The following is a 115,343-nucleotide window of genomic DNA, read 5'->3' as shown; positions in this document are numbered from 1 at the left end:
GCTGCTGTGGCAATGGCGATTGACTGAGGGGAGATCAGCTTTGCCATCACGCCTCCAGCCGTATTGGCAGAAAGCAATAAGGAGGAGTTGGTTCCGATCACATGACCAGCTGTCGCCTGGATAGGAGCAAATAGCGTGTTGTTGTTCACGACAGATCCTGTCATGAACACCCCAATCCAGCCTAAGAGCGGTGACAGCAGCGGAAATATTTTTCCGGTTGTCGCAACGGCTTCCCCTAGAGTGACGGTCATTCCACCGTAAGTCATGAGCTTTGAAATTCCGATAATGGCGCAAATCATGATAATCGGAATCCAGAACTCAGAAACAGTCTTTTTGAGGAGGCTGAAGCCTTTACCCATACTGATGCCTTTTGTCGTTGCTATTGTCGTTAGGCCGGCCAGTAAGATCGCTGTTCCTGTAGCACCGATTAAACTGATGCTGACACTAAGAGAAGATCCGGGTATACCGAAATTGATGACTGTGAATTCAAGCAAGCCCCCTTCAGCAAACAGCCCTTTAAATGCCGGGAAGCTCCATATTAAAATAAATAGGGTCAATAGATAAAAAGGTGACCATGCTTTAACTATTTCACCTAATGAATGCTGTTCAAATTGGCACTCTTTCCCATTGAGCAAAAAGATGTTCTTTGGTTTCCACTTTTTCAGGAATAAAGCTAATACACCCATCGCTAATAAGGAAGGAATAATATCAGCAAGTTCCGGGCCTATAAATATCGTAATGATTGCTTGTGTAACGGTATAAACCCCAGCAGTGATCAGGATAGCCGGGAATATTTCCTTAATTCCTTTAAACCCGTCAATGAGCCATATTAATAAAAAGGGAATGGTAAAGTTAATAATCGGCAGTGTCAGAGCTGTCATGATCGATACATCCATGGAAGTAACCCCTGGAATTCCAAACGTATCGACAATGCCGACCGGTATTCCGATCGCACCAAAGGCGCCTGAAGCACCGTTTGCGATGAGACAGAGCATGGCTGCCTGTAAGGGCTTGAAGCCCAGCGACACTAACAGTACGGCACAAATAGCAATCGGTACGCCAAACCCGGCTGCCCCTTCGAGAAAGGCATTAAAACAAAATCCGATCAGCAGAAATTGAATGCGCTGGTCCTGGGAAATCCCGGCGATGCTTCCGCGCAAAATATCAAACTTGCCTGATGCCACCGAAATTTTATATAGCCATACAGCCATGACAATGATCCACCCAATCGGCCAAATCCCTGCCGCAGCACCTTGAATAACACTTCCCGCAGCTTCTCCGAAGGGCAATTTAAAAATAATAAGTGCGATAAAAAAAGTGACAGCTAAGTTTACTAGCGCTGCATGAATGCCCTTCATTTTTAATACCGTCAGGCAAAGCAGAAATAAAAGGATCGGGATGGCTGCCACCAGGGATGAAACAGCAAGGTTATGAAAAGGATTGAACGTTTCCACTAACATATGATCTGCCCCTTTGGTTCTAAGATGTCAACTCGTTATAATAATGAATTTTGGATATCTTTTAAGGTTTGAACAGATTTGGCAAGCTTCCTTTTTTCATCTTCGGTCAGTGACAGCTCCACAATATTCTTCACACCGTTTCTGGTAATCACAGATGGAATCCCGACAAAGACATCACGATGGCCATATTCTCCTTCTAACAGTGCGCCAACCGGCAATACCACATTTTCATTTCGTAAAATAGCTTTTGTTATTCTGACCAGCCCCATCGCAATTCCATAGTAGGTTGCACCTTTTGCATTTATAATTTCATATGCAGCATCCCGGACGCGGACAGCGATTTCTTCTTTTCTTTCCTCTGTTAACCTCTCAGCTACAGGGGTTCCGGCAATATTAGCGAAGCTCCATACCGGGAATTGGGAGTCGCCATGTTCACCGATAATATACCCATGTACACTTACGGCTGCTGTATCAAATTCTTTCCCTAATAAATATCGGAATCTGGCAGAATCCAGGATGGTTCCAGACCCAATAACTCTTTCTTTAGGCAGGCCGGAGAATTTCCAGGTTGCATACGATAAAATATCGACTGGATTGGTTGCCACTAAGAAAATGCCATTAAATCCAGAGTCCATAATGCCCTCTACAATGGATTTGAAAATTTTAACGTTTTTATTCACGAGATCCAGGCGGGTTTCCCCAGGTTTTTGTGCTGCCCCTGCACAGATCACTACGAGAGCGGCATCCTTACAATCCTCATAAGAACCAAATCTAATCGTCATAGCTGATGGAGCATAGGCAATGCCGTGGTTTAAATCCATGACATCTCCTTTTGCTTTCTCTTCATTTAAATCGACAATGATTAACTCATCACATAAGCCCTGATTTAATAAGGCATAAGCATAACTTGATCCAACGGCTCCATTTCCTACTAGTACTATTTTGTTCCCTAATGTTAAATTCATTATGGTTTCCCCCAATATCTATTTGTGAAATCATTCACATGTTATTGTAAAAAAATTTGCATTCAATTTAATTCAGGTGATTGTTAATTATGTGATATTTTTCACATATAACTTTAAAAAAAATATTAATATAATTACTTGTGAAGTATTTCACAATAAAAATATATCAAGATTTTTGATTTTACGCAAGTTTTTTCTTAAACTTTTAATAATATAGAGAAGCGCCAGCCCCTGGTAAGCTGCCGTATAGCTGGGAGCTGGCACTGATCATTATTTCACTAATACTTTCTTACGGACTTCATCCTCAATTGGATTTGTACCATTCTCCACACCCAGCTCATTCAACCATTTGCGATAGGCGATGGTAAGAGCGTCTGACTTCAGGTGCAGCTCTGCCTGTAAGTCCAGTGGAAGAAGTTCCGGCTTTTGGCTCTGGACGATATCTAAGTCCTGATAAAAGATCGTATCCTGGAATTCAATAAAAGGCTCATCCGGCATGCCCAGATCATAGTTTCTGGTCAACAGCATAAATGCCTTGGCCTGCTCGTGATCCTCTTGATTGACAGCAAGCAGAATCGTCAGCTCATCATCTGATCCTTCCGTTGTTTTTGTAAAACGGGCGGTAGTTGGATTGAGGATTTCATATACATAGTTAGCATATCCGCCTTTGGAGCGCCCGTCAGGGTTCGGCTGAAAGACCGGGATTTTACTGGTAATTAAGCGATTATCAACAAATTCAACTTTATAGTCGACAACCTCCGCATGATCCTCATCTCCAAGCAGGCCTTCATGCACAAACATAAGGTGCGAAACATCCAGGAAATTTTCAATAATTCTTGGGGCATTTGCTTTTACCTCATACGGGCCGCAAATCGCAGTCCGGTACCCCTCCATGCTATATTCAGGAAATGAAACAAGCGGAGCAGGATCTTCCCCTAAGTTAACCCAGATCAGCCCCAAATACTCCTCACAATGGTAAACGGTTGCCCTTGCTTTACTTGGGATGGCTCTGCCGCTCGGCAGGGCAGGAATCTTCTCACAGGCACCTGTACAATCGTATTCCCAGGCATGATAAGCGCAGACCAGATTTCCGTTCTTCACCTTTCCAAGGGAAAGGGCGGCCCCGCGGTGGATACAAAGATCCTTAAATGCGTGAACCCCTTTCTCATTGCGGAAAATGACGACACGCTCCCCAAGGACAAATACCTGTTTGGGATCCTCCAATAATTCCTCTGCTTTGCATACTGGATGCCATTCATTCCATAATCGATCTTGCTGCATAGTAGACACTCACCTTCGCGATTTTAATTGGCATGTACTGTTACTTCATTTGTTTTTACACTATCTTCAAGCTTTTGCGGCAGAACCAGATTTAGAACCAGGGCTGTAATCGCTCCAATTGCTGTACCTGATGAGACAAAATAGGTCGCAATATCCGGCAGTCCTTTTAACACATCAGCAGGCATTAGCACGGCAAACAGGGCAAGCATAATCGGCACACCGATCACAAGCATATTCCGTTCTGTAAAAGCCACTTCCTTAATCACTTTGAATCCATTCATCATGATGACTACGCATAAAATGGCAAACACACTGTTAATGACAACCCCAGGAATGCATGCAATCAAGTTCATCAGCTTCGGCATCATGCCCAGGATTATCATGATCACACCGCCTGCGATAATCGGCCTGCGGCTTTTCACTCCTGTGATGGCAATAATGCCAGCATTGGAAGAGTATCCTGTTACCGGGGTTCCCCCAAAGAAGGAACCGATGAAACAGCCCAATCCTTCTCCAAATGCCCCTCCATTTAAGCGTTTATCATCCAGATTTTCGCCTGTCACCTTACCAACCGTAAACCACGTGCCAGTTGTTTCAATTGTGACAATAAAATAGATGGCTGCCATAATCAGAATCGCATGCAGATCAAATTCAGGAGCTCCAAAGGCAAACAGGCTTGGCATCTCGAACCACGCCGACTGCCCCAGCGATGAGAAGTCAACTAAGCCAAAGAATGAAGCAACAATTGATCCAATACCCAGTGATAAAATAACCGATACGATTTTAATGTATTTCAATTTTGATTGGGATTTCTCGCCAATATACATGCAGAAAATCAGCACAGCCGCTGTCACAGCCGCAACGAATATATTTTCTCCAAAGTTCCCTGGTGCCGAGTAGATGGAATTGATCGCACTCGGCATTAATGAAAGCCCAACAACGACAATGACCGTCCCCGCTACAATCGGAGGGATGAATTTTCTGACGACTTTGCTGAAGACTTTCATCGGGTAGCCCAATAAGGCAACAAGCAAAGCTCCGGGGATCAAACTGCCAATCATCGCACCGATGCCAGATGTTGTTCCGATGGCTGCCAGTGCACTAAGCGGCACAAAGGATGGCCCCTGCATGACTGGAAGCTTCATGGCAAATCCAGCTTGAATGATTGTGGCAATTCCGCAGGCAATAAAAGTCATTTGTATTAACAGGGCACTATCCGGAACAGAAAAAGACAGTAATCCTGCTAAAATCATCGGCGGAATAAACAAATCCATCGCCAATACTTGCTGCAATCCCAGAAAAATGGATTGTCCAACTGAAACCTCTTTTCCCGCTTTACTGCTGTTTGTTTCTCGTTTTTCAGCCCTTGCATCCATCATAAGAACCCCCTGTTGGTGTTATGATATCCATATAATTTCTGTTTCTATTAAACAGACCAATAGAAAAAAGCCCAAAGTATATGCTCTACCCCAAACGTAAAAAAGCATATACTTCGAGCTTAAAAAATCGAAGTACGAAAAGAACAGACGAATCCCAAGTGAGTCTGCGTCAAATCCTGTTCCTGCTTTTCATAGTCGGTTTATTTACGGTAAACGGGTAGAAACTTGTAGGCCATATCCCTACGATTATATGAAAAACACTATTAAATTTTTTAATTGAAATTATCTTACAATAATTTTTCTATAAATGACAACAAGATTTTTTACAATACTTTTCTGCTAGACTGAGTTTACTCTTTCCATTACAATGACTATAGTAGCACAAAACACGAACGTTAGGAAGGTGTTTATGAGTAAATATACGTATATTTTTTATGGGACCGCTTTTTCCAGTCATTCTCCTAAGAAAATAAATATTTTAAAAGATTACTTATTTTTCGTGAATATAAATGGGATGATTGAAAAAATGGCGGGTCCTGAGCATGAGGACTACCAATCCCTGCTGGCTGCCTATGAGGGACAGGAGAACTTTCACCGCTTAGCAGACGGGCAATATTTCCTGCCTGGTTTTGTGGACTTGCATGTCCATGCTCCGCAATGGGCCCAATCAGGGACAGCTTTGGATATTCCCCTCTATGACTGGCTCCACACATACACATTTCCATTAGAGGCCAAATATGCAGATTTGGCTTTTGCCAAGAAGGTTTATGAAGATCTCGTGAATACACTGCTCGCAAATGGAACCACGACGGTCCTCTACTTTGCAACCGTCCATAAAGAGGCCAGTTTATTATTAGCGGAAATATGTGCGGAAAAAGGGCAGAGGGGCTTAGTGGGTAAAGTCGTCATGGATGATCCTGAACAAAATCCAGACTACTATCGGGATGCAGATGTGAAAACAGCATTAGCCGATACGGAGGAGTTCATTTTAGCCGTGAAGGAGCTGGCCAAAACGGTTAAACAAGGCGTGTATCCTGTTGTTACACCGCGCTTCATACCAAGCTGTTCCGATGAAGCATTAAAAGGCCTGGGCGAACTGGCTGCCAAGTATGATACACATATACAATCCCACTGCAGCGAAAGTGACTGGGCCCACAGCTATGTACAGGAACGTTTCAGCAAGCATGATGCGGCTGCCCTGCATGATTTTGGATTATTAGGGGATAAATCGGTGATGGCTCATTGCAATTTCCTGGATGACCATGATGCAGAGCTGTTTGCCAGTACAGGTACAGCAATCAGCCATTGTCCATTATCCAATGCCTACTTCGCCAATAGCGTGATTCCAATCAAGCGCTTTATGGCTAAGGGAATTGATATTGGATTAGGGACGGATATTTCAGCTGGCGCGACTCCAAGTCTTTATGATAATGCCAAACAGGCTGTTGTCTCCTCCAGAATGCTCGAGGACGGAGTAAATCCTGCTCTTTCTGCAGAGGAACGGGGTGTGCCGGACTCCCGGATTTCCATCCATGAAGCCTTTTATCTGGCTACAGCCGGCGGCGGAGAAAGCTTGAGTCTGCCTATTGGGCGAATTCAGGAGAACTATGCATGGGACGTTCAAATCGTCGATACAAAAGTACCGGGAACAAGCCTGCCCATCTTTGCCGAAAATGAATCGTTAGATGATATTTTTCAGAAAATCATGTATCTTGTCCGTCCGGAGCATATTCGGGAAGTCTGGGTTCAAGGGGAAAAGGTTCACTCGCGTTCTTAACTGCATGCGTAAATGCCACATGGCTTCTCCATGTGGCATTGATTTATATGTCTGCCAATCTTTTTCGGACACTTACTCATTCTTCAGCACATCAGCAAGCCTGTGCAGTTCATCCGTCTGCCTAATACGGTATTGGCGTCCTTCCTTCTGCAGGTATCCTTTATCACAAAACTGTACAAAAACATGCAATAAGTGGCGATAAGATACCCCTAAAAAATCACAGACGGCCACATGTTTTTCCTTATAGACCTCCCCATCAGCGGTTTGCAGGATAAAGTCCGCCAGCCGGTTTTCAAGCGGAAAGGAAAGGCTCTGTGAATACTTTTCAGCCATTTTCGTTGCTTTCACACTTAAAAACTTGGTGAGCTCACGTAGAAAGGTCGTATCTTCAAGGAGCCTTGTGCGATAGTGATGCAAAGGAATCGCAAAACAAATCGTCTTAGTGGAGGCTTGAATACCCTTTGTATAGTACACTTCATGTAATAGCTCCATTTCCCCGATATAATCATGGGCATTGATGAAATTGATCAAGGAAACCTTCCCATTTTGATATGTAACGTAAATTTTGGCTTTTCCCTCAATGACATAATACAAATAATCCGGCCTCATACCTTCGCGGATAATCCATTCATCCCGCTTATATTCGCGTACTTCCATAAACTCCTCAACCGGAAAAGAAAATAAATGCGAAATAGAGTGCTGCTCCAGGTAATGCTGCCTTTTTTCCTGTTTATAAATTTCCATTCTCCACCCCAAAATATGAGATATCTCATATTATTGTACGAATCTTCCTGATATCATGCAAATATCGGAGGGATACTTAATGAATACACAGAGCTGGATGGGCAGACAGTTTTTCAGTTTCTTTATGACATGGGGCGTTTTTCTGCCCTATTGGACAGGGTGGCTGATCCATATAAAAGGAATGACCGTTTCTCAGGCGAGTTTGATCATGAGTCTAGGTTTGGCTATACGGGGGCTTTCTACACTCTTTGCCTTTCCCAATTTATCAGGAAAATTCAGCAGTAAAACCCTGCTTAACGGGATGGGAATCGGCACACTGATCGCCATTCTCTGCTATATCCCGGCCAATTCTTTTACAAGCCTGCTGGTGGTAACGCTGTTTTTACATTTCTTTTACCCTGCTTTGATGCCTGCATTGGATAGTGCTGCGGGCATTCTCGTACAGAGTAAGCAATTAAGAGATTACGGAAAGAGCCGTTCCTGGGGGTCGATCGGATTCGTGGTATCCGGCATGATTCTGACCTTCTTCACAGGGGCACTTGGGGACGAAGCCATATTCTGGGCACTGCTGCTCGGCGTTCTGGCATTTTTGAGTCTCGGTTTCATGAATACGCCTGCAGTTTTATCTGAAAAGCCAAAAGCCGGCCAGACAAAAGGGGCTATAATGAAATTATTCAGCATCAAGCACTTCGGCCTGGTGCTCGTCATAGTCATTTTACTGCAGGCAGCACATGCTTCTTATTACAGCTATGGCTATATTTATTTGCAGGAAATTCAGGCTCCCAAATATTTAATCGGCCTGATCATTAACATTGCCGTGATTGCAGAAATTCTATTCTTCTTCATTGCCGACCGGACTTTCCGCAAATTTTCAATCGGCTCATTACTGGCATTGGCAGCACTGGGCTCAACCGTACGCTGGATACTCGTATTTGCCTTTCCGCATGTGATTATGTTTACGGCTGCCCAAACATTGCATGCCTTTTCATTTGCGATGGCACACTACGCCTTTATGAAATACTTAATCAAATATGTTCCGCATGAACAGGTGCCGATCACACAAGGGGTATACTCAGCACTCGCCCTTAGCTGGAGCACAGCCCTCTTCACCATTTTTGGCGGGTATTTATATGAAATGGAACCAAGATACGCGTTTATCGGGATGGTGGTTTGCACGATACCAGCGGCGCTGCTTGCGTTTGTTTACCGGAGATTGGAAGGGAAGAATAAAGGGGCGGAAACCAGACAGCTTGTGATCTAACTTTACAAGAAGGCTTAAAAAGGTGATACATGTGTAGCACCTTTTTTATGCTGGCATTAAGGAGGTTTTAAATTGAAAATAAATAAAGGGGTTTTATATATACTTTTAGGTGCATCATTTTTCGGATTTACACCGATTTTTGCTAAGTTGGGGTTTAGCTACGGCTACTCTCTGGGACAAATTAATATCGTCCAGATGGTTATATCCTTCATTTTGCTATGGTCTTTTACGTTTATTAAAAGGTCCAGTTTCAAAGGGCTTAATTCGAAAAATGTGCTGCAAATCATGATGACCGGCTGTTTTGTCGGTTTAACCAGTATTTTTTATTATGGTTCAATGCAGTATCTTCCTGCATCCCTGGCCATCATTTTAATGTTCCAGTTCGTGTGGATCGGGATTATTTTAGAATGGATTTCCAGCAAAATAAAACCCTCGCCTGTTACTGTACTATCCATCATTTTAATACTAATCGGGGTCTTTTTTGCTTCGAATATCATAAATGGCGACATTCAGGGCTTTCCATTGAAAGGTTTCATATTTGGGATTCTCTCCGCGTTCACTTATGCAGGATTTATCTTCTTCAGCGGAAAGGTCGCTGTTCATGTGGATCCCTGGACACGGAGTTCTTTAATGGTAACCGGATCAACCATCCTGGTGCTTATCCTATTTATGGGTGATATCCCGTCTGTGCTGCCTTTGGAGGAAAATCTGCTGACAATTACAGTCGGTGTTTCATTATTTGGGGCAGTCCTTCCTCCGCTGTTTTTCGCAGCTGGCGCGCCTTTAGTTTCAGGAGGAATCGCCAATATCTTAACCTCCATTGAATTGCCGATCGCCATTTTATCAGCCAGCATTATTTTGTCAGAAACCGTAACACCGCTTCAGTGGGCAGGGACAGCGATTATTCTGGCTGCTATTGCTTTTAATGAATTGGGGACAGGCTTTTTCCGAAGCAGAAAGGAAAGTGCCTGACCCGGCACATTTAAAGGATCAGGCACCTGTAATTTTTGACTGAACGGATTCCGGCAGCAGCTGAAAGAACAGCCCTTGATACTTGAGGTCAAGCACTCCTGCAATCAAGAGAATAATGATTATGAAAAGTACAAGCCATGTTCTATTCTTTTTAAGCAATTGGTCCACCTCCATGAATAAGAGCTCCCACAGCAGGAGCTCTTTTGATTAATACGCTAGTTTATAGACGATTTCCCCATCAATTACCCGGCCATCTGCTTCAAAGCCCAGTTTTTCATACAACCCCTTCGCCAGATTGTTTTCAGGCTCAAAGCTTAAATATATCACCTTATGCTCCTGATCCTGCTTAATCCGCTCAATCAGCTTCTCCATAGCCGCTTTCCCGTAGCCTTTTGACTGATGCTTTGCATCAATCATCAGACGGTAAATCCAATATTCCTTATCGTCGAAGTCCATGCAGTACATCGTAAAGCCCTGCTAACATTGGGGTCAGTTCTGTTATCTCCGATAAGGAAGAGCCTCGTCAGTTTTGAAATTGATTCAATACAGCAAAGAAATCGCGAATGAAGTGGTAAAAAAGTTTCTCTGTCGGCAGCAGCTGGCGTTCGCTGGGAATAATGATGCCTACTGTACGGGTGACCTGGGGATTAATAACAGGCAGCATTGCTGTTGAACGCGGCAGGCTGTCAGCCAATGTAGATTCTGGAATAAGCGTCAAACCCAAGCCTGCTGAGACTAATCCTTTAATCGTATCAATATCATCGCCTTCAAATGACACTTTAGTGTGAAAGCCAAGCTGACTGCAGGCAATATCGAATATTTCCCGCAAAACATATCCCTTAGGGAACAAGATAAATGATTCATCTTTTAAGTGGTCCAGCTTCAGTAAAGGTTTATCTGCAAGAGGATGGGCAGATGGAAGCAAGGCAACCATATTCTCTGTAAATAATATATCACCCTTAACCTTTCTTTCCTGCTTTGGCAACGGACCAATCAAAGCCATATCGATTTCCCCTTCCGCCACTCCGCTAATCAAATCACGATAGGAGCTCTGTTTCAGTTCAAATTTCACATGAGGATAGCGCTCACGGAAGGAAGAAATGATGGAAGGCAGCGTGTAAAGTGCCAGACTGCTTGGAAAACCAAAACGTATTCTGCCTTGCTCCGGATCCAGATACTCTCTGACCTGGCGCTTCGCATTATCGATTACTTTTATGGCTTCTTCCATCTGTTCTAAAAATATCTTGCCGATTGGCGTTAATTTTACATTTCTCCCTTCCCGAATAAACAGATTCACACCCAGCTCAGACTCCAAATTAAAAATCTGCCTGCTCACAGCGGATTGGGCAACATGTAAAGCCATCGCCGCATCAGTTACATGCTCTCTTTTCGCAACTTCAATAAAATATTTTATTTGCCTTAACTCCAAATGAGCTCTTCCTTTCAGTAATCATCTATTTTCGGCATCATTCTTATCTAATTTTCATATTGTTTAGATTGATTTTCAACTATAAAATGAGAGAATCATACAATTTTTCAAATCATTCTGATCCAGAAAGCATTTATAGAATTCAGTATTAACCACAAAGGAGGGCTGCAGCAGCATGACTGTCTTAACAGAGCTTAAAGACACGGAAACAATAAAGGCAAAAGGTTATGTTCATGAAGTATTTGAAAAGGTCAAACAGCGAAATCCTAATGAAAGTGAATTTTATCAGGTTGTGAAAGAAATGTTTGATTCACTCGTGCCTGTATTTGCAAAACATCCCGAATACATGGAACAAAATATACTTGAAAGAATTGTGGAACCTGAAAGAGTGATTTCCTTCAGAGTCCCTTGGGTGGATGACAGAGGAAAAGTACAGGTAAACCGCGGGTTCCGTGTACAATTTAATAGTGCAATCGGTCCCTATAAAGGCGGTTTGCGATTCCATCCTTCTGTAAATGCCAGCATCATCAAATTTCTGGGCTTTGAACAAATTTTCAAAAACGCCCTTACAGGTCAGCCAATCGGAGGAGGAAAAGGCGGATCAGATTTTGATCCCAAGGGGAAATCTGATAGGGAAATCATGAGATTCACTCAAAGCTTCATGCTGGAACTATGCAGGCATATCGGACCGGATATCGATGTTCCAGCTGGAGATATTGGGGTTGGCCCCAGGGAAATAGGATATCTATTTGGACAGTATAAAAGAATCCGTGGAGGATATGAAGCCGGAATCCTGACAGGGAAGGGGATTGGTTATGGCGGCAGCTTAACCCGCACTGAAGCTACAGGTTACGGTACTGTTTATTTTGTACAAGAAATGCTGAAAGCAAGTGGCCTTGCCTTTACAGGAAGCACAGTCGTTGTCTCCGGATCAGGCAATGTCTCCACCTATGCGATTGAAAAAGCGGCACAGCTGGGCGCCAAGGTTGTGGCATGCAGCGATTCTGACGGGTATATTTATGACCCGAACGGCATCAGCCTTGATACAGTAAAAAGACTTAAAGAAGTCGAAAGAAAAAGAATTCGGGAATACGTGAAAGATCACTCTCATGCACAATACTTTGAAGGCTGTTCTGGCATCTGGTCCATCCCTTGTGACATCGCTCTGCCATGTGCAACGCAAAATGAAATTGATGAAACAGCAGCGGAAATCTTGGTAGCCAATGGAGTAAAAGCCATTGGTGAAGGAGCAAATATGCCATCCACGTCAGAGGCAATTGATGTGTTTCTGAGAAACAAGGTTCTCTTTGGCCCGGCAAAAGCGGTCAACGCAGGCGGCGTCGCAGTTTCTGCACTGGAAATGGCTCAAAACAGCTCAAGATTATCCTGGACATTCGAAGAAGTGGATGCTAAACTTCAGCACATAATGATTAATCGAGTAGGAGGGGGTGACTAACCCCCGACCTCTCACACCACCGTACGTACCGTTCGGTATACGGCGGTTCAATTAAGTTTGACGTAGAAATTCATATCTTTGATATAGACTTTTAAGCCCTCGATTACTCCAATAGGAGTTATCGAGGGTTTTGTGTAGAATTGGACTAGAGGCTATTCTCCAATATTTCTTTCTGGAGTTTCCCCATTCGTATGCCTTTTGGTCAGTGACACCTAGACCTTTGAGTTTTCTTACTCTTGTCCTCGGTTTCTTCCATTGTTTCCATTCAATCATACGAAGTCTTCTTCTAATCCACTCATCGAATTCTTTAAATTTACTTGGTGTATCAGCCAATGCAAAATATCCACACCATCCCGTTAGATATTGATTTAGTTTCTCGATTCTAACTTCCATAGGAATTGGTTTAGAACGGGAGGTTAACCCCCTTATTTTAGTTTTAAGCTTTTTGATACTTTCATTTGCTATTCGAACCTTCGGTATCTTATTAAACGTAAAGCTAAAGCCAAGGAACTTTCGTTTCCACGGGCGATCAACCGCTGATTTTTCTCTATTTACTTTAAGCTTTAATTTCTGCTCAATGAAGCATGTAATCGAGTTCATCACTCGTTCTCCAGCTTTCTTCGATTTCATGTAAATATTACAATCATCGGCGTAGCGGACAAACTTGTGACCTCTCTTTTCTAGCTCTTTATCGAGCTTATCCAGAAGGATATTCGAAAGAAGAGGGCTCAGAGGACCTCCTTGTGGTGTCCCTTCTTCTGCATCATGGACTACACCATTTATCATGATTCCTGCTTGGAGATATTTCCGTATCAATTTCAAGACCAATCGGTCTTGGATTTTACTTGCCATTATCCCCATCAATTTATCATGATTCACTTTGTCAAAGAATTTCTCCAAGTCCATGTCAATCACCCATCTATAACCTTCACTAATAAATTCCCTTGCTTTACGAACAGCGTCGTGAGCTCTTCTTTTTGGTCTAAATCCATAACTATGTTCTGAGAAGGTTGGGTCAAAAAGCGGGGTTAGAACTTGGGCGATGGCCTGTTGGATGAACCGGTCTGTCACGGTAGGTATTCCTAGTAACCTTACTCCACCGTTCGATTTCGGGATTTCGACTCGACGGACTGGGTTAGGTTGATAGGTACCTTTCCTTAAAGAGTCACAAAGGGTGTCCCAGTTCTCATAAAGATGTCTTCGTAGGGATTTTACGGACATTCCATCTATGCCGTGACTCCCTTTGTTCTTCTCCACACGTTTAAGTGCTTCTATTAAGTTTTCCCGTGACAGAATCAGATCCATTAACATGTGATATTTCCTTTCGACGTGAACGTAGAAATCTAATTATGTTATTCCTGCTCCACCCTCATGAAGTCCCCTGTGGATTCACCACTTCCTCCTTCAAGTAAGTCCTTTCGGATTGTCTGCTTCTACACAGGAATTGTATGCCTAGTTTCTCGTTCTTCCTAATTGTTCAGTCCTTCCCTTACCGTCTCGAGTTGGTAAGGTACTATGACCTCTGCTGACTTCTAATTGTTCAGCTATCTATCATTAGATAGGTTACCAAGTGTACTTGGCGTTTCAATCAGACCTCCCCGGGTAAGAGTACAGTCTTTCCCTCCATCTATCTGCTCCATTTACTCTGTACCACCTTCGGCAGTAAGGATTTCGTTTTGATGTGCAAACTCATCCAATGGTACCTAGCCTTATATGAAGTTCGTGTTCCTCAGACCGGAGGTTTGCCGCTCGCTTCCTTCAGATTCCGCGTCACCGCGGACACCCTTGCGTTAAGCTAACCACTACTACTGCCTTCATGGCTCGGGACTTGCACCCTATAGACTGCACCCATGCCGGGCGCACACATATACCGAAACAGCGTCAAAGCTGCCGCGGAATATGGCTATCCAGGCAATCTGGTTGCTGGTGCTAATATCGCAGGATTTAAAAAAGTAGCCGATGCCATGATCGCCCAAGGTGTTATTTAAATCATTTACCGCAAAAAGGGTAATGCTAAATTCCAGCATCACCCTTTTCTTTTTATACTCTTATTTAATACGTTAGCTTACAAACGCAGAATTGCACGTATTGAATCATCTTTGGTTTAATGTTCTTTCAATGAGCATGTCAGCTCACCATGCTGAAGGAACTCTTCTCTTTTAAGCTACTTCCTGATCTTCTCCAGAATCTTGTGGTACACGCTTTCCTATTCCAAAAGCGAAATAACTTATCGTTACAATCCCCAGGAAAACAATACCTGCGATCAGCGAGATCCGGGTATCATCATTCAGCCACATTCCCACTAATACCATTAATAAGAATGCGATGGTTAAATAATTGGTCACAGGAGCAAAAGGCATTTTGAATGGATGCTTGTCCATTTCAGCTCCTTTTGCTTTTCTAAACTTAATTTGACTGATTAAGATGACAAACCATGGAACCATACCTGGAAGAACACTTGCACTGTATACATAGACGAATAAATTTTCTGGTGCAATATAGCTTAAAACAACACCAACAGCTAAACCAATCAGTACACCCATAGTACCGACAACCGGTACACCTTGAGAAGATATTTTCGTAAAGAATTTAGGCGCCTGCCCATTTACTCCTAACGTATAAAGCATACGACCTGCACTATAAATACCGCTGTTGCAGCCGGACATTGCCGCTGTAATAACAACAAAGTTAATAATTCCTGCTGCAGCAGTGATTCCTACTTTTGCAAAAGTAGCCACAAATGGGCTTCCGACTGATTGAAGCTGATCCCAAGGATATACAGTTACAATCACCAAAATAGCTCCAATATAGAAAATCAAAATCCGCCAAATGATACTTTGAATTGCACTTGTAAGCGTTTTCTTCGGGTCTTTTGCTTCCCCTGCTGTAATTCCAATTAGTTCAACGCCTTGATACGCTCCAATAACAAGGGATAAGGCAAAGAAGAAGCCTGTCCATCCGCCTGTAAAGAATCCGCCTTGTTCCCAAAGATTAGAAAATCCTATTGCCTCTCCTCCATTGCCAATTCCGAAGAAAATAAGTCCAAAACCAGCAATGATCATTAAGATGATCGTTACAACTTTAATCAAGGAAAACCAAAATTCAAATTCACCAAATGATTTTACTGAAATTAAATTCGCCGCTCCCAGAATCAACATAGCAATGAAACCCGGAATCCACGCAGGCAAGTCTGGAAACCAGTATTGCATGTAGGCACCTACGGCAATAATTTCAGCCATCCCGACTATAACCCATTGAAACCAGTTGCTCCAGGCAGTCAAATACCCGGCCAATGGATGAATATACTTATAGCCAAATGTTGCAAAGGAACCCGTATTAGGCTCTAGATACAACATTTCCCCCATGGCACGCATAATGAAATAGATAAATATCCCTGCTGTGATATAAGCAAGCAGCACAGACGGTCCTGTCCACTGAATGGTGCTTGCTGAGCCCATAAATAAGCCAACACCAATCGTGCCACCCAGCGCAATCATCTGAATTTGACGCGACTCCAAGCCTCTATTCAATCCTTTGTTTGCCACTCCGTTTCCTCCTAAGTTGTGATTTCAATAAATAGTGGTCAAAAAGATTCTTAATCTTGTATTCAAATACTCATTTATAATAATAAATACCGCTAATAATTACAATGGAATATTTTTATAAAAGGCTATATATCAATATTAACATTAGGAAAGAGCTACAAATAATTATTATAGTAAAATACAAAAAGAATTCTGACCTAATCAAAAGAGAGGAGTAACTATCACTCCTCTCTATCTATCCAAGTTGCTTAATAACTCTGCATTTAGTTAAATAGGTGTTTTAGCATGAAATAATTAAAGTAGCACCTAAACTTCTCAAAGACTATTTAACAATTAAATCAGGAGAATCTCTCACCGTCAGAAGGATAATGATAAACGATTAGCAAATTAATAATATGGTGGCTGAACAGCTGATGAGCAAGAGGGATTAGTGATATGGGTTTTAATCAAATTTAACTTGGAGGGATCGACATGAACCAAAACAACTCAACAAACAAAATGACAACACAAATAGGGGAACGTGAAATTACAGTCACACGCGTATTTGATGCTCCAGCTGATCTTGTGTTTAACTCTTGGACGAAAGAGGAGTACCTGTCAAAGTGGTGGGGACCACAAGGTTTTACGTTGACTTTTCAGAAATTCGATATGAAACCGGGCGGTACATGGCAATTTATCATGCACAGTCCTGATGGCGTTGATTATCCCAATACCAACGTCTTTATAGAGGTCGTTAACCCCGAGCGAATCGTCTTCAAACATGATGTGTTTCCCCATTTTATCGCCACAGCAACCTTTGAGAATCTGGATGGCAAGACTAAACTCACTTATACAACAGTTTTTGAAGAAACTGCCTCTGTATTTGAAAAGGTGAAAATATATGCCGTCCCAGGTGCCGAACAGACTATGGAGCGCTTAGAGGAGCATCTGGGTGGTATGTCTTAAAGGCATTCTCGTAATGATGCCCTTGTTCCTGGAAAACGCCAAGTTTTATCTTGCTCTTCTTATGGACATAATAAGCGTAATCTCTCTTGTAAACCTTCTAAGATTTCTTCCGGCATTTCCCTGACCTTGATATCCCCACCCAGGAAAAGCATCCAATTGGTTATTTCGGCCAGTTCTTCTGAATTATGAATATTGATAAAAGTCTTCAGAACAGCTGTCGTTTGGTAAGGATTCGTATAGGAAATTGAGACTTTTAAAGGATGGTATTTTTTGAACTGGGCAATTGCCTGCGGACCAAGTTCAAGAACAAGGTTGATTACTTCCTCCTGCTTGCTTATTTTTTCTAAAATGTTTTTTCTGCTTACTCTTTTTTTCACAGGATATGGTTCAACATTGGTGAGATTGTCCACGGGGAAAATTTGTTTCTTTTCTTCCTTTAAGTCAAAGCCTTCAATGAGCCAAATGCTTTTTTCACGATAAAGCTGCAAGAGATAAATGGGATATGACCTAATTCCATTTTCTTCGTTGATGGTAATCAATAAATAGCTATCCAAAAGAAGGGTTTGAATGAGTTTTTCCAGCATCGGATGAGGGAGGTCCGACAGTTCAAGCAAGTCGGGATTATTGGGGTTGGTCCCTTCAAACAGCAAGATTTGATTTAAGAGTACAAGGTCTTCCTGCTGGTTTTCTGAGATGTGGCCAAGTAATTTTTCAGCTAAAGACTGACGGCTCTTTAGATAGGGGAGCTGCTGATTTCTTGTAGCCATAAAGGCAAGGAACAGAGCTTTGATCTCATTATCGGTAAAGCGAACAGCGGGCAGGACAGAGTTGTTCATGACAAAATAACCCCCATCTCTTCCAACTTCAGCGACAAGCGGCATCCCCATGGCTTCAATTTCTCGAATATCTCTAATAGCTGTTGAACGGGATATGTTAAATTCCCGCATGATTTCAGAAATAGTAAAGTGGGCGCGGTTATTGATATACCGCATCATCACATTAATCCGTTCAACTTTTTTCATGGTGCCTCCTAAACAGTATCATTTTTTGACATGATTTAAGGCTATTATAAACTCATCAAGTGAAAAGATAAATCATTTGAAATTTTTAAAAAAGGACGGTTTTAATTATGGCAGATTATACTCTGGAAGAAAAAGAAAGCTTTACGGTATTAGGCATTGGAACTGAACTGAAGAGCGATTATACGGATTATGCCGGCATCAATAAGGAAAAGGCAGACTTTTGGCAGGCAGTCAAACAGGATGGAAGGCTAGGCGCTTTAAAGGCCATTGCCACAAATGATTACATTTTTACCGTGAACGAAGCGGTGAATAACAAGATGATGCATTATGCCGGCGTCATGACAGAGGAGTCGCTGCCAGAAGCATCAAGATTGATCCAATTCCCTAAAGGGGAATACCTCGTTGTTAAAGGGGAAGCCGAGACAGCTGAAGAGTTAAGCAATATGCTTACTGGCATTGCCTTTGGTCAAGTCTTGCCAGAAGCAACGAATGTTGCCTATGTTGGCGGGCCCAATGCAGCGGTTGAGATGGGGCAGCGAAACGGCTTGGTTTTTGGTGAAATGTGGATTCCTGTTGTTAGGAAATAGGAAATAAAGGCGGGATGGAAATGTCCTATATTGTTGATTTTAAACATGTGTCTGCGGCTGGTTTAGAGTCTTCACCAGCAGCGGATGCCCTTGCTGGTTTACGAGCGAATGAAGCCCGTTATTTCATGACTAAATATAAGCATGAATTTACGGTTGTACCAGGCAGCGAAAGCCAGGAGACCCTTGCTTATGTAAACCATATCTTGAAAAAAGAACGTGATATAGAGTTTGCAGCCAAACCTTTAGAAACGTCACAATTTCAAGTCGAAAATATCAAATGGACCTACGTTTTTTATGAGGATGGCCTTAGTGTCAATGTCATGTATACAGTAGATGATCCTAAGAAACGTGCCGTGGGTTTTAAGCTTTCTGAGGGAATGGAAGTACCAAAGGAGTTAGAAGGGAAGTTTAAGTTTGCCAGGCGGAAGTCTAAACTGGCGGGGATTATTCGGGGGTCGTTTTTTGTTATTAAAGGGGAGTATTAAGGTTAGAAATTAAGTTCACCGGGAAGAGCAAAAACAGCCAATGATCCAAACAAATACATGTAGGCATTCACAATAACAGCACCTCTCCATCATATTAGAGGGTGCTGTTATTTTTTTCACATAAACATCTTTTATTTATGATACGGTTCACCAAAACTAATTAACAAAATCTATAAATAAAGGAAACTTATATTAATTTCTTCTCTCTAATTCCTTCCCCACTCCAATTTTAATTGTCTCACAATGATATTTAGCACTTTAATAAACTCATTATCACTTTTAGATTGATGCCGTGCCAAAATTCCAAGTAATTCGTAGAATAATACAAATTAATGCTTGTGATTGGAGTGAATCACCATGAGGATTCTGTTCCTTGAGAGTCATCCGATTTGGATATTTGGATTGCCAAACGGTTTTATAGATGCAGGTCATAATGTCATGATCTCGGGATCACTAACTAAGGGAAATATTCTCGAAATGATAGAGAAATTCAAACCAGATCTTATTATGTCTATGGGATGGACAGAAGAACATTCAAAAGATAAGCAAAAATGGATTCATGATGTTGTAAAACAGAAAAAAATACCTCTTGTTTATTGGGCAACGGAAGATCCGCTGCACACAAAGAAATTTTCTATTCCATTAATAAAAAGAATGAAACCAGACTTTGTATTCACGGTTACTCCATCAGTTTGCAAGTTATATAATAAACAAGGTTTCAAATCAGCTCATTTAGATTTTGCCTATCACAAAAGTGTTCATCATCGTGTAAAGCCCTTTAAAAAATACCGTTGTGATATAGCTGTTGTAGCTAATGCGTATCCCCACTTTCTTTTAAAGCATTCCGACTCCTTTCGTCTTTCTTCTATACAAACGCTAATCTCTCCTCTTCTTGAAAGTAATATCCGTGTAGACTTTTGGGGCAATGATTGGGATTCTATGGGGGATCTATTAGGGAAAAACATTCCTAATGATTGGATACACGGATATTTGGATTATAGAAAAGCCCACAAGGTTTATAGTTCAGCAAAAATCGTACTCGGTCTCCAAAACTGTATAGATCAATTAACACAACGAACTTATGAAATTCTTGGTTCAGAAGGTTTTTTGATTACCTCAGATACTCCTGCAGTTAGAAGTAAATTTAAACATAAGCATGATTTAGTTCTTTCGTCATCTCCTAGGGAAACCGTAAAACTAATTAAATACTATTTAAAAAATAATAAAAATAGAGAACAAATCAGAACCCAGGCAAAACAATCACTGATAAATGACACTTATCGGCACCGAGCTGAAAAAATAATAGAAGTATTGATTGAACACGGAATTTTAAGCAATAACATTAAATCTAATGAAGGCGGAAAGTTAGTCCATTATCCAGAACTGCTCAAACAAAAATACGAATTATACGTTGTAAAAAAAGGGGATACACTATTTCAAATCTCTCAAAAATACGGTGTTACTTTGGAACATATTATGGAACTTAACCATCTGGAATCACACATTATTGATGTTGGGCTTATGTTAAAAATAAAAGCAAAGTAACTTGAAGAAATGGGAATTACCGGCTTTATCAAGATGATTAGGGTGAATGGAGGTATTATTAGTGGTAAGAGGATCATCAGATCCCTTTTCTATCCCTTTCCAATCTTTAGAACATATGGAAGAGAAAAATTACGATGTTTTGGTTGTAGGTACAGGAGCTGGAGGAGGAGCTGTTCTCTGGAGATTATGTGAAAAGTGGCGAAAAAATCGGAAGAGTATTGGTGTCATTGAATCCGGTGATCTATTATTGCCAACGCATATCCACAACATCCCTAGATTAAGGAAAAAATGGAAAAAATACTATAATGAAGTTTCCAATCCTATCGGACAGCGCCTTCCTCAGTTTTTGGGGGCGGAGCAGGTTTTCGCTGTGGGTGGAAGAACGTTATTTTGGGGAGCAGTTACTCCCAGAATGCACGCATCCGAATTCATAAATTGGCCAATATCCGAACAAGAAATAGACACCTATTACCAGATTGCCGAAGATATCATGCAGATTCGTCAGGCATCTTCAATAAATTCATTACACTTACAATCCATACTTCAACACCTTCATTCAAAAGGGTTTCATGAAGCAAGGCCGATTCCTAGTGCGACTTCACATGGGAAAACCTTTAGTTCATTATGCTTCTTAAAAAATGCTTGGGAACAACACCCCTTTGATTTCGCGGTAAAGGCTCGAGCGTTACAGTTGCTTATGGAAAATGGAAAACCAGCAGGTCTGAAAGTAGGAGATCACAACAAAAAAATACATGTACTAAGAGCAAAAACGATCGTATTGGCCGCTGGTTCTCTGGAAACCCCACGCCTCTTGCTTCATTCAAAAATCCCAGGAAATACAATTGGGCACTTTTTAACAAATCATTCTTTTATTAAGGCAAAAGGAGAATTTATTAACAAAAAGTTTGGGAACATTTCAGAGAATATTCGTATTTTAATACCGCAGACAGACGAAACCCCTTACCAATTTCAAATATATATAAATAAACGATTGATAAATGCAGTGGGTTTCGGGAAAGTTGAATCCCTCTTTGATAATAATCTGACATTAGACCCGCTAAGTGTAGATGAATACGGTATGCCGAAAATAAAGATTAATTTTTCCTATTCAGTCAAGGACATGGAGATTATTCGCCAAATGAATGAGGAGTTACATCAGGTTTTCAATGTTCTGGGAGCAAGAGTAGACCACGAGAAAGGAAAAGCTCAGATACATGTTATGGAGCCTGGAGAGGATTACCACGAATCAGGATCATGTCGTATAGGGAATGATCCCTCACAATCTGCAACGAACCGCTATGGTCAAATTCATGGTATTACCGGCCTTTACGTAGCCGATAATAGCATACTCTCCTCGATTGGTGCTTCAAATCCTACTCTTACCACAGTTGCATTAGCCATCCGAATAGCGGATCATATCTCGAATTCCTACTCAAAAGAAAGGACAAAATGAAATGCAAAGTTCCCTATTTACCAATACGGCCAAAAAGGCAAAAGGGGTATCGATTATCACTTGTACTAATAAGCCAATTTATATGAATAATATATTTGAAAACTACTGGAATCAAACTTGGTCTGAAAAAGAGCTGATCATTATTTTAAACAGGGATGACATGGATTTGGCCCAATGGAGAAGAAAAGCAAATGGTGATCCAAATATATTTATTTATCAACTTCCAAAGAATTTATCCTTAGGCCAATGCCTGAATTTTGCAATTGATCAAACGCAATGTGACTTTATTGCTATCTTTGACGACGACGATTATTATGCTCCTCTTTATTTAAACAATATGATGCTGGCATTTGACTATACCGATGCTGATATTATTGGAAAAAAAACACATTATGTCTATTTCGAAAGCTGCAAAGCCCTTTACCTCAGAAATCTAAATCAAGAAAACCAGTTTGTAAATTGGGTATGCGGCGGGAAAAAAATTGTAAAAAGAAATGTTTTCGATAAGGTCAGGTTTCGGAACATCTCAAATAATGAGGACGTAAAGTTTTGCAAGGATTGCGTGAAACATGGATTTAAAATATATTCGACTGACCGATATCACCTAGTGTACGTAAGAAGAGCAAATCCGGAATATCATACATGGAAAATAAACGACAAAAAACTCATTAAAAGTTGTAAATTTATTACCTATACAGATGATTATAAGGACTTTTGTATGCCTCGCATTAATAAAAAAGAATAAGAGCATAGTGTTTTACAACTACCAATTTTAGCGCTGATCTATTAGTTAAATAATAGGTCAGCGTTTAAATTTTACGTTTGAAAAAACTTTTTGCAACTTTTCTTAAAATAGGTTCTCCATAAGGCAATATATTTTTTACTGACATGGTTATGCCCTCGCTTTAAATGGTGTACGTACCCATAGATGATTTGGGAAACATTCCAAAGCTATGCAATGCATCAAGTGTATCAGCCTTCATTTGTTTGGGTTGACTCAATAATGACTTATATTCCGCTTTACTATCACTTATGATACGGTTCATTCCTCATAATCCTAAAACTCCGATAAACCTGCTCCAGCAACACCAGCTTCATTAAACTGATGAGGAAACGTCATCTTAGAAAAAGACAATGCATAGTTACTCCACTGCTTCACTTCTTCACTCAGACCAAGTGAGTCTCCGATGATGAAGGCTATTTTGCTTTTGCCGTAGGTGGCGAGCTGGTCTAGTTCTTTGGTGAGCTGTTTACCGTCGATTTCAAAGGTGATGACGTGGGTGTCGGGTGCTATTTAGCGAGGATGCGTTCGCCTTCTTTTTGTTTGACGATGGTCATGTCGGCTTCGCTCAGGCGTTTCGTGTATTCGGCAATGCCCTGCTTCAGGTATTTTTCCTTCAGCTTGCCGACTGTGATGATGCTGATTTTCATGGTGATCCCTCCGGCGTAATAAGTGGTTTAAGTGTATTATTTATTGGTGGGCTTTCGGGAATATGGAAAAAGCTCATCGCTTATTTGCGTGAGCTTTTTGTGCTTGAGAATGGGATTGAATGTACCCGCTTGTTTCAGATGATGGATCTTCATGTAACGAGACTGGCATCCGCTCCGAAGTGCTTTGGATAAGCTTAGTATTGTTGGATAGTTATATTAATGAGACTCTTTTTTTATCTGGACACCATTTTGCGTCTCGAATAATTCACCATATACGTCCCCATGATTAGGGCCTTATTATATAGAGCTATCGGAAAGGAACAGTTGATGAGTTATACTAAAAATCGGAAATATATAACAGAAAATAAATTTCATATAGAGGTGGAATTATGCCTAAAATTGACAATATGTTAGCAATTCTATGGATGCTTCGTTCAGGTGAAAAAATTACTGCAAAACAAATTTCAGAAAAGTTAGAGATGAATATAAGGACTGTGTATCGTTATATTGATACAATTTCAACAAGTGGCGTACCTATAATTTCAGAACCAGGACATAACGGTGGATACACTTTATTGAACAATTTTATTGAGGCTCCTCTTTTTTTTGATTTTGAGGAGCAAACTTCGCTATTTCACGCTGCTGTTTTTGCAGAAGAAGCCGGATATTATGGTGGTGAGGCACTAAATAGGGCCATTTCAAAACTAAGTAAATACTCAAATCAAGAGCAGGAAACAAAGATAAACCAACATTTAACTAGTCTTGAAGTAATAAGTCGATTAAGTTCACTCTCTATGGAACCTTTTTTGAAGGAGCTGGAGCAGGCCGTAGCTGACGGTTACTCAGTAAAAATTCTTTACCATAAAAGTGGCGAAAAGCAATTAAATTATAGATTGGTCGATCCGTACAGAATTATCTATTGGAATAATAAGTGGTATGTGATTGGATTTTGTCATCTTAGAAATGATATCCGTAGTTTTAGAGTTGATAGAATTGAAAGTCTAATGCTAACCGAAAATAAGTTTAACCGGCCAGAAAATTTTTCAGCACGTGACTTTTTTATAAAAAGCCTTCTTCCAACTATAGAAGATAAGGAAGGGATTATTTCTTTAGTTATTAATGGGGATAAAAGTGTATTGGCTGATATTTGCCAACATTGGTTTTTAGGACATTATTTACAAGAACGGACTTCAACTCAAGCAGTTTTTCTTCTTGAAAAAGATATAATACATACATATGTACCTTATTTACTTTTACCGTACAATAAATCTATTAAAATTATTGAGCCAATAAGTCTTAAGAAAAGACTTATTGAAGTTCTGTCGGAATTAATAAAATTCCATCAAGTATGATAACTTCCCTGACGTTAACTGTCAGGGAAGTTATCATATAATAGCTATATCAATTGTGATTGGAGTGTTATTGGATGCAAACAAAAAAAGCTTTTCTATATGTATTTAATACAATGTCGGACTGGGAATATGGATATTTAATTGCTGAACTAAACTCAGGAAGATATTTCAAAAAAGATTTAGCACCTTTAAAAGTAATTACAGTAGGAGCTAATAAAGAAATGATTACTACTATGGGAGGACTGAGCATAAAACCAGATATTTCCCTTGATGAATGTACTCTTGAGAGTAAAGATCTTTTAATCTTACCAGGAGGAACTACTTGGAGTGAAGAAATTCATCAACCTATATTGGAAAGAATTGGCCAAGCTTTAAAGCTTGGCACTATTGTTGCTGCAATTTGTGGTGCAACTGAGGGCCTCGCGAATATGGGATACTTAGATACTAGAAAGCATACAAGTAATAGCTTAGAATATACCAAAATGGTATGTCCTAACTATAAAGGAGAAAAGTTTTATGAGTTAGGATCTGCGGTATCTGATGCGAACTTAGTTACTGCATCAGGAATAGCTCCTCTGGAATTTGCAATGGAGGTACTGAAAAAAATAGATGTATTTACTCCAGATGCATTACATTCATGGTATAACCTAAATAAGACTCATAAACCTGAATACTTCTTCCAGTTAATGAATTCAATAAATAAATGAAGTAACTGAAAAGCTCAATTTCTCTATTTAGATTTGTAAAGAAGGTGGGCTTTTTAATTTGGAGTTTCCTTATCGTTGTAAATCCGCATTTTCCTGACGTTACCCCATGTGAAAATTCGTTGTAAGAGGAAAAGTTCTCTTACAACGAATTTGATTTATCATTTATTTATTTATTCCTAATTTCAATTAGCTTTTTAAGCTTAGTTATCTCTATATTCATCTCAATATTTCTATTTACCATCACTTGTGATACGGTTCTCCCCGATTAATCCGAAACGCCCGATATACTTGCTCCAGCAAGATCAGCTTCATCAACTGATGCGGAAACGTCATCTTCGAAAAGGACAGCTTCTCATCCGCCCGCTGCAAAACCTCCTGGCTCAACCCAAGAGACCCGCCTATTACAAACGCAATTTTACTTTTCCCGTATGTAGCTAGCTTATCAAGACTATCCGCAAGCTCTTCCGATGATTTCATTTTCCCTTCAATAGCCAAGGCAATGACATGGGCATCCGGATGGATCTTCGCCAGGATCCGCTCACCTTCTTTTTGCTTCACCTGAATCATTTCCGTTTCGCTTAGTTCTTCAGGGGCTTTTTCATCTGGAACCTCGATGATGTCCATTTTGGCGTAGGCCGACAGTCTTTTCAGGTATTCGTCAATTCCTTGCTTCAGGTATTTTTCCTTTAGCTTTCCGACCGTAATAATAGAGATATTCACAGTATGTCCTCACTTTACAAACAAGTTATCCACAGAACTTATCCACATGTCCACATTTTTCATCCACATCTTGTATGAGATCATTCGTTCGCTACAACATATATTGCGTTATTTTGACAATATTCACAGGTTGTTGATAACTTTTTGTCCTCTTCAAGTTTTGTTAATTGCGGGAATGTTTCGTACTCATCAACCACTATATCTATTGCCAGATCAACGTGTTCGTCACAGCAGTAAATCATTTTCAGCATGCTCCTTTTTAGGCTGGCAGCCTGTTTTTTTATCCGATCTGTGGATAATTTTTATTTTCGCGTATGTATATAAGTTATCCACATCTCATATTAACAAAACAATAAAAAACAGGAAAGCGATTACCGCTTTCCCATTTAGTCTTCCCATTATTCTTTAAAATGTCTCGCCGCTCAGCTTCATGGTTACTTCCTGGGTTTTGCCGTCACGGTAAAATTTAATTTTCATCTGGTCGCCCACCGATTTTTTCGTATAAAGATGCTGGCGCAATTCGATGATGTCTTTGATCTCTTGTCCATCCATCTCGACGATAACGTCCATTTCCTTCAGTCCTGCCTGTGAAGCTGGAGAGTTAGGTTCAACTGAAGTGATGGCCACACCTGATTTAACATCCTTAGGCAGTTTCAGCGCTTCCTGCTGATAGTAACCTGGAATCTCATTGACTGATGCCAATTGTACACCCATATACGGACGTTTTACCTCTCCGAACTTCTCGAGGTCCTCAATGACTGGCCTTGCGTAGTTAATCGGAATCGCCAATCCGATTCCCTCTACTGCGCTCTCAGCGATTTTCATGGAGTTGATGCCGATTAGCTGGCCGCTGATATTGACTAAAGCTCCGCCGCTGTTACCCGGGTTGATGGCGGCATCTGTCTGAAGTACCTCAGCCTGCCAGTCAACTGTTCCATTCTGGTCGATATCCACGGGTATGGCACGCTCTAAGCCAGAAATAATTCCCTGTGTGACAGAGCCGGAGAACTGTCCGAGAGGATTTCCGATGGCAATGACAGGCTCACCTGGCTTCAGTTTGTCTGAATCGCCGAATTCGGCAACCGTCTTAATTTCCTTAGCTTCTACCTCAAGTACAGCAAGATCTGTCCAAATATCGCTGCCAACCAGTCTGGCCGGCAGCTTGGTGCCATCCTGCAGGCTTACCTCCAGCTCCTGAGCGCCTTCTACCACATGGTGGTTCGTAACAATGAAGGCTGTATTTCCTTCCTTCTTATAAATAACGCCTGAACCTGTTCCGGCTGGCTGGCCGACACTGCCATTCCCTTCATTCGACCAAAAACCGGCTGTCTGGATGTTCGTAATGCTTACGACCGCATCCCCAGCTTTGTCGACCGCCTTGGTTACATCTGTTGTCACATCAAGTGAGACATTCTGAACATTGGCGTTATTGTTATCCCCGGCTGCTTCATCCTGCAGTTTATCATCCGGTTCAACCGTATAAGGGAGCACGTTGTAGTCAGATAGCTTTGGCACCGCAACCACGACCAGGATGGCCCCTAAGATGACGCCAACAAGGCTGGCCAGAAAATATCCGCCCTTGTTGCCTTTTTGCCCTTTATAACGGTTCTGATGATCTTGATCATAATAGCCCAAACTGCACCCATCCTTTCTTTCATTTGCAAAAAACCGCTGTTAAAAAATCTCCTTTTAAAATATAAATGCTAAAATTTAGTCTTCCTTTATACCCAATATTATACTCTCCTGTTTTTAAAAATCTAACAAAAACGCACCTGCTGCAGCAATCTTACGACTTTGTTCATACTTTTTTTATATTTTTTTAAGAAAAGCGGAAGCGCCTTCGGAACAAGTAAAAACCACTTGTTCCTGCGAGGTTTATCCAAGGAAGCATTCCCTGGTGCTCACCCCCGACACCTCGAGGGGGTAGGCGCTGGAGCTAGACATAAAAAAAGAGGAACACACGGAAACTGCTGCTTTTCTGTGTATTCCTCTTCTGGTTTATATTTAAACGGCTGTTAAAATCGTTGGGACCTTCGGATCGGTATCAAAAAGGTCGAATTGTTCGCCGACAATGATCCCGCGGCTTTCAAGTGTCTGTGATACGGACATTCTCGCCAGATCCTTAATATTGTTATCCTGGCTTAAATGGGCGAGATAAAAGCTCTTCGTCCGATCGCCGGCCACTTCACTCATCGCAAGGGCTGCATCCTCATTGGATACATGGCCGACATCGCTTAAGATCCTTCTTTTTATATTCCACGGGTAACGGCCCATACGAAGCATCTGGACATCATGATTGCTTTCAAATACATATGCCTCCGCATTCGAAATCAGGCCTTTCATGCGGTCGCTGACATATCCTGTATCGGTAATCAGCACAAGCTTTTTCCCATTATGATGAAATACATAAAACATGGGATCGGCTGCATCATGGGAAACCCCGAAGGATTCAATATCAAGGGCTCCGAATGTTTTCACCGTTTCCATATCAAAATGAAACTTCTGGCCAATCGGGACTTGTCCAATCAGTCCGTCCATGGCCAGCCATGTTTTTTCATTGGCATAGATCGGCAGGTTATACTTACGGGCAAGAATTCCGACACCCTTAATATGGTCACTATGCTCATGGGTCACCAGTATGCCTGAAAGCTTGCCGATATCCCGGCCAATATGCTGAAATAAACCTTCCATTTGCTTCCCGCTTAATCCGGCATCAACCAGAAAGGAATAATCCTCCGTCTCGACAAAGATTGCATTCCCAGTACTGCCGCTCGCGAGAACGCTGAATTGTAAAGACATGTTCTCCTCACTCCACTATTTTTTTCTCTTCGTTGTTCAGCTTAATAATACTGCCCTGAAAGGCATCAACAAATAAATTCTCCTCGCCATTAATGACAAATCGCCAGGCAGGCGTCAATAATTGAGAAGAGCTCAGATGCACAAAGGTAAAATAGCCAAGCTCTACATTTGTAATTTTTGACTTAGCCTCCAGTGATCCATTCTTGTAAAGTGTTTCAACGGCCTTTATCGGCTGAATGACTTTTTCACTTTCTTCCTTCGACTCAATCTTTTGCAGGAGTGTCTGCTTATAAGAGACAATTTCATTATCATCATTCAAATAAAAGGTGAGCTCGCCATTTAAATTCATATAAAGCATCTTGCCTTCAAATTCCTGATAATACGTGATTCTATTACTGTTTTCAGGTTTTTCCCAGAAGCGGTATTGTTCACCGGATAACACCCTGTTTTTGATAAAAGCAGATAATTCTGAAGGACTGAATTTATCACTGATCTTTATCGACTCGTCCAGGACAGCATTCAGAGTAGTCACTTCTGTAATCGTAATTTCCTGGCCCTCCAGCCTTGTATCTCCCTCAAGTTCTTCAATATCAAATTCCACCGGCTTCGCCCTCAAATACCGGTCTTTCGGATTGCTTTTCGGCAGGGGCTCCTCAAATGTGATATCAGCATCCTTAAGCTGTTTTTCCAGGGATGCCTGTGCTATCGGTTCAAATTCACTGGCTTCCTTCAATTTGAAAAACTCGTACATCAAATAAATGTCCAGCACCAGGAAGGTTAAAATAAAGATTGTTTTGATCCTACTCCAATCCATTATTCATTCCCCCTGTCTCATCAAGCGAAATGCTTTTCCAAGTCCCTTCATACCGGTAAAACCAGGAAGGCTCCAGACGGATGAAGGTTGTTTGAGCTTCCTTGACCAGCATCATCTTATATCCCAGTGTTACATTCTCCAGTAATTCCGGATCAAACCCTTCCAGACCTAACAAGTATTCCATTACGCGTGTCCCCGAACTTAGAGATACTTCTGATGGGGATTCAGCACTCAGACCAAGCTGGAAATTGCTCCGAAAATATTCGTAAATTTCATTTTGCCCCCAAATCTGGCGGATTTCAGATATTTTCGGATCATCGCTGAAAATAGGGTAGCCTGAAGAATCATACATCCTGAATACAACTCTATGATTCAGCTCATCAATTTCGGCAAATTGGTAATTGTCTGTCCATCCCGAATGTCCGTTAATGTAATCAATGCTTCTTTTCAGCAGGTCGCCTGACGGAAAAGTCGGGTTATCCCCGGCAGCCGGTTTTACATAACGAAGGGTATTTTTATCGGAATTCACTCTCAATAAACTTAAGGTATCATTATACTCTTCCTCTGATTGCTGAAAGCTTTTCTGCACGACACTTGGGTCACTGAATAACGCATTTTTATATTGTTCAGAGTCCAATTTTTTCTCCAAATACTGATATCTCATCATTTTTGTATCCTGTGAAGGCAGGTAGATGGTTCGTTCATCAGATGGCTTAGAAGCAAAATAGGCTTTATATTCAGGGTTATACTCCGATAAGTTGAAGAATTGGCTTTTGAAATTCTGAATAAAGGAAACAGGTACACGGCTCCTAAAAACCTGCCGGTTATCCATTGAGACAAAATCGACAATTCCATCCTTTTTCTCCACTTGCCTAGTATCAATGACAATATGGTCAAACTGAAAATTAGTCAGATTCTTATCACCAACTGTGATTACTGATTTGTATAATTCAATCGGAACAGAATCCGGAAATACAAGAACAGCTTTTCCTTCATCATGAACAAACGAAGGAAGAATGCCCGCTTCTTCTGTGATATTTTCAAAGTCAGCAAAATTCCAATCGCTGATTTCTTTAATTATATTATCGATTTCACCGGGGCTGACTGTTCCAAAGGTCTTTTTTTCCCCGAGATGGAATAAGAGGGTGTCCGGTCTTACAATCTGATTCACTTCTTTTTTTTCCGCTATTGTTACTTCCTGAACGGTATTTGCTTTTTCAATCGGTTCAAAGTTCGGCTGGTAGGTCCAAAGATTCCAGGTCAGAAGGGCACTTGTCGCTACTAGAATGGTCAGTATGATGGTTTTTATATGTTCATAACTCATTCCCAATCATCCTCTTCCGAGCGAACATATGGAAGGCTAAATGAAATCGTTGTCCCTTTCCCTTCTGTACTCGCTGCCCAAATTTTCCCGCCATGCGCTTCAACCATTTCTTTCGCAATGGCCAATCCAAGGCCTGTTCCGCCAAGCTTTCTTGTTCTGGCTTTATCCACCCGGTAAAAACGCTCAAAAATCTGATCAATATTTTCTTTCGGTATCCCTACACCCTGGTCTGAAACGCTGACAATAATAAATTCATCCTTTTCCTCAATGCTGAACGTAACTTTTCCGCCTTCTGGAGAGTATTTAAGTGCATTTGAGATGATATTGTCCAGTACCTGGGTGAGCTTGTCTTCATCTATTTCAACAAAAGCCGAATGGTCCGGAAGCTTTCTTTCAAACGTAACATTCTGCTGCTTCGTCATTTCAAAACGGTCTATAATTCTATTATAGAAGATAATGAAATCAGTCCAATCCTTGGTCAAGCGGTAATCCTTGCTGTCCATTTTAGACAGCTGCAGCAGATCATTGACCAGGCGGATCATACGCTCTGTTTCATTTTGGGTGACATCCAGGAAGTTTGGGGCAATCTCCTCATCTCTCCAGGCCCCTTCCGCAAGAGCCTCCAGATAGCTTCTCATCGTTGTCAGCGGCGTCCTGAGTTCATGAGATACATTAGCCACAAATTCGCGGCGTTCCATATCAATTTTCTCCTGCTCCGTGATATCATGCAAGACAGTAATTAAGCCGTTGACAAAGCCGGTTTCTTTTTGGATAACCGAGAAATTAGCGCGAAGGATCAGCGTTTTCGACTTGCTGCTGTAATCCAGGATGACCGAATCGCGCTCATTTAATAGCTCTTCAAAGTTATAATCCTCTTCAAGGCCAAGCAGGGAAACAATCGGAGAAGACAGGACCGTTTCACGTGAAACATTCAGCATTTTTGCTGCAGGCTCGTTAATTAAAATTACACGTCCTTTGCGGTCGGTTGCAATGACTCCATCTGTCATATAGGAAAGAACGGAGGACAATTTTCGCCGTTCGCCTTCCGTTGTGGCATGAGCTTCCTGAAGTTTCTTTGTTAAACTGTTAAAGGTAATCGCCAGCTGGCCAATTTCGTCATACCCATAAACCTTAACCTTGCGGGAGAAGTTCCCTTTTGCCATAGCAAGCGCCTGTTTCCGCATATCTGAAATCGGGCGTGTCACCGTCTGGGCAAGTAGTATGCCCAGGATGGCTGTGATTGCTAACGCAATGGCTATACCGGTGGTAAAAATATTATTAATCTGCCTCATCTGCTCATAGATGTTTTCAATTTTAGCAACCAGATAGATGGCTCCATTTACTTCTCCGTTATTTTTAATAGGCGTGACGAGAACCCATATCCGCTGTCCCTGGGGGTCAACCAGATCCTCCGTTACCTGCTGCCTAGTGGCTATGGCCATCTTGATTAAATTATCAGTAGACCTTCCCCCGACAACCCCCTGATTATCGGGATCGGAGGTGCCAAGTATCCTCAGTGACTCTCCCTCAATCACACGGACTTCGGATATATCCGCCGAGTTGTAATCACTTAATAGTCTTCTGATATCTTCCTCCAGTGACGGAGCTTCCTCATCAGGAGGCCTTACCTTGGTCATTTGTTCCTCCACATAATAGGTGAGGAGATTAACCCTCTCCTGAATGGCATCCTTGAAATTGTCCTTTAAGGTCGATTCCAGCTGCCTGACAAAATACACCCCGATAATCTGCATGGCTACCAGGATGAGAAGAACATATATGATCACAAACTTCAAATGAATGGACCGAAAAAAACCCACCTTTTCCATGTACCTTATTACTCCTGTTCAGGATTCCGCAAGTAATAACCGACTCCTCTTCTTGTCACGATCCATGTCGGGTGGCTTGGATTATCCTCAATTTTCTCCCGCAGTCTCCTTACGGTTACGTCAACTGTGCGGACATCTCCATAATAATCGTAGCCCCATACGGTCTGAAGCAGATGCTCCCTCGTCATGACTTGTCCAATATGTTTGGCCAAATAGTGAAGAAGCTCAAATTCACGGTGTGTTAATTCAATCGTCTCACCGCGCTTGGAAACCACGTAGGCATCCGGGTGAATAATCAGGGAACCAACTTCAATTTCGTTTGATTCTTCCTCTTCTTCCGTCTTGGAAGCAATTTGCTGATGGCGCCTCATGTTCGCCTTCACACGCGCAATCAACTCCCTCGTGCTGAACGGCTTTGTAACGTAGTCATCTGCACCGAGCTCAAGGCCTAAAACTTTATCAATTTCAGAATCCTTTGCTGTCAGCATAATGATTGGCATATCGTATTTCTTGCGCACTTCGCGGCAAACCTCAATGCCGTCCCTCTGCGGAAGCATAATATCAAGCAGAATCAGATCCGGCTTGATTTCTTCTACTTTATCGAGTGCGTCATTGCCGTCATAGGCACACACCACTTCATAGCCTTCTTTTTTCAAATTGAACTGCAGTATATCTGCAATTGGTTTCTCATCGTCTACAACCAGAATTTTTTTATCCATACCTATCTCCTTTTTCTTGCTCATTTATTTATATTTGGAGCAGTAGAAGTCAGTTTCATACATATGTTATCTACTTTACTTTACCATTTTAACAGTGGGAATTCACCTATTAGCAAATACCTGTAAAACTTTGGTGATGTATTTAATCTTATTCTTAACTACAAAAGCCTCTAGCATGAAAGCTAGAGACTTTTTAGCATACATTATTTATTTATATATTTAAGCGGATCTTGCATTTTTCCGTTTTTATATACTTCAAAATGCAGGTGGACACCGGTTGAATCTCCAGTTGATCCCATAACACCGATTTTTGATCCTTTTGAGACGGTTTGGCCAACGCTGACACTGATGGAGTCGAGATGGGCATAAACCGTGCGGAAGCCATTATTATGGTCGATGACGATTTTGTTGCCATAGCCGCCATCTCTGCCTGCAGATACAACAGTACCATTATCAGCTGCTTTGATTGTACGGTCGCTAGGCCTTGCAATGTCAATTCCCTTATGCATTTTCCCCCATCGGTAGCCCATTTTGCTGGAGATATAGCCGCCGACTGCAGGATAGGCAAAGCTGCCTTCACCTCGGGATGGAATGACCTTTGTTCCCTTGATGACAATTTGTTTCACAGGCTCCTCAAGAACCTTTTCTTCTTTAACTTCTTCTTTGACCGGTTGGCCGTTTTCTTCAGAGATCAGATAGGTTGCAGCGCGAACGCCTTCCTTACCTTCTTGCTTTACTTTCGTTTCGCCTTTAGGCATGCTGCTGTCTTCGATGACTTCTTTTTCATAATCAATTTTTTCTTTCTTGAAAACTTCCTTATCTGCTATCACTTTTACATACGGTTTGTAGACAGTCACATTTAATTCCTGTCCAGCTTTGATAAGAGAATCTTCCTTGAGTCCGCTGTTCAGCTCGATCAGCTGGTTCATATCGAGGTTATGGGCACTGGCGATATTGCTTAGTGCGTCACCTTCTTTAACCTCATATTTCTTTTCCTCAAGGGTGCCCTTTTGAAAAAGCTTCACAGCCTTATCTGCACTGATGATCTGATCCGGTTTCACGGTTGTTTCAGAAATGGATACATCTTCAGTAAAACGGACATCTAAAAGACGTGTTTCATTTTCCTTCAGCTGAGGTAAAGGAATATTAGGAGATTCCTTTCTTTCCTCGAGAGCCTTTAAATCTTTCTCTGATACATAGGAAGTCTTGATTTTCTGAAGGGCCTCTTTGGCCTGCTCGTCATTTTCAACGTAAGCCACTTCCTTGCCGCCAATCACTAAAGCGGCCGCTGCGGCATGAACTTCCATCTTATCTTTTAAGCCATTGACAACTTCTGTTTCATTCACTTCTGAACTGGACTCAAAAACCTGTTCAGGAATAAAAGATAATTCAGTTGCCAGCGCCAGCTTTAATCCCTTGTAGGAACCTTCTGCCTCACTAATCTTTTTATCGGCCATATCCTCGATGACTTTCTTATCCGACACCGTTCCGATATATTCGTCACCCATATAGACATAGTAAACCGTCACAAGCTTATCATCATTGGCAGAAGCGGAAACGCCGCCTGCAAATGTTAAAGCCGCCGCTGCAAAACCAGCCGCGATCGTTTTATTTATTGTTTTATTAAAGCTCTTCGCTGTAGATTCTGATGCTGAGGTTACTTTTTTCACCCATTTGAACATGGTTATATCCCCCTAGACTACGGTAACAAAAAACACTTTCATTTAGTGCTATGTAACTACGAATTTGTCAACCTATTATTTTCACAATATTTACTTTACCATACAGCAAAGGAAATAGATTACTAGACTCGGGAATGTAATAAAAATGTATAATAGCTGACATTTTATGACTATTATCAGCAAAACTTAGAGAGGTTTTTGTCGAAAAGAAGATAGGAAATAATCCCTATTTATAGGGGTTTATTAGAGGTGCGAAAGAAGATGAGTCAGGGGAGTGCTAAATTACACCGGGCATGCAGCCGGAACCTGCTTGTATTACATGAATGTAACAAAAAGGAGCATGCTTGGTTACATACTCCTTTTTGGGATGGCTCAGGACGGAATCGAACCGCCGACACAAGGATTTTCAGTCCTTTGCTCTACCGACTGAGCTACTGAGCCTTATTAAGTTATTTTTCCTAAATCATGTTTTGCTTCGTCCTTTGTCCCGATTTTACAATCGATTTTAGATGAAGCAAATTTATGTAAATGGCGGTCCGGACGGGACTCGAACCCGCGACCTCCTGCGTGACAGGCAGGCATTCTAACCAACTGAACTACCGGACCAAATAATAACCGCCAGCAAGTGAGCTGGACTTGCCAGCCGTTTGCTGACGGTTATTCGCCATGACCCCTACGGGATTCGAACCCGTGTTACCGCCGTGAAAGGGCGGTGTCTTAACCGCTTGACCAAGGGGCCAAATAAAATATAAATGGTGAGCCATGAAGGACTCGAACCTTCGACCCTCTGATTAAAAGTCAGATGCTCTACCGACTGAGCTAATGGCTCGTATTATAATTGTTGCCTAAAGCCTGATACTGCTAAGTCAGATGTTCCAAAGCCCTGCGTGCTTTGTCACAGATTGCTATTCGGGTGAAGAAATTCACTGATGCTGCAATCTGCTCTACCGACTGAGCTAATGGCTCATGCAGTGTTTCCAAGGTTGTCACCTTGGCGACGCTTTTTATAATATCATAGAGTTTTATAAAAGCGCAATAACTTTTTTATAAAACTTTCTTTTTAGCAGAAGACTGAGGCAGGATAGGTTAAACCCAGGCTGCATCCATACGTTGGATAGGTCCTTTCCCTAAATTAAGAGTTCTTTTCCCTGATTTATGGATTCTTTTCCCCATTTTTTATCATTTACTCCTCAAATTTTCAATTCTTTCCCCAATTTAAGCCAACTATGCGGGTTCGGACTCGCCAGCTCGGATTTCCCCTTCTCCTGTCCGAATGAGTGCTAACTTCGGTTAAACCCATATAATTGTGTAAAAAGAAAAGAGTCAAATTAATTCCTTTGTCCAGCAATGTTATCTGCGACGAAAACAATGTGGAGGAATTAATTATGACTCAATTACAGTTTAACTAAATCTTGACGTTTTAAAATAATCCGCCATGGGTTCAAACATCGATTCTGTGATCAAGGCATCAATTGTCCTGATGATGTCCCTTTCTCTTAAATACCGAAAATGGTCATCATTAACCATGATGAGGCATAGAAAACCATAAACTGGACACCTGCTCCCATACCCAAAATTCGATTTAACAACCCCCCAACAGCAGCCACTGTAAACGTCAGAACAATACCTACAAGTTGTGCCTCATGAAATGCAAGAAGACAAGCTAACCCGATGAACATTGCCACAATTGCTTCCTGGCTAACTAATCTCATTACAATAACTGAAGCTTTTCTTGCATAGTTCATTGAGAAAGGATAAGCAATAAGTGTTGCTACTATTAGTCCAATTGCACCGTAAAGGAAGAATTCCCATGATGTCAAATATGTGTGCAGATTATTGATAGGATCTACAGAGTAAACGGGAGGTGCGTTAAACAATGGTGAAGCTGGACCTAATGCAACGGGACTTAATGGAATTCCAAAAGCAATTAAGGGAATGAGTGCTTCAGCAATATAGGTTGACTCAGTAACACCGTTCATTACCGTTAAACTTGTTGTTGATTTTTTATAACTTCCTTTCGTTCTGGAACCTACAATTTCACCCATAAGGGATGTCATACCAACAGGACTAAAAACAAAAGTCAGTGAAGAAATAAAGGTAGTAATAGAAGTAAAAAATTTCTGTCTGCCTGTTAGTATTTTTAATGGATTAGGGAAGTAGCCCTTCCATGATTTTGTTTCAGGAGCCAAATGATACTCTTTTGCCTTATCCCTTTCGATCGAACGTCTGGCACTTGAAGAGGTTGCAATTAAAATATCAGAAAACATGGGGCCAATTGCGATCCCTAAGAAGAAGCTGATTGCTAAATTTTTATCTAATATACTGAAGCTAATCAAGTTTAAGCTTTTAATAAAGAATGCAAAAGGGAGAATCATCAAAATACTTACCCATTTGCCTTTAGAGAAAAAGGCAATCAAAATAGCGGCAAGCGTGAAAATAATTCCTGCAGATGCTTTAAAGAAATCAGCAAATTGCCCTAAAAATTCTCCTAACAGCACTGCTGTAGGCAACGCAATAAATGCTCCAATAACTCCTCCGGATATCATCTTTCTCAAAGCAATATGGGGCATCCCCATTCTTCTTAATGTTGTCGCATGATCTATTAATGGAACTGCAGTTGTATCACCTGGGATACCCATTAATGCAGTCGGAACAGCATGCGTAAGGTGTTTTGCGAGAACAGCAGCCATGAAAAATGCAAAGACGGCAGCTGGAGGAGCGCCTAATAGAATGACCAATAAAGTAAGTGGAACCATAATCGCTGTTTCATCTGTCCCAGAAATTAATCCTATTAACGAAAAGACGACTGCACCAAGTAATGCAAATAAAATTACCGTTAATAATAAACTCATTTCTTGCGCTCACCTCCAATTGCCCTAAAATGATTTAATACCCCTAACTCTTCTAATTCCTTTTTTGTAATTGGATCATTTTCAATTAATTCTAATTCTTCATGAGGATCCAATTGTAAATCCTTAAATACTTCAATCATACTTTCAGCTGAAGTTTCTTCTTCAATCAGTATTCTCTTAGGTTTAAAAACCAAAGAACAAAGAACAAGCGATAATACACTTCCAGAAATACCAAGGAGTAATGAATAAGACGGTACCATCTGGGCGCTGGCGATAGAAGGGAATAGCCATAGGCCTATGTTATATCCTCCTAAGCTGATTCCAACACTTATGATAATGGCTAAGAGCAAGTGATTGGGAAGAATAGTGTCACCCAATATCTCTAGATACATTTTTTCCCCATTGTTTTGCGTCAAATTGCTAGTTTCCGAATCTTTTACATCGGCAGGCTTGGGAAGCATATTATTCACCTCTTTGAATGGCTTTAGTTATCTCCAAAATTCGATCATATCTAAGGTCTTTTTCTTCTATTGCTTGTGCAACAATTCTATCTATCTCGGATCTTTTTGCACCTACCATTACAGCTAAGTTTCTGGCATGCAAAGACATGTGTCCTCTTTGAACACCTTCTGAAGACAATGCACGCAGGGCAGCAGCATTTTGAGCAAGACCTGCTGCAGCAATGCAGCCGGCTAATTCTTCAGCAGAATTGATTTCCATTATTTTCAGAGACGCTTTTGCAACTGGATGAGTTTTCGTTGCACCACCTACAATTCCAACGGCCATTGGAAGTTCAATCGAACCTGATAAATTACCATCTTTATTGATTTCCCACTTAGTTAAAGATCGGTAACGACCGGAAATCGATGCATAGGCGTGTGCACCCGCTTCTACCGCTCTTGTATCATTTCCAGTTGCTAAAACAACTGCTGTTATTCCATTCATGATCCCTTTATTATGTGTGGCGGCACGATATGGATCAAAATCCGCAAATTCGAAAGCGTTTACAATATTTTCGACAATTTCTTTGCCTCCAAGTGCTTCCGCTGAAAATACTGCCCTTGCACGAACTAATCTGCGATCGGCTAAATTAGAAATGATTCTTAGAACGACTCGGCCATTGGTAATTGTTTCGATGAAAGGTGCAACAGATTCAGCCATTGTGTTAACAGCATTTGCACCCATTGCATCCTTCGTATCAACGATTAAATGGATGACAAGCATTAGGTTATTTGTTGTTTGAATAATATTTACTTCTAAATCAATCGCTCCACCGCCTAAAGAGACTAATGTGGGGTCTTTTTCATTACAGCGCTGTAAAATTTCGGCTTTATGTTCAAAAATCTTTGCTCTTGCTGCAAATGGGTCTGCCACATTAAGAACCTGAATTTGTCCGCGCATAATCGTTCCGCTCATCGAAGTATAAAAACCTCCAAGATCATACGCCGCTTTGGCCGCGTTGCTTGCTGCTGCAACAACAGAAGGTTCTTCCGTGGCCATCGGAATAAATGTGTCTTTTCCATTAATCTTGAAATTAGCCGCAACTCCAATTGGAATTCCAATCTGACCAATAACGTTTTCAATCATAGAATCGGCTAAATCCATTGAAAGTGCATGTTCTCCGGATAAATATTTTGTTTCATCTTCAGTCAATTTGCAGTTTTTCGTTACAATGTCCAATCTCTCATCAGGTGTTAAACGATAGAAACCTGGAACTCTGGTAGTAGTTGTTGTAGCAGGCATTATATACACTCCTTATGTTTAGTTTAATGGAATTCAACTTTGTTGAATTCCATTACACAAAGAGTACATGATTATTAAAAAGTTGTAAATACTTAATATATACTTAATTCTAAATTAAAAAATATTTCAGATAATTATTCAGAAGGAATTAACTTGTATAAACATTGCTAAGACTTTCGCTTCCTTACTTTCTGTTGGCAGGAAAATATGAGGCACGTCCCCCTCAAAATAAGCGCTATCACCTTGTTTTAAATAGTGCAATTCTCCATCATAAAAAAGATTAATAGACCCTGAAAGCACATAAATAAATTCATCCTCAGAATGGGTAAAGGGTTCTACCAATTCAGCTTCTGGCAAAACCGTTATAATCACAGGTTCCACTTTGCTAAACTGAGCACGCTTTGCCATTGTTTCGTATGTATATCCTATCTCACTACTTCCGACTTTTACTTTCCTTTCTTTCTCTTTGACAATCGATAATTTATTTTGAATATTTGTTTCAAGAAACCATGATAAGGGCGCACCTAGTTCTTGGGCAATTTTGGATAATGTCGCTACTGCAGGAGCAGCTTGGCCATTTTCTATTTTGGAAATATGACTTTTAGTTAACTGGCATTTATCTGCCAATTCTTGTTGAGTTAATGCCTTATTTAATCTAGCTTCTTTAACTTTTTTACCGATTTCTTGAAGATAAATGTTAATCCCCTCCTGTTAAATTGTTCATCTAAGAGTAAATTATAACTGAATATTCTTTGATGAAAATAGCTAATGCAATATTTATGGAATTCTCTATTGATCTTTAAAGCATCCGTGTTTTGCATGGAGATAATCAACTGTCAGATAAATTTACACTTAATAGTGTGCTTAACTTCAGCTTCGGACTCAAACTCTCTGATTTCCTCTTTTCCTGCCCAAATGTGCACCGGCTTCGGACTCTCTCCCTCTGATTTCTTCTTCTCCTGTCCGAATGTGCGCCAACTTCGGACTCTCTCCCTCTGATTTCCCCTTCTCCTGTCCGAATGTGCGCCAGCTTCGGACTCTTCCTCCCGATTTTCTCCTTCTCTTGTCCGAGTGTGCACCAACTTCGGACTCTCTCCCTCTGATTTCCTCTTCTCCTGTCCGAACCAGCACCAACTTCGGACTCTTCCCCTCTGATTTCCTCTTCTCCTGTCCGAATCAGCACCAACTTCGGACTCTTCCCCTCTGATTTCCTCTTCTCCTGTCCGAATCAGCACCAGCTTCGGACTCTCCCCCTCGGATTTTCTCTTCTCCTGTCCGAATCAGCACCAGATTCGGACTCTCTCCCACTGATTTCCCCTTCTCCTGTCCGAATCAGCACCAGCTTCGGACTCTTCCCCTCGGATTTTCTCTTCTCCTGTCCGAATGAACCCAAAGTAAAAGCAGCTTTAAAAAATCGAGTAGGAGGGGGTGACTAACCCCCGACCTCTCACACCACCGTACGTACCGTTCGGTATACGGCGGTTCAATTAAGTTTGACGTAGAAATTCATATCTTTGATATAGACTTTTAAGCCCTCGATTACTCCAGTAGGAGTTATCGAGGGTTTTGTGTAGGATTGGACTAGAGGCTATTCTCCAATATTTCTTTCTGGAGTTTCCCCATTCGTATGCCTTTTGGTCAGTGACACCTAGACCTTTGAGTTTTCTTACTCTTGTCCTCGGTTTCTTCCATTGTTTCCATTCAATCATACGAAGTCTTCTTCTAATCCACTCATCGAATTCTTTAAATTTACTTGGTGTATCAGCCAATGCAAAATATCCACACCATCCCGTTAGATATTGATTTAGTTTCTCGATTCTAACTTCCATAGGAATTGGTTTAGAACGGGAGGTTAACTCCCTTATTTTAGTTTTAAGCTTTTTGATACTTTCATTTGCTATTCGAACCTTCGGTATCTTATTAAACGTAAAGCTAAAGCCAAGGAACTTTCGTTTCCACGGGCGATCAACCGCTGATTTTTCTCTATTTACTTTAAGCTTTAATTTCTGCTCAATGAAGCATGTAATCGAGTTCATCACTCGTTCTCCAGCTTTCTTCGATTTCATGTAAATATTACAATCATCGGCGTAGCGGACAAACTTGTGACCTCTCTTTTCTAGCTCTTTATCGAGCTTATCCAGAAGGATATTCGAAAGAAGAGGGCTCAGAGGACCTCCTTGTGGTGTCCCTTCTTCTGCATCATGGACTACACCATTTATCATGATTCCTGCTTGGAGATATTTCCGTATCAATTTCAAGACCAATCGGTCTTGGATTTTACTTGCCATTATCCCCATCAATTTATCATGATTCACTTTGTCAAAGAATTTCTCCAAGTCCATGTCAATCACCCATCTATAACCTTCACTTATAAATTCCCTTGCTTTACGAACAGCGTCGTGAGCTCTTCTTTTTGGTCTAAATCCATAACTATGTTCTGAGAAGGTTGGGTCAAAAAGCGGGGTTAGAACTTGGGCGATGGCCTGTTGGATGAACCGGTCTGTCACGGTAGGTATTCCTAGTAACCTTACTCCACCGTTCGATTTCGGGATTTCGACTCGACGGACTGGGTTAGGTTGATAGGTACCTTTCCTTAAAGAGTCACAAAGGGTGTCCCAGTTCTCATAAAGATGTCTTCGTAGGGATTTTACGGACATTCCATCTATGCCGTGACTCCCTTTGTTCTTCTCCACACGTTTAAGTGCTTCTATTAAGTTTTCCCGTGACAGAATCAGATCCATTAACATGTGATATTTCCTTTCGACGTGAACGTAGAAATCTAATTATGTTATTCCTGCTCCACCCTCATGAAGTCCCCTGTGGATTCACCACTTCCTCCTTCAAGTAAGTCCTTTCGGATTGTCTGCTTCTACACAGGAATTGTATGCCTAGTTTCTCGTTCTTCCTAATTGTTCAGTCCTTCCCTTACCGTCTCGAGTTGGTAAGGTACTATGACCTCTGCTGACTTCTGATTGTTCAGCTATCTATCATTAGATAGGTTACCAAGTGTACTTGGCGTTTCAATCAGACCTCCCCGGGTAAGAGTACAGTCTTTCCCTCCATCTATCTGCTCCATTTACTCTGTACCACCTTCGGCAGTAAGGATTTCGTTTTGATGTGCAAACTCATCCAATGGTACCTAGCCTTATATGAAGTTCGTGTTCCTCAGACCGGAGGTTTGCCGCTCGCTTCCTTCAGATTCCGCGTCACCGCGGACACCCTTGCGTTAAGCTAACCACTACTACTGCCTTCATGGCTCGGGACTTGCACCCTATAGACTGCACCCATGCCGGGCGCACACAAAAAAGCCCTAATTCGCATTAGGGCTTTCCAATCAAGTATTAGTTTTGTCTCCATGGGCTGCGGACTACGTTTGTCTGTGTGCGGTCCGGACCTACTGAGAAGATCGATAATGGAATTCCTGTCAGCTGTGAAACTCGCTCCAGGTAGTGGCGGGCATTCGCAGGAAGCTCATCCAGTGATTTGCAGCCTGTGATGTCTTCTGTCCAGCCTGGAAGCTCTTCGTATACCGGCTCACATTCAGCCAGTACTTTTAAGCTGGCAGGGAACTCTTCGATTACTTCTCCGTTATGACGGTATGCTACACAGATTTTTAATGCCTCAATTCCAGTCAGTACATCGATGGAGTTAAGAGAAAGGTCTGTAATACCGCTGACACGGCGGGCATGGCGGACAACCACGCTGTCGAACCAGCCGACGCGGCGGGCACGGCCAGTTGTTGTACCGTATTCACGGCCTACCTCACGGATTTGGTTTCCGATTTCATTATCAAGCTCAGTTGGGAATGGGCCGTCTCCTACACGAGTCGTATAGGCCTTGGATACACCTACAACATGCTTGATTTTTGTAGGGCCGACACCAGAACCGATTGTTACGCCGCCAGCCACTGGGTTAGAGGATGTAACGAATGGGTAAGTACCCTGGTCGATATCAAGCATAACTCCTTGTGCACCTTCGAAAAGAACGCGGCGGCCTTCATCCAATGCGTCGTTAAGCACCACAGAAGTGTCGCAGACATAATGCTTGATCTGCTGGCCATACTCATAGTATTCATCCAGGATTTCTTCGATTGTAAATCCTTCTGTTTCATAGAAGCGCTCAAGCAGGCGGTTCTTTTCTTCAAGGTTGCGTGCAAGCTTTTCTTCAAACACTTCACGGTCAAGAAGGTCCGCGATGCGGATTCCGTTGCGGGCTGCTTTATCCATGTAAGCAGGGCCGATACCCTTTTTCGTTGTACCGATCTTGTTAGCGCCTTTGCGCTCTTCTTCCACTTCATCAAGCTTCAGGTGATATGGAAGGATGACATGTGCGCGGTTTGAAATGCGCAGGTTGTCTGTTGTAACTCCCTTGTCATGAAGATATGCCAATTCTTTTACCAGCGCTTTAGGATCGACAACCATTCCGTTTCCGATCGTGCAAATTTTATCGCTATAGAATATTCCAGATGGAATTAAATGAAGCTTATATGTTTCACCGTTGAATTTGATTGTATGTCCTGCATTGTTTCCGCCTTGGTAGCGTGCGATGACTTCTGCATTTTCAGAAAGGAAGTCTGTAATTTTCCCTTTCCCTTCATCTCCCCACTGTGTTCCAACAACTACTACTGATGACATTAAAAAAGCACCTCCGGGAATCCCATGGTTTTAAAAATTCTATAAAAACATTTTTAATTAAGTAACTTATTTCAACCATCTTAGTTTACCAAGGTGATGTGTGATAGTCAATAAAACACGAACATTTTTAATAAAAATATAAAAATATGTTCGTGAAACCATGAAAATATGAAAATAAGAAAATTAGAAATTCTTGGAGCCAGACAATAAAAAAGAGGACATGCAAAATGCAGGCCCTCTTTATGCACCAGGCGGCGCAAATGAATCATCAAAGCGTTTCTCTAAGTTTACGAATTTATTATACTCTTTCACGAATGCCAGCTGAACGGTTCCAACCGGGCCGTTACGCTGCTTGGCGATAATGATTTCAATGATGTTTTTGTCTTCGGATTCTTTGTCGTAGTAGTCATCACGGTATAGGAATGCCACGATATCGGCATCCTGCTCGATACTTCCCGATTCACGGATATCTGACATCATCGGGCGCTTATCCTGGCGCTGTTCCACTCCACGGGAAAGCTGGGACAGTGCGATAACAGGGACCTGAAGTTCACGGGCCAATTGCTTAAGGGAACGTGAGATTTCAGATACTTCCTGCTGGCGGTTTTCTCCCGAACGTCCGCTTCCCAGGATTAATTGCAGATAGTCGATCAGAATCATGCCAAGCCCATGCTCCTGCTTTAAACGGCGGCACTTAGATCGAATATCTGTGATTCTGACACCTGGGGTATCATCAATAAAAATCCCTGCATTTGATAGGCTTCCCATTGCCATCGTCAGCTTTCCCCAGTCCTCATCCGTCAGGGAGCCGGTACGAAGCCTTTGGGCATCAATATTTCCTTCTGCACAAAGAATACGCATGACAAGCTGTTCGGCACCCATCTCAAGGCTGAAGATCGCGACGTTTTCCCCGGTCTTCGTTGCCACGTTTTGCGCGATGTTCAGGGCGAAGGCTGTTTTACCCACGGAAGGGCGGGCACCGACAATGATGAGGTCATTGCGCTGGAAGCCGGCTGTCATGCGGTCCAGCTCGGCGAATCCAGTCGCAATCCCTGTAATATCTCCTTTACGGTTATGCATTTCCTCGATATTATCGTAGGTCCGGACCAGAACATCCTTAATATTATGAAAGGCACCGGCGTTTTTGCGCTGTGCAACCTCCATGATATTTTTCTCAGCTTCTCCCAGCAGAACTTCTACTTCATCCTCACGTGTATAGCCGTCCTGGGCAATGCCCGTTGCCGTCCGGATCAGCCTGCGAAGCAATGACTTTTCTTCAACGATCTTTGCATAGTACTCGATATTCGCTGCTGTTGGAACAGAACCGGCCAGTTCACTTAAATAGCTGACCCCTCCGGTATCCTCCAGCAGTTTCGCTGCACTGAGCTCTTCTGTCACGGTTACTAAGTCGACCGCTTTTCCCTGGTCGCTCAGCTTCAGCATCACATTGAAAATCTTCTGGTGTGCCGCACGGTAGAAGTCTTCAGGTATCAAAATCTCTGATGCTTGTGTAAGAGAGGAGGGTTCAAGAAAGATTGCCCCAAGCACTGCCTGTTCCGCTTCAATATTTTGAGGCGGGAGCCGATCCGCAAATAAGTCACTCATCCATTCAAACCTCCTAATTGAAATGCGCAAGCGCCTGTCGGAACAAGCCAAACCGTTTGTTCCTGCGCTTTAAAAAGAATAAAGTAACACTATATCTATTTAAAAATCTCTAAATTTCCCTTTAAAAAATGCGACCAGCAGAAACTGATCACATTTTAATCAACCCTTTTATTTTAACATGTTTATAAGCAAAAGCCACTTCCAATATTAGTTTATCGCATTCATTGAAGTTTCATTTTAAGCTTCTTTTACATGTACGTTTAATGTTGCCGTTACTTCAGTATGAAGCTTGACTGGAACCTTAGTGTATCCGAGCGTGCGGATCGCATCTTCCATTTCGATTTTGCGCTTGTCGATTTTGATGCTGTGCTTCTTTTGAAGCTCTTCTGCAATTTGCTTGCTTGTGATGGATCCGAAAAGGCGGCCGCCTTCACCTGATTTTGCTGTAAAATCAACCGTCAGCTTTTCAAGTGTTTCTTTTAGTTTTTTTGCATCAGCCAGTTCCTCTTCGGCAAGCTTTACTTCTTTTTTCTTTTGGGCGTTCAGGCTGCTGACATTAGCCTGGTTTGCTTCGACAGCAAGCCCTTGTTTAATTAAAAAGTTATGTGCATAGCCATCTGCTACATTTTTTACTTCGCCTTTTTTGCCCTTGCCCTTAACGTCTTTTAAAAAGATTACTTTCATTCTTTTTTTCTCCCTTCAAAGTATTCATCTATAGCCTCTTTTAATCGGACCTCAACATCATCAAGTGTTGCATCATGAAGCTGTGTGGCAGCGTTAGTTAAGTGTCCGCCGCCTTCAAGGTTTTCCATGATCACCTGGACATTGATATCCCCGAGGGAACGTGCGCTGACCCCTATCATGTTTTCAGAGCGGTTTGAAATGACAAATGAAGCAACCACACCATCCATCATCAGCAAAGTATCTGCTGTCTGGGCAATCAGAACCTGGTCAAATATCTGATCCGGCCGTCCCTTGGCAATCGCAATTCCTTCTCTGTAAAATTGAACGGTTTCAATCAGCTTAGCCCGCTTGATGTAGGTATCTACATCCTCTTTTAAGAACTTTTGGACGAGCACGGTATCTGCACCCTGTCCGCGCAGATAGGAAGCCGCATCAAACGTCCTGGATCCTGTCCGCAGTGAAAAACTCTTCGTATCGACAATAATCCCGGCAAGCAGGGCCGTTGCTTCCAGCATTTCGATTCTGCCGTTTTTCGGCTGATATTCAAGAAGCTCTGTCACCAGTTCTGCTGTGGAGGAGGCATACGGCTCCATATAAACCAGCAGAGGATTATGGATGAACTCTTCAGCGCGGCGGTGATGGTCGATGACGACAACATGTTCAATCTTATGAAGCAGCTTTTCCTCAATCACCATGGATGGCTTGTGGGTGTCAACGACCACGAGCAGGGTATCGTCTGTTGCAATTTCCATCGCCTGTTCCGGGGTGATGAATTTAGAAAAGAGCTCTCCATTCTTTTCAATTTCCTTCATCATCCTTCTGACACCTGTATCGAGTTCATTAAAATTCACAACCACATAGCCTTCACGCTGATTCAGGCGCGCCACCTTCTGAATGCCGATGGCCGCTCCAATCGCATCCATATCCGGGCTTTTGTGGCCCATGATGATCACTTTATCGCTTTCGGAAATCAGTTCCTTCAGCGCATGGGAAATCACGCGTGCACGGACCCGTGTTCTTTTTTCAACAGGATTGGTTTTTCCCCCGAAGAATTTAACCTTCCCGTTCGTCTGTTTGATGGCCACCTGGTCTCCGCCGCGGCCTAATGCCAGGTCTAAGCTGGACTGGGCCAGTGAACCGAGCTCAGGAAGGGAAGAAACCCCTGTTCCGACGCCCACGCTTAATGTTAATGGAACGTTTTGCTTGGAAGTGGTTTCCCGGACATCATCGAGAATCGTGAACTTCCCTTTTTCCAGAAGCTGCAGAATATGTTCATTAAATACAGCGATAAATCGCTCAGATGAGACTCTCTTCAAGAAGACCCCATTGTCCTGTGCCCATTTATTTAATATCTGGGTCACCAGGCTATTGAGACTGCTTTTTGTCTGGTCATCCATCCCCTGAGTCAGTTCATCATAATTATCAAGGAAAATAATGGCGATAACCGTCCGTTCTTCCTGATACATTTTTTCAATTTCGGTCTGTTCCGTGACATCAAAAAAGTATAAAAGGCGCTCTTCCGGTTTATGGATCACCCGGAATTTGCGGTCGTGAAGGGTGATGATTTCAGTTTCCACTTCTTGTTTGATCAGCGGAACAAGCGAATCCGCAACATCATAAAGCGATCTTCCGACTAGCGTATCTTCATCGAAGCAGGATGCTAAAAAGGGATTGGTCCATTCAATGTAATACTCATCATTAATGAGCATAATCCCGATCGGCATTTCCATCAGAGCTTCTTCGCCGACTTTTTTCACCCTGTAGGAAAGGGTCGAGATGTATTCTTCCGTCTCCTTCCGATGCTTCTGAATCAGCTGAAAAAGATAGTAGAAAGGAAGGATGGCCAGAAACAGCCCAATTAGTGCAAAAAGCCAATTGTAGTACGCCAATATACCGAGAAGCACCACTGTTATGCCCATCAATCCAAAAATCGGATAGCGTATGGACCGCTTTTCTAAATACGAAGGCATGTTTTCAGCTCCTAAACAGTAGTGTTGTTCATCACTTTTTTCCTAATCTTTGCCTTAAATCAAATCCTAAGTCAATTATACCTAATATCCTCACAATATAAAGGAGAAATGGCATAAGAAATGTAAATACAGCTGCCAGAACCGGCACAGCTTTCGGCCACCCTTTTAAATGGCTGAAAAAGAAAATCAGGGACAGGCCTTGAATGACCATGAAAATCTGCAGAATGAATGCAATATTTACAAGGGCCATAAACCAGTAGCTTCCTTCTGAAGGATTAAAAAGGAAAGAAGCTATAATGGTAATGAGATAGTACCATAATATGCTTTTCGGCAGGCTCATTTCCCTGAACGGCTTCCAGCTTTCAACCTTAATACCGAATCTTTTGGCAATCGGAAAGGAGACAAGCTGGATGACAAAAACGGAAATGACCGATGTCATGACGAATAAGCTTGGCGTCAGCGTCTCAATCATTTTCAGGCCTGCCGTAAATTGCTCGACTGCTTTATCCGCGTTCTGGCCAAAGCCTTCAAGCACTCCTTCTGAAATTTGGATGGACTCCTCCATCATATCGATGCCTTCTTGAATAATATTCACATTAAAAAGAGCAACTGCCGCTGCATACAGGATCAGCAGGGCTGCAAGGAATACCAGGGTACCCGCAATAAAGGAAGGCAGCCTTCCTTTATTTTCACTTACAAAAATGCCGATTACGGTCCCGGTCAGTCCAAATGTCAGCACAAGCGGCAGCGCCATAAACGAACCGATAATCAGAGAAAGCAGGATGCCTCCCGTCAGAAATACAATCGCGTACATCCGGTTATTTTTTGCTGCAAACATAATAAACGGAAGAGCCAGGAAGAAAACCGAAACGGTACCGAGAAACGGCACATAGAGCGAAATCAGAAGAAGCACTGCAAAAACAGCCAGAAGCACTGCACCCTCTGTTAATTTATGTACATTATTCATTGATACACCCCTCAAACTGTGTATCCAAAAAGGGGAAAATCATTTTCCCGGCTTTTTGAACCATTCCAAATAAGACAACTCATAAAGTCTATTGTAGCTAGTATTAAATGCAGGTTCAACCTTCGCGATTTCGGAAGAGGGAATGCCGGCTTTTTCATCAAGTTTACACTTTAATACAATCCTGCGTTAAAGAAGAAAGGCATAATAAAAAAGACGCCGGATACCAGCGTCTTTTCATATTTATTATTCACCAGAAACGTATGGCAGCAATGCCATTTGGCGCGCACGCTTAATAGCAATCGTTAATTTACGTTGGTATTTAGCGTTAGTGCCAGTTACACGACGTGGTAAAATCTTACCGCGCTCAGAGATGAATTTTTTAAGAAGATCCACATCTTTGTAGTCGATGTGAGTGATTCCGTTTGCAGTGAAAAAGCAAACCTTACGACGTTTAGCACGTCCTCCTCTGCGTCCTCCAGCCATGGTCAGTTACCTCCTTTAGCTTTTTGATTATATTTCCGTTCATAATCGGGCACTATTAGAATGGCAGGTCGTCATCGGAAATGTCGATTTGGCCGTCATTTGCGAATGGGTCCTGATCCACGCGAGTATAGCCGCCCTGATTACGATTATCCTGGCGTTGATTCTGATTGCTGTTATTTCCAAATGGGAAATCCTGATCTCTTGGACCGCCGTAGTTCGGATTGCCGCCCTGGCCGCCAGAACTATTCTTCGGCTCAAGGAATTGCACACTCTCAGCCTGGACTTCTGTCACGTAAACACGCTTTCCATCCTGGCCTTCGTAGCTGCGGGACTGAAGCCGGCCATCTACACCTGCAAGACTGCCTTTTTTAAGGAAGTTCGCTACGTTTTCAGCTGGCTTTCTCCATACCACACAGTTGATAAAGTCTGCCTCCCGCTCACCTTGCTGATTCGTAAAAGTACGATTCACGGCAAGAGTGAATGAAGCGACAGGAACTCCGTTCGGGGTATACCGTAAATCAGGATCCTTTGTCAAACGTCCGACAAGAACAACACGGTTCATCATCAGAATCAACTCCTCTCGGTAAAAATGGCTTTATCTATTATTTTTCGTCTTTAACAACGATGTAACGGATGATGTCTTCGCTGATTTTAGCTAAACGAGTGAACTCGTCAACTGCTTTTGCTTCAGCATTAACGTTCATTAGCTGGTAGTAGCCATCGCGGAAATCATTGATTTCGTATGCAAGGCGACGCTTACCCCAATCCTTTGATTCAGAAACCTCCGCACCATTGTCAGTTAAGATTGTGTTGAAACGCTCAACTAGGGCTTTTTTAGCCTCATCTTCAATGTTTGGGCGGATGATGTACATAACTTCGTACTTTCTCATCACTTTCACCTCCTTTTGGTCTAACGGCCCTTCAAAAGGGCAAGGAGCAATATATTCATTACTCACAAGTTGAAATTATAGCACATTAATTATGCAAAAGCAATAACACTAGAGTTAATTGGCAGGTGGAAGATTATTTTGAGAGAGTACCTCTATTATGTTGGTCTGCAATGCAGATTTATTGCAGCCGCCTGCTATATCGGTCACTTTCATCAGTTTTTCGGTCAGATGTCATTTTTTTCGGTCACTTTGAAAATATATCGGTCAACTCCCAGGTTAATCGTCCGCTTATTTCATATATTGGTCACTCCGCGAAATCAGCTTCCTACTGCCGCATACTAAAAAAAGAACCCCTAAATAGAGGTTCTCAAAAATTAAACGTTAAAGCGGAAGTGCATGACATCTCCGTCTTTCACAATATATTCTTTTCCTTCGAGGCGGACTTTTCCTGCTTCTTTGGCAGCTGTCATATTGCCTGCAGCAACAAGGTCGTCATAGGAAACTGTTTCTGCACGAATGAACCCTTTTTCAAAGTCTGAGTGAATAACTCCCGCACACTGTGGAGCCTTCATGCCTTTGCGGAATGTCCAGGCGCGGACTTCCTGTACTCCGGCAGTGAAGTAAGTTGCCAGTCCAAGCAGATTGTAGGCTGCTCTAATCAGCTGATCAAGGCCGGATTCTTCAATGCCAAGCTCCTGAAGGAACATTTCTTTTTCTTCCCCATCAAGCTCCGCAATTTCAGATTCAATTTTTGCACAGATTACAATTACTTCCGCATTATCCTTTGCGGCAAATTCTTTAACCTGCTGCACATATTCGTTTGAAGAGGGATCTGCTACATCATCTTCGCTTACATTCGCCACGTAGAGAACAGGTTTAATTGTCAGCAGATGAAGACCTTTTACAAGCTTCATTTGTTCCTCTGTAAACTCAACTGTACGCGCCGGTTTGTCTGCTTCAAACGCTTCTTTTAATTTTTCCAGAATTTCAAGCTCAAACACAGAATCTTTATCTTTCTGCTTAGCCAGCTTGCTCACGCGGCCAATTCGCTTTTCAACCGATTCAAGGTCAGCCAGAATCAATTCCAGGTTGATGACTTCAATATCATCGATTGGATCCACTTTCCCTGCAACGTGTGTAATATTGTCATCCGCAAAACAGCGGACAACCTGGCAGATGGCATCTACTTCACGGATATGAGACAGGAATTTATTTCCAAGACCTTCCCCTTTGCTCGCACCCTTTACGATGCCGGCAATATCCGTAAATTCGAAAGCCGTTGGCACAGTCTTTTTCGGCTGAACCAATTCTGTTAATTTATTCAATCGGTGGTCAGGCACTTCAACAATTCCCACATTCGGATCAATTGTACAGAACGGATAGTTCGCAGACTCCGCTCCTGCCTGGGTAATTGCATTAAACAACGTAGACTTTCCAACGTTCGGCAAACCTACAATACCAGCTGTTAAAGCCATCCAAGTCACTCCTCAACTTTAATTCATTATAAGAAAAGCGCAAGCGCCTTGATCACCCCCGACTCCTCGAGGGGGTAGGCGCTGGAGCTAGACAGTTATCGAAATTCAAAGTTATAATTCTTATGTTTAAAAAAATACGATTGTTTCTCATTTAAACAAGCCTCTAACAATTATAGATAGTTGCCGGAGAAATGTAAAGAAAAGGTGACAGGCATCTATACCACTTTGCTGAACTGGTATAGGGACCTGTCACCCAATTTTATATCTTCACAATATTAACAAGGCAGTCGTACAAAGTGCTCCCAAGGCCATTGTCCGATTCGCGGCTGGAAGTAAGATTATTGACGGGTCCGCCGAATTTTGCCCAAATGCCTTCATCAATATTGATGGTATCCGGATGGGCTTTTTTCATAATATGGACAAAGCCCTTCATTTCCCCGCGGTCATTCCACACTTTGACATAATCGTTCTCCTGAAGGCCAAGCTTCTCAGCTATATTGCCGGCAATTTCCACCTTTGCCTTTGGCTCAGGCTTCAAAAGGTGATAATGCTGTGAATGATTGGAGCGAAGCGGATGAATCGTCAGCAATGTGTAAGGAAACTGCTCAGCACGCTCTTTGTCCGTCCACTTGGTTTCCCGGGGAAGAGCGAGTGTCAGCCTACTTTCGGAACCCTTTCGGAATGCCACAGCAGAGGTGAATTCATACTTACCGCTTGGCGTTTTGAACTGCCGGTCTGCCCAGGGCACCGTATCAACCGGGAGTTCCTTATGGTGGGAATTCCTTAAACTATCCAATGTGATCCCATGCTCATTAAGCGAACCGAGGCCCATGCTGATAAACTCTTCTCTTGTAAACTCAAATTCTGCTCCGAATCCCATATGCTTGGCAAGCTCAGTCCATATCCATAAATCAGGCTTTGCTTCGCCTGGCGGTTCAACCAGCTTCGGACCATGATTGACATAGTGATGGTACATGGAAGAGTAATAGACATCTTCCTGTTCAAAGACTGTGGCAACAGGAAGCACATAATCAGCCATTTTGGCCGTATCTGTCATAAACTGCTCCATCACGACAACTGTCTCAACAGAGGCAAAAGCCTCGCGGACTCTTGATGAGTCAGGCACCTGAGTTAAAGGATTTCCGCACGTGACGAAGATCATGTTAATCTCAGGATCTTTCGCTGTTAAAATCCCCTCTGCCTGCCGCATCATCGTAAATTGCCTGAAAGCCGTTCTCCGCTCAGGGAGGGTGAGGGCTGCCCCATCAAAGCTTTGCCCAACCTGCCTATTGGCATAGTTTGCGCCCCCGCCCGGAATGCCGATATTTCCGCTCATGGCAATTAAAGCATCCATCAGCCGGATCGTGTTTCCGCCGTTTTCGTAGCGCTGCATGCCCAGGCCAAAGAAAGTGGAAACGGGGCGATCCCCATACACCATCGCAAGCTCGGTCATCACCTCTGCAGGCACTTCCGTTTTTTCTGCCACTTCCTCAAGCGCTACGCTGCTCAGCAGCTCATTCAGATCTTCAAAACCAATTGAATAGTTATCTATGAACCTTCTATCCTCTAAGCCCAGACGGAGCATTTCCTTCATGATGCCGGCCGCAAGCCATCCATCCATCCCCGGCTTAACGGAAAAATAGCGGTCCGCCATTTTAGCCGTCGCATTAAAAATCGGATCGATCACATACAGCTTGGCACCTTGCTTCTTTGCTTCCTGCAGCTTTTGATACAAATGCATATTGGTCCGCGCGACATTCCTGCCCCAGACAATAATATGTTTGCTGTTTAAAATATCTTCGGGCCCATGGCTATATGCATCTCCAAAATCCCAGCTCTGGGCTTCGATGCCGGCTCCCCAGCAGATGGATCCCTTCAGCTCAGTCACACCGCCATAGCAGTTGAAGAAGCGCTGATCCAGGTTCGTCAGCAAGCCCCCATTGGCATAATCATGGCTGTGCAGGACCGAAGTGGTGCCAGCCGTTTTTTTTAGCTCTTTCATTTTCAGGGAAATATCGTGCAAAGCCTGCTCCCATGAAATTTGCACAAATTCTCCATCCACCTTCTTCAGCGGATGAAGGAGGCGCTCTGGAGAATTGGTTCTGCTTTCAAGCATTCTGCCGCGGCCGCAAATTTTCCCCTTTGTTATTGGATGGTCCTGATCGCCATCTACCTTTATCACCTTACCGTCTTCAACTGTTACATGAAAGCCGCAGCTGTCCCAGCAGTTAAGGGGACAGGCTGACTTGAATGTATCCGCCAAAACCCTCATCTCCCCGTATTGATCTCTTATCCCTCATGCTTAACAAGAATTTTCTTCATTTTGCGGGCGAATTCCCTTCTTGGAATCATTACGCTGTGGCCGCAGCCTTCGCACTTAATGCGGATATCGGCTCCCATTCGGATGATCTTCCATTTGTTGACCCCGCATGGATGAGGCTTTTTCATTTCCACCACATCGTGTAGATCAAATTCTTTTTGCTCCATGTTTATCCCTCCGCATTCAGTTTTGGGTTACCCTGGTCATTCCGCGTATACATCACAAGACGCGGGAACGGAATTTCAATGCCATGCTCATCTAAACAAAGCTTAATTTCCTTCCGCAGCTGCCGTGCAATGTAAAAATGCCTCATTGGCAGCGTTTCTGAAACCACACGCAGCACCACATCAGAAGCAGCCAGATTTTGGATGCCGAGAATCTCAGGCGGTTTGACCATATCCTCATATTTTTCCGGCAGCTTTACGAATAGTTCCTGAAGAACTTTTTCAGCTTTCACAATATCGCCTTCATAAGCAATGCTCACATCCACAAATGCCACACTGTTATTCAAAGAGAAATTTGTCACCTGCATAATGCTTCCGTTCGGAAGGATATGAACTTCACCCGTCCAGTTTTTAATCTTTGTCGTCCTCAATCCGATTTCTTCTACCGTTCCTTCAAATTGATCAATCCGGATATAATCCCCAACCGAAAACTGATCTTCGAAAATGATGAAAAATCCGGTGATGATGTCCTTTACAAGACTTTGTGCCCCAAACCCAACAGCCAATCCGACGATTCCGGCACCGGCCAAAAGGGCTTTCACATCAATCGTCAGCACCGATAATATCATGATCGCCGCAACAAAAAATACCACATACGTAAGCATATTCTCCAGCAGCTTCAGAAGGGTAGCTTCCCTGCGCTCTGAAATTCGGAGCCTGGACGGCGTCCTCACTTTAAAAATATTGCGGATAGCCAGCTTGCCGATCCTGATCAGGATGCTCGTAACGATCAGAATCGCAATAATTTTAAAGATGCCTTCCCCGATGGTTATCCATGTTTCTTCATTAGAAATCTTATCTATCATACTGTGAATCAATTTTTCAATAGGACTCATGGTTTCACCTGCTTTAATTTTGTGAAAATAGTCTGAAAGTCAAGCCCATTGCTTGTATGAAATTATACTGCATCTTGCCTTCCAGTGCGAATTCCCCTGTAAGACAAAATAATTTTATCAATTTTTCTCATAACTTTACAGTTAAAAACTCGATTGTTTAACGATTAAATAATACAGGTATGTATAGATTACACAAAATTTCCGTATACTGTTAAAAACGTATAAATACTTGTTATTCGGGCATGGCAAGGAATAAAGAGGGAGTGGACCTATATGAACTTCAAACCAAACTTGTTTGACAAAAAAGGCGGGGCTTCTGCCAGAATCTCGCATGAAGAAACAAACTCTGCTGAAAAATTGGCTGCTGAACTGAAGAATATTCTGCCTGCGGGCATCAGCTGCCGTCCCATCGTTTTTGTCTGCATTGGCACAGACCGCTCTACAGGCGATTCATTAGGTCCGCTGGTCGGCACACTCCTCGAGGAAAAATCCATTTCATCTTTCCATGTATACGGAACACTGGAGGATCCGATCCATGCCGTAAACCTGGAAGAAAAACTGAACGAAATCAAAAAGAAGCATTTTAATCCCTTTATCATCGGGATCGACGCCTGCCTGGGCCGCTTAAAAAGCGTTGGAGTCATCCAAATCGGAGAAGGCCCCGTCAAGCCTGGCGCCGGAGTCAATAAAGACCTACCGGAAGTAGGGGACATGCACATAACCGGCATCGTCAATGTCAGCGGATTTATGGAATTCTTTGTCCTTCAGAACACAAGACTCAACCTCGTCCTGAAAATGGCCAAAACCATCGCGGGCGGTATCTATGAAGCAAGCCTGACCCACCAGACAGCGCCAGCATGGCCTGCATTCAAGTGGGAACTGAACCGTGAACAAACACCTTAATGAATAGGAAAGCCGCAGGGGAATTGGGCCTGCGGCTTTTTTGGTTAGCTGGGGGATGGGAGGGGATTGCGCTGTTGGTACATCTTTTCGCGCTATTCTGGACGGGGTTTGGAGCTGATTCTGTAAGTTTATAAGCTGTATGAAGATGCTTTTGCGCTCTCATCAGTCACTTAAAAATAAATCCCATAAAAATAAACAACCGACACAATAATCCCCGTAACCACAATTCCAGGAAGCAGGTTCGCAACCCTGATTTTCGTAATTCCTGTCAAATTCAGACCAATCGCAAAGATCATGATGCCGCCTGTCGCGGTCATTTCCTTGATAAAGCTGTCCATGAGAAGCTGCGGGACAAACCGGTCGATTTGGGTGGCAAAAAGGGCAATGAGTCCTTCATAAAGCATGACCGGAAAAGCTGAAAAGAGCACACCAATCCCTAAGGTAGTCGTTAAGATAAGGGAGGTAAAGCCGTCAATAATCGATTTGGTATAAAGAACCGAGTGGTCGCCCCGGATACCGCTGTCGAGCGCGCCGATAATGGCCATAGCGCCAATGACAAAGATAAGCGTAGCCGTTACGAAGCCCTGCGAAATGCTGCCTTGGCCTTTTGAGCCAATTTTACTTTCTAGCCAATCGCCAAGTTTGTTCAGCTTATCTTCGAGAGCAAAGTATTCCCCTATAACTGCTCCGAAAACAAGACTTAAAATCACAACCAGGAAGTTCTCGCTTTTAAGACCCATTTGCAGGCCGAGCACCATGACAGCAAGGCCAATCGCATGCATCACAGTGCCCTTCATACTCTCAGGAATGCGATGAAGCAATTTCCCCAGCAGTGTTCCTATAATAATCAATAATCCATTCACAAGCGTACCTAGCAAAAACATATTCTTCACCTAATTATTTCGCAATGCGAATTATTTTCTATTAAAATTACCACGAAAGGTACTGACCTACAATCTTTTTTTGAATACCTGTAAAAAAATAAACCATCATTAAGATGGCTTACGAATTGGTTTCTAAAAGTTCCATAATGCGTTCCAAATCTTCTTTTGAGAAAAATTCAATCTCTATTTTCCCCTTGTTTTTGGACTGTTTAATATGGACGGTGGTTCCGAATCTTTCTCGGAGGGAGGATTCGCGTTCCTTAATAAAAATATCTTTTGGTGCATTTGGCTTTTTCGTTTCACGTGAAACATCATTCAGCTGCTGAATCAGCTGTTCAAGCTGACGGACATTTAAGCCGTCTTTAACTGTTTTTTCAACGAGCGCCTGCAGTTTCTCTTTTTTTCGCAGACCCAATAGTGCTCTGCCATGCCCCATAGAGATCTTCCCGTCAGAAATCAACCCCTGAATTTTCGGAGGAAGGGAAAGCAGGCGAATATGGTTGGCAATATGCGGCCTGCTTTTTCCCAGACGCTTGGCCAGCTCCTCTTGTGTCACCTTGAGCTTCTCCATTAACAGCTGGTATGCAGCCGCCTCTTCAATGGGAGTTAAGTCTTCACGCTGCAGATTTTCAAGAACAGCGAGCTCCATCATCTGCTGTTCATTCAATTCCCGTACGACAACAGGAACACTCTCAAGATTTGCTTCTTTTGCTGCACGGTAGCGGCGCTCCCCTACTACAATTTCATAGCCCTTGATGCTTTTGCGGACGACGATCGGCTGCAGAATTCCGTGTTCAAGGATGGACTGCTTCAATTCCTCGATGGCTTCCTTTTCAAACACTTTGCGCGGCTGATAAGGGTTTGGACGGATGTCCTTTATTTTGACTTCTTGTACGGTTTCTTCTTTTTCGGTTTCAATATTATTGAAAAAAGCATTCAGACCTTTTCCTAAACCTTTAGCCATTCGAAACCACTTCCTTTGCCAGTTCTAAATATACTTCAGCTCCGCGTGACTTCGGATCATAAGTAATGATAGGTTCTCCATGGCTCGGAGCCTCTCCCAGCCGCACATTGCGGGGAATGATTGTTTTATAGACTTTATCCTGAAAATACTTTTTCACTTCTTCAATGACCTGAATGCCAAGATTGGTACGGGCATCAAGCATCGTCAGCAGAACGCCTTCGATTTTCAAATCATGATTCAGATGCTTCTGCACAAGGCGGACCGTATTCAGAAGCTGACTCAGACCCTCAAGCGCATAGTACTCGCATTGCACTGGTATGATGACTGCATCCGAAGCAGTCAGCGAGTTAATTGTCAGTAATCCGAGAGAAGGAGGACAGTCGATAATAACATAATCAAAGTTTGCCTTTACTTCTTCCAGAGCCCTCTTTAATCTTACTTCCCGTGAGATGGTCGGCACCAGTTCAATTTCTGCGCCTGCCAGCTGAATGGTTGCCGGGATTGCGTATAAATTCTCTACCGAAGTTGGTTTTATAACCTTTGATGCTTCCACATCATCAACGAGAACGTCATAGATGCAATGATCGACATCAGCTTTTTCAATGCCGATTCCGCTTGTGGCGTTCCCCTGCGGATCAATGTCGACCAGCAGCACTTTCTTGCCTATGTATGCCAGGCATGCGCCAAGATTGACGGAAGTGGTCGTTTTGCCGACTCCGCCTTTCTGGTTCGCAACGGCTAAAATCTTGCCCACGGTGTCACCTGCTTTCATCTATCAGTATTACAATCTATTTATCTGCAAATTTATTAGTATCGTTAAATCACGTAGTCTATTTTATCATGAAAAACAGGGCAGAATAATTTTTTTGTAAAAAATAAGAAGATTCTAATAGTCTTTTTATCGTTCCTTCAAAAAAAACGCGAAAAATAAAACAGGGAAGTACCCGCTTTATCTCTCGCGTTAAAAAATTATTTCTTTTTAGGAATCTTAATCGTGATTTGATAAAACTCATCAAATTCTTCTTCTTCCGAATCAAGATTAATGCCGCTGTCAGAAACCATGGATAATGATTGGCGGATCGTGTTGACCGCAATTCTCATATCCTTGCTGAACGCCTTTCGCTTCGGCTTCGGCTTTGGATTTTTTTGTTCGAGAATTTTGACAACCCTGTCTTCTGTCTGCTTCACATTCAGATTCTTCTCCACTATTTCCTGAAGCAGGGCGACCTGCTTTTCAGGGTCTTTCAGCGGAATGAGCGAACGGGCATGCCGCTCTGTGATTGATTTGTTTAATAATGCATCCTGGACAGGCTGCGGCAATTTCAGCAGCCGAAGCTTATTTGCAACGGTTGACTGGCCTTTTCCAAGGCGCTGTGCCAATGCTTCCTGTGTCAGATTATGCAGTTCTAAAAGCTTTCCGTAGGCAACAGCTTCTTCAATCGGAGACAGTTCTTCCCTTTGAAGGTTTTCAATTAAAGCAACTGAAGCCGTTTCCGTATCACTTAGATTTTTTACGATAGCCGGAGCTTCTTCCCAGCCCAGTCTTTTCATGGCCCGGTATCTGCGTTCACCTGCTATGATTTCAAACTGCCCATCCTCAAATTCCCTTACGACAATCGGCTGGATGATTCCATGCGTATGGATGGTCCGAGAAAGCTCTTCTATCTTCTCATCATCAAACACCGTTCTTGGCTGAAAACGGTTGGGGACGATTTGATCAATAGGTATCTTCTTAACTTCTTCTCTGTCGCTTAAGTCTTCAATATCCAATTGTTCTTCTGCTGGTTTTTCCGCTGTAACTTGTTCTCCCTTTTCGCCTAGGCCAAAAAAGCGTGAGAAAGAATGCTTCATCACCCTGCACCACCTTTACGAAACTCCCTATAACATATTCTCTATCATCATGACAAATCCTGCCGGACAGGAGCAATATTAATATCTGGAAAAATCGATTAGTTTACACCATTATGTCATACAATGGCAAATTGCGCACCCTATTCAATTGGTGTTTTATTGGGTGTCCCCGGCTTCCGCGGGTACTTTTTAGGAGTGCTCTTTTCTTTTTTAATGATTAAAATATTGCGCTCACTTTCTTCCTCAGGCAAGGTAAACGTGTGGGAATCCACGAGTTTTCCTCCCAGTACAGAGATGGCCTTTTTGCCGGCATCCAGTTCTTCTTTTGCACTGGCACCCTTCATAGCCACAAATGTGCCTCCTGTTTTTGCCAGAGGCAGACAAAGTTCACTCAAAACGGACAATCTGGCAACAGCCCTTGCTGTCACAACATCAAAAAACTCACGGTATTCTTTGTTCTGGCCAAAGGTTTCCGCACGGTCATGGATAAAGCGGACATGATCAAGCTCCAGCTTCTTCGCCAAATGCTCCAGAAACCCAATGCGTTTATTCAGCGAGTCAACGATCGTAATATGTAAACCCGGAAAAGCAATTTTAATCGGTATGCTTGGAAAACCGGCACCAGCCCCGACATCACAAACTTTTAGCGGCTGGTTGAAATCAAAGTAAAAAGCAGCGCTAATCGAGTCATAAAAATGCTTGAGATAAACATCTTCCTTTTCCGTGATGGCTGTTAAATTCATTTTTTCATTCCATTCCACCAGTGTGGAATAGTATGTTTCATATTGCTGCATTTGCTGTGGCGAAAGGGCAATCCCCTTCGCCGCCAGCATTTCTGTAAATTGTTCGGTATTCATTTATAAATCCTTTCGGTTCTCAGACATGATCGGATTTTCCCTTTACTCCGCTGAAACTCTTGCGATTCTGCCCTGTTCTAAGTAAACAAGCAAAATAGAGATATCAGCAGGGTTTACACCGGAAATTCGTGAAGCCTGCGCTAAAGATAGCGGCCTTACTTCCTTCAGCTTTTGTCTTGCTTCAGAAGCGAGTCCGTTAATATCATCATAATCGATGTTTTCAGGGATCTTCTTGTTTTCCATCTTCTTCAGGCGCTCTACCTGCTGAAGTGACTTTTCAATATACCCTTCATACTTGATCTGGATTTCCACCTGCTCGGTTACATCCGCATCAAGTGAATTCTCAGCTGGAACAAGCTGCTGGATATGCTCATACGTCATTTCCGGACGCTTCAGCAAATCAGATGCGCGAATGCCATCTTTCAGCTCGCTTCCGCCCTGGCTTTTAATCAGCTCCTGCACATCAGAAGACGGCTTGATGATGATGCCTTGCAGACGTGCTTTCTCTTCTTCAATTGCCTGCTTTTTCAGCTGGAATTTTTTATAGCGCTCTTCACTGATCAGCCCAACTTTGCGGCCAAGCTCTGTTAAGCGCAGGTCGGCATTATCATGGCGAAGCAGCAGACGGTATTCCGCTCTTGAAGTCAATAGACGGTAAGGCTCGTTCGTGCCTTTGGTCACAAGGTCATCAATCAGGACGCCAATATAAGCATCTGAACGGCTTAAAATGACTTCTTCCTTATCCAGCGATTTTAATCCCGCATTCATGCCTGCCATTAGCCCCTGGCCGGCAGCTTCTTCATAGCCGGATGTCCCGTTAATCTGGCCGGCAGTATAGAGATTTTTCACTTTCTTGGTTTCAAGTGTCGGCCATAATTGCGTTGGTACGATGGAATCATATTCAATCGCATAGCCAGCACGCATCATCTGTACATTTTCAAGTCCGGGAATGGTTCTGAGAATCTTCTGCTGCACATCCTCTGGCAAGCTTGTAGAAAGCCCCTGCACATACACTTCCTGTGTATTGCGGCCCTCAGGCTCCAGGAATATCTGATGACGCGGCTTATCATTAAAGCGGACCACTTTATCTTCAATCGACGGACAATAGCGCGGTCCTGTCCCTTTGATCATGCCGGAATACATCGGCGAGCGATGAAGATTATTGTCGATTAATGTATGCGTTTCTTCATTGGTATACGTCAGCCAGCAAGGAAGCTGGTCCGTAATGTATTTTGTCGTTTCATAGGAAAAAGCTCTTGGCACATCATCGCCAGGCTGGATTTCCGTTTTGCTGTAATCAATGGAGTGGCTATTGACGCGCGGCGGTGTTCCTGTTTTAAAACGGACCAGATCAAAGCCGAGCTCCTGCAAATGCTCTGAGAGCTTAATGGATGGCTGCTGGTTGTTAGGACCGCTTGAGTACTTGAGCTCACCCAGGATAATTTCCCCTCTTAAGAAGGTTCCGGTCGTAATAACTACCGCTTTTGAATGATAAACAGCACCTGTCTGGGTGACGACGCCCCTGCATTCTCCATCTTCGACAATCAGCCGTTCAACCATTCCCTGAATAAGCGTCAGGTTTGGCTCATTTTCCAGCGTTTTTTTCATTTCATGCTGATACGTGAATTTATCGGCCTGAGCTCTTAACGCACGGACTGCAGGGCCTTTTCCTGTATTGAGCATGCGCATCTGAATATGGGTTTTATCAATGTTTTTGCCCATTTCTCCGCCAAGAGCATCGATTTCCCTTACCACAATCCCTTTAGCAGGACCTCCGACTGAAGGGTTGCAGGGCATAAAGGCTACCATATCAAGGTTGATCGTAATCATTAATGTCTTTGCGCCGAGACGGGCCGAAGCAAGGCCTGCTTCCACACCCGCATGTCCGGCTCCGACTACTATGACATCATAACTTCCAGCTTCATATGTCATGATGCTGCCTCCTTTGCTGCAATCAGAAAAGCACAGGAACAAGCTTTTGAAAAGCCCGGGGCTGAGCCAGCAGATTGCAAAAGTTAAAAATCTATTTCCGCTGCGTCAGCTGACACAGCCTTCCTAAATCATCTATTTCCCTAAACAGAACTGCGAGAATAACTGGTCGATCAAGCTTTCATGGACGCTATCGCCAATAATTTCACCAAGCAGCTCCCATGTTCTCGTCAAATCAATTTGCACAATGTCAATCGGTGTTCCCATCTCAACCCCCTGCATCGCTTCGTCAATGGCATTTTGCGCCTGGTTCAATAGGGCAATATGGCGGGTATTGGATACATATGTCATATCCCCGGCTTCGATGGAGCCTGCAAAGAATAGAGAAGCAATGGCTTCCTCAAGATCGTCGACTCCCTGATCCTCCAATAAAGAGGTCGTAACCAGTTTATGATGCTTGGAAAGCTCACGGACGCGATTCATGTCGATTTTTTGGTCAAGGTCGGTTTTATTGACAATCACAATGACATCCATGCCTTCGACCGCCTTAAAAATATTTTCATCCTCAGACGTCAATTCATCCGAGTAATTGAGCACGAGCAAAATCAAATCTGCTTCTTTTAATACCTGCCTTGATTTTTCAACACCAATCCGTTCCACTATATCTTCCGTTTCGCGAATGCCGGCTGTATCAACCAGGCGGAGAGGCACCCCTCTTACATTCACGTATTCTTCGATGACATCACGGGTTGTGCCTGGGATATCTGTTACAATAGCCTTATTCTCATGAACAAGGCTATTCAATAAGGAAGATTTTCCAACGTTTGGCCGTCCGACGATGACTGTTGAGAGTCCTTCACGCAGTATTTTCCCCTGCTGTGAGGTCTGAAGAAGCTTTTCGATCTCCTTCTTCACATATGAAGCCTTCTCCATCAGCATATGATGGGTCATTTCCTCAACATCATCGTATTCCGGATAGTCGATATTGACTTCTACGTGAGCAAGGATCTCCAGAATTTCCTGCCGAAGCTTCTGAATAAGCTTTGACAGCCTTCCTTCCATCTGGCCAAGTGCCACGTTCATAGCCCGGTCCGTCTTGGCACGGATTAAATCCATAACCGCTTCTGCCTGGGATAAATCAATCCGCCCGTTCAAAAAGGCGCGCTTTGTAAATTCACCCGGCTCTGCCAGCCGTGCGCCATTATTCAGCAAAAGCTGCAGGACGCGGTTTACAGAAACCAGTCCGCCATGGCAGTTGATTTCAATGACATCTTCTTTAGTAAAAGTTTTCGGTCCCTTCATGGCCGAAACCATTACTTCTTCAGCAATCTGTTCGGTTTTTGGGTCGATAATATGCCCATAATGAATGGTGTGGGACGCAACATCCTTTAGACGCTTGCCTCCTACCCCTCTGAACAGCCGGTCCGCAATTTCAAAAGCCTGGTCACCGCTCAGGCGGACAATGGCAATGGCTCCTTCTCCCATTGGAGTAGAGATCGCAGCTATTGTATCAAATTCCAATTCATTCACCTCTCTTTTTTCTGTTTTATCGATCTATATAAAATGAATAATAATATCGATTCCCCAAATTAATAGAATATCACATGGCTTTTTTTTAGAAAAGCATATCAGCCCGCAATTCCGGCTTGTCCATCAGTCAGCATGATACTTATCAACAGCCCGCTTACACACAGCCAGCGAAAAAAATTATCCACACGTCTCATAATTAATATGCTCTATTTTAACTTATCCACATGTGAATAACAATAAAACCAATTAAGATTTAATAATTGGCTGGGAAATGACAAAGTGCGACAAAAAAATCCCAATCCGTAAATGGATTGGGATTTTGCAAACTTCGCTTTTCCTGCTATCTTGTTCTGACTGGTGCAATGACGATATGACGATGCGGGTCATTGCCATCAGAGTACGTCTTGATTCTCTTATTATTTACGAGAGTGGTATGGATCACCTTGCGTTCATATGAAGGCATAGGTTCCAGCGCAATTTCTTTTCCCGTCTTCAAAGCTTTTTGAGCAAGCCTTTCAGCCAATTGAATCAGGGTATCCTGGCGTCTTTTCCGATAATCCTCTGCATCGAGCACCACATTTAAGTAATGTTCGGCATAGCGGTTAATGACCAGCTGTGTCAAATACTGGAGGGAATTGAGCGTTTGTCCTCTTTTTCCGATTAAAAGTGCAATCTTTTCACCGGATAGGATAAATTGAACATTTTTTCCGTCCCTTAATGTTTCAATTTCAATGGACACGCCCATTTTCCCGCTGACGTCTTTGAGGAACTTTTCAGCTTCCTCAATCGGATCAGGTTTTTTCACAGCTTTCACCACGGCCGGCCGGGATCCAAAAATCCCGAAAATGCCTTTTTTACCTTCATCAACGATAGTAATCTCTAAGCGGTCTTCTGTTGTGTTTAATTGAGCTAAAGCTGACTCTACTGCTTCCTTGACGGTCTGTCCTGTAGCAGTTACTTGTTTCACTTTTTGGCTCCTCCTGCATTTCCGGCCGCTGCAGCTTTCAGGTCCGGACCTTTAATGAAATACGTTTGAACGATCATGAAGATATTCCCCACTACCCAGTATAAAGAAAGAGCTGCCGGGAAGTTAATGGCAAAAATAACGATCATAATCGGCATTAGGTAAAGCATCATTTTCATTTGTGCAGCCATTTGCCCCGTATGCTGAGTGCCGGCCATCATCATTTTCTGCTGAATGAACGTTGTCACACCTGCAATTAAAGGCAATAAGTAAATTGGATCCGGAGAACCAAGGTCAAACCAAAGGAAATTATGGTTTGCAATTTCGCGCGTACGTGTAATCGCATGGTAGAAACCGATCAGGATCGGCATTTGAATCACTAACGGAAAACATCCTGCAAGCGGATTAACGCCGTGCTTTTGGAATAAAGCCATTGTTTCCTGCTGCAGCTTCTGCTGGGTTTTCTGGTCTTTAGAGCTGTATTTTTCACGAAGCTTCTGCATTTCTGGCTGAATCGCCTGCATCGCTTTTGAACTTCTCGTTTGTTTAATCATTAATGGCAGGATGACCAGACGGATAATGATGGTCACAATAATGATCGATAGTCCATAGCTGCCGCCTGCAAATTCTGCTACCTTAATAATAAACAGCGAAAGCGGGTAGACAATATACTCGTTCCAAAAGCCTTCACTTTCAGACGTAATCGGCTGGTTAATTTCTGTACAGCCCGTTAAAAGGGCCATCACAAACACTAAACCGATTAATAGGAATATTCGTTTCTTCAACCGTTTTTTCCTCCTTAATTGCTCCTGATAATAGTATGGATATCATTTGCTTGTCCCCGGTCAGAGGGCACACGCTCATATGTATCTTATTTTAACATCTTTTAAAATGAAGTGCTTCAAAATAAAGATAGATAAAGATTATTGATTTTTAGTATTTCCAAGTCTCGGTTTATTCAAAACCCTCGAAACCTTCAATACATGGATCAGACTCTTTTTCACTTCATGGAAATCCATTTCTGCCACCGGTTTTCTCGCAATGACGATCAGATCATATTGCGGCTTAATTTCCTCCTCCAGTTCTAAGAATGCCTGGCGGATATACCTTTTGATCTGGTTCCTCATAACGGCATTGCCGATTTTTTTACTGACAGAAAGGCCAATGCGGAAATGATTCTGCTCCTCTTTTCTCAAGATGTAAACGACAAATTGACGGTTGGCGAATGACTTTCCCTTCTTAAAGGCCTCTTGAAATTCTTTATTCTTTTTTACACGGAACTCTTTTTTCATGTCATCACCTTTTCAGAAAAGCGCAGAGCGCCTTGAACATTTATCTTTACATGGAAAAAAAGACCACTGACGTTTCAGTGGCCTAAGCAGATAATACTTTTCTTCCTTTGCGGCGGCGGCGAGCTAGAACGTTACGTCCGTTCGGAGAGCTCATGCGGCTGCGGAAACCATGAACCTTGCTTCTTTTACGCTTGTTTGGTTGATAAGTTCTTTTCATATATGACACCTCCCTGAGGAATTGCTGTTAAAGACAGTCTTTCTAATTATATAGATGTAACTAGAAAATTGTCAACTATGCATATAAGTCAATCTGCCTTCAATGGCAAAAAAATTAGTTTCGGCTCTTTCTTTCATAATTTGTTTTTTCTTATAAAGTTAGTTCGTTGATTTCCGCTGCGGGCACTTGCTTTCCGCGGGGAGGAACGGGAGCCTCCTCGGCTTCGCCTGCGGGGTCTCCCGCTCCTCTCCTCCCGCAGGAGTCAAGTGCCCTCCGCTCCAATCAACTCAGCAGTTAAAATTTATTATGAATAAACAACTTACGAAAATAACATTTTAAAAAACGCTTAGCTGCTCTTTCTCTTTTTGCATACCTGAAAGAACCCACTCAGAAAGTTTACCTTCTTTTCGCATGAATGTCATCCTAAAATTTCATTTTTCCACGTTTTTCTCATTAGTTCATTGTGAAAGCTACTATTTGAGACTGCAAATTCTGCCGGTCGCCAGATGATCTGGCCACGAAAAAATGGCATTGCTCCATGTGATATTCCAAAGTCCAATTTAATTGGATCTTCTCAAAAAACAGGTCTGTGGATAAAATTTCGACAGCATTTTCATTATCCACATCACATATTGACAAGTTTTTCACACAACCAGAGGCTGTGGACAATTTTTATGAACAGGGATGGCATGTTGTGGATAAAGGTTTAAAAAGCATTGCAGACAAAAGCATTATCTGTTATCATAATTGTGTTTTAACACTTAATAAAACATTGTGCATATCTTCATTATCCACAGATTGTGGATAACATGTGGACAGGTTATCCAAGGGGTTTGTAAAAGTTTGTCCACAGACAGTGGATACTGTCGAAATTCCACTTTACTTCCTTATTATATATTTTTCCACATAAACAGTTTCGTATATTTATAAACTTCGGGGTTATACAGCTTGTATAACCTATCGTTTTTGTGGCCCGAAACAAAGAAAAGCAAGGGTGTCCTTCGAAAGGCACCGGAGCTGGACAGTAATCTAAATTCCCAATATAGATGGAAAAGGAGGGATATCATTGGAAAACATTGCGGATCTTTGGAATAATGCTCTGGCCAATATCGAGAAGAAAATCAGCAAGCCCAGTTTTGATACATGGCTGAAATCGACAAAAGCGCATTCTCTGCAGGGAGACACTTTAGTGGTTAAGGCCCCGAATGAGTTTGCCCGTGACTGGCTTGAAGAGCGTTATTCCCAGCTGATCTCCGGAATTCTTTATGACATAACCGGTGAAGAATTAGGAGTAAAATTCATCATTCCGCAAAATCAAAGCGAAGAAGAAGTCGATCTTCCCCTTCCTCCAAAAAAGAAAAAGCTGGAGGAAGAACAGCCGGAATTGCCATTAACGATGCTGAATCCGAAGTATACATTCGACACGTTTGTCATCGGATCCGGAAACCGCTTCGCCCATGCAGCTTCACTTGCTGTAGCCGAGGCTCCGGCTAAGGCATATAATCCTTTATTTATTTACGGGGGAGTTGGACTCGGAAAAACTCACCTTATGCATGCAATCGGCCATTATGTATTAGATCATAATCCATCAGCTAAAGTCGTATACTTATCTTCCGAGAAATTTACGAACGAATTCATTAACTCGATCCGAGATAACAAAGCGGGAGATTTCCGCGATAAATATCGAAATGTGGATGTTCTTCTTATCGATGATATTCAGTTTTTAGCTGGAAAAGAACAGACACAGGAAGAATTTTTCCATACTTTTAATACCTTGCATGAAGAGAGCAAGCAGATCATCATCTCAAGCGACCGTCCTCCAAAGGAAATACCGACACTGGAAGACCGTCTTCGCTCCAGATTTGAATGGGGGCTAATTACTGATATTACTCCTCCCGACCTTGAAACGCGTATTGCGATTCTGCGCAAAAAAGCGAAAGCAGAGGGACTTGATATTCCTAATGAGGTTATGCTGTATATTGCTAATCAGATTGACTCCAACATTCGTGAACTTGAGGGTGCTCTGATTCGTGTAGTAGCTTACTCCTCTTTAATAAATAAAGATATTAATGCAGACCTTGCAGCAGAAGCATTAAAGGATATTATTCCAAGCTCCAAACCGAAAGTCATTACCATCCATGAGATTCAAAGGGTGGTTGGGGAACACTTTAATGTAAAGCTTGAGGATTTCAAAGCGAAGAAACGAACAAAGTCTGTCGCATTCCCCCGGCAGATTGCCATGTATCTATCAAGGGAATTAACCGACTTTTCTCTTCCTAAAATAGGGGAGGAATTTGGCGGAAGGGACCATACGACCGTCATTCATGCCCATGAAAAAATTTCAAAGATGCTTCAGTCAGATTCACAATTTGAAAAGCAGCTGAAAGAAATCAATGAAATGCTAAAGGTATAATGTGTATAACTTGACCAAACTTACACACAGTCTGTCCACATGTGGATAGGCTGTGTTTCCTTTCAAAAAATGCAGTTATCCACATACTAACAGGCCCTACTAGTACTTCTACTATTTTTTATAAAAAATATATATATATTCAATACGCCATTAAAATATGCTTGGAGGATTTAAAAAATGAGATTTATAATCCAGCGCGACCGGTTGGTCCAAAGCGTCCAGGATGTTATGAAAGCTGTAACAAGCAGAACGACCATTCCCATCTTAACGGGGATTAAAATCGTCGCATCTGAAGAAGGAGTCACATTAACGGGCAGTGATTCTGATATTTCAATCGAATCTTTTATTCCTAAAGAAGAAGCAGGAGATGAAATTGTCGAGATCAAACAGGCTGGTGCCATTGTGCTCCAAGCGAAGTTCTTCAGTGAAATCGTTAAGAAGCTTCCGACTGACAGTGTAGAGATCAGCGTTGAAAACCATTTGCAGACAGTCATCCGCTCAGGTAAATCCGAATTCAATCTTAATGGTCTGGATGCTGAGGAATATCCTCACTTGCCTCAAATCGAGGAAGAAAATGTGTTTAAAATCCCTACAGACCTATTAAAAGCAATGGTTCGCCAAACGGTTTTCGCAGTGTCCACCTCAGAAACACGCCCTATCTTGACAGGTGTAAACTGGAAGGTTGAAAACGGGACATTAACCTGTATTGCAACAGATAGCCACAGGCTGGCATTAAGAAAAGCGCAAATCGAAACAAATGCCAGCGAAAGCTACAATGTGGTCATTCCAGGAAAAAGCTTAAGTGAATTAAGCAAAATTCTTGATGACAACAATGATTTAATCGATATCGTTATTACTGAAAACCAGGTTCTCTTTAAGGCCGAGCATCTGCTGTTCTTCTCAAGACTGCTGGAAGGAAATTACCCGGATACATCCAGATTGATCCCTTCAGACAGCAAAACAGATGTAGTTGTCAATACAAAGGAATTCCTGCAGGCTATTGACCGTGCCTCTTTATTGGCAAAAGAAGGCCGCAACAATGTGGTCAAGTTTTCAACAATTGATGGCGGAGTAATTGAAATTTCATCCAACACTCCTGAAATCGGAAAAGTTGTCGAAGAAGTGCAGAGCAAATCTGTAGAAGGCGAAGAATTAAAAATTTCTTTTAGCGCGAAATTCATGATGGATGCCCTAAAAGCACTTGAAGGCTCTGAAATTACAATCAGCTTCACCGGCGCCATGAGACCATTCATCATCAAACCTTTAAACGATGAATCAATTCTGCAATTGATTTTGCCAGTAAGGACTTATTAAGAAAAAAGCTGCCGGTTGTGCCGGCGGCTTACTTTTTTTGGTGAAACAGATCTCTAAAACTGTACCCCTGGCCGCAAGAATATTGGCCAATTGCTGGGGAATAATGAAAATAACCAGCTGCAGGCGAGTTTTCTTTGTGTATCTGCGATTTATTTAGTAAAATAGAATATTAGATACCATTCTGAAATTGTTTTGCCAAAGTGCAGAAATCACTGCAGCACTTGAAGTCGGACAATGGGAAAGAGTGAAAATATGACGGAAATTCAAATTGATACAGAATATATTACGCTGGGCCAATTTTTAAAAGCCGCTGATGTGATTCAAACAGGCGGAATGGCCAAATGGTTCCTGAGTGAATACGAAGTCTTCGTCAATGGGGAACAAGATCAAAGACGGGGTAGAAAGCTAAGAACCGGGGATAAAATCGAAATTCAGGATGTGGGTGAATTTACGATCGTCTAGCCCGCTAAATAAATTAATTAAAAAGTTTAGGATGTAGCGCCTATGCATATAGAGCAGTTGCTAATAAAAAATTACCGGAATTACGAAGAGCTTGAAGTTAATTTCGAAAATAAAGTGAATGTAATTTTGGGAGAAAATGCCCAGGGAAAGACAAATGTCATGGAATCGATCTATGTGCTGGCGATGGCAAAGTCCCATCGGACATCAAATGACAAAGATCTTATTCGCTGGGATCAGGAATATGCTAAAATAGAAGGAAGGGTCCAAAAAAGGCAAGGATCCCTGCCAATGCAATTAGTCATCAGCAAAAAAGGCAAAAAAGCCAAATGCAATCATATAGAGCAGCAGAAATTAAGCCAGTATGTCGGCAATATGAATGTTGTGATGTTCGCGCCTGAAGATCTCCATCTTGTGAAAGGGAGCCCTCAAGTAAGGCGTCGTTTTATTGATATGGAGATTGGGCAGGTTTCACCTGTCTATTTGCATGATATCAGCCAGTATCAGAAAATCCTCCAGCAGCGCAACCACTACCTGAAAATGCTCCAGATCAAAAAGCAGACCGACCATACCATGCTTGAGATTTTAACAGAGCAATTTATTGAAATGGCTGCAAAGATTGTTTCAAAGCGTTACGATTTCCTCAGACTCCTCGAGAATTGGGCACAGCCGATTCATGAAGGGATTTCAAGAGGGCTTGAGACCTTGAAAATTGAGTACAAGCCTTCTGCCGAGGTATCAGAAGAACAAGATTTGTCGAAAATGGTTAGAGTATACCAGGATAAATTTGCAAAAGTAAAAAACAGGGAAATAGACCGCGGCGTCACCATGTTTGGGCCGCATCGTGATGACCTGATTTTTCATGTGAATGGGCGCGATGTGCAAACATTCGGTTCACAGGGCCAGCAAAGAACGACAGCTCTATCGGTTAAGCTTGCCGAAATCGAACTGATCCATTCTGAAATTGGAGAATATCCCATTCTGCTGCTGGATGACGTCCTCTCGGAATTGGATGATTATCGCCAATCCCATTTATTGAATACCATTCAAGGAAAAGTGCAGACGTTTGTCACTACTACGAGTGTTGATGGAATAGACCACCAGACACTTAAAGAAGCAGCAGCGTTCAGTGTTGAGGCAGGGAGAATCAAGAAGATTCAGTGAGGTGATCGCATGTACATCCATATAGGTGAAGATGTGTTGGTCCGGGCAAGGGATATTGTCGCCATTATTGATAAAGAAACAGCCCTTGCTTCCGAGTATGCGGAAGAGCGTAAGGAGAACCTGGAGGAGTCAGTTGTGAACCTCGCTAAAGGTTCCTATAAATCTGTGGTTGTCACAACAGAAAAGATCTATTTTTCTCCGCTATCCTCAGGTACGTTAAAAAAACGATCCCATAAATTAAGTGTTCACGAATTTTAAAGAAATGCAGGACTGCCGGAAGAACTTCCTTAATGGGACAAAAGGCAAGTCAGTGAAAACTACAGTTTGGCTCATCTCAGGAAGCCAGGCTTTTTTATAGATTAGTGAAATGGAAAGTGTAGGTGACCGATGTGGCAATGGAGCAAAAGGCAGTGCAGGAACAATCCTATGATGAGAATCAGATACAGGTACTGGAAGGTCTGGAAGCGGTTCGGAAGCGTCCGGGAATGTATATCGGTTCAACAAGTGCCAAAGGGCTTCACCATCTTGTTTGGGAAATAGTCGATAATAGTATTGATGAAGCACTGGCAGGCTACTGTTCTGAAATCAATGTGATTATCGAAAAGGATAATAGTATTACGGTAGTGGATAACGGACGCGGTATACCAGTCGGAATTCACGAAAAAATGGGACGCCCGGCAGTGGAAGTTATTATGACGGTTCTGCATGCAGGCGGTAAATTCGGAGGCGGAGGATACAAGGTTTCCGGAGGCTTGCATGGTGTTGGTGCTTCTGTAGTTAATGCTCTCTCAACTGTGCTGGAAGTATTTGTCCATCGTGATGGAAAGAAATATTATCAGAAGTTTGAGCGCGGAGTCCCTAGTGCCGATCTTGAAGTGATTGGGGAAGCGGATCATACTGGAACAACCATCCATTTTAAGCCGGACAGTGAAATCTTCACTGAAACGCTTGAATATGATTATGAAACACTCTCAAACCGCATCCGCGAGTTGGCTTTCCTGAATAGAGGATTAACCATCACGATTGAAGATAAACGTGAGGAAAATAAGAAAAATGAATATATGTACGAGGGTGGTATTAAATCGTACGTTGAACATTTGAATAGAACGAAAGAAGTTCTCCATGAGGAACCAATTTATATTGAGGGAGAACGTGAGGGCATCACAGTTGAAGTCTCCATTCAGTACAATGATGGCTTCACAAGCAATATTTATTCTTTTGCCAATAACATTAATACGTATGAAGGCGGTACGCATGAATCAGGATTTAAAACCGCATTAACAAGAGTTATTAATGATTACGCCCGTAAACATGGGGTTTTTAAAGAAAATGATGCAAATCTATCAGGGGAAGACGTCCGGGAAGGTTTAACAGCGATTGTATCTGTTAAGCATCCAGATCCACAGTTTGAAGGACAGACTAAAACGAAGCTTGGCAACTCAGAGGTTCGCGCTGCAACTGATACGATTTTCTCAGATGCGCTTGAAAAGTTCCTGCTGGAAAATCCGACTGTAGCCAGAAAAATCGTTGAAAAAGGATTAATGGCTGCACGCGCCAGACTGGCTGCGAAAAAAGCACGGGAATTGACCAGAAGAAAGAGTGCATTAGAAGTATCAAGCTTGCCGGGAAAACTGGCTGATTGCTCTTCTAAAGATGCTTCTATATCTGAACTATACATTGTTGAGGGTGATTCCGCCGGAGGCTCAGCCAAACAGGGGCGTGATCGTCACTTCCAGGCAATCCTTCCATTGAGAGGGAAAATCCTTAATGTTGAAAAAGCCCGTTTGGATAGAATTCTTTCAAACAATGAAGTACGAGCTATGATTACAGCAGCTGGTACAGGGATTGGCGAAGACTTTGATATTTCAAAAGCCAGATATCATAAAATTGTGATCATGACTGATGCAGATGTGGATGGCGCCCATATTCGAACATTATTATTAACCTTCTTTTACCGCTATATGAGACAAATTTTAGAAGCAGGCTATATTTACATTGCGCAGCCTCCATTATATAAAGTACAGCAGGGCAAGAAGATTGAATATGCATATAATGACCGGCAGCTTGAAGAAGTAATGAGCAGTCTGTCCAGCCAGCCAAAGCCAAATGTTCAGCGCTATAAAGGGCTTGGTGAAATGAATCCTGGCCAGCTGTGGGAGACAACGATGAATCCCGAAACAAGAACACTGCTGCAGGTAAGTCTTGAAGATGCCATTGAGGCAGATGAAACGTTTGAAATATTAATGGGTGATAAAGTTGAACCACGGCGAAATTTCATTGAAGAAAATGCCCAATATGTAAAAAACTTAGATATATGATCAAAAGCCAGGATAGGATTACTATCCTGCTTTTACATAAGGAAAGTGCCAGAGTCACTTTTTTGAGTACAGCCTGCAGAGCAGCTAACTGCGATTTACTGCAGCATTATGAATGTTTTACTAATTAAGAGGATATGGTTAAATTCCAAGTCCCTTAAAAAGGGAGGTTCTTTATATGGCTGATACGCCAAGGTCCCAAATAAAAGAAATTAATATTAGCCAGGAAATGCGTTCATCATTCCTGGACTACGCCATGAGTGTAATTGTTTCACGTGCTCTTCCGGATGTGCGTGATGGCTTAAAGCCGGTGCATCGCCGCATTCTGTATGCGATGCATGATCTCGGCATGCATTCAGATAAGCCCTATAAAAAATCAGCACGTATCGTCGGGGATGTAATTGGTAAGTATCATCCGCACGGAGACTCTGCTGTTTATGAAACCATGGTGCGCATGGCGCAGGACTTTAACTATCGATACATGCTGGTTGACGGACATGGTAACTTCGGTTCGGTGGATGGCGATTCTGCAGCTGCCATGCGTTATACAGAAGCACGCATGTCCAAAATATCAATGGAGCTTTTACGGGATATCAATAAGGATACCATTGATTATCAGGATAACTATGATGGGGAAGAAAAAGAGCCGGTTGTACTGCCTGCCCGTTTTCCTAATTTGCTGGTCAATGGAACTTCAGGCATCGCTGTTGGAATGGCGACTAATATTCCTCCCCACCAGCTTGGAGAAGTGATTGATGGGGTTTTAGCAATAAGTAAAGACCCTGAAATGACCATTCAGGAACTAATGGATATTATTCCTGGACCAGACTTTCCAACAGCCGGAATGATATTAGGAAGAAGCGGAATCCGCAAAGCCTATGAAACTGGCCGCGGATCGATTACTTTACGTGCTAAAGTAGAGGTTGAAGAAAAGTCTAATGGCAAAGAAACCATTATTGTCCATGAAATCCCGTATCAGGTTAACAAAGCAAAACTGATTGAAAAAATTGCGGAACTTGTTAGAGATAAGAAAATTGACGGCATTACCGATCTGCGTGATGAATCTGACCGTAACGGGATGCGAATTGTTATTGAAGTCAGAAGAGATGCAAATGCAAGTGTATTATTAAATAATCTCTATAAGCAAACAGCCCTTCAGACGAGCTTTGGAATTAATCTTCTGGCATTGGTGGACGGACAGCCTAAGGTTCTGAATTTAAAGCAGTGTCTTGAGTATTATTTAGAGCATCAAAAGGTTGTTATTCGCCGACGGACAGAATTTGAGTTAAGAAAAGCAGAAGCCCGCGCGCATATTTTAGAAGGCTTAAGGATAGCGCTTGATCACCTTGATGAAGTTATTAGTCTTATCCGCAGCTCACAGACTACAGATATTGCCCGTGAAGGCTTAATGACAAAATTCAATCTTTCCGAAAAACAGGCTCAAGCTATTCTTGATATGCGTCTGCAGCGTCTGACAGGTTTGGAGCGCGAAAAGATTGAAGACGAGTATTCAAGCCTTGTAGCATTAATTGCCGAATTAAAAGCTATTTTGGCAGATGAAGAAAAAGTATTGGAAATCATCCGCGAGGAATTAACCGAATTAAAAGAGAGATTTAACGATAAACGCCGTACAGAAATTGTTGCCGGCGGAATCGAACAAATTGAAGACGAAGATCTAATCCCGCGCGAGAATATTGTCCTTACTTTAACTCATAAGGGATACATCAAGCGTCTTCCTGTATCGACTTACCGGGCCCAAAAACGCGGCGGCCGGGGAATCCAGGGAATGGGAACCAATGAGGATGACTTTGTGGAACACCTCATTACCACTTCCACACACGATACCATCCTGTTCTTCACGAACAAAGGAAAAGTGTATCGCGGTAAAGGATATGAAATTCCTGAATTCAGCCGTACGGCGAAAGGAATTCCAATCATTAACCTTCTTGGAGTCGACAAGGATGAATGGGTTAACGCGATTATTCCTGTTGAAGAATTTGTCGATGATTGGTTCCTATTCTTTACGACTAAACAGGGGATTTCCAAGCGTTCGCCATTATCATCCTTTGCCAATATCCGCAATAACGGCTTAATTGCACTAAATCTGCGTGAAGATGATGAATTAATTTCGGTTCGTTTAACTGATGGCAGCAAGGAGATCATTATTGGAACCAGCCATGGCATGCTGATCCGATTCCCTGAAGAAGATGTTCGTTCAATGGGCAGAACTGCTACCGGTGTTAAAGGGATAAGCCTTAGTGAAGGTGATGAAGTTGTTGGCATGGAAGTTCTTGACGATGACAGCCAAATCCTGATCGTAACGAAAAACGGCTATGGTAAGCGCACTCCTGCTGAAGAATACCGTGTTCAGGGCAGAGGCGGTAAAGGAATCAAGACCTGCAACATCACAGATAAGAACGGAAGCCTCGTTTCCATGAAGGCTGTCACAGGTGAAGAAGACGTTATGCTTATTACAACAGGCGGCGTACTTATCCGAATGGCAGTGAACGATATTTCCACTATGGGAAGAAACACGCAAGGTGTCAGACTCATCCGCATAAATGAAGATGCTGACGAAGCGGTATCTACTGTTGCAAAAGTTGAAAAAGAAGAGGAAAAAGATGAAGAAGAATTAACAAAGCCTCTTGAAGATGCTGATTCACTTCCTGAAGTAGAAGTAAATGGAGATAATAGCGAAGAATAAATTTTAAGGAACACAGATTTGTGTTCCTTTTTTTTGTCCAAATAATGTAAAATAGTATAAAAGACTCATTACATTTGGAGTGTGGAAATGGTGCGTGTACCTATACAGGAATTAAGAGAAGGCTGTATTTTATCAGAAGATGTTTTCAGCTTGACGAATCGCCCTATTATCAGCCAAAAAACAGTCCTGACGAAGGAACTGCTGGATATTATGAAAATATTTCTGATTGATGAAGCAGAAGTTGAAACCACCATGGTTAACGGAAAGGCTTTTGCTTCTGCCGGAAGCTTGGAAGAAGCTGAAGAAGTACTAGAATCAAATGAATCAAGTTTTTTAAATACATTCTTAACAGGCGTTCAAAATTTCAAAAGAGAATTTATGTCCTGGCAATCAGGCCTTCCTGTGGATATTGCCAAAATAAGAAACATTATGATTCCGCTGATTGAAAAATTAGAGAAAAACCCCTCCGGAATCTTCTCCCTGCATCATTTTTCTACGAATGAAGATTATTTATACCAGCATTCTGTAGCTGTGGGAATGATCAGTGCCTTTATAGGTAAAAAATTGAGTTTGAATAAGGGGGAAATTGTACAGCTTGCCCTGGGAGGCTGCCTGGCAGATGCGGGGATGGCGAAAATAAACCCATCCATCCTGCATAAAAGCAGTTCATTAAACTCCGAAGAATTTGAAGAAATTAAAAGGCATTCAACCCTTAGCTTTAAAATGGTTCAAAATATATCTCTATTAAGAGAAAGCACTAAGATCGGTATTATCCAGCACCACGAGCGGCTGGACGGCAGCGGCTATCCGTTTGGAGAACAAGGCAGCAAAATCAATCAGGCTGGGAGAATTATCGCTGCAGCGGATGCATTTCATGCTATGACCTCCCAAAGGCTCTACAGACGGAAGCAATCTCCTTTTAAAGTACTTGAGATGCTGATTCAGGATGGCTTCGGAAAATATGATATCCCATCCATTCAAGCGCTGGGTTCCGGCATCATGAACTTTTCCATTGGCAGTATGGTAAAGCTCTCTGATGGTCAGACTGCAGAAATCCTTTTTATAGAAGATAAATCACCTACGAGGCCGCTTGTGAAAATCGAAGAAACCGGCGACATAATTCATTTAGAGAAAAACCGCCAGTTATTTATTGATGAAGTATTAAAATGACTGCATACCGCGGTCTTTTTTTATTTAGCTCTGTTAAAGTTTTTTCTGATTAAAGCAGGCGAATTTAACAGACCTTACTTTTTTTAAAAAAGATTTAGTTTCTATTAAAAAGTGCTTGCAATTAATAGAGAAGGGCTGGTATACTTATTCAAGTCAGCAAGAGATGAACATCATCATCCGATGAGGTAAAAAAACTTGTTGACATTGATTATCAGAAATGATATATTAATTAAGTCGCCTCAAGCGGCGGATTGATCTTTGAAAACTGAACGAACAAAAACGTCAACGTTAATTCTTTAGTCTTTTTTGAAAAGACAATTTATGAGCTTAATCAACTCTTATATGGAGAGTTTGATCCTGGCTCAGGACGAACGCTGGCGGCGTGCCTAATACATGCAAGTCGAGCGGACAGATGGGAGCTTGCTCCCTGAAGTCAGCGGCGGACGGGTGAGTAACACGTGGGCAACCTGCCTGTAAGACTGGGATAACTCCGGGAAACCGGGGCTAATACCGGATAATTCTTTCCCTCACATGAGGGAAAGCTGAAAGATGGTTTCGGCTATCACTTACAGATGGGCCCGCGGCGCATTAGCTAGTTGGTGAGGTAACGGCTCACCAAGGCGACGATGCGTAGCCGACCTGAGAGGGTGATCGGCCACACTGGGACTGAGACACGGCCCAGACTCCTACGGGAGGCAGCAGTAGGGAATCTTCCGCAATGGACGAAAGTCTGACGGAGCAACGCCGCGTGAGTGATGAAGGTTTTCGGATCGTAAAACTCTGTTGTTAGGGAAGAACAAGTACCGGAGTAACTGCCGGTACCTTGACGGTACCTAACCAGAAAGCCACGGCTAACTACGTGCCAGCAGCCGCGGTAATACGTAGGTGGCAAGCGTTGTCCGGAATTATTGGGCGTAAAGCGCGCGCAGGCGGTTCCTTAAGTCTGATGTGAAAGCCCCCGGCTCAACCGGGGAGGGTCATTGGAAACTGGGGAACTTGAGTGCAGAAGAGAAGAGTGGAATTCCACGTGTAGCGGTGAAATGCGTAGAGATGTGGAGGAACACCAGTGGCGAAGGCGACTCTTTGGTCTGTAACTGACGCTGAGGCGCGAAAGCGTGGGGAGCAAACAGGATTAGATACCCTGGTAGTCCACGCCGTAAACGATGAGTGCTAAGTGTTAGAGGGTTTCCGCCCTTTAGTGCTGCAGCAAACGCATTAAGCACTCCGCCTGGGGAGTACGGCCGCAAGGCTGAAACTCAAAGGAATTGACGGGGGCCCGCACAAGCGGTGGAGCATGTGGTTTAATTCGAAGCAACGCGAAGAACCTTACCAGGTCTTGACATCTCCTGACAACCCTAGAGATAGGGCGTTCCCCTTCGGGGGACAGGATGACAGGTGGTGCATGGTTGTCGTCAGCTCGTGTCGTGAGATGTTGGGTTAAGTCCCGCAACGAGCGCAACCCTTGATCTTAGTTGCCAGCATTCAGTTGGGCACTCTAAGGTGACTGCCGGTGACAAACCGGAGGAAGGTGGGGATGACGTCAAATCATCATGCCCCTTATGACCTGGGCTACACACGTGCTACAATGGATGGTACAAAGGGCTGCGAGACCGCGAGGTTAAGCGAATCCCATAAAACCATTCTCAGTTCGGATTGCAGGCTGCAACTCGCCTGCATGAAGCCGGAATCGCTAGTAATCGCGGATCAGCATGCCGCGGTGAATACGTTCCCGGGCCTTGTACACACCGCCCGTCACACCACGAGAGTTTGTAACACCCGAAGTCGGTGGGGTAACCTTTTGGAGCCAGCCGCCTAAGGTGGGACAGATGATTGGGGTGAAGTCGTAACAAGGTAGCCGTATCGGAAGGTGCGGCTGGATCACCTCCTTTCTAAGGATATTTACATGAAACGTGACGTGTTTTGTTCGTTCAGTTTTGAGAGTTCAATCTCTCACATTTTAATACTTTACCTATTATGTGGGCCTATAGCTCAGCTGGTTAGAGCGCACGCCTGATAAGCGTGAGGTCGATGGTTCGAGTCCATTTAGGCCCACCATCTCATATAACGGGGCCTTAGCTCAGCTGGGAGAGCGCCTGCTTTGCACGCAGGAGGTCAGCGGTTCGATCCCGCTAGGCTCCACCAACCATAACGATTCCATTCGTTATTTTTTGTTCCTTGAAAACTAGATAATGTTAATGAAGAAGCAATAACCGAGTAATCGCCATCTTAGTTTTTTTCTCTTATTTTAGTTTTAAAACGAAGTAAGAGCACAAACCATGAGGGCAATGAGAAGCAAGAAGATCAAGGAAGCGACCGAACGAGCACCGGAGCGTACGAGAGTACGTGAGGAGCATAGTGACGGAGCTGACGCAGAGATTCGCCGCTTATCATTGGCCGAAGCAGGTTAAGTTAGAAAGGGCGCACGGTGAATGCCTTGGCACTAGGAGCCGATGAAGGACGGTACTAACACCGATATGCTTCGGGGAGCTGTAAGTAAGCTTTGATCCGGAGATTTCCGAATGGGGGAACCCCCTATCCGTAATGGGATAGGATCTTTACCTGAATACATAGGGTATGGAAGGCAGACCCGGGGAACTGAAACATCTAAGTACCCGGAGGAAGAGAAAGCAAACGCGATTCCCTGAGTAGCGGCGAGCGAAACGGGATTAGCCCAAACCAGGAGGCTTGCCTCCTGGGGTTGTAGGACACTCTACACGGAGTTACAAAGGAACGAGGTAAATGAACAGGTCTGGAAAGGCCGGCCAGAGAAGGTAAAAGCCCTGTAGTTGAAACTTCGTTCCCTCCAGAGTGGATCCTGAGTACGGCGGGACACGAGAAATCCCGTCGGAAGCAGGGAGGACCATCTCCCAAGGCTAAATACTCCCTAGTGACCGATAGTGAACCAGTACCGTGAGGGAAAGGTGAAAAGCACCCCGGAAGGGGAGTGAAAGAGATCCTGAAACCGTGTGCCTACAAGTAGTTAGAGCCCGTTAATGGGTGATAGCGTGCCTTTTGTAGAATGAACCGGCGAGTTACGATTACATGCGAGGTTAAGTTGAAGAGACGGAGCCGCAGCGAAAGCGAGTCTGAACAGGGCGAATGAGTATGTGGTCGTAGACCCGAAACCAGGTGATCTACCCATGTCCAGGGTGAAGTCCAGGTAACACTGGATGGAGGCCCGAACCCACGCACGTTGAAAAGTGCGGGGATGAGGTGTGGGTAGCGGAGAAATTCCAATCGAACTTGGAGATAGCTGGTTCTCTCCGAAATAGCTTTAGGGCTAGCCTCATGTAGTAAGAGTCTTGGAGGTAGAGCACTGTTTGGACTAGGGGCCCCCATCGGGTTACCGAATTCAGACAAACTCCGAATGCCAAAGACTTATCCATGGGAGTCAGACTGCGAGTGATAAGATCCGTAGTCAAGAGGGAAACAGCCCAGACCACCAGCTAAGGTCCCAAAGTATACGTTAAGTGGAAAAGGATGTGGAGTTGCTTAGACAACCAGGATGTTGGCTTAGAAGCAGCCACCATTTAAAGAGTGCGTAATAGCTCACTGGTCGAGTGACTCCGCGCCGAAAATGTACCGGGGCTAAACGTATCACCGAAGCTGTGGATTGACATCTTTCGATGTCAGTGGTAGGAGAGCGTTCTAAGGGCGTTGAAGCCAGACCGCAAGGACTGGTGGAGCGCTTAGAAGTGAGAATGCCGGTATGAGTAGCGAAAGATGGGTGAGAATCCCATCCACCGAATGCCTAAGGTTTCCTGAGGAAGGCTCGTCCGCTCAGGGTTAGTCGGGACCTAAGCCGAGGCTGAAAAGCGTAGGCGATGGACAACAGGTTGATATTCCTGTACCACCTCTTTACCGTTTGAGCAATGGGGGGACGCAGGAGGATAGGGTAAGCGCGCTGCTGGATTAGCGCGTCCAAGCAGTTAGGCCGGTAACGAGGCAAATCCCGTTACCACACAGGCTGAGCTGTGACGGCGAGGGAAATTTAGTACCGAAGTTCCTGATTCCACACTGCCAAGAAAAGCCTCTAGCGAGGGAAAAGGTGCCCGTACCGCAAACCGACACAGGTAGGCGAGGAGAGAATCCTAAGGTGAGCGAGAGAACTCTCGTTAAGGAACTCGGCAAAATGACCCCGTAACTTCGGGAGAAGGGGTGCTCATTAGGGTGCATAGCCCTGATGAGCCGCAGTGAATAGGCCCAGGCGACTGTTTAGCAAAAACACAGGTCTCTGCGAAGCCGCAAGGCGAAGTATAGGGGCTGACGCCTGCCCGGTGCTGGAAGGTTAAGAGGAGAGGTTAGCGCAAGCGAAGCTTTGAATCGAAGCCCCAGTAAACGGCGGCCGTAACTATAACGGTCCTAAGGTAGCGAAATTCCTTGTCGGGTAAGTTCCGACCCGCACGAAAGGCGTAACGATCTGGGCACTGTCTCAACGAGAGACTCGGTGAAATTATAGTACCTGTGAAGATGCAGGTTACCCGCGACAGGACGGAAAGACCCCGTGGAGCTTTACTGTAGCCTGATATTGAATTTTGGTACAGCTTGTACAGGATAGGTAGGAGCCTGAGAAGCCGGAGCGCCAGCTTCGGTGGAGGCGTCGGTGGGATACTACCCTGGCTGTATTGAAATTCTAACCCGCGCCCCTGATCGGGGCGGGAGACAGTGTCAGGTGGGCAGTTTGACTGGGGCGGTCGCCTCCTAAAAAGTAACGGAGGCGCCCAAAGGTTCCCTCAGAATGGTTGGAAATCATTCGCAGAGTGTAAAGGCACAAGGGAGCTTGACTGCGAGACCTACAAGTCGAGCAGGGACGAAAGTCGGGCTTAGTGATCCGGTGGTTCCGCATGGAAGGGCCATCGCTCAACGGATAAAAGCTACCCCGGGGATAACAGGCTTATCTCCCCCAAGAGTCCACATCGACGGGGAGGTTTGGCACCTCGATGTCGGCTCATCGCATCCTGGGGCTGTAGTCGGTCCCAAGGGTTGGGCTGTTCGCCCATTAAAGCGGTACGCGAGCTGGGTTCAGAACGTCGTGAGACAGTTCGGTCCCTATCCGTCGTGGGCGCAGGAAATTTGAGAGGAGCTGTCCTTAGTACGAGAGGACCGGGATGGACGCACCGCTGGTGTACCAGTTGTCTTGCCAAAGGCATCGCTGGGTAGCTATGTGCGGAAGGGATAAGTGCTGAAAGCATCTAAGCATGAAGCCCCCCTCGAGATGAGATTTCCCATAGCGTCAAGCTAGTAAGATCCCTGAAAGATGATCAGGTTGATAGGTCAGAGGTGGAAGCGTGGCGACATGTGGAGCTGACTGATACTAATCGATCGAGGACTTAACCAAGTCATATGGTTATTACTCGGCAAACACTTCTTCATGCATTATCTAGTTTTGAGGGAACGAAGTTTCTTCAACCAAATAGTCCGGTGGCGATAGCGAGAAGGTCACACCCGTTCCCATACCGAACACGGAAGTTAAGCTTCTCAGCGCCGATGGTAGTTGGGGGCTGTCCCCCTGTGAGAGTAGGACGCTGCCGGGCATATGAAAGAGCACCTGATGGGTGCTCTTTTTTGTGTGTTTGGATCATTTACTGAATAACATATCTTATTTGGACTCTCCTTTTTAGGGAATATAATATATGCGCCACTTCGGCCAACATATGAGTCACTATTTCATTTTATGCGCCACTTCGGTTAAAATATGCGCCTCTCTCACTCATATATGTGCCAAAATTGAATGATATGTGCCATTCCTTATTCCACATCTGTTTTTAAAGTCAAATCCGTTCTCAGCAATGTTGAATTGTGCCAAATGCGAGATAAAATCGAATTCCTGCTAGATAAAATCAAAAACCTGTTACATAAAATCCAATACATGCTAGATAAGCAATACGGAAAGCGTCAGATAAATCCCCAGCCAGTTAGCAAGCACCCTTCCACTTTGCTCCCTCCTGAAATGCCCAGCAAAGACTCCAGGTTAATACAAACAAGAAATCAAGGTCACTATACAGCTTAATTTTTCTTATCAGCCAAATACTGATAAATCAAATATGGCCCCTTTGCGGATGTAATCTGTAGAAATGTTTGAATAAAAGGATAGTCTTTATTCGGCATCATTTTGATGAGTTCGCTCCACCATTCTGTTTCATAGCGGGCAATCATGCTTAAGTTATACAGCAGCAGGAAATGAATAAGAAGTTCAGGAAATTCAATCAGGCCGTCTTTAGCAAGCGGAAAGAAAAACTTTCCTGCATCAGGGCTATATCTTAAGGGCTTATAATTATATGTATTCAAGTTTTTTGCAGAAAATTTAAGGTCTAAATCCGCTGACTCCTGAAAGCTTATATTAAAGTCTGATTTTGACTGCAGGTATTCAACAAAGCGGGACTCGGTCATATGAAAGCGATCAAGGATCATTTTTGGCAAAATGAATACTTCCTTTCCCAGCTCTGCTTCAAGAAAAGTAGTTCGGCCCTCTGTCTGGCTGTACAAATAATTAAGCTCGGGAATTTGGCCAAATAACTCTCCCATCGTTGTTTTTTCGCCTTCCAAATGTTTCATGTGGAACAATTTTTCTGCCATATAGGGGAAAAGCCCGCTTTTTTGAAATTTCACTTCGTCCTGAAAAAAATTATATTGCTGCTTTTTTCTTTTCCTGGTGGATACCCCGTGTGCCAAAACAGAAGTGGTCTCCGGATAATTTGGGTCCACTGTGAGTATGCAGGCCTTCACAAGGTGAACAAGTCCATAAAAAAAGAGAATTGGCTTGATAACCAATGGTGCCTTCTCTGCCTGCTCGTAGTATACTTGTCCGTGTTCTAGATAGTATATAAAAGGGTAACTGTTTTCATAGCTCTTTTGTTCAGCCTGATCCAGGTTTTGATTTTGGTAGCATTTCTTTAAAAATTCCTGCGACGTGTTCGCAGAAAAGAAGTATAAAAAGGAGTTTTTAAGGTCAAATGGATGTATCACAGCGAAACCTCCGAATCTTTTGAAAAATCTAACATATCAATCCGTCCTTGACAGTATTTTGTCCAATTGATAACCTACTAATAATATTTTCGAGTCCAGGAGGTCAAAAAAGATGTGGGAAACTAAGTTTGCAAAAGAAGGTTTAACTTTTGATGATGTTTTACTGGTTCCATCGAAATCAGAGGTGCTTCCTCGAGATGTCAGCCTCAAAGTAAATTTGACTGAAAAGATTGCACTCAACATTCCAGTAATCAGTGCCGGAATGGATACGGTAACTGAAGCTGAAATGGCGATCGCTATGGCGCGCCAGGGCGGTTTGGGAATTATCCATAAAAACATGTCCATTGAACAGCAGGCTGATCAGGTGGATAAAGTAAAGCGTTCAGAAAGCGGCGTTATTACTGACCCATTCTTCCTAACTCCAGAACAGCAGGTATTTGACGCAGAGCATTTAATGGGCAAGTACCGGATTTCCGGTGTGCCAATCGTCAATAATACTGAGGAACAGAAACTTGTTGGCATTTTGACTAACCGTGACCTCCGATTCATTCAGGACTATTCGATAAAAATTTCCGATGTGATGACAAAAGAAAATCTTGTAACAGCTCCAGTTGGAACCACATTGGATGAAGCAGAGAAAATTCTGCAGCAGCATAAAATTGAAAAATTGCCGCTAGTGGATGATGAAGGTGTTTTAAAAGGTTTAATTACCATTAAAGATATTGAAAAAGTAATTGAGTTTCCTAACTCGGCAAAAGATGAGCGCGGACGCCTGCTGGCAGGTGCAGCGGTCGGCGTAACCGGCGACACGATGAAGCGTGTTGAGATGCTTGTTAAATCACATGTGGATGTCATCGTAGTGGATACAGCACATGGACATTCAAAAGGTGTACTTGATACCGTACGAGAAATCAGGAACACTTATCCGGATCTGGCCATTATTGCCGGAAACGTTGCAACAGCCGAAGCGACAAAGGATTTGATTGAAGCGGGTGCTGATATCGTAAAAGTGGGAATCGGGCCTGGCTCCATTTGTACCACACGCGTTGTCGCAGGCGTAGGTGTACCGCAGATCACAGCTGTATATGATTGTGCAACTGAAGCACGCAGGCATGGCAAATCAATCATTGCTGATGGCGGTATTAAATATTCAGGCGATATCGTGAAAGCATTGGCAGCAGGCGGACATGCCGTTATGCTTGGAAGCCTTCTAGCCGGTGTTTCCGAAAGCCCTGGCGAAACGGAAATTTTCCAGGGACGCCGCTTCAAGGTATACAGAGGAATGGGTTCTGTTGCAGCCATGGAAAAAGGTTCAAAAGACCGTTACTTCCAGGAAGATAATAAAAAGTTTGTTCCAGAGGGAATCGAAGGGCGCATTGCTTATAAAGGACCTTTAGCTGATACCATTTATCAGCTTGTCGGCGGTATCCGTTCAGGAATGGGCTATTGCGGAACAAAAGACCTTTACGAGCTTCGTGAAAATGCTCAATTCATCAAAATGACTGGTGCGGGACTAAGAGAAAGCCATCCGCATGATGTGCAGATCACAAAAGAGGCGCCAAACTACTCACTATAACCAATACAAAGCAGAAGAGGGAAACCTTTTCTGCTTTTTTTTCGTCTCTGATAAGGATGATGGCTGTTTTTAGCATCCTGCAGCGGAAATCATAGCCAGTTTAACAGAGTCATGTTTATCCTAAAATACCCGGGAATCAAACCTAGGAAAATACTAATGCATAACAATGGGCCAATCATGCCACGGGGCAGGCAGGAATAGGTAATTACTCTATCTATTCTTTGCACCAGAGTTATGATAAAATAACAAAAGTGTATTAAAACGTTGGAGGGCAGTAAAATTGAAGAAAACATTGTACCGTAAGTCTATCGCTGGATTCCTTGCCTTGGTCATGATATTAGGTCTTTTACCTGGTATACATAAAGCTCATGCAGAAGATATCTTAAATATCAATGCAGATGCTGCTATTTTAGTAGATGCAGAGACCGGAAAAATTTTATATCAAAAAAATGCGGATAAAGTACTGGGCATTGCCAGTATGACTAAAATGATGACAGAATACCTGCTTCTTGAAGCCGTTGAAGAAGGCAAAGTAAAGTGGGACCAGGAATATGCAGTAAGTGAATACGTATGGAAAGTTTCACAGGATCGCAATCTATCAAATGTCCCATTAAGAAGAGATGGCAAATACAATATCCGTGAATTGTATGAAGCAATGGCGATCTATTCTGCAAATGGTGCAACCATCGCAATTGCAGAAACGATTGCCGGTTCAGAGACAAACTTTGTTAAAATGATGAACGAAAAAGCTGCAGAGCTTGGATTAAAGGATTATAAATTTGTCAATTCCAGCGGTTTAAACAACCGTGATTTAAAAGGATCTCCTCCTGCAGGCGGCCCTGAAGAAGAAAACGTGATGTCAGCAAAAGATACAGCGATGCTGGCCAAAGAATTGATTAACCGATTCCCTGAAGTATTGGAAACAGCAAGTACCCCTAGAAAGACGTTCAGAGAGGGTACAGACGATGAAATTAAAATGGAAAACTGGAACTGGATGCTTCCAGAGCTAGTATATGGCTATGAAGGTGCGGATGGCCTTAAAACAGGTACGACTGACTTTGCCGGGTACTGCTTTACCGGTACAGCCATGAGAGATGGCAACCGCTACATCAGTGTTGTCATGAACGCTAAAGGTGCGAATGGCCAGGCTACTTACAAATCCAGATTCGATGAAACTAAGAAAATGTTCGACTTTGGTTTCAGCAACTTCACGAAAGAAGAAATCGTTCCTGCCAATTATCAGGTGAAAGGCCAGAAAACAGTGCCTGTAACAAAAGGGAAAGAAGACAAAGTCAAGATTTCTTCTAAAGAGGCAATCGAAATGGTAGTGAGAAACGGTGAAAAAGAAAACTATAAGCCAGTTCTTGTTCTTGATAAAGAGAAATTAAATGAAAACGGCGAATTGACCGCTCCTATTAAAAAAGGAGAAAAAATCGGCTATCTAACGATTGAATCGAAAGAGGACGGGAAGATTGAGTTCTTGTCCGATAAAGGCAAAGGCAATATTCAAGTGGATGTTGTAGCTGCTGAAAGTGTTGAAAAAGCAAACTGGTTCGTGCTGACTATGCGCAGCATCGGCGGTTTCTTCGGGGATGTTTGGGGAAGTGTTTCCTCAACTGTAAAAGGTTGGTTTTAAGAAAAAGGGCTTTCCTGTCTTGACAGGAGCCCTTTTTCATTGCATATTTTCAATAGGGAAACTTCCGGGTAAAATAATCTATTTTCCTTTTTTTGAAAACTGATTTTTATCATAATATTTAACCCATCCAAAGCAGATGGTATTTACGAAGGGGGATAAACATGAAGACAGGTACAGATCGTGTTAAACGGGGAATGGCAGAAATGCAAAAAGGCGGCGTTATTATGGACGTTGTTAACGCCGAGCAGGCAAAAATCGCAGAAGAAGCTGGTGCAGTAGCAGTTATGGCACTTGAACGCGTTCCTTCTGATATCCGTGCAGCCGGCGGTGTGGCACGCATGGCAGATCCGCGTATTATGGAAGAAGTAATGGGTGCAGTTTCAATCCCGGTAATGGCAAAAGCGCGTATCGGCCATATTGTAGAAGCTCGTCTGCTTGAAGCGATGGGTGTCGATTACATAGATGAGAGTGAAGTTTTAACTCCTGCTGATGAAGAATACCATCTTAATAAAAGAGACTACACAGTTCCATTCGTTTGCGGATGCCGTGACTTAGGCGAAGCAGCACGCCGTATTGGTGAAGGTGCTTCCATGCTTCGCACAAAGGGTGAGCCTGGAACTGGAAACATCGTTGAAGCTGTCCGCCATATCCGCAAGGTGAATGCACAGGTGCGCAAGGTTGTCGGCATGAACGAAGATGAATTAATGACGGAAGCTAAGCTTCTGGGAGCGCCATATGAGCTTCTTTTGGAAATCAAGAGCCTTGGACGCCTTCCAGTCGTAAACTTCGCAGCAGGCGGCGTTGCAACACCTGCAGATGCAGCTCTAATGATGGAGCTTGGTGCTGACGGAGTGTTCGTAGGATCAGGCATCTTCAAATCTGAAAACCCTGCGAAATTTGCACGTGCCATTGTGGAAGCAACTACACATTACCAGGACTACAAATTAATTGCTGAACTTTCAAAAGAACTAGGCACACCGATGAAGGGAATTGAAATTTCTTCATTGGCTCCTGAAGCTCGTATGCAGGAGCGCGGCTGGTAAGGAGAATTGAACATGATAAAGGTTGGAGTATTAGGGCTGCAGGGCGCAGTCAGAGAGCATGTTCTTTCTGTAGAAGCATGCGGCGCCGAAGCTGTAGTCATCAAACGCAAAGAGCAGCTTGACGAGGTTGACGGGCTTATCTTGCCTGGCGGCGAAAGCACGACCATGAGACGCTTGATTGATAAATATGATTTTATGGACAGCCTAATGGAGTTTGCGCAATCAGGAAAGCCGATGTTCGGAACATGTGCAGGCTTAATTCTTCTTGCAAATAATATCATTGGCTATGATGAACCGCATATCGGTGTGATGGACGTCCGGGTGGAAAGAAATTCATTTGGCCGCCAGCGCGAAAGCTTCGAGGCTGATCTTGATATTGCCGGAGTGGCAGAAGATTTTGCGGCTGTATTCATTCGTGCCCCTCATATTGTGGAGGCTGGCGAGAATGTTGAAATCCTGGCCAAGCACAACGGCCGGATTGTAGCAGCACGTGAAGGCAGATTCCTCGGATGCTCATTCCATCCTGAACTGACGGATGACCATCGCCTGACAGGCTATTTCGTTGAAATGATCAAAGAGTCCAAGCAAGTAACAATTTGAATATTTTGGTTGCAAAAGGAACATAATTGTAGTACATTATGAATTACAAAATTCTTATAGCTGTAAAGCAATGAGAGGAACTAGTAACAGGAACTTTGTTCTAAAGAGAGCCGGTGGCTGGTGGGAACCGGTGAATAAACCCTGTGAATCCATCCTCGAGCAAAGCATGGAACACCCGGAACTGTCCGGGAAAAGTAAATGCTTTCGGTTAAAACCGTTATGGATTTAAGGTGGAAAGCTCAGGCTTTCAACTAGGGTGGCAACGCGGGTAACTCTCGTCCCTTTTTTGGGGACGGGAGTTTTTTGTGTTTTAAACTATTTTTTAGGAGGTACTAAAAATGCTGGACATTAAGTTTTTAAGAGCCAATTTTGAAGAAGTGAAAAACAAGCTTCAGCACCGTGGCGAAGATTTAACCGATCTTGGAAAATTTGAAGATCTCGATGTAAAAAGACGTGAACTGATAGTAGAAGCAGAACAGCTGAAGAGCAAAAGAAATGAAGTATCCCAGCAGGTGGCTGCCTTAAAGCGCGAAAAGCAGGATGCAGACCATTTAATCGCTGAAATGAGAGAAGTCGGCGATAAAATCAAAGCATTGGATGAGGAGCTCCGCACGGTCGAGGAAGAATTGGACCAATTGCTTCTGAGCATCCCGAACATTCCGCATGAAAGCGTGCCTGTCGGCGAAACAGAAGATGATAATGTGGAAATCCGCAAATGGGGAGAAGTCCGTGAATTTGATTTCGAGCCAAAGCCGCACTGGGATGTTGCGACAGATCTTGATCTCCTTGATTTCGAACGTGCCAGCAAAGTAACAGGCAGCCGCTTTGTATTCTACAAAGGCCTTGGTGCCCGCCTTGAGCGCGCCTTATTCAACTTCATGCTTGATTTGCACACAGACGAGCATGGCTATAAGGAGGTTCTTCCTCCGTATATGGTCAACCGTGCAAGCATGACAGGAACAGGACAGCTTCCGAAATTCGAGGAAGATGCCTTCCTAATTGAAAGCGAAGATTATTTTCTGATTCCAACCGCTGAGGTGCCTGTCACCAATATGCACAGGGAAGAAATTCTGAATGCAGACGAGCTTCCGATTAACTATGCGGCATTCAGCGCATGCTTCCGTTCTGAAGCGGGTTCTTCCGGACGTGACACTCGCGGGCTGATCCGCCAGCACCAGTTCAACAAAGTCGAGCTTGTGAAATTTGTTAAGCCGGAAGAGTCTTATGATGAACTTGAAAAGCTGACTGGACACGCGGAAAAAGTCCTTCAGATGCTTGGCCTTCCATACCGTGTGATGAGCATGTGCACGGGCGATCTTGGATTCACAGCTGCGAAGAAATACGATATCGAAGTTTGGATTCCAAGCTATAACACGTACAGAGAAATTTCTTCTTGCAGTAACTTTGAAGGATTCCAGGCAAGACGAGCAAATATCCGCTTCCGCCGCGAGGCAAAAGGCAAGCCGGAGCATGTGCACACACTGAATGGATCTGGCCTTGCGATCGGCCGCACGGTGGCAGCTATTCTAGAAAATTACCAGCAGGCTGACGGAAGTGTCATCATTCCGGAAGTATTGCGTCCATATATGGGCAAACGCGAAGTAATTAAGCCTTAATTGAAGAGCGGATTTTGATCCGCTCTTTTTTTATAAAAATATTGTTGACATGCTTATTTAGAAATGATATAGTATTTCTTGTCGATGCGGAGGAATACCCAAGTCCGGCTGAAGGGATCGGTCTTGAAAACCGACAGGCGGGTCAAACCGCGCAGGGGTTCGAATCCCCTTTCCTCCTCCATTTTAATTGACATCTAACACGCGCATAAATATTGGAGATACATAAAAAACCGCTGATAACCGCAGCGGTTTTTTTGTTATATGAAAACTTGCAACAAAAAACCGCCGATAATGGCGGTTATTTTTTTAATAATTGAGTTTGTCTTAAGAAGTAAGAAATGCGTTCCACAATCGGCTCAATGGACTGCTCATTCTGAATGATGTCATAATCGTTGATATTCAGGCGCAGGACCGGGCACGCGTTAAAGCTGTTGATCCAATTTTCGTAGCGCTGGTGCATCTCTTCCCAGTAGGAAATAGGCGTCTGCTGCTCCATCGGACGGCCGCGCTCCTGGATGCGGGAAAGAATGTCATCAAGGGATCCCTCCAGATAAATAAGCAAATCAGGGTGCGGGAAATAAGGTGTCATCACCATCGCATCAAATAAGCTGGTGTAAGTTTCGTAATCGACCTTGGACATGGTGCCTTTTTCATAATGCATTTTCGCAAAAATGCCTGTGTCTTCATATATGGAACGGTCCTGAACAAAGCCGCCGCCATATTCGAAGATGCGCTTCTGATCCTTGAATCGTTCAGCTAGGAAATATACCTGCAGGTGGAAGCTCCAGCGGTTGAAATCTGCATAGAATTTATCCAGGTAAGGGTTCGTATCAACCTTTTCGAAAGAGGTTCGGAACCCCAGTGCGTCCGCAAGCGCATTGGTCATCGTTGATTTTCCGACTCCGACGGTTCCGGCAATCGTGATCACGGCGTTTGAAGGAATCTCGTATTTTTGCCTTAGATTCATAAGTGTATGCTCCTCTTTTTTAATGATGTCGACAATGTTTCGAATATATGCATTAAGTCTGCTTCGTTTTTCACAAAATCCAGCTGATCTCCATTGAAACGGATCACTGGAATATCCGGGTGCTGCCTTTCGAACTCATTCATAGCCGTTTCATAATCAAGGGATAATTGCTCGAGATATAATGGACTGATATTCTTCTCAATTTCACGGCCCCTCAGCTCGATTCGGTCGAGCAGTGTTTCAAGGCTTGCATTGAGATAAATAATAACATTTGGCTTTGGCATATCACCCGTCAGAATGTCATAGATCTTCAAATACTTCTGATACTCATTCTGATTTAATGTGCGCTGGGCAAAAATCAGATTCTTGAAAATATGATAATCAGCCACAACAGGCTTATTTTGAGCTAAGTAGTGATTGTTGATATCAACCAGCTGTTTGTAGCGGTTGCAGAGGAAAAACATTTCAGTCTGGAAGCTCCATTCTTCAATGTTTTCATAGAATTTACCCAAAAAAGGATTTTCATCAACAATTTCTTTTAGAAGTGCATACTGAAATTTTTCAGAAATCGCTTTAGCGAGAGATGTCTTCCCAACGCCAATCGGCCCCTCTACAGTAATAAAAGGTATTCCCCCCATATGATCGTCCTCCTGCATTGCTTATTGATCTATAGAAACTATTTATAGGTACGTTCCAAAACGACACAAAGCTTATTTTAACACAGTATGGAGTGGAAGGGATATGGAATTTAAGCTGGAAATATGAAAACAAGCATATAAAATCTGAATAATAAAAAAACAGCTGCCTTTGAGCGGCAGCTGCTGAGAGATCAAGCTCTTTTTGTCACGTTGAAGTTTTCTGTAATCAGAAGCCAATTTTGCGGGAAAGACAGGCCGAGTTTCCAGTAGCTCATACCCCGCAGCTTCAGTTCTTTGATTAAATCAAATTTGGCCTGGATGGAGCGTGCATCCTCAAACCAGACCTCGTGCCTTTTGCCGTCAGGTGCTGTGTAGTTGAAAAATGGCGCCTGCGCCTGGTAATCATATTGAATGGCTACATTATTCTCTGCAGCGATTTGAATGGCCTGCTGCGGACTGACTGCTCTAGCGGTGGTGCCCTGAACAAAAGGAAGTGTCCAGTCATAACCATATAGGTTCTGGCCCATCATAATTTTGGAAGAAGGCATCTCACTGATCGCATACTCCAATACCTGCCGCACAGGGCCAATTGGGGAAACGGCCATTGCCGGACCGCCGCTGTAGCCCCATTCATAGGTCATGATCACCACAAAATCAACTATCTCTCCATGTGCTTTATAATCATGTGCTTCATACCAGAGACCCTGTTGTTCTGCACTTGTTTTCGGCGCCAATGCTGTAGAAATCAGCCAGCCCTCCTGACTGAATCTCGCCTTTGCTTTTCTGAGGAAGTTGTTATAGGCTTCCCGGTCCGCCGGGCGCAAAAACTCAAAATCAAAATGAATATCCCTGAAACCATACTTTTTTGCGGTAGCGGTTATGTTATCAAGGAATGCATCCTGAATCTCCATATCATTTAACAATATCCTGCCGAGTTCATCACTGAACTGATCGTTTTCCTGATTGGTAATAACCATCATCAATACATTATTATTGGCTCTCGCAATAGCCGGGAAATCATTCAGAAGCGGCTCCTTCAAAGAACCATCTCGAAGGGCCTGGAAACTGAATGGTGCCAGATAGGTCAAATAAGGCGCAGCCTCTCTTGCGCTTTCTACCAGTTCAGGGGCGACTGTATCGCCTCTTGGCTCCACATAGGCATTGAACTCTGCGTTCGTTTTCGGGCGTGGCGGGATATAAAGGCGGAACCCCACCTGCAGCGGCTGGTTCACCGAAATGCCATTGACAGATGCGAGCTGCTGATAAGAAATGCCGAACATTCTTGAAATTGAGTAAAGGCTGTCACCGGGCTGAACCCAATAAAATCTTCCAATTATCGGAATAACAAGTGTCTGGCCGATCACCAGATTATTTGGATTGGGAATTTCATTTGCCTCTATCAGATCTTCAACCGTCGTACCATATGCCTGGGCAATGCCGAACAAAGACTGGTTTTGCTGGATCACATGAATCTGCAATCTATCTCCCTCCCTGAAAAACACGTCTTAGAACACTACTGCCATTTTATGAAGGAAACATAGAAGAAATGTTATAATTGTTGTCAGAGAAGGAAGATATATTGGCCTTTAATACGTTTTCCATCATCTTTAAGGTATTTTCATTATCGTGGTCATCATTAGAAGCGGTGCAGTCATGCGGTATATGTAAATGATATTCTCTCATATAGGCATCATTGGCCGAAAATAGGACGCAGATATTGCCCGCGATGCCCGTTATGACAAGCATATTGACGCCGAGCTGGTGCAGAAGAGTATTTAAGGCAGTGCCATAAAAAGCGGAATGCTTTGGCTTTATTAAAAAATAATCATCCGGCGATGGGTGCATCTCATGAAGGATAGGTGCACTGACAGAATTGCGGCAATGATTCATAATTGTATCCAGATCAGCCTGCCAGAGATTATAATGATCATTCACATAAATGACCGGGAGATCCTGCTCATGAAAAGCGGTCTTTAATTCATTGATGGGTTTTGCGATATTTAAAGCTTTGTCAGCAAGGATTTTTCCATGGTGAAAATTAAAGTCGTTAATCATGTCAATAATGATAAGAGCCGGTTTACAGGTTTGCGTTATTTTTCATGGTATCGCTCCTTTAAGAATATTTTTTGTAAAAGGGGCGGCTTTTACACAGATGTTAAGAGAAGGAATGAAGATAAATGAGGCAAGCATCATTCACTGAAGATGAACTGTATATGCAGGAGGCCATTAAAGAAGGAAAGCTGGCGGAAGGTCTGGAAGAAGTTCCAATTGGCGCAGTCATTGTCCTGGATGGGGAAATCATTGCCCGGGCACATAACCTGAGAGAAGTGAATCAGACTGCGATTGCGCATGCAGAATTGCTTGCTATTGATCAGGCATGCAAAAACCTCGGAACCTGGCGGCTGGAGAATGCTGTTCTTTATGTTACTTTAGAGCCTTGTCCGATGTGCTCGGGATCCATTATTCTCTCGCGCATCAAAAAGGTGGTGTATGGGGCTAAGGATCCAAAGGGAGGGTGTGCCGGAACGCTTATGAATCTACTGCAGGATGAGCGGTTCAATCATCAGAGTGAAGTTGTGCCAGGGGTGCTGGAAGAAGAATGCGGCGAGATGCTTTCGAGCTTTTTCAGAGGGTTGCGAAAGCGCAAGAAAGAAGAGAAAAAAAGAAGGCAATTGCTGCAGATGGAACATGATACAGGAATTGACAATGGTTAGGCATTGCTTTTTCATCTAAATGTTAGTATACTTATAAATGCGTCGGACAAAGACGCAACTTAATATGGTATCAACTTTGCCGTGCTAGGCGGGGAGGTAGCGGTGCCCTGTACTCGCAATCCGCTCTAGCGAGGCTGAATCCCTTCCCGAGGCTGATGTCCTGTAGGGCCTGCCTTAAGTAAGTGGTGTTGACGCCCGGGTCCTGCGCAATGGGAATCCATGAATCATGTCAGGTCCGGAAGGAAGCAGCATTAAGTGGAAGCTCCCATGTGCCGCAGGGTTGCCTGGGCCGAGCTAACTGCTTAAGTAACGCCTATGGGCGTCAGTCGACGGAAGGTGCACGGCAGTTTATATTGTAATTAAAACTCATCCTTTTGCGGGATGGGTTTTTTGTTGTAATTATTTGCTCTAGGTTTTGTAAAAAGGAATTTAGATACGTTATAATAGATGAAGGACTATACATAGGAAGGGGGCGTGTCAGTGAGTTATCAAGCTTTATATCGTGTTTGGCGTCCGCAGCAGTTTATCGATGTTGTCGGGCAGGAACATGTGACAAAGACTTTGCAAAACGCCCTGCTTCAGGAGAAGATATCACACGCCTATTTGTTTTCCGGCCCCCGCGGAACAGGTAAAACAAGTGCAGCAAAAATTCTTGCAAAGGCTGTTAACTGTGAGAAGGCACCTGTCACTGAACCGTGCAATGAGTGTGCAGCCTGCAGAGGCATTACAGACGGTTCGATCCCTGATGTCATTGAAATTGATGCTGCATCCAATAATGGTGTAGAAGAAATCAGGGATATCAGGGACAAAGTGAAATATGCCCCAAACGCTGTAAAGTATAAGGTTTACATCGTCGATGAGGTGCATATGCTTTCCATTGGAGCTTTCAATGCCCTGTTAAAGACGCTTGAAGAGCCGCCTAGGCATGTCATTTTTATTTTAGCCACAACGGAGCCTCATAAAATTCCGCTAACGATTATTTCCCGATGCCAGCGATTTGATTTTAAACGGATTACGGCTCAGGCGATAACAGGAAGAATGAAGCTGATTGCGGATGAAACAGATGCAGCATATGAGGACCAGGCACTGCAGATCATCGCGAGAGCTGCAGAAGGCGGTATGCGTGATGCTCTTAGCTTGCTTGATCAGGCAATTTCCTTCAGCCAGGATCGCGTTACAATTGAAGATGCCCTGTCTGTGACAGGCGCTGTGTCGCAAGGGTTTCTAAATAAACTGGCAAGAGCGGTTAAAGACAGGGATGCCGCGTCCGGGCTGGAATTTCTGGAAGAGCTTCTTTTTCAGGGGAAAGATCCATCCCGCTTTATAGAAGACTTTATTCTGTATTACCGGGATATGCTTTTATATAAAGCAGCACCGAGGCTGGAGGAATCATTGGAAAGAGTCATGCTCGATGAAGACTTCCAGCAGCTTGCCCAGGAAGTGGAGCCGGAAGAGCTCTATGAATTGATTGGGGTGCTGAACAAAGCCCAGCAGGAAATGCGATGGACCAACCATCCGAGGATTTTCCTGGAAGTGGCGATTGTGAAGCTGTGCCAGCTTGAACAGAATGAGAAATCCGGACAGTCTGCAGACATCAAGCCGCTGATGCAAAAAATTGAACAGCTTCAGCATGAGCTGTCGGAATTAAAGAAAAACGGCATAACGGTGAAAGATGATGGAGCTCCTGCTGTACAGAAAAAGCCGCAGAGAAGTTCACGCAAAGGATTCCAGGCACCAGTTGGAAAAGTGAATGAAGTACTGAAGCAGGCAACGAAAAACGACCTGGTGGCTGTCAAAAGCCGCTGGGGCGAAATGCTGAACCTGCTTGTTCAAAACCAGATGCGTTCCCAGGCGGCGCTTCTCAATGAAGCAGAACCTGTTGCCGCATCTGAAACAGCTCTTATCGTAAAGTTCAAATATGAAATCCACTGTCAGATGGCCATGGATAATGCGAAATTCCTGGATACACTGGCGAATGTCCTATTTGAGCTATTAGGAAAAAGATTGCAGCTGGTAGGCATTCCGGATGAACAATGGCAAAGTGTCAGGGAGGATTTCCTGCGCAGCCAGCGTGACGGAGATGAGTCTGGCGAGGGCTTCGGCAGAACTGAGGAAGAGCCCCATGTGGCTGAAGCGGTCAAGTTATTTGGCGCTGAACTAATTGAAATTAAAGAATAGAAAATAGCTGGAGGTATGTAAAATGCGCGGTGGAATGGGAAATATGCAAAATATGATGAAGCAAATGCAGAAAATGCAAAAGAAGATGGCTCAGGCACAGGAAGAGCTTGGCGAAAAAAGAATTGAAGGAACAGCTGGCGGCGGAATGGTGACTGTCGTTGTATCCGGACATAAACAAGTATTAGAAGTAAACATTAAAGAAGAAGTTGTTGATCCGGAAGATATTGAAATGCTTCAGGACCTTGTTCTGGCGGCAACTAACGATGCGCTGAAAAAAGCGGATGACTTAACAAACGACACAATGGGCCAATTTACTAAAGGAATGAACCTGCCGGGAATGTTTTAATCAAACGTCCTGAAAGAGTGCTTTCTTGCATGTTTTATCTATAATAGAGATATGCACGAAAGAACGGACAGGCTGAGCGCCAGCGAACATAGTCTGATGGGAATCTACATCAGGCCGTCATGCTCGCGGCGCTTTTCCTTTTCATATAGGAGGAAATCATACATGCACTATCCTGAACCGATATCAAAGCTGATTGACAGCTTTATGAAATTGCCCGGAATCGGCCCAAAAACGGCTGCGCGTCTGGCGTTTTTTGTTTTGAGTATGAAAGAAGATACTGTGCTGGATTTTGCCAAGGCACTTGTCAATGCGAAAAGAAATTTATCTTACTGCTCTGTCTGCGGCCATATCACTGATCAGGATCCGTGTTATATTTGTGAGGATCAGAGACGCGACAGGTCAGTAATCTGTGTGGTCCAGGATCCGAAAGACGTTATTGCCATGGAAAAGATGAAGGAATATAACGGACTGTATCATGTCCTTCACGGAGCCATTTCTCCAATGGATGGAATTGGGCCTGAAGATATCAATATTCCTGATTTATTGAAGAGGCTTCAGGATGAAACAGTCCAGGAAATTATTCTTGCCACCAATCCAAATATTGAAGGGGAAGCAACAGCCATGTATATCTCCCGCCTGATCAAGCCATCCGGCATAAAGGCTACCCGGATTGCCCATGGCCTGCCAGTAGGCGGAGACTTGGAATATGCGGATGAAGTAACGCTTTCAAAAGCGTTAGAGGGCAGAAGAGAAGTTTAAGCACGGAGGCTGAATTTATGTTTTTTCGCAGGAAAGGATGGCTTCGCAGCGAGTTTGATGAGAAGCTTTTGGAGCAGCTGAACAGATTGAAAACAGATTGGAACAACCAGAAATCGCTAGTGGAAAAAAGCTTTGATCCTTCCCCGGAAGCAATCAGCCAGGCAAAGCTGGCCGAAGCTAAATACTTTTTTCTATTCAGGGAAGCTAAAAAGAGAAATGTAAGAGTCAGAATGTAGTTTGTTCCCGTTGCGGAAAGAAAATCAATCATTACAAAATACTTGTCCTCCTCTAAGGTCTTTTTTGTACGCGCTAATCATAAATTAGTAGTACAAGTTTCCTGAGAGGAGGATTTTTCTTTTGGACCCTATTGCAGTAATCTCCATTTTAGGAGGGTTAATCTTATTGCTTCTATTTATAGGAGCCCCATTAAAACCAGTAAGGTTCATAGGGCAGGGAGCCATTAAACTGATCATAGGAGCCCTCTTTTTATTTTTCTTAAATGCATTTGGCAATCAGGTTGGCATATATGTTCCCATAAACCTTGCCACTTCGGCCATTTCCGGATTTCTAGGCATTCCTGGATTGTTTGCGCTTGTTGCCATACAGACATGGATTATGTAATTGGGCAGCCGTTCGAAGCGGCTGTTTTTATTTATTAAATTTTTTTAGTGAATCTGTTGACAGTTCTTTTTGCTGGTGATAATATATTAAAGGTCGTCACCACGACGCAATGAAAAAACATCTTAAAAAAGATGTTGACATTGATTTATGAGAATGATATATTAATAAAGTCGCTTCTGAGCGACGGATTGATCTTTGAAAACTGAACGAACAAAAACGTCAACGTTAATTCTTTAGTCTTTTTTGAAAAGACAATTTATGAGCTTAATCAACTCTTATATGGAGAGTTTGATCCTGGCTCAGGACGAACGCTGGCGGCGTGCCTAATACATGCAAGTCGAGCGGACAGATGGGAGCTTGCTCCCTGAAGTCAGCGGCGGACGGGTGAGTAACACGTGGGCAACCTGCCTGTAAGACTGGGATAACTCCGGGAAACCGGGGCTAATACCGGATAATTCTTTCCCTCACATGAGGGAAAGCTGAAAGATGGTTTCGGCTATCACTTACAGATGGGCCCGCGGCGCATTAGCTAGTTGGTGAGGTAACGGCTCACCAAGGCGACGATGCGTAGCCGACCTGAGAGGGTGATCGGCCACACTGGGACTGAGACACGGCCCAGACTCCTACGGGAGGCAGCAGTAGGGAATCTTCCGCAATGGACGAAAGTCTGACGGAGCAACGCCGCGTGAGTGATGAAGGTTTTCGGATCGTAAAACTCTGTTGTTAGGGAAGAACAAGTACCGGAGTAACTGCCGGTACCTTGACGGTACCTAACCAGAAAGCCACGGCTAACTACGTGCCAGCAGCCGCGGTAATACGTAGGTGGCAAGCGTTGTCCGGAATTATTGGGCGTAAAGCGCGCGCAGGCGGTTCCTTAAGTCTGATGTGAAAGCCCCCGGCTCAACCGGGGAGGGTCATTGGAAACTGGGGAACTTGAGTGCAGAAGAGAAGAGTGGAATTCCACGTGTAGCGGTGAAATGCGTAGAGATGTGGAGGAACACCAGTGGCGAAGGCGACTCTTTGGTCTGTAACTGACGCTGAGGCGCGAAAGCGTGGGGAGCAAACAGGATTAGATACCCTGGTAGTCCACGCCGTAAACGATGAGTGCTAAGTGTTAGAGGGTTTCCGCCCTTTAGTGCTGCAGCAAACGCATTAAGCACTCCGCCTGGGGAGTACGGCCGCAAGGCTGAAACTCAAAGGAATTGACGGGGGCCCGCACAAGCGGTGGAGCATGTGGTTTAATTCGAAGCAACGCGAAGAACCTTACCAGGTCTTGACATCTCCTGACAACCCTAGAGATAGGGCGTTCCCCTTCGGGGGACAGGATGACAGGTGGTGCATGGTTGTCGTCAGCTCGTGTCGTGAGATGTTGGGTTAAGTCCCGCAACGAGCGCAACCCTTGATCTTAGTTGCCAGCATTCAGTTGGGCACTCTAAGGTGACTGCCGGTGACAAACCGGAGGAAGGTGGGGATGACGTCAAATCATCATGCCCCTTATGACCTGGGCTACACACGTGCTACAATGGATGGTACAAAGGGCTGCGAGACCGCGAGGTTAAGCGAATCCCATAAAACCATTCTCAGTTCGGATTGCAGGCTGCAACTCGCCTGCATGAAGCCGGAATCGCTAGTAATCGCGGATCAGCATGCCGCGGTGAATACGTTCCCGGGCCTTGTACACACCGCCCGTCACACCACGAGAGTTTGTAACACCCGAAGTCGGTGGGGTAACCTTTTGGAGCCAGCCGCCTAAGGTGGGACAGATGATTGGGGTGAAGTCGTAACAAGGTAGCCGTATCGGAAGGTGCGGCTGGATCACCTCCTTTCTAAGGATATTTACATGAAACGTGACGTGTTTTGTTCGTTCAGTTTTGAGAGTTCAATCTCTCACATTTTAATACTTTACCTATTATGTGGGCCTATAGCTCAGCTGGTTAGAGCGCACGCCTGATAAGCGTGAGGTCGATGGTTCGAGTCCATTTAGGCCCACCATCTCATATAACGGGGCCTTAGCTCAGCTGGGAGAGCGCCTGCTTTGCACGCAGGAGGTCAGCGGTTCGATCCCGCTAGGCTCCACCAACCATAACGATTCCATTCGTTATTTTTTGTTCCTTGAAAACTAGATAATGTTAATGAAGAAGCAATAACCGAGTAATCGCCATCTTAGTTTTTTTCTCTTATTTTAGTTTTAAAACGAAGTAAGAGCACAAACCATGAGGGCAATGAGAAGCAAGAAGATCAAGGAAGCGACCGAACGAGCACCGGAGCGTACGAGAGTACGTGAGGAGCACAGTGACGGAGCTGACGCAGAGATTCGCCGCTTATCATTGGCCGAAGCAGGTTAAGTTAGAAAGGGCGCACGGTGAATGCCTTGGCACTAGGAGCCGATGAAGGACGGTACTAACACCGATATGCTTCGGGGAGCTGTAAGTAAGCTTTGATCCGGAGATTTCCGAATGGGGGAACCCCCTATCCGTAATGGGATAGGATCTTTACCTGAATACATAGGGTATGGAAGGCAGACCCGGGGAACTGAAACATCTAAGTACCCGGAGGAAGAGAAAGCAAACGCGATTCCCTGAGTAGCGGCGAGCGAAACGGGATTAGCCCAAACCAGGAGGCTTGCCTCCTGGGGTTGTAGGACACTCTACACGGAGTTACAAAGGAACGAGGTAAATGAACAGGTCTGGAAAGGCCGGCCAGAGAAGGTAAAAGCCCTGTAGTTGAAACTTCGTTCCCTCCAGAGTGGATCCTGAGTACGGCGGGACACGAGAAATCCCGTCGGAAGCAGGGAGGACCATCTCCCAAGGCTAAATACTCCCTAGTGACCGATAGTGAACCAGTACCGTGAGGGAAAGGTGAAAAGCACCCCGGAAGGGGAGTGAAAGAGATCCTGAAACCGTGTGCCTACAAGTAGTTAGAGCCCGTTAATGGGTGATAGCGTGCCTTTTGTAGAATGAACCGGCGAGTTACGATTACATGCGAGGTTAAGTTGAAGAGACGGAGCCGCAGCGAAAGCGAGTCTGAACAGGGCGAATGAGTATGTGGTCGTAGACCCGAAACCAGGTGATCTACCCATGTCCAGGGTGAAGTCCAGGTAACACTGGATGGAGGCCCGAACCCACGCACGTTGAAAAGTGCGGGGATGAGGTGTGGGTAGCGGAGAAATTCCAATCGAACTTGGAGATAGCTGGTTCTCTCCGAAATAGCTTTAGGGCTAGCCTCATGTAGTAAGAGTCTTGGAGGTAGAGCACTGTTTGGACTAGGGGCCCCCATCGGGTTACCGAATTCAGACAAACTCCGAATGCCAAAGACTTATCCATGGGAGTCAGACTGCGAGTGATAAGATCCGTAGTCAAGAGGGAAACAGCCCAGACCACCAGCTAAGGTCCCAAAGTATACGTTAAGTGGAAAAGGATGTGGAGTTGCTTAGACAACCAGGATGTTGGCTTAGAAGCAGCCACCATTTAAAGAGTGCGTAATAGCTCACTGGTCGAGTGACTCCGCGCCGAAAATGTACCGGGGCTAAACGTATCACCGAAGCTGTGGATTGACATCTTCCGATGTCAGTGGTAGGAGAGCGTTCTAAGGGCGTTGAAGCCAGACCGCAAGGACTGGTGGAGCGCTTAGAAGTGAGAATGCCGGTATGAGTAGCGAAAGATGGGTGAGAATCCCATCCACCGAATGCCTAAGGTTTCCTGAGGAAGGCTCGTCCGCTCAGGGTTAGTCGGGACCTAAGCCGAGGCTGAAAAGCGTAGGCGATGGACAACAGGTTGATATTCCTGTACCACCTCTTTACCGTTTGAGCAATGGGGGGACGCAGGAGGATAGGGTAAGCGCGCTGCTGGATTAGCGCGTCCAAGCAGTTAGGCCGGTAACGAGGCAAATCCCGTTACCACACAGGCTGAGCTGTGACGGCGAGGGAAATTTAGTACCGAAGTTCCTGATTCCACACTGCCAAGAAAAGCCTCTAGCGAGGGAAAAGGTGCCCGTACCGCAAACCGACACAGGTAGGCGAGGAGAGAATCCTAAGGTGAGCGAGAGAACTCTCGTTAAGGAACTCGGCAAAATGACCCCGTAACTTCGGGAGAAGGGGTGCTCATTAGGGTGCATAGCCCTGATGAGCCGCAGTGAATAGGCCCAGGCGACTGTTTAGCAAAAACACAGGTCTCTGCGAAGCCGCAAGGCGAAGTATAGGGGCTGACGCCTGCCCGGTGCTGGAAGGTTAAGAGGAGAGGTTAGCGCAAGCGAAGCTTTGAATCGAAGCCCCAGTAAACGGCGGCCGTAACTATAACGGTCCTAAGGTAGCGAAATTCCTTGTCGGGTAAGTTCCGACCCGCACGAAAGGCGTAACGATCTGGGCACTGTCTCAACGAGAGACTCGGTGAAATTATAGTACCTGTGAAGATGCAGGTTACCCGCGACAGGACGGAAAGACCCCGTGGAGCTTTACTGTAGCCTGATATTGAATTTTGGTACAGCTTGTACAGGATAGGTAGGAGCCTGAGAAGCCGGAGCGCCAGCTTCGGTGGAGGCGTCGGTGGGATACTACCCTGGCTGTATTGAAATTCTAACCCGCGCCCCTGATCGGGGCGGGAGACAGTGTCAGGTGGGCAGTTTGACTGGGGCGGTCGCCTCCTAAAAAGTAACGGAGGCGCCCAAAGGTTCCCTCAGAATGGTTGGAAATCATTCGCAGAGTGTAAAGGCACAAGGGAGCTTGACTGCGAGACCTACAAGTCGAGCAGGGACGAAAGTCGGGCTTAGTGATCCGGTGGTTCCGCATGGAAGGGCCATCGCTCAACGGATAAAAGCTACCCCGGGGATAACAGGCTTATCTCCCCCAAGAGTCCACATCGACGGGGAGGTTTGGCACCTCGATGTCGGCTCATCGCATCCTGGGGCTGTAGTCGGTCCCAAGGGTTGGGCTGTTCGCCCATTAAAGCGGTACGCGAGCTGGGTTCAGAACGTCGTGAGACAGTTCGGTCCCTATCCGTCGTGGGCGCAGGAAATTTGAGAGGAGCTGTCCTTAGTACGAGAGGACCGGGATGGACGCACCGCTGGTGTACCAGTTGTCTTGCCAAAGGCATCGCTGGGTAGCTATGTGCGGAAGGGATAAGTGCTGAAAGCATCTAAGCATGAAGCCCCCCTCGAGATGAGATTTCCCATAGCGTCAAGCTAGTAAGATCCCTGAAAGATGATCAGGTTGATAGGTCAGAGGTGGAAGCGTGGCGACATGTGGAGCTGACTGATACTAATCGATCGAGGACTTAACCAAGTCATATGGTTATTACTCGGCAAACACTTCTTCATGCATTATCTAGTTTTGAGGGAACGAAGTTTCTTCAATCAAATAGTCCGGTGGCGATAGCGAGAAGGTCACACCCGTTCCCATACCGAACACGGAAGTTAAGCTTCTCAGCGCCGATGGTAGTTGGGGGCTGTCCCCCTGTGAGAGTAGGACGCTGCCGGGCATATGAAAGAGCACCTGATGGGTGCTCTTTTTTGTGTGTTTGGATGATTTAGTGAATCATATTATCTTATTTGGGCTCTCCTTTTTAGGGGAATATATCTATATGTGCCACTTCGGCCAAAATATGAAAAAATAAAAAGCCCCTATCAAAGGGCTTACATTTTAAGAAAATATCTCCGGCATGGTTATTTTTCGCAGTTTCTTTAGGTAATAATTATATTTTGGATTGCTTGTATCCGTGGTGATTAAATCTTTTTCACAATCTGTGCAGATAAAAGAAGTGTATAGATGTATTCCCCTGGTTTTTGCCTGCTCGCATATGACACATTCTTCCCCTGCATGTTTTTTTGCTAATAGCGAACCCAATCACTCCACCTCCATACACTTATTCTGCCCAGATCAATGGTATTGTATACAATTTTTCGAATATTCATTGGCGGGTTTTTTGAGGTTACTTGATTAATATTGTATGATGGAAATCTAATTTGGGTGTATGTCTATAAAGGATTTCTTTCATAAATTTACCTGACGCTTCAGGGACTGGCGCAGATATCGCCCTCATGTTTCTTTTATAGCAAGCACATACTTGTTTTGTTAAAATGAGAGAAGAATCTTAGGAAAGTGATGAAGATATGAATCACGAACAGACTCCATTATGGAATCAATTAAAAAAACATGCTTCACATCAGCCGGTATCTTTTCATGTACCCGGACATAAGAACGGTCATCTTTCAGGTGGTGAAGGAACAGATTATTTTAAAGATATTTTAAAGCTCGATGCTACTGAGCTCAGCGGACTGGATGATTTGCATTCTCCTGAAGGAGTCATTTTGGAGGCGCAAAAGCTGCTTGCCGATTTGTATGGGGTTCCAAAAAGCTTTTTCCTTGTTAACGGATCGACCTCAGGGAATCTCGCCATGGTCTTGTCAGCCGCAAAGGAAAATGAGACTGTACTTGTCCAGCGGAATTGCCATAAATCCATTCTTAATGGCATTACATTGGCTAAGGCTAAGCCTGTTTTCTTAGCACCGGAATTTAATGAAGAGTGGGGCGTTGCCGGGGGTGTAGCTTTAGAGACCATTAAAGAGGCAATCAGCCAATATCCGGATGCAAAAGCATTAATCTTAACTTATCCAAATTATTACGGAATGGTGTTCAGCCTGGAGGGTATTATTCAGTACGCCCATGATCAGGGAATTCCAGTACTGGTGGATGAAGCGCATGGAGCGCATTTGATCGGGGGAAATGATTTTCCTGCGTCGGCCGTTCAGCTTCACGCAGATCTGGTTGTACAATCGGCACATAAGACTTTGCCTGCTATGACGATGGGGGCTTATCTGCATTTTAATAGCCGTTTTATAAAAGAAGAAAGAGTGTCCAAATATCTGGGGATTCTCCAATCAAGCAGTCCTTCCTATCCCATTATGGCATCCCTTGATTTAGCAAGAGCCTATTTAGCTTCCTTTTCGGCAAAGGATCAGGAATTACTGCTTGAAAAAATCGGGCAGTTCAGGAAGGAACTAAGCAAGATAATAGGAATTAAAATTCTGAATTTTGAACATCAAAACGGTGACCCTTTAAAAGTGACCATCAAGTCGGAAACCGTTCTTAGCGGGTTTGAATTGCAGACTCTTCTGGAAAAGTACGGGATTTTTACGGAAATGGCAGATCCAGATAATGTCCTATTTGTTTTGCCCCTTTTAAAAAAAGATATGGATTATCCATTTGAACGGGTTATTCACTGCTTGGAAGAGGAGTTGAAATCATATGGCCCTGCAGACCGAAATGAAAAGATCCCTTTCAGTAAAAGGCCTGTCTCTGGCCTTGCCCTGGAGCAAAAGGAACAAGAACGTCGTTCCATTAAAACGGTGGCACTGGAAGAGGCGGCCGGCAGAATATGTGCACAGCAGGTGACTCCTTATCCGCCAGGCATCCCGCTCCTATTCCCAGGTGAAGTCATCGAAGGGGAAGACATAGCAAACATAAGATTTCAAATTAAAGCCGGAGCACGGTTCCAAAATGGGGAAAATATAAAAAAAGGCAGCATTCACGTTTATCAGGATCTATAACAGCAGCTGGAGGAAGTAAAATGAAAAAAGGTAAGTTTATTACGCTCGAAGGACCTGAGGGCGCCGGAAAAACAACGATTATTGATATGCTGGCAAGCAATCTGGCAAAGGAAGGCTATCAGGTTCTTCAGACAAGAGAGCCTGGCGGAATTGAGATTGCAGAGCAGATCAGAAGTGTCATATTAGATAAAAATAATACAAAGATGGATCCAAGAACAGAGGCTCTGCTTTATGCTGCAGCCAGAAGGCAGCATCTGGCTGAAAAAGTAAAGCCAGCGATGGATAAGGGATTTATCATATTATGTGATCGGTTTATTGATAGTTCTCTTGCTTATCAGGGTTATGCAAGGGGCCTTGGCATTGACGAAGTCTACTCTATAAACAGCTTTGCCATTGAAGGCATGATGCCTGAACTGACGCTGTATTTTGATATTGAACCAGAGGCCGGGCTGGATCGAATCAATCAGCATAAAGGACGGGAAGTGAACCGCCTGGACCTGGAAAAGCTCGACTTTCACTACAAAGTGCGGGAAGGCTATTTGAAGCTAATGGAGCTTTATCCGGAGCGCATCTTTAAAATCGATGCTTCGAGGCCATTAGAGGAAGTGTATGAGCAGGCGGAGAGCAAGCTGAAAGAACTAATATAAAAATTCGCCTTAAAGATCATATTTCTTTAAGGCTTTTTTGATAAGCTTGCCAGTCCGTTTTCAAAATAATTTTTTCGGTATTCCCTTAATTTCTGCTTGAAGATAAAATAATTGATATAATAAAAGTAAGATAAAACGGATTAAAAACTTGTAAAGGGGATGGGCTTATGAAATTAATTCTGGCAGTCATTCAGGATCAGGACAGCAATAAGCTAATGAATGCGTTGGTTGACAATAATTTTCGTGCGACAAAATTGGCCAGCACGGGCGGATTCTTGAAATCAGGCAATACAACGTTCATGATTGGGACAGAGGATATCCGTGTGGAGAGAGCCCTGCAGATTATTAAGGAAAATTGCAGAGCAAGAGACCAGCTGGTAGCACCTGTATCGCCAATGGGCGGAAATGCTGATTCTTATGTGCCTTACCCTGTAGAAGTTGAGGTTGGCGGTGCGACGGTATTTGTCCTGCCAGTTGAACAATTCCACCATTTTTAATAAATACAAAGGGAGCTTAATGCCCTTTGCGGAGGATTAGGTATGAAAATTAATCAGGAACTTCGGCTCAAGATGGAAAATGTCCGCAATGAGCAGAAGCATGCGGCTGGGAACGGCGTTAAGTTTTCTGAAATGGTGCAGAAGCAGGACCAGAAAATGCAGGCTTCTCAGCTTCAGGGGCTGTTAAAGGATATAGATGCCGCTGGAGAACGGCTGGCCCGCTCCAGAACCTTTAAGGATTTAGCCAAATTTAAAACGCTTGTGAAACGGTTTGTGAAGGAAGCTGTTGACTTTGGGATGGAGCTGAAGCAATCGCACAGCTGGAACCAGCATGGACAGGGCCGGTCTCTGAAAGTGGTAGAAACGGTTGATGAGAAGCTATCAGAGCTGACGGATGAACTAATGAAAAAAGAAGAATCATCTATCGATATATTGGGGAAAGTCGGCGAGATTAAGGGACTTTTAATAAATTTATATATGTAAGTGAGTGATCGTTGTGGGAAAAACGTGGGAACAGCTGGAGGCCTTACAGCCAGTTGTATTAAAAATGTTTAAAAATAGCATAGTGAAGGATCGGCTGGCCCACGCCTACCTATTTGAAGGGATGAAAGGAACGGGAAAGCGGGAAGCAAGCATGCTTTTGGCGAGAAGCCGATTCTGTCTTGAGCCGCTTGAAGGGTATGTTCCATGTGAAACATGTTCAAACTGTAAGAGGATCAACAGCGGCAATCATCCGGATGTTCATATTCTTGAGCCGGACGGGCTTTCTATCAAAAAGAATCAGATTCAAAGCCTGCAGGAGGAGTTTTCAAAGACCGGGGTAGAATCAAAGCGAAAACTTTATGTGATTGTACATGCTGACAGAATGACAGTTAACGCTGCCAACAGTTTGCTTAAATTTCTGGAGGAACCCCATTCAGAGACGACCGCTGTGCTGACTACCGAGCAGTCTCAGCAGATGCTTCCTACTATTCTATCCCGCTGCCAAACCATTTCTTTTAAGCCATTATCTCCTGCGGAAATGATTCAGCAATTAAAAAATAATGGAGTGAATCCTGCCCAGGCACCATTACTTGCACAAATTACCAATAATTTGGATGAAGCTTTGCAATATAGTTCTGATGATTGGTTTGTACAAGCACAAAAAATAGTGTTAAAATTATATGAAGTGGTGAAGAAGAATCCGCTTGAGGCGATGGTTGCCCTTCAGGAGGATTGGTTCTTGCACTTTAAAGAAAAAGAGCAGATTGATCGCGGCTTGGATTTATTACTTCTTATTTTTAAAGATTTACTATATATTCAGCTTGGGAAACAAGACCAGGTTGTCCATCTGAACGAACGAAATCGTTTAGAGCAGTTTGCGCTGCAATCTTCTACAAAGCGTCTGACGGAACAGATGACGGCTGTTTTGGAAGCCAAAAGAAAATTACAGGCAAATATGAATCCGCAGCTGTTGATGGAACAGCTTGTGCTAAAATTGCAGGAGGGATCTTCCTTTGTATGATGTAGTAGGAGTGCGCTTTAAAAAAGCGGGCAAGATTTATTATTTTGATCCCGGAGATCTCTCAATACAAAAGGATGACTTTGTCATTGTCGAAACTGTCCGAGGCGTAGAATACGGAAAAGTGGTAATTGCCCCAAAGCAGGTCGATGAGCATGATGTTGTCCTTCCATTAAAAAAGGTTCTTCGTATTGCAGATCAAAAGGATCGCATGATTGTCGAGGAGAACAAGCAGGCCGCCAAAGAAGCATATGAGGTCTGCTGTGAAAAGGTCCATACACATCAGCTTGATATGAAGCTGGTCGATGTTGAATATACATTTGATCGAAATAAGGTCATTTTCTACTTTACGGCTGATGGCCGGGTTGACTTCCGCGAGCTTGTCAAAGACCTCGCAGCTATCTTCCGGACAAGGATAGAGCTTCGCCAGATTGGTGTGAGGGATGAAGCAAAAATGCTTGGCGGAATTGGCCCATGCGGAAGAATGCTCTGCTGTTCCACCTTCCTGGGTGATTTTGATCCTGTATCCATTAAGATGGCGAAGGATCAGAATCTATCGTTGAATCCAACGAAAATATCAGGTTTGTGCGGACGCTTAATGTGCTGCCTGAAGTATGAGAATGATGAGTACGAAGCAGCAAAAGAACAGCTCCCGGACCTTGGGGAATGGATTCAGACCCCTGATGGAGCTGGAAAAGTGGTAGGCTTGAATATATTGGAGCGTGTTCTGCAGGTTGATGTGAAAGAAGCAGAGCGCGTCCTCGAATATACATTGGATGAAATTTTAAAACAAGGTGCTGTATCAGTTCAGTCCACAGATTAAGAGGTGGAAGTCGTGGATAAAAAAGAAATCTTTGACTCAGTGAGTAATATGGAAACCCAAATTGGAGAGTTATATCAGCAGCTTGGTGAGTTAAAGCAGCATTTGGCAGAAATACTTGAAGAGAATAACTCTTTGAAGCTGGAAAACGAACATTTAAGACGCCATTTAGACATATCTGCGGAAAAGGAAAGCACATCTGCGAAAAAAGGCAAATCAGAACAATCTGCCGATGCTGCAGATGATGATAAGGTGATTGATATTGGCGAAGGCTATGATAACCTTGCCCGCCTTTATCAGGAAGGCTTTCACATTTGCAATCTCCATTTCGGCAGCCCTCGAAAAGAGGGAGACTGTCTGTTTTGCTTGTCTTTCCTAAATAAGAAGTAAATTTTAGCCTTCCTGATGATAGGAAGGCTATTTTTCCATAGAAGCAAAGAATCAGAGAAGCATGGAGGATCAAGAATGGATTTTTTAAAAGAAGGGGAGCGGCTGGACTATTTGCTGGCTGAAGATATGAGAATTATTCAAAGCCCGGCCGTTTTTTCCTTTTCACTGGATGCTGTCCTGCTGGCCCGGTTTGTATATGTGCCGATTCAAAAAGGCAATCTCATTGATTTGTGCAGCGGAAATGGCGTGATCCCGCTATTTTTAAGCACAAGAACAAAGGGGGCCCTTACAGGCGTTGAAATTCAGGAGCGTTTGCATGATATGGCGGTCAGAAGCATTGAATACAATAAGCTTCAAGACCGGATTAAGATGATTCACGGAGATATTAAAGAAATACATCAGGTTTTAGGATATGGAAAATTTGATGTTGTCACCTGCAACCCGCCCTATTTTCCTACTCCTTCCCGGGAGGAAATCAATGTGAATGAACATTTGGCGATTGCCCGCCATGAAATACTCTGTACATTGGAGGATGCGATTAAAGCGTCAAGCGGGCTTGCGAGACAGGGCGGCAAGGTGGCATTTGTACACAGGCCGGGAAGGTTCCTGGACATTGTGACGCTCATGCGCAAGTATAAGCTTGAGCCGAAAAGGGTGCAATTCGTCTATCCAAAGGCCGGAAAAGAAGCGAATACACTGCTGATTGAGGCAGTGAAAAATGGCAATCCGGACCTGAAAATCCTGCCTCCTTTATTTGTATATAATGAAGAAAATGAATACACATCTGAAATGAGAGAGATTTTATATGGTGAATAGCCATTATTTTTACGTTCTCCATTGCCGTGATGGCAGCTTGTACGCGGGCTACACCAATGATCTTGAAAAACGGGTGAAGGCCCATAATGAAGGAAAAGGGGCGAAGTATACAAGAGGCAGAGGGCCGGTGGACCTGGTCTTCTCCCGATCCTTTTCTGAAAAGGGCGAAGCGATGAGAGCCGAATATGAATTTAAGCAATGGCCCCGGAAAAAGAAAGAAGAGTTTTTAATGAAAGAGACTGGTGGTACATATGTGGCAGCAAAAAAGCTTTGAACATGAAGAAACAAAAGGAATCCTTTATTTAGTCCCGACTCCGATCGGCAATCTGGAAGACATGAGCTTCAGAGCAGTTAGGATTCTGAAAGAAGCTGACTTTATTGCGGCCGAGGATACGCGCAATACGAAGAAGCTCTGCAATCATTTTGATATTGCAACACCCATCATCAGCTATCACGAACATAATAAGGAGGCAAGCGGGCAGAAGCTGCTTGATAAAGTGGCCAATGGCGCAAAGATTGCCCTTGTCAGTGATGCGGGAATGCCTGCGATTTCAGACCCGGGCTTTGATCTTGTAGTGGCGGCTGCTGAAGAAAAGCTGACAGTGGTGCCCCTTCCTGGTGCGAATGCTGCATTAACCGGCCTGATTGCTTCCGGCATTGATACACAGCCCTTTTATTTCTACGGTTTCCTGAACAGACAGAAGAAATTTAAGAAACAGGAGCTGGAGAGTCTCTCGAAGCTGAAAGCAACCATTATTTTATATGAAGCTCCCCACCGCCTGAAGGAAACCCTCTCGCTGATGTCGGATATTATGGGGAACAGGAATATCGCGTTATGCCGCGAACTGACGAAGAAATATGAAGAATTTATCCGGGGGACTGTAGCAGAAGCAATGGAATGGGCCTCAAACGGCGAGGTAAGAGGAGAATTTGTGATTATTATTGAAGGAACTTCCGAAGCTGTGCAGGATGAAGAAACAGCCTGGTGGGAGAATCTTTCGGTTGAAGATCATGTTAGACATTATATAGAAGAAACTGGACTCTCGAGCAAAGAAGCCATTAAGCAAACGGCAAAAGATCGGGGATTAAATAAGCGGGATGTTTATCATGCTTATCATATTGAGGAATAAAAAAAGCTTCTCACACGCGTGAGAAGCTTTTCTTCATTATTATTTTGCTAATTCAAAAGTGTTTTGAATTTCTTTTAACAGCTGTTCTGCACCGTCACGGCTTAGAATTAATTTGCCGTTAGCTAAAGAGATATTTTCATCAGATACTTCCCCAGTAACTTGGCAAGTCATGTTTGGCTTGTACTTTTTAAGGATGATTCTTTCGTCATCTACGTAGATTTCCAAAGCGTCCTTTTCAGCAATTCCAAGTGTACGTCTTAATTCAATAGGGATAACTACGCGGCCAAGCTCATCAACTTTACGAACAATACCTGTGGATTTCATAATAAAAGTCTCCTCTCAAATCTCCAATAATATTTTTCTTTATCTATGTTGTTTCGTCATTATTCGACAAAATCTTTATTACATTTATAATACCAGCCATTCCCATATACGTCAATTACTTTATTTTGAATTCAAATAGAAAATTTTAGGATATAACTTGAAGTGTTGATATGACAACGTTTTTTAAGAAATAAAGAAGGTTTAATTAAGAAGAGGGAAAGAACCATTCAAAAAATAGCGATATGACTATTTTCGACATTTCGACAAAATTCTACAATAATTATACTTTTACTATAATAATATTCGTAAGTTAATTTCCTTTTTTAAGGATAGAAAATAAAAAAATTAAATTTAAGAAGAATTCTGCCATTCCTTTCTGCCTATTGGTTGCACAATTTCAAGTTTTTAGGTATATTTTGATGGTATAAGAGGTTATGCTGACGAATATAACTTCTTGTAAAATATTGATATAGCAGGCCCAATAACGGCACGATTTTCTGATTAATACTCTCGTCCAAATTGGGCGGGATTTTTTAAAATTTAAGAAAGTATAACTTTAGACTTCGATAACTATCTAGCTCCAGCGCCCACCCCCTCGAGGTCACAAGCCAATCCTCCCAAAAAGGCAAAGAACGCCTTTCCGTGAGGCTCGTCTTGTGCTTGTCGGGGGTGGGCAAGGCGCTTGCGCTTTTAAAATGAGGGAGGGAATCTTGTGGAGGACAAATT

Annotated in this window: 102 protein-coding genes, 9 tRNA genes, 6 rRNA genes, 1 other RNA gene, 1 pseudogene, 1 riboswitch and 1 other annotated feature (2 of these 121 only partly in view); of the genes and pseudogenes, 58 read left to right on the top strand and 61 right to left on the bottom strand. The window is 43.5% G+C overall.

What is annotated here, in order from left to right:
• From QUF73_18090 to QUF73_18075, 4 genes are all read right to left on the bottom strand, one after another.
• Positions 1 to 1,460 carry the 5' portion of an L-lactate permease gene (locus QUF73_18090; protein ID MDM5228034.1) on the bottom strand. Its footprint begins 112 nt before the window's first position, so 1,460 of the gene's 1,572 nt are visible here — the first part of the coding sequence; the start codon lies at positions 1,458 to 1,460; its stop codon lies off the left edge, out of view.
• 35 nt (positions 1,461 to 1,495) lie between these two features.
• Positions 1,496 to 2,425 carry an L-lactate dehydrogenase gene (locus QUF73_18085; protein MDM5228033.1) on the bottom strand — a complete coding sequence of 310 codons (930 nt, stop codon included), beginning with the start codon at positions 2,423 to 2,425 and terminating at the stop codon, positions 1,496 to 1,498.
• A gap of 270 nt (positions 2,426 to 2,695) precedes the next feature.
• On the bottom strand, positions 2,696 to 3,706 hold the full coding sequence (locus QUF73_18080) for an aromatic ring-hydroxylating dioxygenase subunit alpha (protein MDM5228032.1): 1,011 nt from the start codon (positions 3,704 to 3,706) through the stop codon (positions 2,696 to 2,698).
• Between the two features lie 23 nt (positions 3,707 to 3,729).
• On the bottom strand, positions 3,730 to 5,085 hold the full coding sequence (locus tag QUF73_18075) for a nucleobase:cation symporter-2 family protein (GenBank protein MDM5228031.1): 1,356 nt from the start codon (positions 5,083 to 5,085) through the stop codon (positions 3,730 to 3,732).
• Positions 5,086 to 5,257: 172 nt separating this feature from the next.
• Positions 5,258 to 5,359, bottom strand: a riboswitch (purine riboswitch).
• Between the two features lie 135 nt (positions 5,360 to 5,494).
• Here QUF73_18075 and guaD point away from each other — a divergent pair.
• The gene (gene guaD / locus QUF73_18070; GenBank protein ID MDM5228030.1) at positions 5,495 to 6,862 is read left to right on the top strand and encodes a guanine deaminase; all 1,368 of its coding nucleotides are present in this window, start codon (positions 5,495 to 5,497) and stop codon (positions 6,860 to 6,862) included.
• Between the two features lie 72 nt (positions 6,863 to 6,934).
• Here guaD and yeiL read toward each other — a convergent pair whose 3' ends face one another.
• The gene (yeiL, locus tag QUF73_18065; protein MDM5228029.1) at positions 6,935 to 7,606 is read right to left on the bottom strand and encodes a transcriptional regulator YeiL; all 672 of its coding nucleotides are present in this window, start codon (positions 7,604 to 7,606) and stop codon (positions 6,935 to 6,937) included.
• Between the two features lie 79 nt (positions 7,607 to 7,685).
• Between yeiL and QUF73_18060 the strand changes: the two genes are divergently transcribed.
• Together QUF73_18060 and QUF73_18055 are read left to right on the top strand one after the other, a co-directional pair.
• Positions 7,686 to 8,867 carry an MFS transporter gene (locus QUF73_18060; GenBank protein MDM5228028.1) on the top strand — a complete coding sequence of 394 codons (1,182 nt, stop codon included), beginning with the start codon at positions 7,686 to 7,688 and terminating at the stop codon, positions 8,865 to 8,867.
• 72 nt (positions 8,868 to 8,939) lie between these two features.
• Positions 8,940 to 9,839, top strand: a complete 900-nt coding sequence (locus QUF73_18055; protein MDM5228027.1) for a DMT family transporter — start codon at positions 8,940 to 8,942, stop codon at positions 9,837 to 9,839.
• A gap of 18 nt (positions 9,840 to 9,857) precedes the next feature.
• On the opposite strand, the gene QUF73_18050 is transcribed toward QUF73_18055, so the two are convergent.
• From QUF73_18050 to QUF73_18040, 3 genes are read right to left on the bottom strand one after another with little or no spacing between them, the layout of a single operon-like run.
• Positions 9,858 to 9,998 (bottom strand): hypothetical protein, encoded by a 141-nt coding sequence (locus tag QUF73_18050; GenBank protein MDM5228026.1) that lies wholly within the window; start codon positions 9,996 to 9,998, stop codon positions 9,858 to 9,860.
• Positions 9,999 to 10,046: 48 nt separating this feature from the next.
• The gene (locus QUF73_18045) at positions 10,047 to 10,304 is read right to left on the bottom strand and encodes a GNAT family N-acetyltransferase (GenBank protein MDM5228025.1); all 258 of its coding nucleotides are present in this window, start codon (positions 10,302 to 10,304) and stop codon (positions 10,047 to 10,049) included.
• Positions 10,305 to 10,362: 58 nt separating this feature from the next.
• Positions 10,363 to 11,268, bottom strand: a complete 906-nt coding sequence (locus QUF73_18040; GenBank protein MDM5228024.1) for a LysR family transcriptional regulator — start codon at positions 11,266 to 11,268, stop codon at positions 10,363 to 10,365.
• Between the two features lie 175 nt (positions 11,269 to 11,443).
• Between QUF73_18040 and gdhA the strand changes: the two genes are divergently transcribed.
• Positions 11,444 to 12,724: an NADP-specific glutamate dehydrogenase gene (gene gdhA / locus QUF73_18035; GenBank protein MDM5228023.1), complete on the top strand. Its 1,281-nt coding sequence runs from the start codon at positions 11,444 to 11,446 to the stop codon at positions 12,722 to 12,724.
• Positions 12,725 to 12,775: 51 nt separating this feature from the next.
• Here gdhA and ltrA (QUF73_18030) read toward each other — a convergent pair whose 3' ends face one another.
• A complete protein-coding gene (gene ltrA / locus QUF73_18030) occupies positions 12,776 to 14,035 on the bottom strand; it encodes a group II intron reverse transcriptase/maturase (protein ID MDM5228022.1) in 1,260 nt (419 codons plus the stop codon).
• Between the two features lie 539 nt (positions 14,036 to 14,574).
• On the opposite strand from ltrA (QUF73_18030), the gene QUF73_18025 reads away from it, so the two are divergent.
• Complete coding sequence (locus QUF73_18025) at positions 14,575 to 14,712, top strand: hypothetical protein (GenBank protein MDM5228021.1); 138 nt, start codon at positions 14,575 to 14,577, stop codon at positions 14,710 to 14,712.
• A gap of 171 nt (positions 14,713 to 14,883) precedes the next feature.
• Here QUF73_18025 and QUF73_18020 read toward each other — a convergent pair whose 3' ends face one another.
• Positions 14,884 to 16,269: an amino acid permease gene (locus QUF73_18020; protein ID MDM5228020.1), complete on the bottom strand. Its 1,386-nt coding sequence runs from the start codon at positions 16,267 to 16,269 to the stop codon at positions 14,884 to 14,886.
• A 471-nt stretch (positions 16,270 to 16,740) separates the two neighbouring features.
• On the opposite strand from QUF73_18020, the gene QUF73_18015 reads away from it, so the two are divergent.
• On the top strand, positions 16,741 to 17,214 hold the full coding sequence (locus QUF73_18015) for an SRPBCC family protein (protein MDM5228019.1): 474 nt from the start codon (positions 16,741 to 16,743) through the stop codon (positions 17,212 to 17,214).
• Between the two features lie 59 nt (positions 17,215 to 17,273).
• Here the strand turns inward: QUF73_18015 and QUF73_18010 are convergent, their stop codons facing one another.
• A complete protein-coding gene (locus QUF73_18010) occupies positions 17,274 to 18,236 on the bottom strand; it encodes an HTH domain-containing protein (GenBank protein MDM5228018.1) in 963 nt (320 codons plus the stop codon).
• 107 nt (positions 18,237 to 18,343) lie between these two features.
• Between QUF73_18010 and QUF73_18005 the strand changes: the two genes are divergently transcribed.
• The 5 genes from QUF73_18005 to QUF73_17985 all read left to right on the top strand — a co-directional run bounded on the left by QUF73_18005 (position 18,344) and on the right by QUF73_17985 (position 23,051).
• Positions 18,344 to 18,823: a GyrI-like domain-containing protein gene (locus QUF73_18005; GenBank protein ID MDM5228017.1), complete on the top strand. Its 480-nt coding sequence runs from the start codon at positions 18,344 to 18,346 to the stop codon at positions 18,821 to 18,823.
• Positions 18,824 to 18,843: 20 nt separating this feature from the next.
• Positions 18,844 to 19,308, top strand: a complete 465-nt coding sequence (locus QUF73_18000) for a phage tail protein (protein MDM5228016.1) — start codon at positions 18,844 to 18,846, stop codon at positions 19,306 to 19,308.
• A gap of 357 nt (positions 19,309 to 19,665) precedes the next feature.
• Positions 19,666 to 20,853, top strand: a complete 1,188-nt coding sequence (locus QUF73_17995) for a glycosyltransferase (GenBank protein MDM5228015.1) — start codon at positions 19,666 to 19,668, stop codon at positions 20,851 to 20,853.
• Positions 20,854 to 20,914: 61 nt separating this feature from the next.
• Positions 20,915 to 22,306, top strand: a complete 1,392-nt coding sequence (locus tag QUF73_17990; GenBank protein MDM5228014.1) for a GMC oxidoreductase — start codon at positions 20,915 to 20,917, stop codon at positions 22,304 to 22,306.
• Position 22,307: 1 nt separating this feature from the next.
• Positions 22,308 to 23,051, top strand: a complete 744-nt coding sequence (locus tag QUF73_17985; GenBank protein ID MDM5228013.1) for a glycosyltransferase — start codon at positions 22,308 to 22,310, stop codon at positions 23,049 to 23,051.
• A 281-nt stretch (positions 23,052 to 23,332) separates the two neighbouring features.
• On the opposite strand, the pseudogene QUF73_17980 reads toward QUF73_17985, so the two are convergent.
• A pseudogene (locus QUF73_17980) lies at positions 23,333 to 23,737 on the bottom strand (23S rRNA (pseudouridine(1915)-N(3))-methyltransferase RlmH).
• 389 nt (positions 23,738 to 24,126) lie between these two features.
• Here QUF73_17980 and QUF73_17975 point away from each other — a divergent pair.
• Positions 24,127 to 25,089, top strand: coding sequence for a YafY family protein (locus QUF73_17975; GenBank protein ID MDM5228012.1), 963 nt, complete (start codon positions 24,127 to 24,129; stop codon positions 25,087 to 25,089).
• Between the two features lie 74 nt (positions 25,090 to 25,163).
• Positions 25,164 to 25,796, top strand: a complete 633-nt coding sequence (locus tag QUF73_17970) for a type 1 glutamine amidotransferase family protein (GenBank protein MDM5228011.1) — start codon at positions 25,164 to 25,166, stop codon at positions 25,794 to 25,796.
• A gap of 240 nt (positions 25,797 to 26,036) precedes the next feature.
• Here the strand turns inward: QUF73_17970 and rlmH are convergent, their stop codons facing one another.
• From rlmH to QUF73_17815, 31 genes are all read right to left on the bottom strand, one after another.
• Positions 26,037 to 26,516: a 23S rRNA (pseudouridine(1915)-N(3))-methyltransferase RlmH gene (rlmH, locus tag QUF73_17965; protein MDM5228010.1), complete on the bottom strand. Its 480-nt coding sequence runs from the start codon at positions 26,514 to 26,516 to the stop codon at positions 26,037 to 26,039.
• 80 nt (positions 26,517 to 26,596) lie between these two features.
• Positions 26,597 to 26,758, bottom strand: a complete 162-nt coding sequence (locus tag QUF73_17960; protein ID MDM5228009.1) for a CxxH/CxxC protein — start codon at positions 26,756 to 26,758, stop codon at positions 26,597 to 26,599.
• A 163-nt stretch (positions 26,759 to 26,921) separates the two neighbouring features.
• Positions 26,922 to 28,151: a trypsin-like peptidase domain-containing protein gene (locus tag QUF73_17955; GenBank protein ID MDM5228008.1), complete on the bottom strand. Its 1,230-nt coding sequence runs from the start codon at positions 28,149 to 28,151 to the stop codon at positions 26,922 to 26,924.
• Between the two features lie 369 nt (positions 28,152 to 28,520).
• Positions 28,521 to 29,315 carry an MBL fold metallo-hydrolase gene (locus tag QUF73_17950; GenBank protein ID MDM5228007.1) on the bottom strand — a complete coding sequence of 265 codons (795 nt, stop codon included), beginning with the start codon at positions 29,313 to 29,315 and terminating at the stop codon, positions 28,521 to 28,523.
• Between the two features lie 7 nt (positions 29,316 to 29,322).
• Positions 29,323 to 30,129: a two-component system regulatory protein YycI gene (gene yycI, locus QUF73_17945; GenBank protein MDM5228006.1), complete on the bottom strand. Its 807-nt coding sequence runs from the start codon at positions 30,127 to 30,129 to the stop codon at positions 29,323 to 29,325.
• Positions 30,116 to 31,453 (bottom strand): two-component system activity regulator YycH, encoded by a 1,338-nt coding sequence (gene yycH / locus QUF73_17940; protein ID MDM5228005.1) that lies wholly within the window; start codon positions 31,451 to 31,453, stop codon positions 30,116 to 30,118. The genes yycI and yycH overlap by 14 nt, the downstream gene beginning before the upstream one ends.
• Entirely contained in the window at positions 31,450 to 33,279 is a 1,830-nt protein-coding gene (walK, locus tag QUF73_17935; GenBank protein MDM5228004.1) for a cell wall metabolism sensor histidine kinase WalK, read from the bottom strand. The genes yycH and walK overlap by 4 nt, the downstream gene beginning before the upstream one ends.
• A gap of 8 nt (positions 33,280 to 33,287) precedes the next feature.
• Complete coding sequence (gene yycF / locus QUF73_17930) at positions 33,288 to 33,998, bottom strand: response regulator YycF (protein MDM5228003.1); 711 nt, start codon at positions 33,996 to 33,998, stop codon at positions 33,288 to 33,290.
• Between the two features lie 203 nt (positions 33,999 to 34,201).
• Positions 34,202 to 35,680, bottom strand: coding sequence for a M23 family metallopeptidase (locus tag QUF73_17925; GenBank protein ID MDM5228002.1), 1,479 nt, complete (start codon positions 35,678 to 35,680; stop codon positions 34,202 to 34,204).
• A gap of 368 nt (positions 35,681 to 36,048) precedes the next feature.
• Positions 36,049 to 36,121, bottom strand: a tRNA-Phe gene (locus QUF73_17920).
• Positions 36,122 to 36,209: 88 nt separating this feature from the next.
• Positions 36,210 to 36,286, bottom strand: a tRNA-Asp gene (locus QUF73_17915).
• 61 nt (positions 36,287 to 36,347) lie between these two features.
• A tRNA-Glu gene (locus tag QUF73_17910) sits at positions 36,348 to 36,419 on the bottom strand.
• A 14-nt stretch (positions 36,420 to 36,433) separates the two neighbouring features.
• Positions 36,434 to 36,509: transfer RNA gene (locus QUF73_17905), tRNA-Lys, on the bottom strand.
• Positions 36,510 to 37,176: 667 nt separating this feature from the next.
• Complete coding sequence (locus QUF73_17900; GenBank protein ID MDM5228001.1) at positions 37,177 to 38,532, bottom strand: tripartite tricarboxylate transporter permease; 1,356 nt, start codon at positions 38,530 to 38,532, stop codon at positions 37,177 to 37,179.
• Complete coding sequence (locus tag QUF73_17895; protein ID MDM5228000.1) at positions 38,529 to 38,993, bottom strand: hypothetical protein; 465 nt, start codon at positions 38,991 to 38,993, stop codon at positions 38,529 to 38,531. The genes QUF73_17900 and QUF73_17895 overlap by 4 nt, the downstream gene beginning before the upstream one ends.
• A 1-nt stretch (position 38,994) precedes the next feature.
• Complete coding sequence (locus tag QUF73_17890) at positions 38,995 to 40,275, bottom strand: hydroxymethylglutaryl-CoA reductase, degradative (GenBank protein ID MDM5227999.1); 1,281 nt, start codon at positions 40,273 to 40,275, stop codon at positions 38,995 to 38,997.
• A 138-nt stretch (positions 40,276 to 40,413) separates the two neighbouring features.
• Positions 40,414 to 40,956: a helix-turn-helix domain-containing protein gene (locus tag QUF73_17885; GenBank protein ID MDM5227998.1), complete on the bottom strand. Its 543-nt coding sequence runs from the start codon at positions 40,954 to 40,956 to the stop codon at positions 40,414 to 40,416.
• A gap of 155 nt (positions 40,957 to 41,111) precedes the next feature.
• The gene (locus QUF73_17880; protein ID MDM5227997.1) at positions 41,112 to 41,510 is read right to left on the bottom strand and encodes a hypothetical protein; all 399 of its coding nucleotides are present in this window, start codon (positions 41,508 to 41,510) and stop codon (positions 41,112 to 41,114) included.
• A 252-nt stretch (positions 41,511 to 41,762) separates the two neighbouring features.
• Positions 41,763 to 43,022, bottom strand: coding sequence for a group II intron reverse transcriptase/maturase (gene ltrA, locus QUF73_17875; GenBank protein ID MDM5227996.1), 1,260 nt, complete (start codon positions 43,020 to 43,022; stop codon positions 41,763 to 41,765).
• Between the two features lie 594 nt (positions 43,023 to 43,616).
• Positions 43,617 to 44,909, bottom strand: a complete 1,293-nt coding sequence (locus QUF73_17870) for an adenylosuccinate synthase (GenBank protein ID MDM5227995.1) — start codon at positions 44,907 to 44,909, stop codon at positions 43,617 to 43,619.
• A 240-nt stretch (positions 44,910 to 45,149) separates the two neighbouring features.
• Positions 45,150 to 46,514: a replicative DNA helicase gene (dnaB, locus tag QUF73_17865; protein MDM5227994.1), complete on the bottom strand. Its 1,365-nt coding sequence runs from the start codon at positions 46,512 to 46,514 to the stop codon at positions 45,150 to 45,152.
• Positions 46,515 to 46,751: 237 nt separating this feature from the next.
• Positions 46,752 to 47,198, bottom strand: a complete 447-nt coding sequence (gene rplI, locus QUF73_17860) for a 50S ribosomal protein L9 (protein ID MDM5227993.1) — start codon at positions 47,196 to 47,198, stop codon at positions 46,752 to 46,754.
• On the bottom strand, positions 47,195 to 49,168 hold the full coding sequence (locus tag QUF73_17855; GenBank protein MDM5227992.1) for a DHH family phosphoesterase: 1,974 nt from the start codon (positions 49,166 to 49,168) through the stop codon (positions 47,195 to 47,197). Before QUF73_17855 ends, rplI begins: the two co-directional genes overlap by 4 nt.
• 31 nt (positions 49,169 to 49,199) lie before the next feature.
• Complete coding sequence (locus QUF73_17850; GenBank protein ID MDM5227991.1) at positions 49,200 to 50,135, bottom strand: YybS family protein; 936 nt, start codon at positions 50,133 to 50,135, stop codon at positions 49,200 to 49,202.
• Positions 50,136 to 50,378: 243 nt separating this feature from the next.
• Complete coding sequence (gene rpsR, locus QUF73_17845) at positions 50,379 to 50,618, bottom strand: 30S ribosomal protein S18 (GenBank protein MDM5227990.1); 240 nt, start codon at positions 50,616 to 50,618, stop codon at positions 50,379 to 50,381.
• A gap of 55 nt (positions 50,619 to 50,673) precedes the next feature.
• Entirely contained in the window at positions 50,674 to 51,183 is a 510-nt protein-coding gene (gene ssb, locus QUF73_17840; GenBank protein ID MDM5227989.1) for a single-stranded DNA-binding protein, read from the bottom strand.
• A gap of 37 nt (positions 51,184 to 51,220) precedes the next feature.
• Complete coding sequence (rpsF, locus tag QUF73_17835; protein ID MDM5227988.1) at positions 51,221 to 51,508, bottom strand: 30S ribosomal protein S6; 288 nt, start codon at positions 51,506 to 51,508, stop codon at positions 51,221 to 51,223.
• A 374-nt stretch (positions 51,509 to 51,882) separates the two neighbouring features.
• Complete coding sequence (gene ychF, locus QUF73_17830) at positions 51,883 to 52,983, bottom strand: redox-regulated ATPase YchF (protein ID MDM5227987.1); 1,101 nt, start codon at positions 52,981 to 52,983, stop codon at positions 51,883 to 51,885.
• A 259-nt stretch (positions 52,984 to 53,242) separates the two neighbouring features.
• Positions 53,243 to 55,246: a molybdopterin-dependent oxidoreductase gene (locus QUF73_17825; GenBank protein ID MDM5227986.1), complete on the bottom strand. Its 2,004-nt coding sequence runs from the start codon at positions 55,244 to 55,246 to the stop codon at positions 53,243 to 53,245.
• A 26-nt stretch (positions 55,247 to 55,272) separates the two neighbouring features.
• The gene (locus QUF73_17820; protein MDM5227985.1) at positions 55,273 to 55,470 is read right to left on the bottom strand and encodes a DUF951 domain-containing protein; all 198 of its coding nucleotides are present in this window, start codon (positions 55,468 to 55,470) and stop codon (positions 55,273 to 55,275) included.
• Positions 55,471 to 55,472: 2 nt separating this feature from the next.
• Positions 55,473 to 56,363 (bottom strand): mechanosensitive ion channel family protein, encoded by an 891-nt coding sequence (locus QUF73_17815; GenBank protein ID MDM5227984.1) that lies wholly within the window; start codon positions 56,361 to 56,363, stop codon positions 55,473 to 55,475.
• Positions 56,364 to 56,636: 273 nt separating this feature from the next.
• On the opposite strand from QUF73_17815, the gene yyaC reads away from it, so the two are divergent.
• Positions 56,637 to 57,266 (top strand): spore protease YyaC, encoded by a 630-nt coding sequence (yyaC, locus tag QUF73_17810; GenBank protein ID MDM5227983.1) that lies wholly within the window; start codon positions 56,637 to 56,639, stop codon positions 57,264 to 57,266.
• A gap of 170 nt (positions 57,267 to 57,436) precedes the next feature.
• Here yyaC and QUF73_17805 read toward each other — a convergent pair whose 3' ends face one another.
• From QUF73_17805 to rpmH, 11 genes are all read right to left on the bottom strand, one after another.
• Positions 57,437 to 58,150: a DUF554 domain-containing protein gene (locus QUF73_17805; protein MDM5227982.1), complete on the bottom strand. Its 714-nt coding sequence runs from the start codon at positions 58,148 to 58,150 to the stop codon at positions 57,437 to 57,439.
• Positions 58,151 to 58,268: 118 nt separating this feature from the next.
• Positions 58,269 to 59,114, bottom strand: coding sequence for a ParB/RepB/Spo0J family partition protein (locus tag QUF73_17800; protein ID MDM5227981.1), 846 nt, complete (start codon positions 59,112 to 59,114; stop codon positions 58,269 to 58,271).
• Positions 59,107 to 59,868 carry an AAA family ATPase gene (locus tag QUF73_17795; GenBank protein MDM5227980.1) on the bottom strand — a complete coding sequence of 254 codons (762 nt, stop codon included), beginning with the start codon at positions 59,866 to 59,868 and terminating at the stop codon, positions 59,107 to 59,109. Before QUF73_17795 ends, QUF73_17800 begins: the two co-directional genes overlap by 8 nt.
• Positions 59,869 to 60,083: 215 nt before the next feature.
• A complete protein-coding gene (gene noc / locus QUF73_17790) occupies positions 60,084 to 60,965 on the bottom strand; it encodes a nucleoid occlusion protein (protein MDM5227979.1) in 882 nt (293 codons plus the stop codon).
• A 140-nt stretch (positions 60,966 to 61,105) separates the two neighbouring features.
• Positions 61,106 to 61,822 carry a 16S rRNA (guanine(527)-N(7))-methyltransferase RsmG gene (gene rsmG / locus QUF73_17785; protein ID MDM5227978.1) on the bottom strand — a complete coding sequence of 239 codons (717 nt, stop codon included), beginning with the start codon at positions 61,820 to 61,822 and terminating at the stop codon, positions 61,106 to 61,108.
• 42 nt (positions 61,823 to 61,864) lie between these two features.
• The gene (mnmG, locus tag QUF73_17780; GenBank protein MDM5227977.1) at positions 61,865 to 63,754 is read right to left on the bottom strand and encodes a tRNA uridine-5-carboxymethylaminomethyl(34) synthesis enzyme MnmG; all 1,890 of its coding nucleotides are present in this window, start codon (positions 63,752 to 63,754) and stop codon (positions 61,865 to 61,867) included.
• Between the two features lie 132 nt (positions 63,755 to 63,886).
• On the bottom strand, positions 63,887 to 65,272 hold the full coding sequence (gene mnmE, locus QUF73_17775) for a tRNA uridine-5-carboxymethylaminomethyl(34) synthesis GTPase MnmE (GenBank protein ID MDM5227976.1): 1,386 nt from the start codon (positions 65,270 to 65,272) through the stop codon (positions 63,887 to 63,889).
• Between the two features lie 349 nt (positions 65,273 to 65,621).
• On the bottom strand, positions 65,622 to 66,248 hold the full coding sequence (gene jag / locus QUF73_17770; protein ID MDM5227975.1) for an RNA-binding cell elongation regulator Jag/EloR: 627 nt from the start codon (positions 66,246 to 66,248) through the stop codon (positions 65,622 to 65,624).
• Positions 66,245 to 67,030 (bottom strand): YidC family membrane integrase SpoIIIJ, encoded by a 786-nt coding sequence (gene spoIIIJ / locus QUF73_17765; GenBank protein MDM5227974.1) that lies wholly within the window; start codon positions 67,028 to 67,030, stop codon positions 66,245 to 66,247. Before spoIIIJ ends, jag begins: the two co-directional genes overlap by 4 nt.
• Before the next feature lie 138 nt (positions 67,031 to 67,168).
• On the bottom strand, positions 67,169 to 67,537 hold the full coding sequence (rnpA, locus tag QUF73_17760) for a ribonuclease P protein component (GenBank protein ID MDM5227973.1): 369 nt from the start codon (positions 67,535 to 67,537) through the stop codon (positions 67,169 to 67,171).
• Between the two features lie 82 nt (positions 67,538 to 67,619).
• A complete protein-coding gene (gene rpmH / locus QUF73_17755; GenBank protein ID MDM5227972.1) occupies positions 67,620 to 67,754 on the bottom strand; it encodes a 50S ribosomal protein L34 in 135 nt (44 codons plus the stop codon).
• A 1,066-nt stretch (positions 67,755 to 68,820) separates the two neighbouring features.
• Between rpmH and dnaA the strand changes: the two genes are divergently transcribed.
• The 14 genes from dnaA to rrf (QUF73_17685) all read left to right on the top strand — a co-directional run bounded on the left by dnaA (position 68,821) and on the right by rrf (QUF73_17685) (position 84,827).
• A complete protein-coding gene (dnaA, locus tag QUF73_17750) occupies positions 68,821 to 70,167 on the top strand; it encodes a chromosomal replication initiator protein DnaA (protein ID MDM5227971.1) in 1,347 nt (448 codons plus the stop codon).
• A 177-nt stretch (positions 70,168 to 70,344) separates the two neighbouring features.
• Positions 70,345 to 71,481, top strand: coding sequence for a DNA polymerase III subunit beta (gene dnaN / locus QUF73_17745; protein MDM5227970.1), 1,137 nt, complete (start codon positions 70,345 to 70,347; stop codon positions 71,479 to 71,481).
• A gap of 252 nt (positions 71,482 to 71,733) precedes the next feature.
• Positions 71,734 to 71,943, top strand: coding sequence for a S4 domain-containing protein YaaA (yaaA, locus tag QUF73_17740; protein MDM5227969.1), 210 nt, complete (start codon positions 71,734 to 71,736; stop codon positions 71,941 to 71,943).
• Positions 71,944 to 71,985: 42 nt separating this feature from the next.
• Positions 71,986 to 73,104: a DNA replication/repair protein RecF gene (recF, locus tag QUF73_17735; GenBank protein MDM5227968.1), complete on the top strand. Its 1,119-nt coding sequence runs from the start codon at positions 71,986 to 71,988 to the stop codon at positions 73,102 to 73,104.
• Positions 73,105 to 73,113: 9 nt separating this feature from the next.
• Positions 73,114 to 73,362, top strand: a complete 249-nt coding sequence (locus QUF73_17730) for a DUF370 domain-containing protein (protein MDM5227967.1) — start codon at positions 73,114 to 73,116, stop codon at positions 73,360 to 73,362.
• Positions 73,363 to 73,499: 137 nt separating this feature from the next.
• On the top strand, positions 73,500 to 75,422 hold the full coding sequence (gene gyrB / locus QUF73_17725; GenBank protein ID MDM5227966.1) for a DNA topoisomerase (ATP-hydrolyzing) subunit B: 1,923 nt from the start codon (positions 73,500 to 73,502) through the stop codon (positions 75,420 to 75,422).
• A gap of 175 nt (positions 75,423 to 75,597) precedes the next feature.
• Complete coding sequence (gyrA, locus tag QUF73_17720) at positions 75,598 to 78,123, top strand: DNA gyrase subunit A (protein ID MDM5227965.1); 2,526 nt, start codon at positions 75,598 to 75,600, stop codon at positions 78,121 to 78,123.
• Between the two features lie 87 nt (positions 78,124 to 78,210).
• Positions 78,211 to 79,293 (top strand): HD-GYP domain-containing protein, encoded by a 1,083-nt coding sequence (locus QUF73_17715; protein MDM5227964.1) that lies wholly within the window; start codon positions 78,211 to 78,213, stop codon positions 79,291 to 79,293.
• Between the two features lie 339 nt (positions 79,294 to 79,632).
• Positions 79,633 to 81,182 (top strand): 16S ribosomal RNA (locus tag QUF73_17710).
• 89 nt (positions 81,183 to 81,271) lie between these two features.
• Positions 81,272 to 81,348: transfer RNA gene (locus QUF73_17705), tRNA-Ile, on the top strand.
• An 11-nt stretch (positions 81,349 to 81,359) separates the two neighbouring features.
• Positions 81,360 to 81,435 (top strand) — tRNA-Ala (locus tag QUF73_17700).
• 134 nt (positions 81,436 to 81,569) lie between these two features.
• Positions 81,570 to 81,701: a hypothetical protein gene (locus QUF73_17695; protein ID MDM5227963.1), complete on the top strand. Its 132-nt coding sequence runs from the start codon at positions 81,570 to 81,572 to the stop codon at positions 81,699 to 81,701.
• Positions 81,696 to 84,631: ribosomal RNA gene (locus QUF73_17690) — 23S ribosomal RNA — on the top strand. The genes QUF73_17695 and QUF73_17690 overlap by 6 nt, the downstream gene beginning before the upstream one ends.
• Positions 84,632 to 84,710: 79 nt before the next feature.
• A 5S ribosomal RNA gene (gene rrf, locus QUF73_17685) occupies positions 84,711 to 84,827 on the top strand.
• The 16S, 23S and 5S rRNA genes sit together here with 2 tRNA genes alongside, the layout of an rRNA operon.
• A 472-nt stretch (positions 84,828 to 85,299) precedes the next feature.
• Here the strand turns inward: rrf (QUF73_17685) and QUF73_17680 are convergent.
• Positions 85,300 to 86,259: a YaaC family protein gene (locus QUF73_17680; GenBank protein ID MDM5227962.1), complete on the bottom strand. Its 960-nt coding sequence runs from the start codon at positions 86,257 to 86,259 to the stop codon at positions 85,300 to 85,302.
• A gap of 112 nt (positions 86,260 to 86,371) precedes the next feature.
• On the opposite strand from QUF73_17680, the gene guaB reads away from it, so the two are divergent.
• From guaB to QUF73_17650, 6 genes are all read left to right on the top strand, one after another.
• Complete coding sequence (gene guaB, locus QUF73_17675) at positions 86,372 to 87,835, top strand: IMP dehydrogenase (protein MDM5227961.1); 1,464 nt, start codon at positions 86,372 to 86,374, stop codon at positions 87,833 to 87,835.
• A gap of 331 nt (positions 87,836 to 88,166) precedes the next feature.
• A complete protein-coding gene (locus QUF73_17670; protein MDM5227960.1) occupies positions 88,167 to 89,471 on the top strand; it encodes a D-alanyl-D-alanine carboxypeptidase family protein in 1,305 nt (434 codons plus the stop codon).
• 161 nt (positions 89,472 to 89,632) lie between these two features.
• Complete coding sequence (pdxS, locus tag QUF73_17665; protein MDM5227959.1) at positions 89,633 to 90,514, top strand: pyridoxal 5'-phosphate synthase lyase subunit PdxS; 882 nt, start codon at positions 89,633 to 89,635, stop codon at positions 90,512 to 90,514.
• A gap of 12 nt (positions 90,515 to 90,526) precedes the next feature.
• The gene (gene pdxT, locus QUF73_17660; protein MDM5227958.1) at positions 90,527 to 91,114 is read left to right on the top strand and encodes a pyridoxal 5'-phosphate synthase glutaminase subunit PdxT; all 588 of its coding nucleotides are present in this window, start codon (positions 90,527 to 90,529) and stop codon (positions 91,112 to 91,114) included.
• Between the two features lie 61 nt (positions 91,115 to 91,175).
• Positions 91,176 to 91,400: a binding site (T-box leader), on the top strand.
• A 52-nt stretch (positions 91,401 to 91,452) separates the two neighbouring features.
• Entirely contained in the window at positions 91,453 to 92,730 is a 1,278-nt protein-coding gene (serS, locus tag QUF73_17655) for a serine--tRNA ligase (protein MDM5227957.1), read from the top strand.
• Positions 92,731 to 92,818: 88 nt separating this feature from the next.
• Positions 92,819 to 92,911: transfer RNA gene (locus tag QUF73_17650), tRNA-Ser, on the top strand.
• 117 nt (positions 92,912 to 93,028) lie between these two features.
• Here the strand turns inward: QUF73_17650 and QUF73_17645 are convergent.
• The 4 genes from QUF73_17645 to QUF73_17630 form a co-directional block, all read right to left on the bottom strand.
• A complete protein-coding gene (locus QUF73_17645; protein ID MDM5227956.1) occupies positions 93,029 to 93,697 on the bottom strand; it encodes a deoxynucleoside kinase in 669 nt (222 codons plus the stop codon).
• Complete coding sequence (locus QUF73_17640) at positions 93,694 to 94,335, bottom strand: deoxynucleoside kinase (protein MDM5227955.1); 642 nt, start codon at positions 94,333 to 94,335, stop codon at positions 93,694 to 93,696. The genes QUF73_17645 and QUF73_17640 overlap by 4 nt, the downstream gene beginning before the upstream one ends.
• A gap of 191 nt (positions 94,336 to 94,526) precedes the next feature.
• Positions 94,527 to 95,813, bottom strand: coding sequence for a glycoside hydrolase family 18 protein (locus tag QUF73_17635; GenBank protein ID MDM5227954.1), 1,287 nt, complete (start codon positions 95,811 to 95,813; stop codon positions 94,527 to 94,529).
• Positions 95,814 to 95,859: 46 nt separating this feature from the next.
• Positions 95,860 to 96,429: an isochorismatase family cysteine hydrolase gene (locus tag QUF73_17630; GenBank protein MDM5227953.1), complete on the bottom strand. Its 570-nt coding sequence runs from the start codon at positions 96,427 to 96,429 to the stop codon at positions 95,860 to 95,862.
• Between the two features lie 83 nt (positions 96,430 to 96,512).
• Between QUF73_17630 and tadA the strand changes: the two genes are divergently transcribed.
• From tadA to rrf (QUF73_17565), 13 genes are all read left to right on the top strand, one after another.
• A complete protein-coding gene (gene tadA, locus QUF73_17625; protein ID MDM5227952.1) occupies positions 96,513 to 97,049 on the top strand; it encodes a tRNA adenosine(34) deaminase TadA in 537 nt (178 codons plus the stop codon).
• Positions 97,050 to 97,128: 79 nt separating this feature from the next.
• Positions 97,129 to 97,393: signal recognition particle sRNA large type (gene ffs, locus QUF73_17620), an RNA gene on the top strand.
• A 136-nt stretch (positions 97,394 to 97,529) separates the two neighbouring features.
• Entirely contained in the window at positions 97,530 to 99,227 is a 1,698-nt protein-coding gene (gene dnaX, locus QUF73_17615) for a DNA polymerase III subunit gamma/tau (GenBank protein MDM5227951.1), read from the top strand.
• A 22-nt stretch (positions 99,228 to 99,249) separates the two neighbouring features.
• Entirely contained in the window at positions 99,250 to 99,573 is a 324-nt protein-coding gene (locus QUF73_17610) for a YbaB/EbfC family nucleoid-associated protein (GenBank protein MDM5227950.1), read from the top strand.
• Between the two features lie 162 nt (positions 99,574 to 99,735).
• Positions 99,736 to 100,332 (top strand): recombination mediator RecR, encoded by a 597-nt coding sequence (recR, locus tag QUF73_17605; GenBank protein MDM5227949.1) that lies wholly within the window; start codon positions 99,736 to 99,738, stop codon positions 100,330 to 100,332.
• A gap of 17 nt (positions 100,333 to 100,349) precedes the next feature.
• A complete protein-coding gene (locus QUF73_17600) occupies positions 100,350 to 100,568 on the top strand; it encodes a YaaL family protein (protein ID MDM5227948.1) in 219 nt (72 codons plus the stop codon).
• A 121-nt stretch (positions 100,569 to 100,689) separates the two neighbouring features.
• Entirely contained in the window at positions 100,690 to 100,953 is a 264-nt protein-coding gene (locus tag QUF73_17595; protein MDM5227947.1) for a pro-sigmaK processing inhibitor BofA family protein, read from the top strand.
• 276 nt (positions 100,954 to 101,229) lie between these two features.
• Positions 101,230 to 102,779, top strand: a 16S ribosomal RNA gene (locus QUF73_17590).
• Between the two features lie 89 nt (positions 102,780 to 102,868).
• A tRNA-Ile gene (locus tag QUF73_17585) sits at positions 102,869 to 102,945 on the top strand.
• Positions 102,946 to 102,956: 11 nt separating this feature from the next.
• Positions 102,957 to 103,032 (top strand) — tRNA-Ala (locus QUF73_17580).
• A gap of 134 nt (positions 103,033 to 103,166) precedes the next feature.
• Positions 103,167 to 103,298 (top strand): hypothetical protein, encoded by a 132-nt coding sequence (locus tag QUF73_17575; protein MDM5227946.1) that lies wholly within the window; start codon positions 103,167 to 103,169, stop codon positions 103,296 to 103,298.
• Positions 103,293 to 106,228, top strand: a 23S ribosomal RNA gene (locus tag QUF73_17570). The genes QUF73_17575 and QUF73_17570 overlap by 6 nt, the downstream gene beginning before the upstream one ends.
• Before the next feature lie 79 nt (positions 106,229 to 106,307).
• Positions 106,308 to 106,424 (top strand): 5S ribosomal RNA (gene rrf / locus QUF73_17565).
• A gap of 161 nt (positions 106,425 to 106,585) precedes the next feature.
• Here the strand turns inward: rrf (QUF73_17565) and QUF73_17560 are convergent.
• The gene (locus tag QUF73_17560; protein MDM5227945.1) at positions 106,586 to 106,789 is read right to left on the bottom strand and encodes a sigma factor G inhibitor Gin; all 204 of its coding nucleotides are present in this window, start codon (positions 106,787 to 106,789) and stop codon (positions 106,586 to 106,588) included.
• 266 nt (positions 106,790 to 107,055) lie between these two features.
• On the opposite strand from QUF73_17560, the gene QUF73_17555 reads away from it, so the two are divergent.
• The 10 genes from QUF73_17555 to rsmI all read left to right on the top strand — a co-directional run bounded on the left by QUF73_17555 (position 107,056) and on the right by rsmI (position 114,293).
• The gene (locus tag QUF73_17555; GenBank protein MDM5227944.1) at positions 107,056 to 108,492 is read left to right on the top strand and encodes an aminotransferase class I/II-fold pyridoxal phosphate-dependent enzyme; all 1,437 of its coding nucleotides are present in this window, start codon (positions 107,056 to 107,058) and stop codon (positions 108,490 to 108,492) included.
• A gap of 20 nt (positions 108,493 to 108,512) precedes the next feature.
• Positions 108,513 to 109,139 (top strand): dTMP kinase, encoded by a 627-nt coding sequence (tmk, locus tag QUF73_17550; protein MDM5227943.1) that lies wholly within the window; start codon positions 108,513 to 108,515, stop codon positions 109,137 to 109,139.
• 167 nt (positions 109,140 to 109,306) lie between these two features.
• Positions 109,307 to 109,636 carry a cyclic-di-AMP receptor gene (locus QUF73_17545; protein MDM5227942.1) on the top strand — a complete coding sequence of 110 codons (330 nt, stop codon included), beginning with the start codon at positions 109,307 to 109,309 and terminating at the stop codon, positions 109,634 to 109,636.
• 42 nt (positions 109,637 to 109,678) lie between these two features.
• Positions 109,679 to 110,119 carry a YaaR family protein gene (locus QUF73_17540; GenBank protein ID MDM5227941.1) on the top strand — a complete coding sequence of 147 codons (441 nt, stop codon included), beginning with the start codon at positions 109,679 to 109,681 and terminating at the stop codon, positions 110,117 to 110,119.
• 13 nt (positions 110,120 to 110,132) lie between these two features.
• Positions 110,133 to 111,140, top strand: coding sequence for a DNA polymerase III subunit delta' (gene holB, locus QUF73_17535; GenBank protein ID MDM5227940.1), 1,008 nt, complete (start codon positions 110,133 to 110,135; stop codon positions 111,138 to 111,140).
• Positions 111,133 to 111,960 carry a stage 0 sporulation family protein gene (locus QUF73_17530; protein ID MDM5227939.1) on the top strand — a complete coding sequence of 276 codons (828 nt, stop codon included), beginning with the start codon at positions 111,133 to 111,135 and terminating at the stop codon, positions 111,958 to 111,960. The genes holB and QUF73_17530 overlap by 8 nt, the downstream gene beginning before the upstream one ends.
• A 12-nt stretch (positions 111,961 to 111,972) precedes the next feature.
• Entirely contained in the window at positions 111,973 to 112,347 is a 375-nt protein-coding gene (gene yabA, locus QUF73_17525) for a DNA replication initiation control protein YabA (GenBank protein ID MDM5227938.1), read from the top strand.
• Between the two features lie 75 nt (positions 112,348 to 112,422).
• Positions 112,423 to 113,163: a tRNA1(Val) (adenine(37)-N6)-methyltransferase gene (locus tag QUF73_17520; GenBank protein ID MDM5227937.1), complete on the top strand. Its 741-nt coding sequence runs from the start codon at positions 112,423 to 112,425 to the stop codon at positions 113,161 to 113,163.
• Positions 113,153 to 113,437 carry a GIY-YIG nuclease family protein gene (locus QUF73_17515; GenBank protein MDM5227936.1) on the top strand — a complete coding sequence of 95 codons (285 nt, stop codon included), beginning with the start codon at positions 113,153 to 113,155 and terminating at the stop codon, positions 113,435 to 113,437. Before QUF73_17520 ends, QUF73_17515 begins: the two co-directional genes overlap by 11 nt.
• Positions 113,415 to 114,293: a 16S rRNA (cytidine(1402)-2'-O)-methyltransferase gene (gene rsmI / locus QUF73_17510; GenBank protein ID MDM5227935.1), complete on the top strand. Its 879-nt coding sequence runs from the start codon at positions 113,415 to 113,417 to the stop codon at positions 114,291 to 114,293. The genes QUF73_17515 and rsmI overlap by 23 nt, the downstream gene beginning before the upstream one ends.
• Positions 114,294 to 114,332: 39 nt before the next feature.
• Here rsmI and QUF73_17505 read toward each other — a convergent pair whose 3' ends face one another.
• Positions 114,333 to 114,617 (bottom strand): AbrB/MazE/SpoVT family DNA-binding domain-containing protein, encoded by a 285-nt coding sequence (locus tag QUF73_17505; protein MDM5227934.1) that lies wholly within the window; start codon positions 114,615 to 114,617, stop codon positions 114,333 to 114,335.
• Between the two features lie 712 nt (positions 114,618 to 115,329).
• Between QUF73_17505 and metG the strand changes: the two genes are divergently transcribed.
• Positions 115,330 to 115,343, top strand: partial view of a methionine--tRNA ligase gene (metG, locus tag QUF73_17500; protein ID MDM5227933.1) — the beginning only. It continues 1,951 nt past the right edge of the window; the window shows 14 of its 1,965 coding nt (coding positions 1-14); it begins with the start codon at positions 115,330 to 115,332; its stop codon lies beyond the right edge, outside the window.

This window comes from Cytobacillus sp. NJ13 (assembly GCA_030348385.1).
Classification (GTDB): Bacteria; Bacillota; Bacilli; order Bacillales; family Cytobacillaceae; genus Cytobacillus.
The sequence above is the reverse complement of the archived record's forward strand: the minus strand, read 5'-3'. Positions and strand labels throughout refer to the sequence as shown.

What these genes read in the sequence shown, in the direction of transcription:
- QUF73_18085 (MDM5228033.1), bottom strand. Translation starts at nt 2,425, where the DNA reads ATGAATTTAACATTAGGGAACAAAATAGTACTAGTAGGAAATGGAGCC.
- QUF73_18080 (MDM5228032.1), bottom strand. Translation starts at nt 3,706, where the DNA reads ATGCAGCAAGATCGATTATGGAATGAATGGCATCCAGTATGCAAAGCA.
- QUF73_18075 (MDM5228031.1), bottom strand. Translation starts at nt 5,085, where the DNA reads ATGATGGATGCAAGGGCTGAAAAACGAGAAACAAACAGCAGTAAAGCG.
- guaD (MDM5228030.1), top strand. Translation starts at nt 5,495, where the DNA reads ATGAGTAAATATACGTATATTTTTTATGGGACCGCTTTTTCCAGTCAT.
- yeiL (MDM5228029.1), bottom strand. Translation starts at nt 7,606, where the DNA reads ATGGAAATTTATAAACAGGAAAAAAGGCAGCATTACCTGGAGCAGCAC.
- QUF73_18060 (MDM5228028.1), top strand. Translation starts at nt 7,686, where the DNA reads ATGAATACACAGAGCTGGATGGGCAGACAGTTTTTCAGTTTCTTTATG.
- QUF73_18045 (MDM5228025.1), bottom strand. Translation starts at nt 10,304, where the DNA reads ATGTACTGCATGGACTTCGACGATAAGGAATATTGGATTTACCGTCTG.
- gdhA (MDM5228023.1), top strand. Translation starts at nt 11,444, where the DNA reads ATGACTGTCTTAACAGAGCTTAAAGACACGGAAACAATAAAGGCAAAA.
- ltrA (MDM5228022.1), bottom strand. Translation starts at nt 14,035, where the DNA reads ATGTTAATGGATCTGATTCTGTCACGGGAAAACTTAATAGAAGCACTT.
- QUF73_18025 (MDM5228021.1), top strand. Translation starts at nt 14,575, where the DNA reads ATGCCGGGCGCACACATATACCGAAACAGCGTCAAAGCTGCCGCGGAA.
- QUF73_18015 (MDM5228019.1), top strand. Translation starts at nt 16,741, where the DNA reads ATGAACCAAAACAACTCAACAAACAAAATGACAACACAAATAGGGGAA.
- QUF73_18010 (MDM5228018.1), bottom strand. Translation starts at nt 18,236, where the DNA reads ATGAAAAAAGTTGAACGGATTAATGTGATGATGCGGTATATCAATAAC.
- QUF73_18005 (MDM5228017.1), top strand. Translation starts at nt 18,344, where the DNA reads ATGGCAGATTATACTCTGGAAGAAAAAGAAAGCTTTACGGTATTAGGC.
- QUF73_18000 (MDM5228016.1), top strand. Translation starts at nt 18,844, where the DNA reads ATGTCCTATATTGTTGATTTTAAACATGTGTCTGCGGCTGGTTTAGAG.
- QUF73_17995 (MDM5228015.1), top strand. Translation starts at nt 19,666, where the DNA reads ATGAGGATTCTGTTCCTTGAGAGTCATCCGATTTGGATATTTGGATTG.
- QUF73_17985 (MDM5228013.1), top strand. Translation starts at nt 22,308, where the DNA reads ATGCAAAGTTCCCTATTTACCAATACGGCCAAAAAGGCAAAAGGGGTA.
- QUF73_17975 (MDM5228012.1), top strand. Translation starts at nt 24,127, where the DNA reads ATGCCTAAAATTGACAATATGTTAGCAATTCTATGGATGCTTCGTTCA.
- QUF73_17970 (MDM5228011.1), top strand. Translation starts at nt 25,164, where the DNA reads ATGCAAACAAAAAAAGCTTTTCTATATGTATTTAATACAATGTCGGAC.
- QUF73_17960 (MDM5228009.1), bottom strand. Translation starts at nt 26,758, where the DNA reads ATGATTTACTGCTGTGACGAACACGTTGATCTGGCAATAGATATAGTG.
- QUF73_17950 (MDM5228007.1), bottom strand. Translation starts at nt 29,315, where the DNA reads ATGTCTTTACAATTCAGCGTTCTCGCGAGCGGCAGTACTGGGAATGCA.
- yycI (MDM5228006.1), bottom strand. Translation starts at nt 30,129, where the DNA reads ATGGATTGGAGTAGGATCAAAACAATCTTTATTTTAACCTTCCTGGTG.
- yycH (MDM5228005.1), bottom strand. Translation starts at nt 31,453, where the DNA reads ATGAGTTATGAACATATAAAAACCATCATACTGACCATTCTAGTAGCG.
- walK (MDM5228004.1), bottom strand. Translation starts at nt 33,279, where the DNA reads ATGGAAAAGGTGGGTTTTTTTCGGTCCATTCATTTGAAGTTTGTGATC.
- yycF (MDM5228003.1), bottom strand. Translation starts at nt 33,998, where the DNA reads ATGGATAAAAAAATTCTGGTTGTAGACGATGAGAAACCAATTGCAGAT.
- QUF73_17925 (MDM5228002.1), bottom strand. Translation starts at nt 35,680, where the DNA reads ATGTTCAAATGGGTGAAAAAAGTAACCTCAGCATCAGAATCTACAGCG.
- QUF73_17900 (MDM5228001.1), bottom strand. Translation starts at nt 38,532, where the DNA reads ATGAGTTTATTATTAACGGTAATTTTATTTGCATTACTTGGTGCAGTC.
- QUF73_17895 (MDM5228000.1), bottom strand. Translation starts at nt 38,993, where the DNA reads ATGCTTCCCAAGCCTGCCGATGTAAAAGATTCGGAAACTAGCAATTTG.
- QUF73_17890 (MDM5227999.1), bottom strand. Translation starts at nt 40,275, where the DNA reads ATGCCTGCTACAACAACTACTACCAGAGTTCCAGGTTTCTATCGTTTA.
- ltrA (MDM5227996.1), bottom strand. Translation starts at nt 43,022, where the DNA reads ATGTTAATGGATCTGATTCTGTCACGGGAAAACTTAATAGAAGCACTT.
- QUF73_17870 (MDM5227995.1), bottom strand. Translation starts at nt 44,909, where the DNA reads ATGTCATCAGTAGTAGTTGTTGGAACACAGTGGGGAGATGAAGGGAAA.
- dnaB (MDM5227994.1), bottom strand. Translation starts at nt 46,514, where the DNA reads ATGAGTGACTTATTTGCGGATCGGCTCCCGCCTCAAAATATTGAAGCG.
- rplI (MDM5227993.1), bottom strand. Translation starts at nt 47,198, where the DNA reads ATGAAAGTAATCTTTTTAAAAGACGTTAAGGGCAAGGGCAAAAAAGGC.
- QUF73_17855 (MDM5227992.1), bottom strand. Translation starts at nt 49,168, where the DNA reads ATGCCTTCGTATTTAGAAAAGCGGTCCATACGCTATCCGATTTTTGGA.
- QUF73_17850 (MDM5227991.1), bottom strand. Translation starts at nt 50,135, where the DNA reads ATGAATAATGTACATAAATTAACAGAGGGTGCAGTGCTTCTGGCTGTT.
- rpsR (MDM5227990.1), bottom strand. Translation starts at nt 50,618, where the DNA reads ATGGCTGGAGGACGCAGAGGAGGACGTGCTAAACGTCGTAAGGTTTGC.
- ssb (MDM5227989.1), bottom strand. Translation starts at nt 51,183, where the DNA reads ATGATGAACCGTGTTGTTCTTGTCGGACGTTTGACAAAGGATCCTGAT.
- rpsF (MDM5227988.1), bottom strand. Translation starts at nt 51,508, where the DNA reads ATGAGAAAGTACGAAGTTATGTACATCATCCGCCCAAACATTGAAGAT.
- ychF (MDM5227987.1), bottom strand. Translation starts at nt 52,983, where the DNA reads ATGGCTTTAACAGCTGGTATTGTAGGTTTGCCGAACGTTGGAAAGTCT.
- QUF73_17820 (MDM5227985.1), bottom strand. Translation starts at nt 55,470, where the DNA reads ATGGAGCAAAAAGAATTTGATCTACACGATGTGGTGGAAATGAAAAAG.
- QUF73_17815 (MDM5227984.1), bottom strand. Translation starts at nt 56,363, where the DNA reads ATGAGTCCTATTGAAAAATTGATTCACAGTATGATAGATAAGATTTCT.
- yyaC (MDM5227983.1), top strand. Translation starts at nt 56,637, where the DNA reads ATGAACTTCAAACCAAACTTGTTTGACAAAAAAGGCGGGGCTTCTGCC.
- QUF73_17805 (MDM5227982.1), bottom strand. Translation starts at nt 58,150, where the DNA reads ATGTTTTTGCTAGGTACGCTTGTGAATGGATTATTGATTATTATAGGA.
- QUF73_17800 (MDM5227981.1), bottom strand. Translation starts at nt 59,114, where the DNA reads ATGGCTAAAGGTTTAGGAAAAGGTCTGAATGCTTTTTTCAATAATATT.
- noc (MDM5227979.1), bottom strand. Translation starts at nt 60,965, where the DNA reads ATGAAGCATTCTTTCTCACGCTTTTTTGGCCTAGGCGAAAAGGGAGAA.
- rsmG (MDM5227978.1), bottom strand. Translation starts at nt 61,822, where the DNA reads ATGAATACCGAACAATTTACAGAAATGCTGGCGGCGAAGGGGATTGCC.
- mnmG (MDM5227977.1), bottom strand. Translation starts at nt 63,754, where the DNA reads ATGACATATGAAGCTGGAAGTTATGATGTCATAGTAGTCGGAGCCGGA.
- rnpA (MDM5227973.1), bottom strand. Translation starts at nt 67,537, where the DNA reads ATGAAAAAAGAGTTCCGTGTAAAAAAGAATAAAGAATTTCAAGAGGCC.
- rpmH (MDM5227972.1), bottom strand. Translation starts at nt 67,754, where the DNA reads ATGAAAAGAACTTATCAACCAAACAAGCGTAAAAGAAGCAAGGTTCAT.
- dnaN (MDM5227970.1), top strand. Translation starts at nt 70,345, where the DNA reads ATGAGATTTATAATCCAGCGCGACCGGTTGGTCCAAAGCGTCCAGGAT.
- yaaA (MDM5227969.1), top strand. Translation starts at nt 71,734, where the DNA reads ATGACGGAAATTCAAATTGATACAGAATATATTACGCTGGGCCAATTT.
- recF (MDM5227968.1), top strand. Translation starts at nt 71,986, where the DNA reads ATGCATATAGAGCAGTTGCTAATAAAAAATTACCGGAATTACGAAGAG.
- QUF73_17730 (MDM5227967.1), top strand. Translation starts at nt 73,114, where the DNA reads ATGTACATCCATATAGGTGAAGATGTGTTGGTCCGGGCAAGGGATATT.
- gyrB (MDM5227966.1), top strand. Translation starts at nt 73,500, where the DNA reads ATGGAGCAAAAGGCAGTGCAGGAACAATCCTATGATGAGAATCAGATA.
- gyrA (MDM5227965.1), top strand. Translation starts at nt 75,598, where the DNA reads ATGGCTGATACGCCAAGGTCCCAAATAAAAGAAATTAATATTAGCCAG.
- QUF73_17715 (MDM5227964.1), top strand. Translation starts at nt 78,211, where the DNA reads ATGGTGCGTGTACCTATACAGGAATTAAGAGAAGGCTGTATTTTATCA.
- QUF73_17695 (MDM5227963.1), top strand. Translation starts at nt 81,570, where the DNA reads ATGAGGGCAATGAGAAGCAAGAAGATCAAGGAAGCGACCGAACGAGCA.
- guaB (MDM5227961.1), top strand. Translation starts at nt 86,372, where the DNA reads ATGTGGGAAACTAAGTTTGCAAAAGAAGGTTTAACTTTTGATGATGTT.
- QUF73_17670 (MDM5227960.1), top strand. Translation starts at nt 88,167, where the DNA reads ATGATATTAGGTCTTTTACCTGGTATACATAAAGCTCATGCAGAAGAT.
- pdxS (MDM5227959.1), top strand. Translation starts at nt 89,633, where the DNA reads ATGAAGACAGGTACAGATCGTGTTAAACGGGGAATGGCAGAAATGCAA.
- pdxT (MDM5227958.1), top strand. Translation starts at nt 90,527, where the DNA reads ATGATAAAGGTTGGAGTATTAGGGCTGCAGGGCGCAGTCAGAGAGCAT.
- serS (MDM5227957.1), top strand. Translation starts at nt 91,453, where the DNA reads ATGCTGGACATTAAGTTTTTAAGAGCCAATTTTGAAGAAGTGAAAAAC.
- QUF73_17645 (MDM5227956.1), bottom strand. Translation starts at nt 93,697, where the DNA reads ATGAATCTAAGGCAAAAATACGAGATTCCTTCAAACGCCGTGATCACG.
- QUF73_17640 (MDM5227955.1), bottom strand. Translation starts at nt 94,335, where the DNA reads ATGGGGGGAATACCTTTTATTACTGTAGAGGGGCCGATTGGCGTTGGG.
- tadA (MDM5227952.1), top strand. Translation starts at nt 96,513, where the DNA reads ATGAGGCAAGCATCATTCACTGAAGATGAACTGTATATGCAGGAGGCC.
- QUF73_17610 (MDM5227950.1), top strand. Translation starts at nt 99,250, where the DNA reads ATGCGCGGTGGAATGGGAAATATGCAAAATATGATGAAGCAAATGCAG.
- recR (MDM5227949.1), top strand. Translation starts at nt 99,736, where the DNA reads ATGCACTATCCTGAACCGATATCAAAGCTGATTGACAGCTTTATGAAA.
- QUF73_17600 (MDM5227948.1), top strand. Translation starts at nt 100,350, where the DNA reads ATGTTTTTTCGCAGGAAAGGATGGCTTCGCAGCGAGTTTGATGAGAAG.
- QUF73_17575 (MDM5227946.1), top strand. Translation starts at nt 103,167, where the DNA reads ATGAGGGCAATGAGAAGCAAGAAGATCAAGGAAGCGACCGAACGAGCA.
- QUF73_17555 (MDM5227944.1), top strand. Translation starts at nt 107,056, where the DNA reads ATGAATCACGAACAGACTCCATTATGGAATCAATTAAAAAAACATGCT.
- tmk (MDM5227943.1), top strand. Translation starts at nt 108,513, where the DNA reads ATGAAAAAAGGTAAGTTTATTACGCTCGAAGGACCTGAGGGCGCCGGA.
- QUF73_17545 (MDM5227942.1), top strand. Translation starts at nt 109,307, where the DNA reads ATGAAATTAATTCTGGCAGTCATTCAGGATCAGGACAGCAATAAGCTA.
- QUF73_17540 (MDM5227941.1), top strand. Translation starts at nt 109,679, where the DNA reads ATGAAAATTAATCAGGAACTTCGGCTCAAGATGGAAAATGTCCGCAAT.
- QUF73_17520 (MDM5227937.1), top strand. Translation starts at nt 112,423, where the DNA reads ATGGATTTTTTAAAAGAAGGGGAGCGGCTGGACTATTTGCTGGCTGAA.
- QUF73_17515 (MDM5227936.1), top strand. Translation starts at nt 113,153, where the DNA reads ATGGTGAATAGCCATTATTTTTACGTTCTCCATTGCCGTGATGGCAGC.
- rsmI (MDM5227935.1), top strand. Translation starts at nt 113,415, where the DNA reads ATGTGGCAGCAAAAAAGCTTTGAACATGAAGAAACAAAAGGAATCCTT.
- QUF73_17505 (MDM5227934.1), bottom strand. Translation starts at nt 114,617, where the DNA reads ATGAAATCCACAGGTATTGTTCGTAAAGTTGATGAGCTTGGCCGCGTA.